General features: G+C 37.0%; 112 protein-coding genes and 1 pseudogene (2 of these 113 running past the window's edge). 67 read left to right on the top strand and 46 right to left on the bottom strand.

Going from position 1 to position 115,343, the window contains the following annotated elements; all coding sequences use genetic code 11:
• Positions 1–209, bottom strand: partial view of an archaetidylserine decarboxylase gene (asd, locus tag A6B43_RS03420; protein WP_124211590.1) — the 5' end (the start) only. It extends 682 nt beyond the left edge of the window; only the first 209 of its 891 coding nucleotides appear in the window; the start codon lies at positions 207–209; its stop codon lies beyond the left edge, outside the window.
• 121 nt (positions 210–330) lie between these two features.
• Positions 331–600 carry a ComEA family DNA-binding protein gene (locus A6B43_RS08900; protein ID WP_418902980.1) on the bottom strand — a complete coding sequence of 90 codons (270 nt, stop codon included), beginning with the start codon at positions 598–600 and terminating at the stop codon, positions 331–333.
• Positions 601–1,084: 484 nt separating this feature from the next.
• On the opposite strand from A6B43_RS08900, the gene A6B43_RS03410 reads away from it, so the two are divergent.
• From A6B43_RS03410 to rfaC, 4 genes are all read left to right on the top strand, one after another.
• Positions 1,085–2,437 (top strand): LysM-like peptidoglycan-binding domain-containing protein, encoded by a 1,353-nt coding sequence (locus tag A6B43_RS03410; RefSeq protein WP_124211589.1) that lies wholly within the window; start codon positions 1,085–1,087, stop codon positions 2,435–2,437.
• Positions 2,438–2,521: 84 nt separating this feature from the next.
• Positions 2,522–2,944, top strand: a complete 423-nt coding sequence (locus A6B43_RS03405; RefSeq protein WP_124211588.1) for an MliC family protein — start codon at positions 2,522–2,524, stop codon at positions 2,942–2,944.
• 9 nt (positions 2,945–2,953) lie between these two features.
• Positions 2,954–4,012: a lipopolysaccharide heptosyltransferase II gene (gene waaF, locus A6B43_RS03400; RefSeq protein ID WP_124211587.1), complete on the top strand. Its 1,059-nt coding sequence runs from the start codon at positions 2,954–2,956 to the stop codon at positions 4,010–4,012.
• Positions 4,012–4,962: a lipopolysaccharide heptosyltransferase RfaC gene (gene rfaC / locus A6B43_RS03395; RefSeq protein WP_124211586.1), complete on the top strand. Its 951-nt coding sequence runs from the start codon at positions 4,012–4,014 to the stop codon at positions 4,960–4,962. The genes waaF and rfaC overlap by 1 nt, the downstream gene beginning before the upstream one ends.
• A 16-nt stretch (positions 4,963–4,978) precedes the next feature.
• On the opposite strand, the gene crp is transcribed toward rfaC, so the two are convergent.
• The 5 genes from crp to coaBC all read right to left on the bottom strand — a co-directional run bounded on the left by crp (position 4,979) and on the right by coaBC (position 8,610).
• Positions 4,979–5,653, bottom strand: coding sequence for a cAMP-activated global transcriptional regulator CRP (crp, locus tag A6B43_RS03390; protein ID WP_124211622.1), 675 nt, complete (start codon positions 5,651–5,653; stop codon positions 4,979–4,981).
• Positions 5,654–5,714: 61 nt separating this feature from the next.
• Positions 5,715–5,936, bottom strand: a complete 222-nt coding sequence (locus tag A6B43_RS03385; protein ID WP_124211585.1) for a YheU family protein — start codon at positions 5,934–5,936, stop codon at positions 5,715–5,717.
• 14 nt (positions 5,937–5,950) lie between these two features.
• Positions 5,951–6,556 carry a nucleoid occlusion factor SlmA gene (gene slmA / locus A6B43_RS03380; RefSeq protein WP_124211584.1) on the bottom strand — a complete coding sequence of 202 codons (606 nt, stop codon included), beginning with the start codon at positions 6,554–6,556 and terminating at the stop codon, positions 5,951–5,953.
• 50 nt (positions 6,557–6,606) lie between these two features.
• On the bottom strand, positions 6,607–7,062 hold the full coding sequence (dut, locus tag A6B43_RS03375) for a dUTP diphosphatase (RefSeq protein ID WP_124211583.1): 456 nt from the start codon (positions 7,060–7,062) through the stop codon (positions 6,607–6,609).
• A gap of 345 nt (positions 7,063–7,407) precedes the next feature.
• Positions 7,408–8,610 carry a bifunctional phosphopantothenoylcysteine decarboxylase/phosphopantothenate--cysteine ligase CoaBC gene (coaBC, locus tag A6B43_RS03370; RefSeq protein ID WP_124211582.1) on the bottom strand — a complete coding sequence of 401 codons (1,203 nt, stop codon included), beginning with the start codon at positions 8,608–8,610 and terminating at the stop codon, positions 7,408–7,410.
• 181 nt (positions 8,611–8,791) lie between these two features.
• Between coaBC and radC the strand changes: the two genes are divergently transcribed.
• The 8 genes from radC (at position 8,792) to yidD (ending at position 14,474) form a co-directional block, all read left to right on the top strand.
• A complete protein-coding gene (radC, locus tag A6B43_RS03365; RefSeq protein WP_176672526.1) occupies positions 8,792–9,496 on the top strand; it encodes a RadC family protein in 705 nt (234 codons plus the stop codon).
• Between the two features lie 146 nt (positions 9,497–9,642).
• On the top strand, positions 9,643–9,879 hold the full coding sequence (rpmB, locus tag A6B43_RS03360) for a 50S ribosomal protein L28 (protein ID WP_124211581.1): 237 nt from the start codon (positions 9,643–9,645) through the stop codon (positions 9,877–9,879).
• An 11-nt stretch (positions 9,880–9,890) separates the two neighbouring features.
• Positions 9,891–10,061, top strand: a complete 171-nt coding sequence (rpmG, locus tag A6B43_RS03355; protein ID WP_124211580.1) for a 50S ribosomal protein L33 — start codon at positions 9,891–9,893, stop codon at positions 10,059–10,061.
• A 332-nt stretch (positions 10,062–10,393) separates the two neighbouring features.
• Positions 10,394–11,752, top strand: coding sequence for a diaminobutyrate--2-oxoglutarate transaminase (locus tag A6B43_RS03350; RefSeq protein WP_124211579.1), 1,359 nt, complete (start codon positions 10,394–10,396; stop codon positions 11,750–11,752).
• A gap of 153 nt (positions 11,753–11,905) precedes the next feature.
• Complete coding sequence (locus A6B43_RS03345) at positions 11,906–13,438, top strand: pyridoxal phosphate-dependent decarboxylase family protein (RefSeq protein WP_124211578.1); 1,533 nt, start codon at positions 11,906–11,908, stop codon at positions 13,436–13,438.
• A gap of 259 nt (positions 13,439–13,697) precedes the next feature.
• The gene (rpmH, locus tag A6B43_RS03340; protein WP_005599701.1) at positions 13,698–13,832 is read left to right on the top strand and encodes a 50S ribosomal protein L34; all 135 of its coding nucleotides are present in this window, start codon (positions 13,698–13,700) and stop codon (positions 13,830–13,832) included.
• A 28-nt stretch (positions 13,833–13,860) separates the two neighbouring features.
• Positions 13,861–14,244 carry a ribonuclease P protein component gene (gene rnpA / locus A6B43_RS03335; protein WP_124211577.1) on the top strand — a complete coding sequence of 128 codons (384 nt, stop codon included), beginning with the start codon at positions 13,861–13,863 and terminating at the stop codon, positions 14,242–14,244.
• Positions 14,184–14,474 carry a membrane protein insertion efficiency factor YidD gene (gene yidD, locus A6B43_RS03330; RefSeq protein ID WP_124211576.1) on the top strand — a complete coding sequence of 97 codons (291 nt, stop codon included), beginning with the start codon at positions 14,184–14,186 and terminating at the stop codon, positions 14,472–14,474. The genes rnpA and yidD overlap by 61 nt, the downstream gene beginning before the upstream one ends.
• Positions 14,475–14,477: 3 nt before the next feature.
• On the opposite strand, the gene A6B43_RS03325 is transcribed toward yidD, so the two are convergent.
• Positions 14,478–15,086: a YigZ family protein gene (locus A6B43_RS03325; RefSeq protein ID WP_124211575.1), complete on the bottom strand. Its 609-nt coding sequence runs from the start codon at positions 15,084–15,086 to the stop codon at positions 14,478–14,480.
• Positions 15,087–15,243: 157 nt separating this feature from the next.
• Here A6B43_RS03325 and A6B43_RS03320 point away from each other — a divergent pair, with 157 nt between their 5' ends.
• From A6B43_RS03320 to A6B43_RS03310, 3 genes are all read left to right on the top strand, one after another.
• Positions 15,244–16,206: a TAXI family TRAP transporter solute-binding subunit gene (locus tag A6B43_RS03320; protein WP_124211574.1), complete on the top strand. Its 963-nt coding sequence runs from the start codon at positions 15,244–15,246 to the stop codon at positions 16,204–16,206.
• Between the two features lie 125 nt (positions 16,207–16,331).
• Positions 16,332–18,962, top strand: a complete 2,631-nt coding sequence (locus tag A6B43_RS03315) for a TRAP transporter permease (RefSeq protein ID WP_176672525.1) — start codon at positions 16,332–16,334, stop codon at positions 18,960–18,962.
• Between the two features lie 100 nt (positions 18,963–19,062).
• Positions 19,063–19,488 carry a universal stress protein gene (locus tag A6B43_RS03310; RefSeq protein ID WP_124211572.1) on the top strand — a complete coding sequence of 142 codons (426 nt, stop codon included), beginning with the start codon at positions 19,063–19,065 and terminating at the stop codon, positions 19,486–19,488.
• A gap of 336 nt (positions 19,489–19,824) precedes the next feature.
• Here A6B43_RS03310 and ggt read toward each other — a convergent pair whose 3' ends face one another.
• Entirely contained in the window at positions 19,825–21,588 is a 1,764-nt protein-coding gene (gene ggt, locus A6B43_RS03305; protein WP_124211571.1) for a gamma-glutamyltransferase, read from the bottom strand.
• Between the two features lie 158 nt (positions 21,589–21,746).
• On the opposite strand from ggt, the gene fmt reads away from it, so the two are divergent.
• From fmt to trkA, 3 genes are all read left to right on the top strand, one after another.
• The gene (fmt, locus tag A6B43_RS03300; protein WP_124211570.1) at positions 21,747–22,700 is read left to right on the top strand and encodes a methionyl-tRNA formyltransferase; all 954 of its coding nucleotides are present in this window, start codon (positions 21,747–21,749) and stop codon (positions 22,698–22,700) included.
• Positions 22,701–22,775: 75 nt separating this feature from the next.
• The gene (gene rsmB, locus A6B43_RS03295) at positions 22,776–24,086 is read left to right on the top strand and encodes a 16S rRNA (cytosine(967)-C(5))-methyltransferase RsmB (RefSeq protein ID WP_124211569.1); all 1,311 of its coding nucleotides are present in this window, start codon (positions 22,776–22,778) and stop codon (positions 24,084–24,086) included.
• A 5-nt stretch (positions 24,087–24,091) separates the two neighbouring features.
• On the top strand, positions 24,092–25,468 hold the full coding sequence (gene trkA, locus A6B43_RS03290) for a Trk system potassium transporter TrkA (protein WP_124211568.1): 1,377 nt from the start codon (positions 24,092–24,094) through the stop codon (positions 25,466–25,468).
• 156 nt (positions 25,469–25,624) lie between these two features.
• Here trkA and rpsT read toward each other — a convergent pair whose 3' ends face one another.
• On the bottom strand, positions 25,625–25,888 hold the full coding sequence (gene rpsT / locus A6B43_RS03285) for a 30S ribosomal protein S20 (protein WP_124211567.1): 264 nt from the start codon (positions 25,886–25,888) through the stop codon (positions 25,625–25,627).
• 235 nt (positions 25,889–26,123) lie between these two features.
• Here rpsT and murJ point away from each other — a divergent pair, with 235 nt between their 5' ends.
• The 4 genes from murJ (at position 26,124) to A6B43_RS03265 (ending at position 30,615) form a co-directional block, all read left to right on the top strand.
• Complete coding sequence (gene murJ / locus A6B43_RS03280) at positions 26,124–27,692, top strand: murein biosynthesis integral membrane protein MurJ (protein WP_124211566.1); 1,569 nt, start codon at positions 26,124–26,126, stop codon at positions 27,690–27,692.
• Positions 27,693–27,899: 207 nt separating this feature from the next.
• Entirely contained in the window at positions 27,900–28,964 is a 1,065-nt protein-coding gene (locus tag A6B43_RS03275) for an MFS transporter (RefSeq protein ID WP_124211565.1), read from the top strand.
• A 13-nt stretch (positions 28,965–28,977) separates the two neighbouring features.
• Positions 28,978–29,349, top strand: coding sequence for a CrcB family protein (locus A6B43_RS03270; RefSeq protein WP_124211564.1), 372 nt, complete (start codon positions 28,978–28,980; stop codon positions 29,347–29,349).
• Positions 29,350–29,391: 42 nt separating this feature from the next.
• Positions 29,392–30,615 (top strand): GDYXXLXY domain-containing protein, encoded by a 1,224-nt coding sequence (locus tag A6B43_RS03265; protein WP_124211563.1) that lies wholly within the window; start codon positions 29,392–29,394, stop codon positions 30,613–30,615.
• Between the two features lie 50 nt (positions 30,616–30,665).
• Here A6B43_RS03265 and A6B43_RS03260 read toward each other — a convergent pair whose 3' ends face one another.
• From A6B43_RS03260 to rsmD, 11 genes are all read right to left on the bottom strand, one after another.
• Complete coding sequence (locus tag A6B43_RS03260; RefSeq protein ID WP_124211562.1) at positions 30,666–31,445, bottom strand: sulfite exporter TauE/SafE family protein; 780 nt, start codon at positions 31,443–31,445, stop codon at positions 30,666–30,668.
• 136 nt (positions 31,446–31,581) lie between these two features.
• The gene (gene cgtA / locus A6B43_RS03255; RefSeq protein ID WP_124211561.1) at positions 31,582–32,757 is read right to left on the bottom strand and encodes an Obg family GTPase CgtA; all 1,176 of its coding nucleotides are present in this window, start codon (positions 32,755–32,757) and stop codon (positions 31,582–31,584) included.
• 126 nt (positions 32,758–32,883) lie between these two features.
• Positions 32,884–33,828: a DMT family transporter gene (locus A6B43_RS03250; protein ID WP_257792858.1), complete on the bottom strand. Its 945-nt coding sequence runs from the start codon at positions 33,826–33,828 to the stop codon at positions 32,884–32,886.
• 79 nt (positions 33,829–33,907) lie between these two features.
• Positions 33,908–34,165, bottom strand: coding sequence for a 50S ribosomal protein L27 (rpmA, locus tag A6B43_RS03245; protein ID WP_124211560.1), 258 nt, complete (start codon positions 34,163–34,165; stop codon positions 33,908–33,910).
• A 20-nt stretch (positions 34,166–34,185) separates the two neighbouring features.
• The gene (gene rplU / locus A6B43_RS03240) at positions 34,186–34,497 is read right to left on the bottom strand and encodes a 50S ribosomal protein L21 (RefSeq protein ID WP_124211559.1); all 312 of its coding nucleotides are present in this window, start codon (positions 34,495–34,497) and stop codon (positions 34,186–34,188) included.
• A gap of 194 nt (positions 34,498–34,691) precedes the next feature.
• Positions 34,692–35,834 (bottom strand): N-acetylglucosamine-6-phosphate deacetylase, encoded by a 1,143-nt coding sequence (gene nagA / locus A6B43_RS03235; RefSeq protein ID WP_124211558.1) that lies wholly within the window; start codon positions 35,832–35,834, stop codon positions 34,692–34,694.
• Positions 35,835–35,855: 21 nt separating this feature from the next.
• Positions 35,856–36,650, bottom strand: a complete 795-nt coding sequence (gene nagB, locus A6B43_RS03230; protein WP_124211557.1) for a glucosamine-6-phosphate deaminase — start codon at positions 36,648–36,650, stop codon at positions 35,856–35,858.
• 115 nt (positions 36,651–36,765) lie between these two features.
• Positions 36,766–37,287 (bottom strand): MltR family transcriptional regulator, encoded by a 522-nt coding sequence (locus tag A6B43_RS03225; RefSeq protein ID WP_124211556.1) that lies wholly within the window; start codon positions 37,285–37,287, stop codon positions 36,766–36,768.
• Positions 37,287–38,426 (bottom strand): mannitol-1-phosphate 5-dehydrogenase, encoded by a 1,140-nt coding sequence (locus tag A6B43_RS03220; RefSeq protein ID WP_124211555.1) that lies wholly within the window; start codon positions 38,424–38,426, stop codon positions 37,287–37,289. Before A6B43_RS03220 ends, A6B43_RS03225 begins: the two co-directional genes overlap by 1 nt.
• A 63-nt stretch (positions 38,427–38,489) precedes the next feature.
• The gene (locus tag A6B43_RS03215) at positions 38,490–40,349 is read right to left on the bottom strand and encodes a PTS mannitol transporter subunit IICBA (RefSeq protein ID WP_124211554.1); all 1,860 of its coding nucleotides are present in this window, start codon (positions 40,347–40,349) and stop codon (positions 38,490–38,492) included.
• Between the two features lie 148 nt (positions 40,350–40,497).
• Positions 40,498–41,088, bottom strand: a complete 591-nt coding sequence (gene rsmD / locus A6B43_RS03210; RefSeq protein ID WP_124211553.1) for a 16S rRNA (guanine(966)-N(2))-methyltransferase RsmD — start codon at positions 41,086–41,088, stop codon at positions 40,498–40,500.
• Positions 41,089–41,185: 97 nt separating this feature from the next.
• Here rsmD and ftsY point away from each other — a divergent pair, with 97 nt between their 5' ends.
• The 5 genes from ftsY (at position 41,186) to A6B43_RS03185 (ending at position 47,891) form a co-directional block, all read left to right on the top strand.
• Positions 41,186–43,084 (top strand): signal recognition particle-docking protein FtsY, encoded by a 1,899-nt coding sequence (ftsY, locus tag A6B43_RS03205; RefSeq protein WP_124211552.1) that lies wholly within the window; start codon positions 41,186–41,188, stop codon positions 43,082–43,084.
• A complete protein-coding gene (gene ftsE, locus A6B43_RS03200) occupies positions 43,081–43,737 on the top strand; it encodes a cell division ATP-binding protein FtsE (protein WP_124211551.1) in 657 nt (218 codons plus the stop codon). Before ftsY ends, ftsE begins: the two co-directional genes overlap by 4 nt.
• 3 nt (positions 43,738–43,740) lie before the next feature.
• Positions 43,741–44,664 carry a permease-like cell division protein FtsX gene (gene ftsX, locus A6B43_RS03195; RefSeq protein WP_124211550.1) on the top strand — a complete coding sequence of 308 codons (924 nt, stop codon included), beginning with the start codon at positions 43,741–43,743 and terminating at the stop codon, positions 44,662–44,664.
• An 87-nt stretch (positions 44,665–44,751) separates the two neighbouring features.
• Positions 44,752–46,797: an N-6 DNA methylase gene (locus tag A6B43_RS03190; protein ID WP_124211549.1), complete on the top strand. Its 2,046-nt coding sequence runs from the start codon at positions 44,752–44,754 to the stop codon at positions 46,795–46,797.
• Positions 46,785–47,891: a restriction endonuclease subunit S gene (locus tag A6B43_RS03185; protein WP_124211548.1), complete on the top strand. Its 1,107-nt coding sequence runs from the start codon at positions 46,785–46,787 to the stop codon at positions 47,889–47,891. The genes A6B43_RS03190 and A6B43_RS03185 overlap by 13 nt, the downstream gene beginning before the upstream one ends.
• 48 nt (positions 47,892–47,939) lie before the next feature.
• On the opposite strand, the gene A6B43_RS03180 is transcribed toward A6B43_RS03185, so the two are convergent.
• From A6B43_RS03180 to rluC, 6 genes are read right to left on the bottom strand one after another with little or no spacing between them, the layout of a single operon-like run.
• On the bottom strand, positions 47,940–48,704 hold the full coding sequence (locus A6B43_RS03180) for a class I SAM-dependent methyltransferase (RefSeq protein ID WP_124211547.1): 765 nt from the start codon (positions 48,702–48,704) through the stop codon (positions 47,940–47,942).
• Complete coding sequence (locus A6B43_RS03175) at positions 48,701–49,384, bottom strand: M15 family metallopeptidase (protein WP_124211546.1); 684 nt, start codon at positions 49,382–49,384, stop codon at positions 48,701–48,703. Before A6B43_RS03175 ends, A6B43_RS03180 begins: the two co-directional genes overlap by 4 nt.
• Entirely contained in the window at positions 49,377–50,531 is a 1,155-nt protein-coding gene (dapE, locus tag A6B43_RS03170; protein WP_124211545.1) for a succinyl-diaminopimelate desuccinylase, read from the bottom strand. Before dapE ends, A6B43_RS03175 begins: the two co-directional genes overlap by 8 nt.
• A gap of 1 nt (position 50,532) precedes the next feature.
• Positions 50,533–50,880 carry an ArsC family reductase gene (locus A6B43_RS03165; RefSeq protein WP_124211544.1) on the bottom strand — a complete coding sequence of 116 codons (348 nt, stop codon included), beginning with the start codon at positions 50,878–50,880 and terminating at the stop codon, positions 50,533–50,535.
• A gap of 25 nt (positions 50,881–50,905) precedes the next feature.
• Positions 50,906–51,772 (bottom strand): dihydropteroate synthase, encoded by an 867-nt coding sequence (gene folP, locus A6B43_RS03160; protein ID WP_124211543.1) that lies wholly within the window; start codon positions 51,770–51,772, stop codon positions 50,906–50,908.
• An 18-nt stretch (positions 51,773–51,790) separates the two neighbouring features.
• Positions 51,791–52,759 carry a 23S rRNA pseudouridine(955/2504/2580) synthase RluC gene (gene rluC / locus A6B43_RS03155; protein ID WP_124211542.1) on the bottom strand — a complete coding sequence of 323 codons (969 nt, stop codon included), beginning with the start codon at positions 52,757–52,759 and terminating at the stop codon, positions 51,791–51,793.
• A gap of 137 nt (positions 52,760–52,896) precedes the next feature.
• Between rluC and A6B43_RS03150 the strand changes: the two genes are divergently transcribed.
• The 6 genes and pseudogenes from A6B43_RS03150 (at position 52,897) to A6B43_RS03130 (ending at position 59,287) form a co-directional block, all read left to right on the top strand.
• Positions 52,897–53,814 (top strand): mechanosensitive ion channel family protein, encoded by a 918-nt coding sequence (locus A6B43_RS03150; RefSeq protein ID WP_124211541.1) that lies wholly within the window; start codon positions 52,897–52,899, stop codon positions 53,812–53,814.
• 366 nt (positions 53,815–54,180) lie between these two features.
• A pseudogene (gene rne / locus A6B43_RS03145) lies at positions 54,181–56,889 on the top strand (ribonuclease E); the annotation flags it as partial.
• 39 nt (positions 56,890–56,928) lie between these two features.
• The gene (locus A6B43_RS08895; RefSeq protein ID WP_418902979.1) at positions 56,929–57,186 is read left to right on the top strand and encodes a hypothetical protein; all 258 of its coding nucleotides are present in this window, start codon (positions 56,929–56,931) and stop codon (positions 57,184–57,186) included.
• Positions 57,187–57,277: 91 nt separating this feature from the next.
• Positions 57,278–57,913, top strand: a complete 636-nt coding sequence (locus tag A6B43_RS03140) for a histone H1 family protein (protein ID WP_124211540.1) — start codon at positions 57,278–57,280, stop codon at positions 57,911–57,913.
• A 59-nt stretch (positions 57,914–57,972) separates the two neighbouring features.
• Positions 57,973–58,641 carry a hypothetical protein gene (locus A6B43_RS03135; protein WP_124211539.1) on the top strand — a complete coding sequence of 223 codons (669 nt, stop codon included), beginning with the start codon at positions 57,973–57,975 and terminating at the stop codon, positions 58,639–58,641.
• Positions 58,642–58,705: 64 nt separating this feature from the next.
• Positions 58,706–59,287 (top strand): hypothetical protein, encoded by a 582-nt coding sequence (locus A6B43_RS03130; protein ID WP_124211538.1) that lies wholly within the window; start codon positions 58,706–58,708, stop codon positions 59,285–59,287.
• 31 nt (positions 59,288–59,318) lie between these two features.
• On the opposite strand, the gene serA is transcribed toward A6B43_RS03130, so the two are convergent.
• The 8 genes from serA to tsaA all read right to left on the bottom strand — a co-directional run bounded on the left by serA (position 59,319) and on the right by tsaA (position 66,674).
• Positions 59,319–60,551 (bottom strand): phosphoglycerate dehydrogenase, encoded by a 1,233-nt coding sequence (gene serA, locus A6B43_RS03125; protein ID WP_124211537.1) that lies wholly within the window; start codon positions 60,549–60,551, stop codon positions 59,319–59,321.
• 44 nt (positions 60,552–60,595) lie between these two features.
• Positions 60,596–61,255, bottom strand: coding sequence for a ribose-5-phosphate isomerase RpiA (rpiA, locus tag A6B43_RS03120; protein ID WP_124211536.1), 660 nt, complete (start codon positions 61,253–61,255; stop codon positions 60,596–60,598).
• A gap of 91 nt (positions 61,256–61,346) precedes the next feature.
• Complete coding sequence (gene glmM, locus A6B43_RS03115; RefSeq protein WP_124211535.1) at positions 61,347–62,681, bottom strand: phosphoglucosamine mutase; 1,335 nt, start codon at positions 62,679–62,681, stop codon at positions 61,347–61,349.
• Between the two features lie 100 nt (positions 62,682–62,781).
• Positions 62,782–64,308, bottom strand: coding sequence for a threonine ammonia-lyase, biosynthetic (ilvA, locus tag A6B43_RS03110; RefSeq protein ID WP_124211534.1), 1,527 nt, complete (start codon positions 64,306–64,308; stop codon positions 62,782–62,784).
• Positions 64,309–64,325: 17 nt separating this feature from the next.
• Positions 64,326–64,862, bottom strand: coding sequence for a peptidylprolyl isomerase (gene slyD / locus A6B43_RS03105; protein WP_124211533.1), 537 nt, complete (start codon positions 64,860–64,862; stop codon positions 64,326–64,328).
• A 114-nt stretch (positions 64,863–64,976) separates the two neighbouring features.
• On the bottom strand, positions 64,977–65,138 hold the full coding sequence (locus tag A6B43_RS03100) for a hypothetical protein (RefSeq protein WP_170152441.1): 162 nt from the start codon (positions 65,136–65,138) through the stop codon (positions 64,977–64,979).
• 3 nt (positions 65,139–65,141) lie between these two features.
• Positions 65,142–65,864 (bottom strand): SIMPL domain-containing protein, encoded by a 723-nt coding sequence (locus tag A6B43_RS03095; RefSeq protein WP_124211532.1) that lies wholly within the window; start codon positions 65,862–65,864, stop codon positions 65,142–65,144.
• A gap of 66 nt (positions 65,865–65,930) precedes the next feature.
• Positions 65,931–66,674, bottom strand: a complete 744-nt coding sequence (gene tsaA, locus A6B43_RS03090) for a tRNA (N6-threonylcarbamoyladenosine(37)-N6)-methyltransferase TrmO (RefSeq protein WP_124211531.1) — start codon at positions 66,672–66,674, stop codon at positions 65,931–65,933.
• Positions 66,675–66,784: 110 nt separating this feature from the next.
• Between tsaA and A6B43_RS03085 the strand changes: the two genes are divergently transcribed.
• Entirely contained in the window at positions 66,785–67,690 is a 906-nt protein-coding gene (locus tag A6B43_RS03085) for a 1,4-dihydroxy-2-naphthoate polyprenyltransferase (RefSeq protein WP_124211618.1), read from the top strand.
• 95 nt (positions 67,691–67,785) lie between these two features.
• Here the strand turns inward: A6B43_RS03085 and erpA are convergent, their stop codons facing one another.
• Complete coding sequence (gene erpA / locus A6B43_RS03080; RefSeq protein ID WP_124211530.1) at positions 67,786–68,127, bottom strand: iron-sulfur cluster insertion protein ErpA; 342 nt, start codon at positions 68,125–68,127, stop codon at positions 67,786–67,788.
• Positions 68,128–68,295: 168 nt separating this feature from the next.
• Here erpA and A6B43_RS03075 point away from each other — a divergent pair, with 168 nt between their 5' ends.
• Genes A6B43_RS03075 through A6B43_RS03030 form a run of 10 tightly spaced genes read left to right on the top strand, consistent with a single transcriptional unit; the run spans position 68,296 to position 78,648 of the window.
• A complete protein-coding gene (locus A6B43_RS03075; RefSeq protein WP_124211529.1) occupies positions 68,296–69,414 on the top strand; it encodes an LPS O-antigen chain length determinant protein WzzB in 1,119 nt (372 codons plus the stop codon).
• Positions 69,415–70,662 carry an oligosaccharide flippase family protein gene (locus A6B43_RS03070; protein ID WP_124211528.1) on the top strand — a complete coding sequence of 416 codons (1,248 nt, stop codon included), beginning with the start codon at positions 69,415–69,417 and terminating at the stop codon, positions 70,660–70,662. It abuts the gene before it with no gap.
• Positions 70,659–71,129, top strand: coding sequence for a glycerol-3-phosphate cytidylyltransferase (tagD, locus tag A6B43_RS03065; protein WP_124211527.1), 471 nt, complete (start codon positions 70,659–70,661; stop codon positions 71,127–71,129). Before A6B43_RS03070 ends, tagD begins: the two co-directional genes overlap by 4 nt.
• 8 nt (positions 71,130–71,137) lie before the next feature.
• Entirely contained in the window at positions 71,138–71,854 is a 717-nt protein-coding gene (locus A6B43_RS03060) for a LicD family protein (RefSeq protein ID WP_124211526.1), read from the top strand.
• A gap of 19 nt (positions 71,855–71,873) precedes the next feature.
• Positions 71,874–73,118, top strand: coding sequence for an EpsG family protein (locus tag A6B43_RS03055; RefSeq protein ID WP_124211525.1), 1,245 nt, complete (start codon positions 71,874–71,876; stop codon positions 73,116–73,118).
• A gap of 1 nt (position 73,119) precedes the next feature.
• Positions 73,120–74,145, top strand: a complete 1,026-nt coding sequence (locus tag A6B43_RS03050) for a Stealth CR1 domain-containing protein (protein WP_124211524.1) — start codon at positions 73,120–73,122, stop codon at positions 74,143–74,145.
• A gap of 9 nt (positions 74,146–74,154) precedes the next feature.
• Complete coding sequence (locus A6B43_RS03045; RefSeq protein ID WP_124211523.1) at positions 74,155–74,970, top strand: glycosyltransferase; 816 nt, start codon at positions 74,155–74,157, stop codon at positions 74,968–74,970.
• 15 nt (positions 74,971–74,985) lie between these two features.
• Positions 74,986–76,143: a DegT/DnrJ/EryC1/StrS family aminotransferase gene (locus tag A6B43_RS03040; protein WP_124211522.1), complete on the top strand. Its 1,158-nt coding sequence runs from the start codon at positions 74,986–74,988 to the stop codon at positions 76,141–76,143.
• A 12-nt stretch (positions 76,144–76,155) separates the two neighbouring features.
• Positions 76,156–76,749, top strand: a complete 594-nt coding sequence (locus A6B43_RS03035; RefSeq protein ID WP_124211521.1) for a sugar transferase — start codon at positions 76,156–76,158, stop codon at positions 76,747–76,749.
• A 12-nt stretch (positions 76,750–76,761) separates the two neighbouring features.
• Positions 76,762–78,648: a nucleoside-diphosphate sugar epimerase/dehydratase gene (locus tag A6B43_RS03030; protein WP_124211520.1), complete on the top strand. Its 1,887-nt coding sequence runs from the start codon at positions 76,762–76,764 to the stop codon at positions 78,646–78,648.
• Positions 78,649–78,735: 87 nt separating this feature from the next.
• On the opposite strand, the gene A6B43_RS03025 is transcribed toward A6B43_RS03030, so the two are convergent.
• Positions 78,736–80,004 (bottom strand): O-antigen ligase family protein, encoded by a 1,269-nt coding sequence (locus tag A6B43_RS03025; RefSeq protein ID WP_124211519.1) that lies wholly within the window; start codon positions 80,002–80,004, stop codon positions 78,736–78,738.
• A gap of 94 nt (positions 80,005–80,098) precedes the next feature.
• Between A6B43_RS03025 and rfbB the strand changes: the two genes are divergently transcribed.
• The 7 genes from rfbB (at position 80,099) to A6B43_RS02990 (ending at position 88,335) form a co-directional block, all read left to right on the top strand.
• Entirely contained in the window at positions 80,099–81,190 is a 1,092-nt protein-coding gene (rfbB, locus tag A6B43_RS03020; protein WP_124211518.1) for a dTDP-glucose 4,6-dehydratase, read from the top strand.
• Positions 81,191–81,192: 2 nt separating this feature from the next.
• Complete coding sequence (gene rfbA / locus A6B43_RS03015; protein ID WP_124211517.1) at positions 81,193–82,065, top strand: glucose-1-phosphate thymidylyltransferase RfbA; 873 nt, start codon at positions 81,193–81,195, stop codon at positions 82,063–82,065.
• A gap of 119 nt (positions 82,066–82,184) precedes the next feature.
• Entirely contained in the window at positions 82,185–82,400 is a 216-nt protein-coding gene (gene rpsU, locus A6B43_RS03010) for a 30S ribosomal protein S21 (protein WP_124211516.1), read from the top strand.
• Positions 82,401–82,599: 199 nt separating this feature from the next.
• Positions 82,600–84,354, top strand: a complete 1,755-nt coding sequence (dnaG, locus tag A6B43_RS03005; protein ID WP_124211515.1) for a DNA primase — start codon at positions 82,600–82,602, stop codon at positions 84,352–84,354.
• Between the two features lie 81 nt (positions 84,355–84,435).
• The gene (gene rpoD / locus A6B43_RS03000) at positions 84,436–86,307 is read left to right on the top strand and encodes an RNA polymerase sigma factor RpoD (RefSeq protein WP_124211514.1); all 1,872 of its coding nucleotides are present in this window, start codon (positions 84,436–84,438) and stop codon (positions 86,305–86,307) included.
• 97 nt (positions 86,308–86,404) lie between these two features.
• A complete protein-coding gene (locus tag A6B43_RS02995) occupies positions 86,405–87,358 on the top strand; it encodes an RsiV family protein (RefSeq protein ID WP_124211513.1) in 954 nt (317 codons plus the stop codon).
• Positions 87,359–87,396: 38 nt separating this feature from the next.
• Complete coding sequence (locus tag A6B43_RS02990; RefSeq protein WP_124211512.1) at positions 87,397–88,335, top strand: DUF3298 domain-containing protein; 939 nt, start codon at positions 87,397–87,399, stop codon at positions 88,333–88,335.
• A gap of 84 nt (positions 88,336–88,419) precedes the next feature.
• Here A6B43_RS02990 and miaB read toward each other — a convergent pair whose 3' ends face one another.
• The 4 genes from miaB to A6B43_RS02970 all read right to left on the bottom strand — a co-directional run bounded on the left by miaB (position 88,420) and on the right by A6B43_RS02970 (position 92,710).
• Positions 88,420–89,850 (bottom strand): tRNA (N6-isopentenyl adenosine(37)-C2)-methylthiotransferase MiaB, encoded by a 1,431-nt coding sequence (gene miaB, locus A6B43_RS02985; protein ID WP_124211511.1) that lies wholly within the window; start codon positions 89,848–89,850, stop codon positions 88,420–88,422.
• 205 nt (positions 89,851–90,055) lie between these two features.
• Positions 90,056–90,571, bottom strand: coding sequence for a PTS glucose transporter subunit IIA (gene crr, locus A6B43_RS02980; protein ID WP_124211510.1), 516 nt, complete (start codon positions 90,569–90,571; stop codon positions 90,056–90,058).
• A gap of 73 nt (positions 90,572–90,644) precedes the next feature.
• The gene (gene ptsI / locus A6B43_RS02975; protein WP_124211509.1) at positions 90,645–92,366 is read right to left on the bottom strand and encodes a phosphoenolpyruvate-protein phosphotransferase PtsI; all 1,722 of its coding nucleotides are present in this window, start codon (positions 92,364–92,366) and stop codon (positions 90,645–90,647) included.
• 86 nt (positions 92,367–92,452) lie between these two features.
• The gene (locus A6B43_RS02970) at positions 92,453–92,710 is read right to left on the bottom strand and encodes an HPr family phosphocarrier protein (RefSeq protein WP_124211508.1); all 258 of its coding nucleotides are present in this window, start codon (positions 92,708–92,710) and stop codon (positions 92,453–92,455) included.
• A 309-nt stretch (positions 92,711–93,019) separates the two neighbouring features.
• Here A6B43_RS02970 and asd (A6B43_RS02965) point away from each other — a divergent pair, with 309 nt between their 5' ends.
• The gene (gene asd / locus A6B43_RS02965) at positions 93,020–94,138 is read left to right on the top strand and encodes an aspartate-semialdehyde dehydrogenase (RefSeq protein WP_124211507.1); all 1,119 of its coding nucleotides are present in this window, start codon (positions 93,020–93,022) and stop codon (positions 94,136–94,138) included.
• A gap of 79 nt (positions 94,139–94,217) precedes the next feature.
• Here the strand turns inward: asd (A6B43_RS02965) and A6B43_RS02960 are convergent, their stop codons facing one another.
• Positions 94,218–94,571 (bottom strand): winged helix-turn-helix transcriptional regulator, encoded by a 354-nt coding sequence (locus A6B43_RS02960; protein ID WP_124211506.1) that lies wholly within the window; start codon positions 94,569–94,571, stop codon positions 94,218–94,220.
• A gap of 143 nt (positions 94,572–94,714) precedes the next feature.
• Here A6B43_RS02960 and A6B43_RS02955 point away from each other — a divergent pair, with 143 nt between their 5' ends.
• On the top strand, positions 94,715–94,948 hold the full coding sequence (locus tag A6B43_RS02955) for a DUF896 domain-containing protein (protein ID WP_124211505.1): 234 nt from the start codon (positions 94,715–94,717) through the stop codon (positions 94,946–94,948).
• Between the two features lie 86 nt (positions 94,949–95,034).
• Positions 95,035–95,904: a pirin family protein gene (locus A6B43_RS02950; RefSeq protein WP_176672523.1), complete on the top strand. Its 870-nt coding sequence runs from the start codon at positions 95,035–95,037 to the stop codon at positions 95,902–95,904.
• A 142-nt stretch (positions 95,905–96,046) separates the two neighbouring features.
• Here A6B43_RS02950 and A6B43_RS02945 read toward each other — a convergent pair whose 3' ends face one another.
• Positions 96,047–97,177, bottom strand: a complete 1,131-nt coding sequence (locus A6B43_RS02945; RefSeq protein WP_124211504.1) for a porin — start codon at positions 97,175–97,177, stop codon at positions 96,047–96,049.
• A 157-nt stretch (positions 97,178–97,334) separates the two neighbouring features.
• Here A6B43_RS02945 and lpxB point away from each other — a divergent pair, with 157 nt between their 5' ends.
• Positions 97,335–98,516 (top strand): lipid-A-disaccharide synthase, encoded by a 1,182-nt coding sequence (gene lpxB / locus A6B43_RS02940; RefSeq protein WP_124211503.1) that lies wholly within the window; start codon positions 97,335–97,337, stop codon positions 98,514–98,516.
• Positions 98,517–98,596: 80 nt separating this feature from the next.
• Here lpxB and znuA read toward each other — a convergent pair whose 3' ends face one another.
• A complete protein-coding gene (gene znuA / locus A6B43_RS02935; protein ID WP_124211502.1) occupies positions 98,597–99,550 on the bottom strand; it encodes a zinc ABC transporter substrate-binding protein ZnuA in 954 nt (317 codons plus the stop codon).
• Between the two features lie 162 nt (positions 99,551–99,712).
• Here znuA and ubiD point away from each other — a divergent pair, with 162 nt between their 5' ends.
• From ubiD to A6B43_RS02920, 3 genes are all read left to right on the top strand, one after another.
• Positions 99,713–101,188 carry a 4-hydroxy-3-polyprenylbenzoate decarboxylase gene (ubiD, locus tag A6B43_RS02930; RefSeq protein ID WP_124211501.1) on the top strand — a complete coding sequence of 492 codons (1,476 nt, stop codon included), beginning with the start codon at positions 99,713–99,715 and terminating at the stop codon, positions 101,186–101,188.
• Positions 101,189–101,381: 193 nt separating this feature from the next.
• The gene (locus A6B43_RS02925) at positions 101,382–102,398 is read left to right on the top strand and encodes an extracellular solute-binding protein (protein WP_124211616.1); all 1,017 of its coding nucleotides are present in this window, start codon (positions 101,382–101,384) and stop codon (positions 102,396–102,398) included.
• A gap of 10 nt (positions 102,399–102,408) precedes the next feature.
• The gene (locus A6B43_RS02920; protein WP_124211500.1) at positions 102,409–102,978 is read left to right on the top strand and encodes an acetate uptake transporter; all 570 of its coding nucleotides are present in this window, start codon (positions 102,409–102,411) and stop codon (positions 102,976–102,978) included.
• A gap of 92 nt (positions 102,979–103,070) precedes the next feature.
• Here A6B43_RS02920 and mpl read toward each other — a convergent pair whose 3' ends face one another.
• Positions 103,071–104,432: a UDP-N-acetylmuramate:L-alanyl-gamma-D-glutamyl-meso-diaminopimelate ligase gene (gene mpl, locus A6B43_RS02915; RefSeq protein WP_124211499.1), complete on the bottom strand. Its 1,362-nt coding sequence runs from the start codon at positions 104,430–104,432 to the stop codon at positions 103,071–103,073.
• 115 nt (positions 104,433–104,547) lie between these two features.
• On the opposite strand from mpl, the gene fbp reads away from it, so the two are divergent.
• Both fbp and A6B43_RS02905 read left to right on the top strand, forming a co-directional pair.
• Positions 104,548–105,552, top strand: coding sequence for a class 1 fructose-bisphosphatase (gene fbp / locus A6B43_RS02910; protein ID WP_124211498.1), 1,005 nt, complete (start codon positions 104,548–104,550; stop codon positions 105,550–105,552).
• Positions 105,553–105,740: 188 nt separating this feature from the next.
• Positions 105,741–107,336, top strand: a complete 1,596-nt coding sequence (locus tag A6B43_RS02905; protein WP_124211497.1) for an ABC transporter substrate-binding protein — start codon at positions 105,741–105,743, stop codon at positions 107,334–107,336.
• Between the two features lie 109 nt (positions 107,337–107,445).
• Here the strand turns inward: A6B43_RS02905 and plsY are convergent, their stop codons facing one another.
• The gene (gene plsY / locus A6B43_RS02900) at positions 107,446–108,042 is read right to left on the bottom strand and encodes a glycerol-3-phosphate 1-O-acyltransferase PlsY (RefSeq protein WP_124211496.1); all 597 of its coding nucleotides are present in this window, start codon (positions 108,040–108,042) and stop codon (positions 107,446–107,448) included.
• A gap of 74 nt (positions 108,043–108,116) precedes the next feature.
• Between plsY and folB the strand changes: the two genes are divergently transcribed.
• The 7 genes from folB to pepT form a co-directional block, all read left to right on the top strand.
• Complete coding sequence (gene folB, locus A6B43_RS02895) at positions 108,117–108,476, top strand: dihydroneopterin aldolase (protein ID WP_124211495.1); 360 nt, start codon at positions 108,117–108,119, stop codon at positions 108,474–108,476.
• 52 nt (positions 108,477–108,528) lie between these two features.
• Complete coding sequence (gene cdd / locus A6B43_RS02890) at positions 108,529–109,440, top strand: cytidine deaminase (protein WP_124211494.1); 912 nt, start codon at positions 108,529–108,531, stop codon at positions 109,438–109,440.
• Between the two features lie 146 nt (positions 109,441–109,586).
• Positions 109,587–110,303 (top strand): two-component system response regulator ArcA, encoded by a 717-nt coding sequence (gene arcA / locus A6B43_RS02885; protein ID WP_124211493.1) that lies wholly within the window; start codon positions 109,587–109,589, stop codon positions 110,301–110,303.
• 151 nt (positions 110,304–110,454) lie between these two features.
• A complete protein-coding gene (dnaA, locus tag A6B43_RS02880) occupies positions 110,455–111,816 on the top strand; it encodes a chromosomal replication initiator protein DnaA (protein ID WP_176672522.1) in 1,362 nt (453 codons plus the stop codon).
• Between the two features lie 18 nt (positions 111,817–111,834).
• Positions 111,835–112,938, top strand: a complete 1,104-nt coding sequence (gene dnaN / locus A6B43_RS02875) for a DNA polymerase III subunit beta (RefSeq protein ID WP_124211491.1) — start codon at positions 111,835–111,837, stop codon at positions 112,936–112,938.
• Between the two features lie 20 nt (positions 112,939–112,958).
• Positions 112,959–114,047, top strand: coding sequence for a DNA replication/repair protein RecF (gene recF / locus A6B43_RS02870; protein WP_124211490.1), 1,089 nt, complete (start codon positions 112,959–112,961; stop codon positions 114,045–114,047).
• 111 nt (positions 114,048–114,158) lie between these two features.
• On the top strand, positions 114,159–115,343 hold the 5' portion of the coding sequence (gene pepT, locus A6B43_RS02865; protein ID WP_124211489.1) for a peptidase T. 75 nt of this gene lie beyond the right edge of the window; 1,185 of the gene's 1,260 nt are visible here — the first part of the coding sequence; its start codon is at positions 114,159–114,161; the stop codon falls past the right edge of the window.

Here is a 115,343-nt window from a genome sequence, read left to right as displayed (position 1 = left end):
TAATCGGACGCTTCTGTTTTTTCTGCTTCGGCTAAATTTACTTGGTATTTTTTAGCAAAGAGTTTGATGATCAAATGGGTAACTACACCCCATTGACGTTCAGCTAGCCAGCCTGCAAGATGAGTTAAACCAAATTGTGGCATTAAGTATTGAAAAGCAATTTTTACTCGCTCCCAATAACTTGGGCGAGGGTAAGATTGTAATGACATTGTTGTCCTTTTTACGATAATAGGTATTTAAAGATCGAAAGTATAGCAAAAGCTGTCAAGTTTACAATGTTGCTTACCCAAGCCTTGTATTGCACTAGTTATAGCGTTACAAGCGGTTAGATTATTCTAAAATAATGCGATCTCGATTTTTTTCTAAGGTTGCTTTGCCAATACCGGATACTTCTGTAAGTTGCTCAAGAGCGATAAATTTGCCGTTTTTCTCTCGATAATCCACAATGGCTTGTGCTTTTTTTGCTCCAATGCCAATGAGTTTATCTTGAATTTCCGCCGCACTAGCGTTGTTGATATTGAGTGAGTTAGGGTTAAGTGCAGTATTATTTTGGGGTAGTGCGGTTTTTTCCACATTATGTGCTTGATGTGGTTGTGCTATTTGGGGTTGCTCTACTATTTGTTTTGGTTGTTCTACCCCTTGTACTACGGTTTGTTGTTGTACAACTGGTTGTACCGCTTGTGCTGGTGAGGTTTGAAGGTTTTCATCTGCTAAGGTAAAAGTAGATATAAAACCCAATAGTAGTGAGAGACCTATTTTAGTTACATTTTGGCTGATGTTTTTTGAAAGATTTTTCATAGTAACTCCTTTTTGGAATAATAAAATAAGAATGTATAGCAATAGTTACGATAGAGATTAGCTCTTTGAGTTACAAGAATGGCTAATAATTTTTGCGATAGAGATCGAGAAAATCATAAAAACTAGTCAATGTCGGGAATGATTGAGCGTTGTTTTTGTCATAATACGAGCGATAATTAGCAGCTATAAAATTAACCATTATAATAAGAAAAATCGTGCTGAAATTTAATAAATCCATTAGAATAAACAATTAGATTTTTTGTAATTTCCCTTTTGGAATAGTGTAATGAACCCATATAACCAACGTAAAGAGCCAGTTTTTGGCCAGCCTAATGTTTCAACTACTGATGAGGTAAATGAAGCCGAAAAGAAAGCAAATCAAATTGCTGAAGAAGAAAATGTAAAGCCAGAAAAGCCAAAAGTTGCATTTTCATTGCATACTAAAAATGCACCAAATTACACCTTTACCCCTGTAATGAAGCGTCCAGCTGACAGTGCCCAAGTATTATCAACTTTAGAAGAAAAAGCAGAGCAAACAATGTCTAATGAAAAAATGCCAGTAAATGAATCAATTTCACCCGTTTCACCAGAGACAAAAGCTAAAACAAATGGTGGTTTTACCTTTGCCCCCGTAACAGAAGAGCATCAGGTTACTGAGCCATTAAAAACGGAAGAAAAAAAAGAAACGGTAGCTCCAAATGAGCCTGCCGTTGATAGTAATACAGTTGAGCGAGTTATTCCAGCAACAGCTGCAAAAGTGAGTAAAACCAATATTGATAAAGTGCCATCAAAATATCGTCGTTTAATTATTGTACTGCTCTTATTGTTGTTGGTTGGCATTGCGATTGTGTTATTAAAACCAAAAACACCAGAAAGCGTAGAAACATTGCAAGAGCAAGGATCTAGCTTACCGATTGAGTTCCGCCCTGTTGATGAAGAGGAAGCAAAACGAGCAGAAGCTCAAGCGAAAGCACTGCAAGAACAAGCTCAACAATCTACTGAAATTGCTGTACAGCCCAATGTTAATGAACAGTCTGTACAGTCGGTACAAAATAGTTCTGCGGTGGAAAATGTTGCAGATACTCAAACACAAGCAGTGCAAACATCTCAAACTGCAACAGTTGAACAACCGACAGCTAAACCTGTGGAACATAAGCCTGTGGTTACGGTAGTGCGTAAGCCAGAAACAGCAGGTAGTGTCATTTATCAGCCAGAAGTTGTGACTAAACCGACTAAAGTTGTTCAAGCTGTTCAGCCGAAAAATGTTCAACCGAAACCAACGGTACACGCAGTACAGCCTAAAGCTGTTGAAGTACGAAAACCAGTAGAGGTAGTAAAAGCGGTAGCTCCAACCCCTGCTGTAAAAGCTATACCTGCTCCAACTAAAGTTGCAGCAGTTGTTGCGAGTAAGACATTAACGGTGCCGAAAGGAGTTTCATTAATGCAAGTTTTCCGTGATAATAACTTGAATATCTCAGATGTAAATGCAATGAGCAAAGTAAATGGCATTGTGAGTAATTTAAAAGTCGGTGAACGAGTGACCGTACGTTTAGATAAAAATAACCGTGTTGTTGAAATGAGTATTGGCTCGGGTGGTAAGTTTATTCGCCAAGAGAGCGGTAGTTATATTTATAGATAAAATTAGTGATAAAGAGCAACGAAGAGTTGCTCTTTTTTTGTTAATAAAATTAGGTATTGCATTGAAGTATTGATAGGGACAGTGATGAAATTATTACCGAGAGTAGGAATGTGTATGTTAGTTCTATCGCTAACAGCTTGTACAATGACCACAATTTCTCCGATTGAGCAAGTCCAAAAAAGTATCGGGAAAGAGGGGGAACTAGAGCCTAAGCAAAGCGTGAAATCGGCCAGAGTAGAAAAGCAAGATCGAGTAAAGCTACCAGTGGTGCGAGAGTATGTTTGTCAGCAACAAAAAATAGTACGTGTTCAGCCCTTATCTAAGAAAAAAAATAGCCCGATTACAGTGAGCTTTGAACAAATGTCTTATCAATTGTCGCCAAAAGTATCAAGTAAAGGGAAAAAATATAGCAATATCCGTTGGATCTGGTTGGAACGTTTTAATGGCCAAGCAATTCTGAGCGATAGTAGCAATCAACCGCTAGCAGTTGGCTGTATAAGAAAATAGGAAAGTGAAATGAATATTTTAGTGATTGCTCCGTCTTGGGTGGGTGATATGATGATGTCGCAAGCCTTATATCAACAGCTTAAGGTGAACTATCCCGATTGCCAAATTGATGTAATGGCACCTGATTGGTGTCGTCCGTTGTTAGATAGAATGCCTGAAGTACGTAAAGCAATTTCAATGCCGATTGGACACGGTTCTTTTGCTCTATGCAAGCGGTATGATTTAGGTAAAAATTTGCGTAATCAATATGATCTGGCGATTATTCTCCCCAATTCGCTGAAATCTGCTTTTATTCCTTTATTTGCTAAAATTAAGCAACGCCGAGGTTGGAAAGGGGAAATGCGTTATGGTTTGCTTAATGATCTGCGTAGCAATAAACGGGATTACCCAATGATGGTACAGCGTTATATTGCATTAGCTTATGAGCAAGGGAAAGTGCCGATTGAGCCTCAATTACCAAAAATTTATCCCTATTTGCAAGTTAATGCGGAGCAGATCACCCAAACTAAAATACATTTTGTAAAGCAGTTTGATTATGCGGAAAATCGTCCAGCTATCGCTTTTTGCCCAGGAGCAGAATTTGGACCAGCCAAACGTTATCCTGATTATCATTATGCGAAATTAGCAGAAATGTTAATTGAACAGGGATATAGTATTCGGTTATTTGGTTCAAAAAAAGATGAGTTAGTGGCGGAAAAAATTTGCTTTGCTTTACCCAAAGATATTCAACGTTACTGTGTAAACCTAGCGGGGCAAACGGATCTCAATCAAGCGGTCGATTTATTGGCTGATTGTATTGCTGTAGTGAGCAATGATTCAGGGCTGATGCACATCGCAGCTGCGTTAAACCGACCGCTTGTTGCTCTTTATGGTCCAACAAGCCCACAATATACGCCACCGTTATCTGATAATGCGGTGATTATTCGTCTTATTGAGGGAGATCTCATTAAAATTCGCAAAGGAGAAGGGGGAGATGGTTATCATCAAAGTTTAATTGATATTCCACCTGCAATGGTATTTGAAAAGCTCCAAATGTTATTGAAAAATCAAGAAAATAGCCATTTATAATGAAAATTTGTGTTATTAAAACCTCTTCGATGGGTGATGTTATTCATACATTACCAGCTTTGACAGATGCTCAAAATGCAATCAGTAATTTGCAGGTCGATTGGGTAGTTGAGCCTGCTTTTGCAGAAATTCCCCGTTGGCATTCAGCAGTAAACCAAGTTATTCCCTTTGCTTGGCGGGAGTGGCGTAAGCGGCTATTTCATCGGGAAACTTGGCAAGCGTGGAAAGCCTACAAACAGCAACTGCAAGTAGAAAAATATGATGCGGTTATTGATGCTCAAGGCTTACTTAAAAGTGCAATGTTGGCAACTCATTTAGCCCAAGGGGTTAAATATGGTTATGATAAAAAGAGTGCACGAGAACGATTTAGCACTTATTTTTACGATAGAGCCTTTAATATTCCTTATCAACAGCACGCTGTTGAACGCATTCGTAAACTGTTTTCGATGACATTAGGCTATCCCCTCCCAACTACGATAGGCGACTACGGGCTTGCAAAAAATAGATTAGATCTAACCGCTTGTTCCCCTTATTTGATTGCTATTCACGCTACAACCCGAGCAGATAAACATTGGAAAGAGCATTATTGGCTGGAGTTGTTTCATCGACTTGCTTTGTTTAACATAGAAATTCGCTTGCCTTGGGGAAATTTAGAAGAGTTTAAGCGAGCAACACGGTTAGCACAACAGTGTGCAAATATTCGAGTGCTACCGAAACTTACATTAACAGAGCTGGCGAGTGAAATTGTAGGTGCAAAAGGAGTTATTTCGGTGGACACAGGATTAAGCCATTTAACCGCAGCATTAGATAAAGTTAATGTGGTTTTATATGGTGCAACTGATCCAAAATTGATCGGAGCTTATGGCAAACATCAGATCTATTTACAGGCAGATGGAATGGATAAAATTCTGCCAGATCAGGTTTTTCAGGCAATAAAAAAGGCGATTTAATCGCCTTTTGTTTTTATTATCGTGTACCGTAAACAACAATAGTTTTACCGTGAGCGGTAATTAACCCTTCGTCTTCCAGCATCTTTAAAATTCTGCCCACAGTTTCACGAGAACAGCCAACCATTTGCCCAATTTCTTGGCGGGTAATTTTGATTTGCATTCCTTCTGGATGTGTCATTGCATCGGGTAATTTCGCTAAATTCATCAGAGTTTGTGCAATTCGTCCTGTAACATCTAGAAAAGCAAGGTTACTTACTTGACGAGAGGTCATTCGTAAACGACGCGCCATTTGAGTGGAAAGATACATTAAAATATCTGGATTAAGGTGAACTAATTGTTTGAATTTTTTATAAGAAATTTCGGCAATTTCACAGTTGCCTTTAGTGCGGACCCACGCAGTTCGAGGTTGTATTTTATCTTCGAATAACCCAATTTCACCGACAAACTCACCTTGTCCAAGGTTAGTAAGTAGCATCTCTTTTCCTTCATCATCTTTGATAAAGACAGAAACTGAACCGCTAACAATATAAAATAATGAAAGGGATTCTTCCCCTGCATTAATGAGCGTATATTTTGCTGGGTAACGATGAATATGACAATGGCTTAGAAACCATTCAACAATGGGATCGTGAACCGAAGGAAGTGGACTGACATTTTCAAGTTGAGCAGTAGAAATTGAAACATCTTGCATAACAGTGTTGAAATCCATTAAAAGTATTCATTTTATTTACGGAATTTTAACATAGTTCCGTCTATTCCCCTAAAAAAGATTTTTTATCTTTAATATCAAGGCTTTGATGAAGTTCTGACCAAACAATAACGACTTTATCTGCCTGTAATTGTGCCAGTAATCTTGTGCGTTTTTCCTCAAGGGAAAGTTCTCGTTCGCCATAGTCTGTGCCTTCTCGTAAAATAAAGGAATCCAGTACATTGTAAAGAGTATCTTGCTCAAGGGCTTGCCAAGGGATAATCATATTTTTCTAATTTCCTAATAGAAAAGAGGCTTAATTAAAGCCCACTGTTTTTCAAAATGATGGTGTTGATTAAAACTAAAATTTGAACGGACTAAGCGTAAACACTGTCCTTCGCAGAAATTGACTAAATAGCCTGCTACTGCCCGTTCATCAGGGAATGTTTTACCTTCTCGTAATTTTCGCATTTGGAATAAATTGATAAATTGTAGTTCTAAGCGATCGAAAAATTTTGCAATACGGTGGGTGAGCAGGGTATCTTCAAACATTAAAGCGTGCCCTGTTAAAATGCGGGTGACGCCAGGGTTCTTTTGCGCAAATTCCAAGATAGCTTGCAGAATAGCTTTCACGGCATCTTCCGTATTTTCTTTACGTTTACTGGCATTGATATAGCTAGTAAGTGTTAGCTCTATTTGTTCAATTAAAGCTTCAAACATTTTAGTTTTACTTGGAAAATAGCGGTATAACGCTCCTTCTGAAACGCCTATGGCAGCCGCTAATCGTTCGGTGGTAATGCGTTGCATTCCATCTTCTGAGTTGAGCAACCCGATCAGGACTTCAAGGACTTGCTGACGGCGTTCTTTTACTGATTTTTTAGGCATTTTTATAGTCGGGGCTATCACATTTTCTCCTTGCAAAATATCACCAAAAATGATCGCTTGTATTCGTATAATTATTGTTTACCTGAATGACCGAAACCGCCTTCACCTCGTTCAGTGGTAGAAAATTCTTGAACAATATTAAAGTTGGCTTGCACCACAGGAACAAAGACTAACTGTGCAATTCTATCACCAATTTCAATGGTAAACGGTGTGTTGCTTCTATTCCATAGAGAAACCATTAACGGACCTTGATAATCAGAATCAATCAGTCCGACTAAATTACCAAGCACAATCCCATTTTTATGCCCTAATCCAGAACGAGGTAAAATAACAGCGGCTAAGTTTGGATCGGCAATATAAACTGAAATCCCTGTTGGAATTAACACAGTTTGTCCTGCCTCAACGGTGAGGGGGTGTTCGAGTAGCGCTCTTAAATCTAACCCAGCAGACCCTTCGGTCGCATAGGTCGGCAGGGGAAATTCTGAACCAATACGGCTATCTAAAATTTTTAAATCAATTTGTTTCATATTTATTTTCCTAATTTGATTAGAGAACGTTTTAAGTAGTTTTTAGAATTTCACAGGATAGCTAGCCAATTTTCTTGAGTTTTTACTAACTCCCATTTGTAGTAGAGCTCAAAGAGAGCTACGATTTCATTTTCGGTTACAACGAACTCCGTTGGATTATAACTAATGATGAGCTGATGATTCTCAACAAAATGAATAGGTGCATAAAATTAGTATCTTTCAGATTCGCATTTATACCAATTTGCGTAATGTTCATATTAGTCAGTAAGCGAATATGACAGCATTCTGTATATTGGGAAAAATGCCTTCTCTCTGATGCGTTTTAGTCGTAATCAGCTACATAAATTAATCTTGTTTATACTGTTTAATAATTTCTTCAACTAGGGTAGTGGCTAATTCTGATTTAGTTGCAAGCGGCAAGATTTTCTCACTGTGTTGCCAAAATAGATGCAAGCTGTTTTGCTCTGAACCAAACACTTTTCCGTTTGATACATCATTGGCACAAATAAGATCTAATTTCTTACGTTGAAGTTTTGCTTTGGCATATTCAGTAACGTTTTCTGTTTCTGCAGCAAAGCCAACAGTAAAAGGTCTATTTTGCGTAAGATTAGAGATATTAGCGATAATATCGGGATTTTTAACCAATTTTAGCGTTAATTCTTCCTGATTATCGGTTTTCTTTATTTTCTGATCGGCGATAATTTCTGCACGATAATCTGCAACGGCTGCACAGCCGATAAAAATGGCAGATTTTTGAGCAAAACTTACCGCTTGCTGTTCCATTTCTAACGCTGAAATAACATCAACACGAGTTACATTTTTAGGCGTTGCTAAATTTACTGGACCTGCAATAAGGGTAACCTTTGCCCCCCGTTTGGCAAAGGCCTCGGCAATCGCAAAGCCCATTTTTCCTGAACTATGGTTGCTGATATAGCGCACAGGGTCGAGGGCCTCTCTAGTTGGGCCTGCAGTAATTGTAACAGTTAAGTCATTGAGATCGGTCGTTTGGGTAAAATATTCTCGAATAGCGTGAAAAATTTCACTCGGTTCGGACATTCTGCCTGAACCAATATCGCCACAAGCTTGAAAGCCATCATTAGGACCAACAGTTAGTACTCCTTGTTTACGCAATTTTTTCAGATTTTTTTGTACTACAGGTTGTTTGTACATTTGTTGGTTCATTGCTGGTGCGAGTAAGATTGGTGCAGTTGTTGCTAAACAAAGGGTGGAGAGTAGATCATTTCCCATTCCTACTCGTAGTCGAGCAATAAAATCGGCACTGGCAGGGGCAATAACAATTAAATCAGCCCATTTAGCTAATTCAATGTGTCCCATTGCGAGTTCTGCTTGGGGATCGAGTAATGAAGTTGCAACGGCATTGCCTGAAATGGCTTGTAGAGTAAGAGGTGTAACAAAGGCTTCTGCTGCAGGGGTTAGCACAACACGAACCTCAGCTTCCGCAGTTTTAAGTTGACGGATTAGTTCGATGGTTTTATAAGCGGCAATTCCACCCGTAATGCCGATAACAATTTTTTTATGGCTTAACATTGCTTTCACTACCTATATGAATTTAGATTTGAAAAATGATGCCCTATTCTACGCAAATAGGTGCTCACTCTCAATCGGTTATTTTTGCGATTATTGTCGTAAAATAATGAAATGTCTTTTGTTTGTCAGTCGTATTTTTCCTATCCTTTCGACTTAAAATAATGAGTTAATTGGATAAATTATGTGTAAACAACAATCTACGAATGATTGTGAGCAAATGCCTCGTGAAAAATTATTGGCTCAGGGAGCTGAGTCGTTAAGCGATCAAGAGCTACTTGCAATTTTCTTACGAACAGGGATTAAAGGTACGCCTGTTTTGACTTTGGCTGAACAAGTGTTGGAACATTTTGGTTCATTGCGAGGGCTGTTAATGGCAAATATTGATGATTTTTGTCAAGTAAAAGGGCTTGGTAAAACACAATATATCCAGTTGCAAGCAACAAAAGAGATGACAAAGCGGCATTTAGCTCAGCAAATGCGAATGAATAGTACGATAAATGAACCTGATTTAGCAGTGATGTATTTCCAAACGATGCTGGAAGATGATGAACGTGAGGTGTTTATGGTGCTATTTTTAGATAATCAACATCGGCTACTTCGTCAGGAAAAGTTATTTTTTGGTACAGTTAATCAGACCTCTGTTCACCCTCGAGAAATTATTAAAGCGGCATTGAAATGTAATGCTGCTGCTATTTTAGTAGCGCATAATCATCCATCGGGAACTTGTAAGCCGAGTGAAGCTGATCGTTATATGACGAGGCGGATTGAAATGGCATGTGAATTAGTGGATATTCGGTTAGTTGATCATATTATTATAGGAAAAGGTGAGTATTTTTCATTCGAAGAAGATAAACTTCACCGTGAAATTGAACAAATTTCCCCTTGAATGCCCAGGGTAAATTCAGTATAATTCTCAATCTTTAAAATAGTCTGTGGGTCGGGTTGATATACCTGACGAGGTAGTCGGTAGAATTTAGTGCTGATAACCCGAACCATTTAGCTTAAGCTTAAGTAATCATTGGAGAATTTCAAATGTCTAGAGTCTGTCAAGTAACAGGCAAGCGTCCAACCGTTGGTAACAACCGTTCGCACGCGATGAATGCGACTAAACGTCGTTTTCTACCAAATCTTCATACTCACCGTTTTTGGGTTGAGAGTGAAAAACGTTTCGTAACTTTACGCTTAACAGCTAAAGGTATGCGTATCATTGATAAGAAAGGCATTGATGCAGTATTAGCTGACATTCGTGCTCGTGGCGAGAAAATCTAAGGAGCTAAACGATGGCAGCTAAAGGTACTCGTGAGAAAATTAAATTAGTTTCAACTGCTGAAACTGGTCATTTCTACACAACGACTAAAAATAAACGTAATATGCCAGAAAAAATGGAAATCAAAAAATTTGATCCCGTTGTGCGTAAACACGTTCTTTATAAAGAAGCAAAAATTAAATAATTTGTTTCGGAATAAATAAAACCCAGCTTTTGCTGGGTTTTTTGTTTGTAAATTATGGATAAAATCAGGTTATTTGTTCTAAAAATACTTTTATTTTTACTGAAAAAAAGTACCATTGCTCTCTCTTAAATATTGTTTGATATTTAAGATCTGTTTCCAACCTACCTCTTTTCAGGGGATTTAGGGCAAAAACAAAAAAGCTGAAACGCTTTTTTTAATAAGTAGCGAGTCAAATGCCCCAAGGCATCTATTCTTTAGAAATAGAAAGCTTAGGCTTTCCGTAAGGCACCCGACTTATTTTTTTAACCTCTTATAGAAGGTCTTTTCTTAAAATGACAAAAATCCCAGTAATGCCTGTCCAAACCAGCAATGATTATTATCTTACCCGCCAAACTGAAATGGAATCGAATGTGCGTAGTTATCCACGCAAATTACCGCTTGCGATTGCAAAAGCTCAAGGCTGTTGGGTTACTGATGTTGAAGGTAATGAGTATCTCGATTGTTTAGCGGGCGCAGGCACTTTAGCACTAGGACATAACCACCCTGCGGTTATTCAAGCAATTCAAGGTGTTTTAGCTAGTGGATTGCCATTACACACCCTTGATTTAACCACACCACTAAAAGATGCATTTAGTGAAGAGCTACTCTCATTTTTTCCTAAAAATGAATACTGTTTGCAATTTTGTGGCCCATCAGGTGCTGATGGAACAGAAGCTGCGATTAAATTAGCTAAAACTTATACAGGCAGAGGAAATGTAATCTCTTTTTCGGGAGGCTACCACGGTATGACTCACGGATCATTATCAATGACAGGAAACCTCAATGCGAAAAATGCTGTTCAGAATTTAATGGCAGGCGTACAGTTTATGCCATATCCACACGAATATCGTTGTCCGTTAGGCATTGGTGGCGAGGCGGGCGTGGACGCATTAACCTATTATTTTGAGAATTTCATTGAAGATGTTGAAAGTGGTGTTGTTAAACCAGCTGCAGTGATTCTTGAAGCTATTCAAGGTGAAGGTGGAGTGGTAATTGCACCTGCTAAATGGCTACAGAAAATTCGAGAAGTAACAAAAAAACACGGCATTGTGCTGATTTTAGATGAAGTACAAGCAGGTTTTTGTCGTTCAGGGAAAATGTTTGCTTACGAACACGCAGGTATTGATCCTGATATTGTGGTGATGTCAAAAGCCATTGGAGGCAGTTTACCTTTAGCGGTATTGGCGATTAAAAAAGAGATTGATGTATGGCAGCCAGCGGGGCATACGGGAACATTTCGTGGCAATCAAATGGCAATGGCGACAGGCTATGCTTCATTAAAAATTATGAAAGAGCAGAATTTAGCCCAAAATGCACAGGAACGAGGCGAGTTTTTAATCGCTGAATTGCAAAAGTTGGCACAAACCTACCGCTGTATTGGAAATGTGCGGGGAAGAGGTTTGATGATTGGTATTGAAATTGTTGATGAACGTCAGCCACAAGACCGTCTTGGTGCTTATCCTGCGGACGGAGCATTAGCTGCTGAAATTCAAAAAGCCTGTTTTCAGCATAAATTGCTTTTAGAACGAGGCGGACGGGGTGGTAATGTTGTGCGTATTTTATGTCCTTTAATTATTACCCAAGCAGAATGTGAAGAAATGATTAAGCGTTTTTCACAAGCGGTGTGTGATGCATTAAAAGCGGTTCGTTAATTTTAACTTTACTAGGCGAGATTTAGGCTCGCCTTCATTCAATTAATACAAAATCGACAAGGGCTGATTGTTTAACCCAATTAGGAATGCTTAAATCGGGTAATATAGCTATGCGGGTTAAGCAGTTTTCCTCTGAATAATTTAGGATACAGAATGACAACTTTTGCAAAACATAAACAAGCCTTGCTGTGTAATGATCAGCAAGCCATTCAAGATTATGAAATGGCAATGGAAACGGCGGTAAAAGCGGTAAGTAGCTGGTTGAAAAATAAAAAAATGTACACGGGTGGTTCGATTAAACAGTTACGTTCTGCGATTGAATTTATCCCTTCAAAAGAAGGTTTAGGAATAGAAAAATCATTAGAGCGGTTAGTTGAACTCTTTTTAAATAAAAGTTTGAAAGTTCACCACCCTCACTCGTTAGCACATTTGCATTGCCCGACAATGGTAACAAGCCAGATTGCGGAAGTTCTCATCAATGCGACTAATCAATCAATGGACTCGTGGGATCAAAGCCCTGCGGGTTCTTTGATGGAAGTTCAGCTAATTGAATGGTTACGAGAAAAAATAGGCTACGGAAAAGGGCAGGCGGGGGTTTTTACATCAGGTGGAACGCAATCTAATTTAATGGGGGTATTGCTTGCCCGTGATGCCTGCATTGCCAAGCATTGGCAGACGGCAGATGGGAAGCCGTGGTCTGTGCAGAAGGAAGGCATTCCCGCAGAAGCAATGCAAAAAGTGAAAGTAATCTGTTCGGAAAATGCTCATTTCTCTGTACAGAAAAATATGGCGATGATGGGAATGGGATTTCAGTCCGTTGTTACTGTGCCTTGTAATGAAAATGGGCAAATGGACGTAGCCGCATTAGAAAAAATACTTGGGGATCTTACCGCTGGTGGAAAAATTCCTGCGTGTATTGTGGCAACGGCAGGTACAACCGATGCGGGTGCAATCGATCCGATTAAGCAGATCTGCAAAATTGCTGAACAATATGATGCGTGGGTTCACGTTGATGCGGCATGGGGCGGTGCATTATTGCTGTCTAATGATTATCGGCATTGGCTTGATGGGATTGAATTGGCGGATTCAGTTACCTTAGATTTCCATAAGCATTTCTTTCAAAGTATATCTTGTGGTGCGTTTTTACTTAAAAATGAAACAGAGTATCGTTATATTGATTACAAAGCAGATTACCTTAATTCTGAATATGATGAAGAACACGGTGTGCCGAATTTAGTGTCGAAATCTTTACAGACTACACGCCGTTTTGATGCCCTTAAACTATGGTTTACTATTGAAGCGTTAGGTGAAAAGCTGTACGGCTCAATGATCGATCACGGTATCAAATTAACACAAGAAGTCTCTGATTATATTAAAGCGACAGAACATTTAGAAATGTTAGTTGAACCACAATTTGCTTCGGTCTTATTTCGTGTCGTGCCTAAAAATTTTCCTGAACATTTAATTGATAGCTTAAATCAAAATGTTGCCGATGAGCTTTTTGCAAGAGGGGAAGCGAATATAGGCGTAACAAAAGTGGGTGATCATCAGGCGCTGAAGATGACTTTACTCAATCCTGTGGCAACATTTGATGATGTGAAGGCATTACTCACACAAGTGTTGCAACAAGCAAAACGAGTTCAAGGGGCGATAGTGCAAGGGGAATATACGCCAGTTATTGATTAAAATGGTTAGAAATAAGGCGTTGATATGATATTTTTGAAGGGTATTTTACCTGCTAATATGCTGTTTATTGTTTAAACTTACCGCTTGTTATTTAGGGATTATAATGAATAAAGCAGAGAGAGCATTGGTAAGATATCTGAAACAAATTTCAGCATTTACCTTGATCTTTAATGGCTTTATCGGTAAAATCAACGCCCTATTTTTATGATCCCTTATTTGGCTATTGCCAATAAATTTAAATTACTTAGGTAGATAACAAATGAAACGTACATTTCAACCATCTGTATTAAAACGTGCTCGTACTCACGGTTTCCGTGCTCGTATGGCAACTAAAAACGGTCGTCAAGTATTAGCACGTCGTCGTGCTAAAGGTCGTAAGTCTTTATCTGCATAATTGTAGATAAACAGCCAAAACACATTGTGTGAATAAGCTAACTTTTTCTCGGGAGCTACGTTTGTTAGCTCCCGTTCAGTTTCAAGCGGTTTTTGAAAAACCCCTTCGAGCAACTACACCTCAACTTACTTTACTCTCTCGTCAAAATACGGTTGAAACTGCCCGTTTGGGGCTTACTGTCGCTAAAAAGCATTTAAAAAGAGCACATGATCGAAATCGTATCAAACGAATTGTGCGAGAAAGTTTCCGTTTAAAACAATATGAATTACCAAATTATGATTTTGTTTTTGTTGCAAAAGCAGGTATTGGTAAATTATCCAATCAGGATTTATTTGAGGTTTTAGAAAAATTATGGAAACGCCACATTCGTCTCGCCCAACAAGTACAAATCGAGCTATTAAACCAAGCCTAGTTGCTTATTTTCTTATGGGGGCTGTGCATTTTTACCGTTATGCGATTAGCCCGATGCTCGCTCCTCGTTGTCGTTTTTACCCAACCTGTTCTCAATATGCTTTAGAGGCAATTCAACTGCATGGAGCGTTTAAGGGCGGTTGGTTATCTATAAAGCGGATTATGCGATGTAATCCGCTTAGTGAAGGGGGAGAAGATCCTGTTCCACCTAAATGTCATTGTAAAAAATAGCGTTTATTCGACCGCTTGTAAGATTAATTTCCCATTAAATCGTTCGGTAATTTCCTGTTCAATTTTTGATAATTCTGTTGGGTTTATCCCAATTACTAAGTGAACACCTTCTCCAAATTGTTGTTCCAGAATTTCAATATCCCAGTGAGCAATTAAATGCTGTAAGCTATGGAATTGATGATAATCACATTGCAAGCGGTAGCTTTTGCGTAAGATTTTGCAGGTCTTTTCAATAAGGGCTAATGCCTGATGTACCCCATTACCATAAGCTCGGACTAACCCGCCAGTACCAAGCAGAATGCCCCCCGAATATCGGACAACAACCGCACTTACTTCGCCTAATTGACTGCCTAATAAATAATTTAACATCGGCTTTCCCGCTGTGCCTGAAGGTTCACCATCATCGGAAAAGCCGTATTGTTGCGAATCATTAGGCGCTCCCGCAATAGAAGCCCAGCAGTGATGACGAGCATTTGGGTGCAATGTCCTAATTTCTGCCCAAAATGCTTTCGCTTGTTTCATACCTTCTGTATGACGAATATAAGTAATGAACTGACTTTTTTTGATCTCTTCTTTGAAAATAGCTTCGGTTTTAGGGATAAAGAATTGCATAATTTAGTAATGATTTTGTAAAATTTTTGTGATCTTTGTCATATTATGAAAAGAAATCGATTGCCTATTAAATTAAACTCAAGTATATCTACATTGTTTTGTAATGTGGTGATATTTATTCCGCATTCTATTCTTTCCTGATAAGAGGATCTATTAGATGAAAAAATTATTCAAATATTCTTTATTTGCAACCTTAGCAGTTTCTGCTATTTCTGCTCAAGCAGAAGATAGATTTATTACTATCGGCACAGGTGGTCAAACAGGTGTTTATTATGTTGTTGGGCAATCTATTTGCCAATTAGTAAATCGTAGTACCGCACAGACACATGTTAAATGTAATGCGCCATCAACAGGTGGTTCAGTTGCTAATTTAAATTCAATTGCGGATAAACAGATGGATATGGGAATTGCACAATCTGACTGGCAATTCCACGCCTACAATGGTTCAAGTTCTTTTGAAGGCAAGAAAAATGATAAACTTCGTGCTATTTTTTCTATTCACCCAGAACCGTTTACTGTAATGGCTCGTGATGATGCATCTATCAATAGTTTTGATGACTTAAAAGGTAAACGTGTGAATGTGGGTGATCCAGGTTCAGGTACACGGGCGACGATGAACGTTATTTTAAAGGCGAAGGGCTGGACAGATAAAGAATTTAAAGTGGCATCAGAGTTAAAGCCATCAGAAATGGCATCTGTGATGTGTGATAATAATTTAGATGCAATTACTTATAACGTAGGTCATCCAAACGGTGCTTTAAAAGAGGCTGCAGCATCTTGTAATACTCATTTAGTTCCTGTAACGGGTGAAGCGATTGATAAATTGGTTAATGATCACCCTTACTATGCTAAAGCGACTATTCCAGGTGGTTTATATAAAGGAACAGATAAGCCTGTTGAGAGCTTTGGGGTTTATGCAACTTTAGTTACTTCAGCAGATGTAGATAACGATAAAGTGTATGCGGTCGTAAAAGCCGTGTTTGAGAACTTTGATCGCTTCAAACGTCTTCACCCTGCATTTGAAAATCTTAAACAAGAAGATATGATCAAAAATGCATTATCTGCTCCTTTACACGAAGGTGCTGCACGCTATTATCGAGAGAAAGGTTGGCTTAAGTAATCTATTATTGGGTTATTAGAGAAAACTCTTTGGTTATAGCCTTTTCAGTTTATTAACAAGCGGTTATTTATCTGCAAAATTTTGCAAAAATCCGACCGCTTGTTTTCGTATTTTTAGGAATTCCTATGTCTTTAGAAAAAACAGCAACATACGATGATTTGCAAGATATGGTTGCCTCTAACGATTCAGGTGGACGCAATCCAATTGGTTTAACGAAAAAAATTGTGATCGCTGTAGCGATCTTGTGGTCTTTATTTCAACTTTATTACACGTCACCATTTCCGTTTTGGTTACAAGAAGTTATCCGTAATTTAGGTTGGGATCTGAATGTGGTTGTTGATGACACCAAAGCACGTTCTATTCATTTAGCTTTTGCTATATTTTTAGCTTACTTATTATTTCCTGCTTTTGCGGTTTCGCCAAAACATCGAGTCCCTTATCAAGACTGGCTATTTGCAACGCTTGGAGCATTTGTCGGAGCATACTATATTTTCTTCTATGAAGGGTTAGTAACTCGTTTTGGTGCACCTAATAGCCAAGATATTATTGTTGGGTGTTTAGGGGTGATTTTATTACTTGAGGCGTGCCGTAGAACATTAGGATTACCATTAGTAGTGATTGCAGGTGTTTTTCTGACTTATAACTATTTCGGACAATTTTTACCTACAGATTGGATTATTAGCCACCGTTCAGGTTCTATGTCGCAAATAATTAATCAGCAATGGATTACGACTGAAGGTGTATTTGGTGTTGCGTTGGGTGTATCCACTAAATATGTCTTCTTATTTGTGTTATTTGGTGCATTACTAGATAAAGCCGGGGCAGGTAATTATTTTATTAAAACTGCGTTCGCCTATTTAGGGCACTTCAGTGGCGGACCTGGTAAGGCTGCGGTAGTTTCTTCTGCATTAACTGGACTGGTGTCAGGTTCTTCGATTGCGAATGTAGTAACAACGGGAACGTTTACTATTCCAATGATGAAAAGAGTTGGACTAAGTTCTGAAAAGGCTGGGGCGATTGAAGTTGCTTCATCAGTTAATGGGCAAATTATGCCACCAGTAATGGGTGCGGCAGCATTTTTGATGATTGAATATGTCAATATGCCATACAGTGAGCTTATTACACACGCTTTTCTCCCTGCTTTTATTTCTTACATTGCATTAGTTTATATAGTACATCTTGAAGCACAAAAATTAGGGCTTAAGGGGTTGCCGAGAACTGATCCGCCTAATCCTATTTATGTTACCTTAATTCGTGCATTAGCAAGTTTCTTGGTGATTTGTATAGCTTATTTCATTCTTGATTTCAGTTTAGGCTGGATAAAACTTGTTGCACCGAATTATGCTTTTGCTATTGTTTGTGGAATTCTCACAGTAGCTTATTTAGCACTTATTCGCAGAGTTGCAAAATTCCCAGATTTAGAGCCTGATGACCCGAATGCGAAAATTGTCAAATTACCATCAGCAAAACCGACCGTAAATGCAGGATTACACTACCTTTTACCTGTGGTTGTTCTGATGTGGTGTTTAATGATTGAGAGAATGTCTCCAGGGCTTTCAGCCTTTTGGGGTACAATGGCATTAGCCGTTATTTTAATTACGCAACGTCCGCTTTTATCATTTTTCCGTGGTGAAGCAGGAAATAAATTAGCATTGGCTAAACAAGGCCTCCAAGAACTCATTGACGGTTTAGAATCTGGTGCACGCAATATGATCGGTATTGGTATTGCAACTGCAACAGCGGGTATTATCGTTGGTGTTGTTTCGCTTACAGGCTTTGGCGTACAACTTTCGGGTATTATCGAAATGCTTTCAATGGGCAATATTTTATTGATGCTCATTTTAGTAGCCATTTTCAGTTTAATTTTAGGAATGGGCTTACCAACCACTGCAAATTATATTGTGGTGTCTTCGCTTATGGCGTTAGTTATTGTTGAAGTAGGTAAGCAAAATGGCTTAATTGTGCCATTGATTGCTGTTCATTTATTTGTGTTCTATTTTGGGATTATGGCCGATGTTACGCCACCTGTTGGACTTGCTTCTTTTGCAGCAGCAGCTATTTCTGGAGGCAGCCCTATTCAAACTGGGGTACAGGCATTCTTGTACAGTTTAAGAACCGCTATTCTGCCTTTCCTCTTTATCTTTAATACGGATTTGTTGTTGATTGATGTTGGCTGGGCTAAAGGTATTTTAGTCTTCATTACCGCAACCTGTGGTATTTTAGTCTTTACTGCTGCCACAATGGGCTATTTTGTGGTGCGTAATAAATGGTGGGAAAGCGCAGTATTGTTACTGGCTGCCTTTATGCTATTCCGACCAGGGTTCTTTATGGAGCCGATTTCACCAACATTACGTCATATTGAACCCGCTCAGCTCGTACAAGAGCTAGAACATACTGAAGTGGGCGAAAATTTGATGTTAAAAATATCTGGTATAAACCCTTATGGTAAGCAGGTTGAATTTTATTCACAACTGCCTATTCCAGAAGGAAACACAGGTGAAGATCGGTTAAAAGCATTAGGTTTAACTTTACTTAATACAAATGAAACCATTGAATTTAATGGCCAACCTTCGCCGAAAATTTTAATTGATAATGTTGAAATTGATTCACCAGCAGCAAAAGCAGGGCTTTCGTGGGATCAAGTTTTACTTGAAGTTGATTTGCCGAGAGAGTCGATACCAAAAGAGTTGATGTTTTTCCCTGCATTGTTATTAGTGTTTGGTGTTGTTTGGAACCAACGCCGTAGAAAGGCATAACAAAATAAGCGGTTAGTTTTGCAATAAATTTGTCAGAATTAACCGCTTGTCGTTCTCTTTTAACCCCTAATCTATTTTAGAATAAAAGGAAGTGAGTTAAATGTATAACAAACTACTTATTGCGATTGATCTTAATGATCTAAACAGTGCAAAATTTGTGGTAGATACTGCATTGAGCTTAACCGCTCATAATCCCGATGCAATTTACAGAGTTGTAACGGTGATTGAACCTATTGATGATAGTTTCATTTCTGCATTCTTGCCTAAAAATTTTAATAAATCGCTGGTTGATGAAGCGAATAAGGCCCTACATACTTTTACGCAAACCTATTTCCCAGAAGGCTCAAAAGTGCAACATATTGTGGCTTATGGAACGATTTATGAAGAAATTAACCGTCTTGCAGAAGAAAAATCGGTTGATCTTATTGTGATGTTAGCCAGTAGTAAACCTAAGGCAAAAGGGTTAAGTTCAAATACAGTTAAAGTGGCTAGAAATAGTGAAAAACCAATGTTACTTTTACGTTAAATAAATGGCTACAATTCTTTGCAACCGTTTTGTTAATATTTAATATAGGATAAAATTTGAGTGCTTACTTAATGGCTTGTTACTAGGTAATGAGATATGAGTAACCCTTAGGCTCAAATTTGAATGCCTTTTATTATTTTCACAATTTTATTTATAAGTATTAAAAAACTTTAAGTTTGTTTAGATAAAACGATGTTGTTATGTGATTAGTTGATAATCAAACAGGTTTAATATCGTTTGTATGCAATATTGATCCAGTTAAAATTTTAGTGAAAAGAGTTATTAAAAAAGCAACGTTTAACCGTTGCTTTTTTTCTTGTATCTTAGCAAACGGCTTTAAAATCCTAATGTTTTACCGTCTGGATTACGAGGATCAGAATATCCATAAAAGCCATCATCTCTTGCTTGGATAATCTGAACTTTCCCCATAGGGGCTTTGATTTTAATATGATGCCCTTTTTCTTTTAGTAACGCTAATGTATCTGGGCTAATCCCTTCTTCAATACGTAGTTCATCGGGTAGCCATTGATGATGAACCCTTGGCGTAACAATAGATTCAGCTGGGTTCATATCGTGATCGATAATGTTCGAAATACTTTGTAAGACGGTAGTAATAATTCTTGCTCCGCCTGGGCTACCTGTTACTAGCCAAGGTTTGCCATCTTTCAGTACGATAGTTGGTGTCATTGAGGATAATGGGCGTTTTTTCCCTTCAATCGCATTAGCGTCACCACCAATTAAACCAAAAGCATTAGCCACGCCAGGTTTGGCAGAGAAGTCGTCCATTTCATTGTTTAATAAAATTCCTGTACCTTCTGCCACAATACCACTCCCAAAATTAAGGTTGAGCGTATAGGTAACACCAACAGCATTGCCGGCTTTATCCATTACTGAATAGTGGGTAGTTTGATCACTCTCATAGGGTTGTGGTTTGCCTGGTTTAATTTCGCTAGCAGGTCTTGCTTTATTTTCATCAATGTTTGCAATCAATGATTTTGCATAGGCTTTAGAAGTTAGCCCTTTCACTGGGATTTTAACAAAATCAGGATCGCCTAAATATTCAGAGCGGTCAGCATAGGCTAATTTCATTGTTTCAGCTAAGTGATGAATAGTGTTAGCACTATTTGAACCATATTCTTTAAGCGGATAGTTTTCTAGCATATTAAAAATTTGAACTAAATGAATTCCACCTGAGCTTGGCGGTGGCATTGTTACTATTTTATAGCCTCGGTAATCGCCAGTGATCGGTAAGCGTTCAATAGCTTGATAATTTTTCATATCATCAAGGCTAATTAAGCCATTATGTTTTTCCATTTCTTGCACAATCTTCTGGGCAATTTCACCTTGATAAAATGCCTTTGAGCCATTTTCAGCAATTAAACGTAGGGAGTGGGCGAGATCTTTTTGTACTAAGCGATCGCCAACCACTAATGGTTTATCATTTTTAAAGAAGATCTTTTTGGAGCTTTCCCACTTACCAAGCGTGTCTGCTTCAATTTGTAGTTTTTTCGCAAGCGTATCACTTACAATGAATCCCTCTTCAGCAAGTTTAATTGACGGAGCAAGTACTTGTGCAAGAGAAAGCGTTCCAAATTTTTTCAGAGCAAGCTCCATACCTGCCACTGTGCCAGGCACGCCAACGGCAAAGTGAGTATGAAGCGATTTTCCATCTATTACATTGCCTTTTTCATCAAGATACATATCTCGAGAGGCTTTAATTGGTGCCATTTCACGAAAATCAATGGTGATATCTTCGCCTGATTTGGCATCGTGTAACACCATAAAACCACCTCCGCCAATATTTCCTGCATTTGGTAATACCACAGCGAGGGCAAAACCTGTGGCAACAGCAGCATCAATGGCATTTCCGCCTTGTTTGAGGATATCAATACCAATTTGTGTGGCTAGCTCTTGTTCACTTGCGACCATTCCATTTTTGGCATACACCGGGTGAAAAATATCTTTACTATTATCGTAACGAGCTGCTGCGGCTTGTGTTGCAGCGGTTTGTATTGGTGAGGTATTGGCGACAGAATAGTTAGTGGCGATTAAGAGAGCAGAAAGAGTGAGAAGAAATGTTTTTTTAGAACGATGAAACATAGCTTTTCCTAATAAATAGTAGATAAGTAGAAGCTATAAATTATGCCTTTTGCAATAAAAAATCAACAAAAATAAAACATTTATTTAACATTTATTTGCCAACTTGACATTAGATTATGCGTTACAATAGCTCTTTTAAATTAAAGACAATGTAATGTATGGAAAAATTAAAGATTATTTTTGCGGGAACGCCTGATTTTGCTGCAACGCATTTGCAAGCACTGTTAGCTTCAGAACATAATGTTATTGCAGTTTATACCCAGCCAGATAAGCCTGCAGGGCGAGGGAAAAAATTACAGGCAAGCCCTGTAAAGCAACTAGCAGAAGCAAGCCACATTCCCGTTTATCAACCTAAATCCTTACGAAATCCTGAAGCACAAGCAGAGCTAAAAGCACTAAATGCTGATGTAATGGTTGTCGTGGCGTATGGGTTAATTTTGCCTGAAGCCGTATTGAATGCACCGAGATTAGGTTGTTTAAATGTGCACGGCTCATTATTACCTCGTTGGCGTGGTGCAGCACCTATTCAGCGTGCAATTTGGGCAGGGGACGATGAAACGGGTATTACGATTATGCAAATGGATATTGGGTTAGATACGGGCGATATGCTTTACAAAGTGGCTTGTCCAATTTCAGCGAGGGAAACGTCAGCAAGTTTGTATCAGAAGTTAGCAGAAATAGCCCCACCTGCATTATTGACGGTATTGAATGGTTTAACAAGCGGTCAGTTTATACCAGAAAAACAGAACAATGATTTGGCAAATTATGCAGATAAACTCAGTAAAGAAGAAGCAAAATTAGATTGGAATCTCAGCGCTTGTCAGCTAGAACGTAATATTCGAGCGTTTAATCCGGCACCAATAGCCTATTTAACGGTAAATGTCGAAGGGGTTGAAGAACGTGTAAAAATTTATCAGGCAGATGTGCTTCCTCATCAAGAAAAGCCTGCTGGCACAATTCTCTCTGTTGATAAAACAGGTATTCAAATTGCAACTCAACAAGGCGTATTGAATATCACGCAGTTACAACCTTCAGGTAAAAAACCGATGTCTATTCAAGATTTCTTAAATGGACGAAGTGAGTGGTTTAAGGTTGGGAATTGTTTGGACTAGGTAGGCAATTCCGCACAATGATTGCCTGAGAAATATGGTAAACTGAATAAAATTTATTATGCTTAATTTGATTAAATGAAAAAACAATCCCCTCGTGCAGTATCGGCACAAATCCTTTTGCAAGTGTTAGATAAGGGTAAATCTCTCTCTAGTTTATTGCCTGAAGCCCAAGCAAAATTAGAAAGTAAAGACCTTCCTTTAGTACAAGAAATAACTTTTGGCGTATGCCGAGTATTACCACGTTTAGAAATGATAATTCAACAGATGGTTGAAAAGCCGTTAAAGGGAAAAACTCGGTTAGTGCATTGCTTATTATTAGTGGGGTTATATCAGCTACTTTATATGCGAGTGCCTGAATTTGCGGCAGTAGATGAAGTTGTCAATGCAACTAAAACGTTGAAATTGAATAATTTTAGAGCGTTGGTAAATGGTGTACTTCGCCGTTTTATACGGGAGAAAGAGACGGTTTTAGCTAAGGTTGATCAGCATTGGCAAACGTTACATTCAGAGTGGCTTGTTAATCGCTTGAAAAAAGCCTATCCAATGACAGGTTCACCAAATTGGCGAGATATTGTTGAGGCGAATAATCAGCGTCCACCAATGTGGATTCGAATTAATCAGCAATATTCCCAACGGGATAATTACGCTCAGTTACTAGCGAGTAATGTAGAAGTTGAAAATCAAACCTCTGTTCCACCTTGTGCATTGCAATTAACTGCACCACAAGCGGTGAGTTCTCTTCCAAATTTTGCGGACGGTTGGGCAACTGTGCAAGATGTACACGCTCAATGGGCTGCCTTGTTACTTGAGCCTAAAGATGATGAGTTGATTTTAGATGCCTGTGCTGCTCCTGGGGGAAAAACGACTCATATTTTAGAGTTAGCCCCTAATGCCAAAGTCATTGCATTAGATATTGAACAAAATCGGTTAAGTCGAGTAAAAGAGAATTTACAGCGTTTAGGGCAAACTGCAGAGGTAATATGTGGTGATGCAAGTCAGCCTGATGGATGGATTGATGAAAATCAGTTCTTTGATCGTATTTTACTTGATGCTCCTTGTTCTGCGACAGGGGTTATCCGCCGACACCCAGATATTAAATGGCTACGCAAGGAAAGCGATATTGCGGAATTAGTTGCCTTACAAGCAAAAATTTTGACAGCGCTATGGAAAAAGTTAAAACCGAATGGGGTGCTTCTTTATGCAACCTGTTCAATTTTACCTGAAGAAAACAGCGAGCAAATTAAACGGTTTGTAAACAATACTCCTGATGCCGAACTGGTTGAAATGGATTTTAATGGCGAAAAAGTAATAGAAAAACAGTTTGTACCAGCGGAAAAAGGTGGCGATGGTTTCTTCTATGCGAAATTGGTTAAACGAGTGAGCTAAATTCAATGAAAATAATCATTTTAGGGGCGGGGCAAGTTGGTGCAACGTTAGCAGAAAATTTAGCAAATGATGATAATGATATTACGATCATTGATGATGATCAGGATCGTTTAACAAAATTGCAAGACAAGCACGATCTACGGGTATTAAAAGGGAATGCCGCTTCACCAAGAACATTGCGTGAAGCAGGGGCAAGTGATGCCGATTTGCTCGTCGCTGTTACCAATAGTGATGAGAGCAATATGATTGCTTGTCAGATTGCTTATACCCTTTTCAATGTGCCAACAAAAATTGCACGAATTCGTAACCCTGATTATGTGCGAGAGCGTGATGCGTTGTTTAACAATAAAGTATTGCCGATTGATCATATTATTGCACCAGAGTTGCTGGTTACTCGGGAAATTTTACGCCTGATTGATTACCCTGGGGCATTACAAATTGCCCATTTTGCCGATGATTTAGTGAGCCTAGTAAGCGTTAAAGCCTATTATGGTGGACCATTAGTTGGTTACCCAATCTCTGCTTTGAGCGATCATTTACCCTATATTGAAACCCGAATTGTCTCGATTTTCCGTCAAGATAAACCTTTTGTTCCACAGGGTTCGACCATTATTGAAGCAGGCGATGAAGTTTTTTTCATTTGTGCAACCCAGCATATTAAAGCTGTAATGGCAGAGCTACAACGACTTGAACGTTCTCATAAACGAGTAATGATTGTTGGTGGAGGGAGTATTAGCACTGCTCTTGCAAAATCGTTGGAAGAAAAATGTTATGTCAAGCTGATTGAGCGAGATCCTGAGAAAGCGGTTAAATTAGCTGAAAAATTGTCAAAAACCTTAGTGCTATGTGGCGATCCTTCCGATCAAGAACTCTTTTTTGAAGAGCATATCGAAAATGTGGATCTGTTTTTAGCCCTCACAGGTGATGATGAAGCAAATATAATGTCATCTTTGCTAGCGAAAAGGCTTGGAGCAAAAAAAGCGATTGTATTGGTGCAAAAAATGGCGTATTTGCATTTAATTCAAGGGGGAACGATTGATATTGTCCTTTCTCCGCAACAAGCAACGATTTCAGCGTTATCAAGCTATGTACGTAAAAGTGATATTGTCAAAGTAGCCTCATTTAAGCAAGGGCTTGTTGAGGGCATTGAAGTGATTGCTCACGGCGATAATCAGTCTTCTAAAGTAGTAGGACGTAAAATTAAAGAATTAAAATTACCGCAAGGCGCAATTATCGGGGCGATTGTGCGTAATGGGGAAGTATTTATCGCCCATAAATCCACAGAAATTATGGAAAATGATCGAGTGATTTTACTTGTGAATGATAAGAAGCAGATTACTGAAATTGAAAAATTATTCCAAATTTCAACCTTCTTTATTTAGGGATCGAATTACTTTAATTATTAAAAAGAGAGGGTATAAGCGGTAAGATTTAGACTATTTTTTGCAATGGCTATTTTAATTAGTGCATATAAAAAGAACTGACCACATAGCGGTCAGTTCCTTCTTAAAATTTGCAAATTTTTAAAAAATTATCAATTAAGCTAATTTTTTGATTCGAGCTGCTAATTTAGATTTGTGGTTAGCGGCTTTGTTCGCATGAATTAAGCCTTTAGACGCCATACGGTCTACCACTTTTTGCATTTCAACGAAAGCAACTTCAGAAGCTGCTTTATCACCAGTTGCTACAGCTGCATAAGCTTTTTTGATAAAAGTACGCATCATTGAGCGTTGGCTTGCGTTGTGTTGGCGACGTTTTTCAGATTGAATCGCGCGTTTTTTTGCTGACTTGATATTAGCCAAGGTCAAACTCCTAAAAATATCTGTGTAAAAATAAAAAACATAAAAGGATATCTTTTATGTCCTATCGATAGTTTAAATATTCATTTTCAACGAGACACGGGCTTGAAAATAACATCATTTCACGCAAGAACGGTTCTTGTGGAAAAGATAGGGGCGAATTTTATCAGTTTTTTTCTAATTTTCCTATAAAAACTGTTAAAATTCCGAGTAATTTTTATCGATAAGAGAGATTTCTGTGAGTAAAAAATTATTAAAATCAGGAATGATTGTAAGCGGAATGACGCTTATCTCACGAGTGCTAGGGTTAGTGCGTGATATTGTAGTGGCAAATTTATTAGGGTCTGGTTTGGCGGCAGATGTTTTTTTATTTGCTAATAGAATTCCTAATTTTCTTCGCCGTTTGTTTGCTGAAGGGGCATTTTCGAAGGCTTTTGTGCCTGTATTAGCAGAATATAATGCCGATAATGATCTGAGTAAAACTCGTGAATTTGTCGCAAAAGTATCGGGAACCTTAGGTGGATTGGTATCGATTGTTACCCTTGTCGCAATGATTGCCTCCCCAGTCATTGCGGCATTATTTGGTACAGGCTGGTTTATTGATTGGCTACAAGATGGCCCGAATGCAGATAAATTTACTCAAGCCTCTTTCTTACTCAAAATTACGTTCCCTTATCTTTGGTTTATTACCTTTGTAGCATTGTCTGGTGCAGTACTAAATACCTTAGGCAAATTTGGCGTAATGGCATTTTCTCCTGTGCTACTTAACGTTGCTATTATTAGTGTAGCTATTTTAGGAGCACCTTATTTTGAGTCGCCAAATACAGCGTTAGCTTGGGGGGTATTTCTAGGGGGATTGCTACAATTTCTGTTCCAACTTCCGTTTATGAAAAGGGAAGGACTGTTGGTTAAACCAAAATGGGCTTGGAATGATGAAGGGGTAAAAAAAGTTCGCAATTTGATGATCCCCGCTTTATTTGGTGTATCCGTTACTCAGCTCAATTTATTATTTAACCAGGTAATTGCGAGTTTTTTGGTAACGGGTTCGATCAGTTGGCTCTATTATGCAGATCGTTTGATTGAGTTCCCCCTTGGGTTGTTTGGTATCGCCATTTCAACAGTGGTGTTGCCGAGCTTATCTCGTATTGCTAAACAAAAAGAGATCACTGAAGAAAAACGTCATTTAGATTTCCGTCAAACAATGGATTGGGGCGTAAGAATGGTGCTGTTGCTTGGTGTTCCTGCGATGATTGGTATTGCAATTTTAGCTGAGCCGTTAATTATGACGATGTTTATGCACGGTAAATTCCAATTATCTGATGTGGTTGCTTCAGGCAATGCGTTGTTTGTAATGTGTTTTGGATTGATTAGTTATATGCTGATCAATGTTTTGGCCAATGGTTTCTATGCTCATCAAAATACCAAAACGCCAGTAAAAATTGGCATTATTGCAACGGTGAGTAATCTATGTTTCGGCGTTTTAACTATCCCATTTGGTTATTTGGGATTAGCGATGGCATCGGCCTTATCTGCGTTGGTAAATGCTAGTTTGCTTTATCGAGGGTTAGCTCGTAATCAAGTATATAGCTTTAGCTTAAAAACAGGCTTATTTGCGTTAAAATTATTGGTAGCAGGCTGTGTAATGGGAGCATTGGTGTCCTATTTTTCTCCAACTCTGATAGGGTGGGCAGGGCTATCGTTGTGGGCGAAAATCCATTGGCTAATTTGGCTAATTGCCATTGCGGCAATCAGCTATTTTGGGGTTTTAGCCTTACTTGGTGTGCGTAAACGGGATTTTAGAGCCTAGTTTCATTTTATAATTATTGTAGCATATCGCTTAAAGCGGTTTGATTTTCCAATTTTTTGCTTAATTGATTTTCTGATTATTCTTAGAGAAAGAGCTTGAGCATAAATTTGTTTATACAAGTAAATACTGAGTATTAGCTTTTCTATTTCGCGGTGAGCCAAAAATTAGCAAATTTTAGCCGGAACTTACCGCTTTCTTGAGAGAATTATGTCATTACAAACTCTTCTATTATGGCGTCGATTTATTTCGACCTTGGCGTTTTTTGCAATGCAGAGCGTCTTTTTTATCTTTTTACAGCAAAAAGGGCTGTCTAATGAACAGATTGCGTTTTCGCTGTCGTTGCTATTTTTTTGTAGCCAAGCCTTAGCGATTTTTGCAGGTGTATTGGGCGACCGTTTTGGGCTAGCTAAAATAATGTTGCTTGGCTGTTTGTTTGATGTGATTGCCTATATCTTTTTTCTATCGGCAGAACATTATGCTGTTTTATTACTGGCAACAATGTGTTTTGGTTTAGGGAGCTGTCTATTTTCGACCAATGCAAGGGCATGTTTGCTTGCGTTAGCCGATGAGAGCTATGAATCGAAAACCCGCTTACAAGGAAAATTTCTTAAAGTAACCAGTTTATCGTCAATGGCTGCCCCATTACTAGCGATCCCTTTTATTAAATTTGAGGAAATTAAGTGGCTGATTTGGCTCTGCTTTGGGCTAGAAAGCATACTATTTTTAGCGATGGCGAAACCATTTTTCCAAATGGAAAATGTAAATAATTTAGTCAAATTTCGCTGGTCGCAGATCCGAGAAATTATCACGAAAGAGTTCATTTTTGTACATTTAATGCTGTTTATCCCATTGAGTGTTGCCTTATCATTTTTTGTGATTTTTCCTTATTTGTTTGACAATAAATTAAATGCCCCAGAACAAGTACCTGTGGCGTTATTTATCAATGGGTTAATGACCGTATTGTTACAATCACCATTTTCGAAAAAAATAAATTTAACTCGAACTCAGCTTATTTGGGTTAGCCCATTGTTGGCGGTAGGCATTATTGTGCCGTGGTTCATTACCTTAGCTTATGCTTCGCTATGGTCTGCTTACCTTTATTTGGTAATTTTCACTTTGGTTGAAGTTTATGCGATAACTGCAATGGCCAATTTGCTGGTGAAATTTGATAATGGCAAAAATCGGGGCTTTATTTTTGGTTCATCACGACTTCTACAAGCAATTTTAACGATGATTGTGATGAATTTAATTCCGCATTTATTTTTGATTTAATTTGGGGCTTAAAATGAATATTTTGTTAGTGTCTATTGGGGCTATATTCGGAGCAGTTTTCCGTTGGCAGCTAGGGGTATGGTTGAATAGTACTTTTCAAGCGGTGGCATTAGGCACATTATTTGCTAATGTTGCAGGCTGTTTTTTGATTGGTATAGCATTGGGGCTAAGTTTGCAAGATAGCCAAAAACTACTGTTTGTAACGGGATTTTTAGGTAGCTTTACCACATTTTCTTCATTATGGGCAGAAATTGCAGAAAAATTATTACAGGAAAAGTGGTGGAGTGTTCTCACTATTTTTAGTTTACATACCTTAGGTGGACTATGTGCTACATTATTAGGTATTTTCCTTGTTCGAGCGATGGCAAGCGGTCGTTTTTACTAAAATTTTGTAATTCAGGGGCGATTTATCTGTAAAGGGGAAGCAATGAAAAATTTAGCAGATATCACTTGGAATCAGTTCTTAATTCGATTATTCACATTATTGGGGGGTGGATTACTTTCAAGTGGAATAATAATAGGAATTGCATCAAATTGGCTATATCTCACTAAATTTGAAAAATTGTATGCAATGCAAATTCTTCTAGTTGCTGTTATTGGGCTAACGATATGGCTTTATCGGCGTGAGATTACCGAGCGATTATCACTAAAAACAGTAATTGCTGAGTTTTTAGTGGCAGTGATTATTGGTGGTTTGTTTATTTTACTTGAGCAAGTTTATCAAACAGGGGCTGATATTTGGCAGCTCTTTGCACTTTGGGCAATATTACAACTTCCGTTGCTAATTGTATTGCCAAATGTAGTAAATATATTGTTATGGCTTGTTACGTTTAATTTAGCACTGATTTATAGCTTGCCAGATACAAAGTTGGTTAATTACTTATTTCAGCTATTTGCAGCAAATTTTATCTTATTGCTGATGGTGGAATTCCTTTTATTACGGAGAATAGATCCTTACCGAGTAATTCCTCGTTTGCTTTTATTATGGCTTGCTGTCCTTGCTGTATTTGCACTTTTTCTTGGCGATTTGAATAGCAGAATAATAACGCTGTTATTGATAGGGATGGTATTACTTGTCTTAGCATTTTGGCTTTATAAACGGGAAAAGCAGATAGAACAAGCGGTAAGATTAGCTCCTAAACTTGCAAAAAAACGTGTGCCGATCACGCTAGTTACAATGTTATTTTGCACTTTAGGTATTGCTAATTTTATGATTATTCAAAATGAAGATATTCTTGAGAATGGCACATCAATTATCTTAAAACTTGAGTCAAAAGATCCTAACTCAGGTGCAATGCAAAGGAATTATTTGGATTTAAACTATGTGTTGTTAGATCAGGTAAATGAGCAGTTACCAAATTCTGGTCTAGCTAAAAGCCGAGTTTATATTTTATTAAAAGAAGACAATGGCATAATGAATTTATGCCGTATTGAAAAACAACCACCCACAGATTTTTCTGGCTGTGCAGAGAATATTTATTTGCCCATTTATATTGATGAGTATTGGAAACTCTCACTTCCAAGCCAGCAATATTTCTTTCCAGAAGAAAAAGCGCAATATTATCGACAAGCAAAATATGCTGAGTATCGGTTTAAAAAGGGTAAAGTTTTATTAGCACGCTTATTAGATGAACATTTAATGCCATTATAAAGCGTAAAAATAGGGCGTAATTCTGAATGATTACTCCCTATTTTTTTAGGTTATTTTATAGCTTGGAATAATAGGGTGATCATCATCAACATCACCGTAATGATAAGTACTTTGCGGACAATTTCACCATTGGTTTTAATGGCGTGAAGACTGCCGATATGGTTTCCCAATAAACTAGCAATAATCATTGGAATGCCAATCAAAAATGCCATTTGCCCTGCGATCAGGAAAGCAACAAATGCACCAATATTCGATGAGAAATTAAAAATTTTTGAAGTGGCAGAAGCCTGTAATATGCTCAAGCCATTAAAGAGTGAGAGTGCAATGATGAATAGACTGCCAGTTCCTGGTCCAAAGAAGCCATCATAAAATCCAACAATAAAACAAGTGAGAAAGGTCGTAATGATAGATGATTTGATCTCATTATTTTGTTTGTCTATCTTCCCTTTGAAAAAAGCAGCAAGTAGTCCTACGGGAAGTAAGAAAACAATAATGTAGGCGATAGTTTCTGTCGGTAAGATCAGAATCGTTTTTGCCCCAATATAAGCACCAATTAGCCCTGAGATAATACCTGACGGCACAATTTTCCAGATAATAGATTTATTGTTAAGAAAATTTTTGATAGCGGCAATAGTGCCAATGGTACTGACTAATTTTTCTTGACCTAAGGCTAATTGTGGGGGAAGCCCCGTTAGAATAAAAGCGGGAATTAAAATTAGCCCAGCACCGCCAGAAATAGAGTCAATATAGCCAGCAATAAAAGAGGCTAGAACAAGAACAGTGATACCTATAACGAGGTAATTTTGAATTAAACTATTTTCAATAAACATTTTTCACTCCTATTTGTTATTATTCTGTTAAGAGTTTAACAGGTTTATTGATAATGTCGTAGATATTTGAAAGGAATAATATAAGCGGTTCGGTTTGCAAAAATTTTGTAGTAATGAACCGCTTGTTAAAGAGAAATTAAGGTTTGTAGATAACTTCTACACCTTCATCATCTTCTTCTGTCCAGCCATCGTCATCTAGATCGTCCCAATCATCTTCGGTAATTGGGTTTTGCATTGCTTGTTGATGGTAGTCGTCCCACTTGAAAGCTATTTCTTCTACGGCTTTTTCTTCTTCCTCAACGATAGGGTTTTCTTCAATAAAGGTCATAATATCGTGAGTGAGGGCAGAAACGCCTTCGCCTGTGGCAGCAGAAATAAGGTAGTAGTCGCCTTCCCAGTTAATCTCTGCACAAATTTCATCAGCACGTTTACGGGCTTCTTCTTCACCCATCGTATCAATTTTATTAAATACTAACCATTGTGGTTTTTCTGCAAGTTTTTCGTTATATTGATATAATTCTGATTCAATAATAGCAATATTTTGTGCAGGGTTGCTGCCATCAATAGGCATAATATCTACAAGGTGAATGAGTACTCGGCAACGTTCTAAATGTTTTAAGAAACGAATACCTAGTCCTGCTCCTTCGGCAGCACCTTCAATTAGCCCGGGAATATCTGCAACCACAAAACTTTGGTGAGAGCCTACTCGCACAACGCCTAAACTAGGTACGAGAGTTGTAAATGGATAATCCGCAACTTTTGGTTTAGCGGCAGACACTGCACGAATGAAGGTAGATTTACCAGCGTTAGGTAAGCCTAACATTCCGACATCAGCTAATAGCATTAACTCTAATAACAGATCTCGCTTCTCTCCAGGCGTACCATTCGTTTTTTGACGAGGAGCTCGATTTACCGAAGATTTAAAACGAGTATTACCCAAACCGTGATAGCCCCCTTTTGCGACGAGCATTTTCATACCGTGTTTGGTTAAATCACCGATCACTTCTTGGGTGTCGTTATCAATGGCACGAGTTCCAACTGGGACTCGCAAAATAATATCTTTACCACGATGCCCTGTACAACCTGCACTGTGTCCATTTTCCCCACGTCCTGCAGCGAAACGTTTTTCAAAACGGTAATCAACTAAAGTGTTTAAATTTTCGTCAGCAATAAGATAAACATCACCGCCATCACCGCCATCACCGCCGTCTGGTCCACCTTTGGGGATAAATTTTTCACGGCGGAAGCTAACACAGCCATTTCCACCATCGCCTGCTTCAACACGAATAAGTGCTTCATCTATAAATTTCATTTTTTCTCCTAGCCTTCAAGGGGCAATATTTCATTAAATCTGACCGCTTGTAGGCTTTAAATTCAATTATTACGGGGTAATCCCAATGTCTGTGGATAGATACTTAAGAGTATCTGCCCAATTGTTCTATTTCTTTTTGTTATCATTACGGCTTTTTGCATAATGATATAAAATTTTGTGTCCTGCTGCTGCGGATAATGCACCAAGTACCACAGCGATTGCCCCAATATAACTTATGAAATTAGGATTTGATGCAGGAAAATGTTTAGGATCGAGCCAATGTGCAACCTGGCTAAAGAATAACGTTAAAATGGTAATCTGTGGCATTATCATACTTACTTTCGCTATTTCCCAGCGATTAAGTGCTTCTGCATAACAGCCGTAAGCAATAATGGTGTTTACACAGCAGAAAATCAAGCAAGCAAGGGTAAAATTTGAAAGATTATTTATTTGTGAGATATCAGCCATAGGCGTGAATACTAAAGCACTACCAAAATAGATAACCAATAGAATTTGCTGAGAGCTTAAGTGTTTAAGCAAAATTTTCTGTGCGATGCCATAACAAACCCAAATAAAACTAGCATTAACGCTGAGTAAAATACCAATAGAGTAGCTGTTCATTTGAGTAAAATCAGCAAAACGATCATTAAAAAATAGCGGTAAGCCAATAAGGAGCAGAGCTAACCCAATTTTCTGGTGTAGCCCAAAACGTTCTTTAAAAAGAAGAATACCACTAAATAACATTGCAAATGAAGTGAGAGGGCTTAATACTTGGGCTGCCGTGGGAGTAATATAGTTTAATGATAGGTTAAAAAGATAAAAATTTGCGCCCAGCCCAAGGATACCTAGTAACATAAATTTGTACTGTTGAACTGTGAGTGATTTAAATTTCGGTAATTTCCCTTGAAGTAATAGTAAGAAAAAAATACCTATTGTTGCGACTACAAAACGTAGCCAAACAATAGTCTGAGTATTCATTACTGTTAAAATGGGCTGAAGTGCAATAGGCAATAAGCTCCACATAATTGCTGCGGTGGAGGCGAGTAAAAAACCAATGAGGGGCTGTTGCACTTTATAACCTATATTTTATCTATGATTTCGGTATAAAAAACCCCGCTATAAGCGGGGCATTTAATTCTGAATTTGAAGATTATTCAGCAATAATGCTTACATATTTACGACTTTTATCGCCTTTAACTTCAAATTTTACTTTACCGTCAGCTGTTGCGAATAAAGTATGATCTTTACCCATACCAACATTGCTACCAGCGTGGAATTTAGTACCACGTTGACGAACGATAATGCTACCTGCTAAAACAGATTCGCCACCAAAACGTTTAACACCAAGGCGTTTAGCTTCAGAATCACGACCGTTACGAGTTGAACCACCAGCTTTTTTAGTTGCCATCTACTTGATCTCCTCTGAAATTATGCTTGAATCCCAGTGATTTTCACTTCTGTGAACCACTGACGATGACCTTGTTGTTTACGGCTGTGTTTACGACGACGGAATTTAACGATTCTAATTTTATCGCCACGACCGTGTGAAACTACTTCCGCTAATACTTTACCGCCAGCAACAACTGGGGCACCAATTTTTACATCTTCACCGTTAACGACCATTAACACTGAGTCAAACTCAACTTTTTCACCTGTCGCTACTTCAAGTTTTTCTAAACGAATTACTTGGCCTTCGCTTACTCGGTGTTGTTTGCCGCCACTTTGGAAAACTGCGTACATATTTACTCCGCTAAATCGTGCCTTTCGCTCTGCGTTGGCACTCTCAAATTCATATAAAATAGGTGAGTAATTTTACGGAAAAACTACTTTAAGAGCAAGCGAGATTTGCATAAATTTTATATTTTGCAAAAAATAGCGGAGAAATAGCCGCTTGTTATGTCTAATAAATCAGTTTTATTGGCTTATATGATAAGTTAATTTAATTGCCAGATACCGTTAACAGCAGTACCAATAACATTAAATTGCTGATCAAATACTGCAAGATTCGCAATTTTCCCAATTTCAATCGATCCGAGTTTATCATCAACAGAAATGGCTCGAGCAGGATAAAGTGTACACATTCTAATTGCTTCTTCGAGTGAAATTTGTGCAAATTGTACTACATTACGAATAGATTCAATCATTGTGATTGCGGCTCCGCCGAGATGTCCAAATTCATCAAGGCATTTTCCATCTTTGACATAGATTTTTTTACCGACAAACATAAAGTGATCAATATCTGCCCCTGCGGCAGCAACGGCATCGGTAACAATGATCAATTTATCGCCTTTGATTTTTTTAGCAAGGCGGACATTGCTCCAATCAACGTGTAATCCATCAACAATAATGCCCGTATAAATATTACTATCAAGCACAGCACCAACAACGCCACCTTCACGACCAGAGCTAATTGGCGACATTGCATTGTGTAGATGTGTGGCAAATTGAATACCTTGTTCAATCCGTTCTTTTGCTTGAGCGTAAGTCGCATTGGAATGGCCGATAGACACAAGAATACCAGCCTCTATAAACTTAGTGAGATAATCAGCCGTTGGATTTTCTGCAGCTAGCGTGAGCTTTGTGATTACCTCCCCGTTTTGGCAAAGAAAATCGATCATCTCACCGCTTGCAGAGCGAATGTATTCAGCTCTATGCACGCCTTTTTTCTCAACGCTGAGATAAGGCCCTTCAAGGTGCAAGCCAAGCGCTTGATTTTTATAGGTTTTAAGATAATCTCGCATTACTTGAACAGCTTTTTTCATTCCTTCATCTGAATCGGTGATAAAGGTTGGCAAGTAGCTAGTTGTGCCTGATTTCAAGTTAGTTGCTTGCATAATTTCTAAGGTTTTAACGCTGGTTTCCTCGTTAAACATTACACCGCCACAGCCATTTAGCTGTAAATCAATAAAACCTGCAGAAAGATTTGCTCCTTTTAAATCAATGTATTGCAAATTCATTGGCAGTTGTTCTTGTGGAATAATCGCATCAATTTTATCATTTTTAATGATGACAGCGTGTTGATATAGCACGGTCTTACCAGTGTAAACCACACCATTTGTCAAGGCATAATGGTTCATTTTTGTTCCTTTCATAAAAGATTAGGCAATAATATTTCGTTCTAATTGTTTGAAATATTTGACGGTTTTTACTTTTAATTCTTGAGTTGCTGGTTCATCACAAACGATAATCGCCCGTTGATGTAGTTGCATCGCACTGATTGTCCATAGATGATTGATTGGGTCTTCAACACAGGCTTGCAGAGCCAAGGCTTTATTATGCCCTGTAACTAAAATAAGCACTTCTTCCGCATCAAGTATTGTACCAACGCCGACAGTCAGTGCAGATTGAGGTACTTGATTGAGATCATTATTGAAAAAGCGTGAATTGGCAATGCGAGTATCTTCCGTTAATGTTTTTAGGCGAGTTCTTGAACTGAGCGATGAAGCGGGTTCATTGAAAGCAATATGCCCATCAACGCCAACGCCCCCCATAAATAGATGAATTTTGCCGTAAGATTTGATTTTAGCCTCATAACGTTCACATTCCATCGCAAGATCGTTTGCCATTCCGTTGAGTAAATGGATATTTTGCGGTTGGATATCAATATGGTTAAAAAAGTTTTCATACATAAAATGATGATAACTTTCAGGGTGGTGCGGTGGTAGCCCGACATATTCGTCCATATTAAATGTAACAACGTGTTTAAAGCTAATTTCCCCTGCTTGATAGTATTTAATTAAGGTTTTATAGGTTGATAAAGGTGTTCCACCTGTGGGTAATCCAAGCACAAATGGTTTTTCAGCGGTAGGTTTAAATTGATTGATTTTATTAACAATATAACGAGCTGACCATTGGCTGACTTGATCGGCATTGTCTAAAGGAACTAAACGCATTGGGAATCTCCTGAGGTCTATTTTGAAATAATACTTCGTTTTAGTGATTATATAAGGAAACTTACTTCAATTATTGAAAAATTTATGAGTAGGTTTAATCTGATGATGTTATTTCTTATAACGGGCTTTCAACGTCTAGCTGTTCTAGAATATTGGTTAACGCTAAAATGAAACTTGAACGAACCGCTTTTTCAAGACGATGTTGTTGGATTTGAAATAGCATTGAATCAGACGAAAGTGTAGGCAATTGCTTAAATAAAGTGTTAAGTGTTGAGTAATCAACGTAATGAAGTTGTTTACTGAGCTCAAGGGCTACCGTATTACTGAAAGCCAATTCATCAGAACAATGTGTTAGCGTAAGTTGTGTTTCATAGAGTCTATTTATATCTTCATAAATTTGATCTGAAATAACGCCTAGCCCAAGTAGTAATTTTAATTGAACGGTAAAGTCAGAGAGCGGACCTTGATGTTCAAATAATGAATTAACGACAGAAGCAAGGGCAAAATCCGTTTTACGAAAAACACGTTGAATAAGTTGCTCTACTTGCTGATTTAATTTTTCAAGAGAAAGAGCGAGAAAGCTATTTAGGCTAGTTTTCTCGCTTAATTTCTCAATAAAATCATCGTATGGGTGCATTATTGATAATGATTAACAATTTGCTCAATGATTTTTTTATCACTCAATTTAGTATAGTGAGTGATTGCTTTTTCAACCCCATAATCCGCAATAAATTGCGCTAATTCAACCGCTTGTGGATCATCTTCATTGCGATATTGCAAAGCCATTACTACACCGTCAATTAAATGTTGATGAGGTAAATGGTACTCTAGTGTTCCTAAAAGCGGTTTAATTAAACGGTCGTTTGGGTTGAGTTTACGAATGGGTTCACGACCAACTCGATTTACATCATCATTTAAATAAGGATTAGCAAATCGTTTGAGAATTTTCTCAATATAAGCGGAATGTGCTTTAGGATCAAAGCCATAGCGTTGAATGAGTACTGCACCGCTTTCTTCCATTGTTGCTTTGACCGCTTGTTTTATTTTATCTATTGCAATGGCGTCTTTGATCCATTTTACCCCAGCTTGTTTACCTAGGTAGGCAGAAATTAAATGCCCTGTATTGAGTGTAAAGAGCTTGCGTTCGACAAACGCCATTAAATTATCGGTCAGTTCCATTCCTTGAATGGAAGGAATATCGCCTTTAAATTGTGTTTTATCCACAATCCACTCACTGAATTCTTCTACGGTAACTTCCAGCGGGTCATTTGGGTTTGGCTGTACAGGCGGCACGATACGATCAACCGCAGAATCAACAAAGCCAACAAATTGCTCAATTTTTTGTTGCTCACAAGCGGTTAGATGTTCGGCAATTTTTGCTTTTAGAAAGGACGTGCCTTGTACCATATTTTCACAGGCAATAATGTTCAGTGGCTTCTCATTACTTGAATTTACTCGGGCCACTAATCCTTTGGCAATCAATGGAGCGAGAATAGTCAAAACATTTGGGCCCACCGCAGTGGTGATGAGATCAACATTTTTAATTTTATCGATCACGGCTGTTTCGTCTTGTGAATGAATAGCATCAATATTTTTCACTATCTCTAGCTGAGTTTCATCGCCAACGATTTTGACTCCATACTGCTTATTTTGATTGATTTGATCAATTTGTATTTGGTTAATATCAGCAAAGGTAACATGGGCGTTTGAATCAGATAATAATTTCCCAATAAAGCCCCGTCCAATATTGCCTGCGCCAAAATGTAATACGTTCATTTGTTGTTCCTACAAAAACTGAATGTGATAAATCGGCACAAATGAGTTGTGCCGAATCTAGTTTTATTTAGTTAATAAAGCTAGCACTTGTTGTGGATCGCTTGTTGTCATTAAGATTTCCATTGTTTGTTCATCATCAAGTGCATTGGTAATGGCATTTAAAATTTGTAGATGCTCATTGTTACGAGCAGCAATACCGATGACTAATTTAGCGATACCGTCTTCTTCATCTGTAAAGCGAACGCCATCTTGATATTGGCAGAAAACAATACCTGTTTTAATAACTTGATCTTTCGCCTCAGATGTACCGTGTGGTACGGCAATGCCTTCGCCTAAATAGGTAGAAACCTGCTTCTCACGTTCAAACATTGCAGGAATGTAGTTTTCAGAGGCAAAGCCTAATTTTACTAATTGTTCACCTGCAAATTGAATAGCTTGTTCTTTGGAATTTGCCGTAAGATTGAGAAATACTTGTTCCTTATTCAAAGATAGGGAATTTTGTTCGGCAGAGATTGCTAATTTGGGTTCAGAACTGACCGCTTGTTTTCCTTGCTGTTGAGCTAGGTCTGCGACTAAATTATCGTAAAATGCTCCGTCTAAAAAGTTATTCAGAGAAAGATGTTGTGCAGCTGGAACTTGTTTATTTGCTCGAGCCGTTAAATCTTGATGGGTGATGACTAATTGAGCATCTTGAGGTAAATCATTGATTGCGATGTTTTGGACTGCAATATTTAATCCCGCATTTTCGACTTTTTTACGCAGTAAACTTGCTCCCATTGCACTTGATCCCATACCTGCATCGCAGGCAACATAGATTTTACTAATGGTGTTATTCGTTGAAATGCTTGCTTTACTTGCTGATTTCATTGAATGAATTTGTGATTGAGCTTTTTCTAATGACACGTTATTTTTTTGTGCTTTTAATAGCACGCTTGCCACTAAAAATGTAACAGCGCAAGAAAAAATAACCGATAAAATCACCGCTAAATGTGCACCACTTGGTGTTACAGCAAGAACGGCAATAATTGATCCTGGTGAAGCAGGGGAAATTAACCCACCGCCGAGTAATGTATTAGTGAAGACCCCCGTCATTCCTCCTGCAATTACTGCAATAATTAAACGTGGGTTCATTAATACATAAGGGAAATAAATTTCGTGAATTCCCCCGAAGAAGTGAATAATAGAAGCACTGCCTGCGCTTTGTTTTGCACTGCCTTTACCAAAAAACATATAGGCTAATAAAATACCTAATCCAGGGCCTGGATTTGCCTCAATTAAGAAAAAGACAGATTTACCGATTTCGGTCGATTGTTGAATACCTAATGGCGAGAAAATACCGTGATTAATCGCATTGTTTAAAAATAGAATTTTTGCAGGTTCTACGATAATTGACGTCAGTGGTAATAAATTCGTTTCAACCAGCGTATTTACGAGGCTTGCTAGTAGTGCAGAAATTTGGCTAACGACATTACCGATAACACTAAAAGAAAGAAGAGCAAGTAGCATACCAATGATACCTGCAGAGAAGTTATTGACTAACATCTCGAACCCGCTTTTTACCTTGCCTTCAACCCAATTATCGAAGGTTTTAATTGCCCAGCCACCTAATGGACCGACGATCATCGCACCGAGAAACATTGGAATTTCTGAGCCGACAATAATTCCCATTGTTGTTATTGCACCGACAACAGCACCTCGATCACCTCCTACTAAACGTCCACCGCTGTAGCCAATTAAGAGAGGAAGTAAATAAGTGATCATCGGTCCAACGAGTTTGGCTAAGGTTTCGTTTGGCAACCAGCCTGTTGGAATAAAAAGTGCGGTAATAAAGCCCCAAGCAATAAATGCACCAATGTTGGGCATTACCATATTTGATAAGAAGCGTCCAAAACTTTGAACTCTAATTTTTAAATTTGAAGACATACACACCTCAGAAGGAATAATTTCGCTCTGCAAAATAGCATTCCTTCCGTAAGTTACAAAAATGTTTAGCTAAAAATTGTGAACAAGATCACATTTAATTTTATATTAAATCATTTTTAAATGTGATCTTGTTCACAAAATTAAACGATTAGTCACAACGAATTAACCGACTTACGACCTGCCCCGCATTTTTTTCTTTGACAATCTGCCAGTTTATAGGGAGTTCAAGGGGAGGGTGATTTTTTTCGGTCTCAACATAAATTAACGCTTTTTCTGCGAGCCAATTATTTTTAGTGAGTGAATGTAAAACGGGCTGGACTAGTCTCTGATGAAAAGGGGGATCAATAAACACAATATCAAAAGGGGTATTAACATTTTTTTGCTCTAAGAATGACAGGCTATCGGTATGAATAACGCTTCCCTTCGTGGTTTTTAATGCCGTTAAATTCTTTTTCAGTTGGTGAGCAGCATTCGCAAATTTTTCAAGGAAAACAACCGCTTGTGCTTGGCGAGAGAGTGCTTCAATACCGAGTGAGCCACTGCCTGCAAAGCAATCTAAACAGCGAGCATTGGCGATATCCATCATTAACCAATTAAACAGAGTTTCTTTCACTCTATCAGTCGTTGGACGTAGCCCTTCAGCGTTCAGAACAGGTAATTTTCGCCCACGCCATAATCCTGCGATGATCCGCACTTCTCCCGTCGATTGTGGAGAGTAAGAATTTCGATTTTTTTTCATACGTTTTTGCCAAAATAAGGTGTAAAAAATGCTAAACTAATGCCAGTTTAGTTCATTTTAATCCAAAATGGATTTTTTATTTATAGAGAGAATAAAAATGGCACAAGAAAAGAAAAAAGGCTTTTGGTCGTGGTTAGGTTTCGGGAAAAAATCAGAACAATCAACACAAACTCAAACTAACGAAACTCATCACGATATAGAGACTAGCATTTCTGATATTGAACAGAAAGCTGATGCGGTGAGTGAAAGCATTACAGATAAAGCCGAAACGGTTTTGGAGAAGGTTGAAACAGCAAAAAATGACGTTGAACAGATTGTTCAACCAATTATTGAGCAAACGGTAGAAAAAGCTCAGCAAGCTGAAGAAATCATTGAACATCTTACGGAAAATACTGAACAGAAAGTTGATGCATTGAATGAGCAAGTTAGAGATAAAACCGAAATAGTTCTAGATAAGTTAGAAACAGTAAAAAGTGAGGGTGAACATATCGTTCAACCAATTATTGAGCAAGCAGTAGAAAAAGCTCAGCAAATTGAAGAAACTATTGAACATCTTCCTGAAAATGTTGAACAGAAAGCTGATGTGGTGAGTGAAAGCATTACAGATAAAGCTGAAACGGTTTTGGAGAAGGTAGAAACAGCAGAAAATGACGTTGAACAGATTGTTCAACCAATTATTGAGCAAGCAGTAGAAAAAGCTCAGCAAATTGAAGAAACTATTGAACATCTTCCTGAAAATGTTGAACAGAAAGCTGATGCGGTGATTGAAAGTATTAGAGATAAAGCCGAAACGGTTTTGGAGAAGGTAGAAATAGCAGAAAATGACGTTGAACAGATTGTTCAACCAATTATTGAGGAAACAGTAGGAAAAGTTCAGCAAGCCGAAGAAACCGTTGAGCAATTTACTGAACAGAAAGTCGATGAGTTGGACGAAAATATTACAGACAAAAGTGAAACTGTTTTAGAAAATGTAGAAGAAACAGTAGAAAATGCTGAAAAAGAAAGCAGTGCCGATGTTGTTCAGTCAAAAGCTGAATATATGGACGATTATCAAGAAAAGCCTGAGCGTAAAGGGGGATTTTTTAATCGGTTAATCAAAGGCTTAATTAAGACTAAACAGCAGATTGGCTCAGGATTTCTTAATTTCTTCAAAGGTAAAAAAATTGATGATGAGCTCTTTGAAGAATTGGAAGAACAGCTTTTGGTAGCTGATTTGGGTATGCCAACTACGACTAAAATTATCAATAATTTAACTCAACACGCCACTAAACAACAGCTACGAGATGCGGAATTATTGTATCAGCAATTAAAATTGGAGCTTGCCGATGTGTTAAAACCTGTAGCACAACCACTAGTGTTAGAGGATAAAAAGCCCTATGTGATTTTAATGGTCGGTGTAAATGGCGTGGGTAAAACGACAACTATTGGTAAGTTGGCTCGTAAATTCCAAGCAGAAGGAAAGTCGGTGATGTTGGCAGCGGGGGATACATTCCGTGCAGCTGCCGTTGAGCAACTACAAGTTTGGGGAGAGCGAAATCAGATCCCAGTTGTTGCCCAAACAACAGGGTCTGATGCAGCGTCTGTTATTTTTGATGCAATGCAATCGGCTGCTGCGAAAGGAATTGATGTGCTTATTGCAGATACTGCTGGGCGTTTGCAGAATAAAAATAATTTAATGGACGAGCTGAAAAAAATTGTCCGAGTAATGAAAAAATACGATGAAACAGCCCCACACGAAATTATGTTGACGTTGGACGCAGGGACTGGGCAAAATGCGATCAGCCAAGCAAAATTATTTAATGAAGCGGTTGGATTAACAGGAATTACGCTAACTAAACTAGATGGAACAGCAAAAGGCGGTGTGATTTTTGCAATCGCAGATCAATTTAATATTCCTATTCGTTTTATTGGGGTCGGTGAAAAAATCGAAGATTTACGTTCATTTAATGCAGATGAATTTATTGAGGCATTATTTACTCATGAGGACGAAAAATGATTAAGTTTACTAATGTAAGTAAAGTCTATAAAGGCGGTGGAAGACCTGCTTTGCAAGGCATTAGTTTTGAATTGCCCAAAGGACAAATGGCGTATATTACAGGGCATTCAGGTGCGGGTAAAACGACATTGCTGAAATTGATTATGGGAATTGAGCGTGCAAATGGCGGGCAGGTAATGTTTAATGGCTACGACATAACACGGCTTGCAGAACACGAATTGCCATTTTTACGCCGTCAAATTGGTATGGTTCATCAAAATTATAGCTTACTTACAGATCGCTCAATTTTAGATAATGTCGCGTTGCCGTTAATTATTATGGGGCAGCCAAAAGAAATTGTAGAACGAGAGGCTCGTTTGGCGTTAGAGAGAGTAGGGTTGCAAAATAAATTGAATTTCTTACCGCTTCACCTTTCTGGGGGAGAGCAACAACGAGTTGATATTGCTCGAGCTATTGTGCATCGTCCTCAATTACTACTTGCAGATGAACCAACAGGAAATTTAGATGATAAACTTTCGTTTGAAATTTTCCGTCTGTTTGAGGAATTTAATGAAACGGGAACAACTGTGTTAGTTGCTACACACGATACAAATATTATTGTACAACGTCCAAAACCTTGCTTAGTCTTGGAAGAAGGTCATCTGAAGGAGTAAGTAATGCGAAATTTGACAATACAAACCCGCTATATTTTACGTTCTGTTTGGCAAGATCTATCTCAACGTAAATTTGGAACATTTCTAACTATTTTGGTGATTGCAACTTCATTGACAATCCCTACGGTAAGTTATTTATTGTGGAAAAATACGAGTCAAGCGGTAACAACTTTTTACCCTGAACCAGAACTCACAGTATATTTACATAAAAATTTATCAGAAAGAGATGTTAATCCACTGGTTGAAACAATCCGCCATTTTGAAGCAGATAAAATAGAAAGTTTAAACTATATTTCTCGTCAGCAGAGCTTGGAAGAGTTTCGTTCTTGGTCAAGATTTGGTGATGCGTTAGATATTTTAGATGATAATCCTCTACCAGCAGTGGTGGTATTGAAGCCTAAAAAAATGTTCACGTCACCTGAAAATATGATGGCATTGCGTGATGGTTTACAGCGTATTAAAGGTGTACAAGAAGTGCGTTTAGATAATGGTTGGATTGAAAAACTTACTGCGTTAAGCCAGCTTATTGCTCGTATTGCGGTAACTTGTACCATACTGATGTTCATTGCTGTTTTTTTAGTGATTGGTAACAGCGTCCGATCTGATGTATCCAATAGCAGAATATCGATTGATGTAATGCAACTGCTTGGGGCAACGAATTATTTTATTTCTCGTCCATTTATTTATAAAGGAATGATTTACGGCTTTTTAGGTAGTGTACTTGCTATTTTATTTAGCCTAATGACAATCAGCTATTTTACGGGGGTTGTCCGATATGTTGCCGATATGTTTACGGTACAATTTGAATTGCACGGCTTTAATTTCAGTGAAATATTATTGATCGTTGTGTTAAGCATTTTTCTCAGTTGGCTTGCCGCAACAATAGCAACAAACCAACATATCCAGCGAATTGGGGCGAGATATTAATATAATATTGAAATGAATTAAGGTGGTGAGTGTTTAAAACATTTACATATTTTAACAAAATATAATTAAATTACTTGGATAGATAATATGGCTAAAAATAAACAAAGTATTGAACCGAATATCGCAGATCTTGCCAATGGTTGGTTAAAATCTTATGGATTAGATTATAAATTAGAACAAGAATCACTTAATACAGAAATTGATAAGGCATTAGAAAATTATGCATCGAAGAATGGAGGAATTGGTGGTAATCGACCTGATGTCAAATTGCTCTTACAAACATCAAATTTGGATTATTACCCTATTTTAATTGAATACAAAGGCTATGCTGATAAATTAGTGAAATTAGATACTGAAGGGAATGTTGATAATCGTACAGCAAAGAATGCTCTAAATTTTAAGAATATTAGAGATTATGCAGTAAATGGTGCCGTACATTATGCTAATGCTTTACTACATCATACCAGTTATACCGATATTATTGCTATAGGTATGACGGGTAGCAAAAATGAGCAAGGTGAAATATGTTATCAAATCGGTACTTATTATGTGTCTAAATCTAATTTAGGTGTTGGACAAAAAATTGATGAATATACTGATTTCTCTTTTTTAGCGAAAGAAAATTTTGATAAATTTATCAATAAAGTAAAACAGCTTTCTCTTTCTACTGAAGAGTTGGAGAAAATTAAAGAAAAGCGTGAAAAAGAAATTGATGCAAGCCTAACAAAGCTGAATAATGATATTTATCAAAATGAAAAAGGATTAGGAGAGAATGATCGAGTTTATTTGGTCGCCTCAGCGATTATTGCAACACTTGGTGTAGCAGGTAAAGTTAATCCATTAGAAAAAGAGGAGTTAAAATCAAGTACAGAACGTAATAATAGAGACGGCGATATTATTATTAGGAAAATTGAGGCTTTTTTTGAGGAAAAGAAATTACCACAAGATAAAACAGATTTAATTATCCGTACTTTATCTAATACACTTTTGATGGAGAATATCAATAAGCCTAAGAATGGAGAAAGTCAGCTCAAACGTATTTTTACTAAGATTGTTGATGATTTAGGGATTTATTACAAAATTGGATTAACTACCGATTTTACGGGTAAATTATTCAATGAAATGTATTCTTGGTTAGGTTTTAGTCAAGATAAGCTTAATGATGTTGTATTAACGCCTTCTTATGTTGCCACCTTACTAGTTAAATTAGCGAGAGTAAATAAAGATAGCTATGTTTGGGATTTTGCCACAGGATCAGCTGGGCTATTAGTGGCAGCAATGAATGAAATGCTTAAAGATGCAAAAGAGAGTATTCATTCTCCTGAACAGCTTAGTCTAAAAGAAGCAAGTATTAAAGCAAATCAATTGTTAGGTATAGAATCGTTAGCTAGTGTGTATATGTTAGCTATTTTGAATATGATAATGATGGGGGACGGTAGCTCAAATATCATTAATAAAAATTCATTAACCGAGTTTGATGGCAAATATGGCTTTGGAAATACCAATGAGAATTTCCCTGCAGATGCTTTTATTCTTAATCCGCCTTATTCCGCAGAAGGTAATGGAATGAATTTCGTAGAAGTCGCACTTAATATGATGAATAAAGGTTATGCGGCTATTATTATTCAAAATTCAGCAGGAAGTGGAAAAGCTAAAGAAATTAATCGGAATATTTTGAAAAAACATACGCTTTTAGCAAGTATCAAAATGCCAATTGATTTATTTATTGGGAAATCTAGTGTACAGACGAATATTTATGTTTTTAAAGTGGGTGAAAAACACCATAAAGATGAAATGGTAAAATTTATTGATTTTACTAATGATGGTTATACTCGTACTAATCGTAAAAAGGCAAGTAATAATTTGAAAGATACTGACAGAGCTAGGGAACGTTATCAAGAAATAGTAGATTTGGTGCGTTTTGGTAGAAGCCAGCTCAATATTTTTACTGAAAAAGAATATTATGAAAATACGATTGACCCAGACAATGGGGCAGATTGGAATCAAACTGCTCCAGTTGATACTAAACCAACTCTTGATGATTTTAAAAAAACAGTTAGTGATTACTTAGCTTGGGAAGTATCTAATCTTTTGAAAAAACGAAATGATAAAGATGAGTCATTGGGAAAGTAGAAGCCCACTTAGCACAAAAATTACAACAAGTTGAGTGGGCAAAGTTTAGTTATAATGATTTATTCCAGTTAATTAGTGGACATAAGATAAAAAATAAGTCTGAATTACCTTTAGAAGGTAAATTTCCAGTATATTCATCGGATTCTAATAATAATGGAGTAGTGGGATATATAGATACTCCTACTTATATTTGCAATGAAGAGAGTAAGATTTATGTAATTTTCGGAGAGCATACAAGAAGCTTTAATATTGCTGATACAAGTTTTTCAATTTTAGATAATGTAAAAGTTTTAAAACCTTTAAAAGAAATAAGTTTAAATCAATTATTCTTTATTATATCTTCTTGGAAAAAAGAAATTCCTAATCTAGGATATGCCAGACATTGGAAAGTTGCAAAAAATATACAATTCTTTCTTCCTGTGAAGAATAATGAAATTGATTTTGACTTTATAGAAGAATTTATTTCTGAACTGCAAGCGGAACGATTGCAGGAACTGCAAGGTTATTTACGTGTTACAGGACTATCAAACTATACATTAAATGAAAAAGAAAAGAATGCGATAGCGAGATTGAATGAGATTGAATGGGGTAAATTTAATTTAGAAAAGTTATTTGGTAAGGCAACTCGTGGTAAGCGTTTAAAAAGTGCCGATAGAATATCGGGTTTATTACCTTTTGTTACTGCTGGAGAAACGGATACGGGAATATCTGCATTTATTGGTAATAAGGTAGATGTATTTAATGCGAACACGATTACTATTGATATGTTTGGATCTGCAAAATATCGTAATTATTCTTATGGTGCAGATGATCATATTGCTGTTGTCCATTGTGATCATTTAATGAAAGAAGCAGTTTTATTTTTAACTTCAGCAATCCATAAAGTATCAAATTCAGGGCAATTTAGTTATGCCCGTAATTTTTATGCTAAAGATGCTGATCAATTAAATATTAGTTTACCAATCAAAAATGGTATTCCTGACTATGAATTAATGAGCATTTTAGGTAGTGCTATTCAGAAACTAGTCATTGAAGACGTTGTTAAGTACACAGATAGAGAAATAATGGGATATCAACAAGTAATAAGTAGTTGAATGATTTAACCTGATTGCTCAACTACTATTTATTCTGTTTTTTAATATTTAGATTGTATTATTTATCTTATGTGAGAGATACACATCAAACCGATGGTTTTTGGTTTCTTGGCTAAAATCAGGTTTTTGTTCTGCCAGAAATGGGGCGTAATCGGGGCGTTTTACTACTACACGTTTGTGGGCGAGCTGTTTGGCTTGAGTGAAGAAATTATCGGCATCGAGATCTGAGCCGACTAGGTGCTGAAACACTCGCATTTCTTTTTTTACTAATGCACTTTTTTGTTTGTGGGGATACATTGGGTCGAGATAAACGACGTCAGCGAAATCAGTGCTAGGGTTGAGTTCATTTATGGATCGTGCGGGCAATAGTTGCATTCTTTCTTGCATAAATTGCCCAATTTCCGCATTTTGATAGGCTCGTTGTAAACCATCTTCTAATAATGCCCCCACAACAGGGTTGCGTTCCACTAGTTTCACTTTACAGCCGATACTGGCTAATACAAAAGCATCTCGTCCAAGCCCTGCGGTTGCGTCTATAACGGTTGGTAGCGTATTGCCTTTAATGCCAACGGCTTTTGCCACTGCTTCGCCTCGCCCACCGCCGAATTTACGCCGATGAGCCATTGTGCCGTCCACAAAATTTACAAAAATTGCCCCTAGTTTTGGCTCATCTAATTTGCGTAATTCTAAGCGTTCGTCCGTTAGCACAAGGGCTAAAATTGCTGAATTTGTGTGAATGAGTTTCCATTTTTCGCAAATTAGGCGGAATTTTTCGAGATCTTGGCTTTCGTTAATCAGTTGGATTGCGGTCATAAAATATAGTGCTGAAAAATAGTGTCTAAATGAGCAAGTAATGTGGTTTTCCCTGCAATATCTTCATTTTCCCACGTTTGTTGCAAAATGTTTGGAGAAAATGACCGCTCGTAGAGATCGGCAATAGGAAAATAGCTTAAATGCCACGGTTCAAGTCCGATATCTTTATCTTCCCGTTCTAAAAAAGGAAAATAGAATCCAAATTGTTCGGCATTGATTAGTAACCAATTAGTGAGTTGTTGGAAATAACCGCCTGTTTGATATTCCCAAGGCTCTAGTTGCAAAGATTGATTTTTAGGCAATAAATCGGGGTCAAAAATATCAATTTCTGTTCCCCAGTGATGACGACTTGCACCAGGCATTGCAGACCAACGTAAAATTGCTTGGCACTTTTGCCAGTTATCAAGAAGGCTTAAATCAATAGGATTGCCGTGATCGTCGTGGACTTTACGTTGCCCGTTAAATTTTGCATTCCAGATCTGTTTTTGACGGTCGAAATCCCGAAAAGTACTGGCAGGTTGTAAATTAAACCCTGCTTTTTTTGCCTGTTTTTGTAAGGCTAGAAAATTTTCTACCGTTTCTGCTTGTAGCGTGTGATGAGTAGAAAGATCATTCGGCAAGGGAACAAGATGTTCTCGAGATTTGCCCGTGAGGATTTGTGGTATTGCAAAATTATTCATTAAACTGACCGCTTGTTTGGTTGAAAAGTTGTTCAAGAACATCGTAATATACTTCGCCACATTGGGTGAGATCGTCAATATCGACACACTCATTTATCTTGTGAATAGTTTGATTTAGCGGGCCAAATTCTACAACTTCTGTTCCCATTTGAGCAATGAAGCGAGCATCAGATGTACCACCGCCCGTATCTAAATGAGGTGTAATCCCTGTGATTTTCTGTACAGATTGCACGACAGTTTCAACTAATCGCCCATTTTCTGTTAAAAAAGGTTTTCCCGATAAATTCCATTCAATACGGTGAGTAAGCTGATGTTTTCTTAGTAATTCAGTTACTTTTTCTTTGATAATTTCAGCTGTAATTTCCGTACAATAACGTAAATTAAACTGCACATAGAGTTCACCAGGTATGACATTATTACTTCCTGTACCTGCTTGGATATTGGCAATTTGTAGGCTAGTGGGGGGAAAAAATGCGTTGCCATTATCCCATTGATATTGGGTTAATTCTGCTAAAAAAGCTAAGGATTTATGCACAGGATTCTCCGCTAAGTGAGGATAAGCAACGTGGCCTTGAATACCTTCAATGTAGAGATTTGCAGTGATTGAGCCTCGGCGACCATTTTTAACAATATCACCAAGCTGTTGAGAGCTAGAGGGTTCGCCAACAATGCAATAATCGACTTTTTCATTACGGGTGAGTAGGGTTTCAACAACTTTGACTGTGCCGTCTTTAGCACTTGCTTCTTCATCTGACGTAATCAGTAACGCAATTTTGCCTTGGTGATTAGGATTATTTTTGATGAATGTAGTGGTAGCAATAACCATTGCTGAAAGCGAGCCTTTCATATCAGCCGCCCCTCGCCCATATAGTAAATTATCAACAATGTTTGCCTCAAAAGGTGGATATTTCCATTGGTTTTCATCACCAGCAGGGACGACATCGGTGTGTCCTGCGAATGCAATACAAGGCTCACCTTGCCCGTGAGTTGCCCATAAGTTCAGCGTGTCGCCAAAGGGTAACCATTCGAGGGTAAAACCGACTGCTTGTAATTGCTCGGCAATCAGTTGTTGGCAACCTTGATCATCAGGGCTAATTGATTTCCGTTGAATTAAGGCTTGAGCAAGGGCAATAATATCATTTTTCATATTATTTCAATTTTGCTTGATATTCAGAGGCATCAAAACCGAGTAAAGCCACTTCATTGTGAATAACGATCGGGCGTTTAATGAGCGTTGGGTGTTCATTTAGCACTTTAAGGGCAGTTTCTTTATTCAGATTTTGTTTGATGCTTTCATCTAAACCACGCCACGTTGTGCTACGTTTATTGACTAAATTTTCCCAACCGAATTTGTCTGCCATTTGGTTGAGCCAGTCTGGATCTAACCCATCAACACGGTAATCGTGTAGTATTGGGGTAAATCCATTATCGTTAAGCCATTTGATGGATTTTTTAACGGTATCGCAGTTTTTGATACCATATACGATCGTTGCCATTCTTCATTCCTTAATATAATTTTTTCTAAAAGAAAGTTGAGTTGGGAGAGTCTGCATTAACAGTCGCTTGCCAAATTTTCAGGGCATCTGCGGTTTCGGCTACATCGTGAACTCGCACGATTTTTGCCCCATTTTGTAATGCAATCAATGCACCTGTAACGCTACCAATAAGACGTTGTTCTACGGGTTTATCTAAAATTGCACCGATCATTGATTTACGGGAAAGTCCAGCTAAAACAGGATAGCCAGATTCAGCAAATACATTGAGATGTTTGAGAAGCTGATAATTATGTTGCACGGTTTTACCAAAACCAAAGCCAATATCCAAAATAATATGGGATTGCGGAATACCCGCCGTTAAGCAAGCAAAAATACGTTGGTTAAGGAAATTGCTGACTTCTTCCACAATATCTTCATATTCAGGATTTTGTTGCATTGTTTGAGGAGTGCCTTGCATATGCATTAGGCAGACAGGTAAATTGAGTAAAGCTACAGTATCAAGGGCTTTTGGTTCTTGTAACGCTCGAATATCGTTAATCATATCTGCCCCTACGTTAGCAGATGCTTTCATCACTTCTGCTTTAGAGGTATCGACAGAAATTAAACAATCGAATCGTTTATGAACGGCTTCAACTAATGGCACAACACGATCTAATTCTTCTTGGAGTGAGACAATCGGTGCGTTAGGTCGGGTGGATTCCCCACCAATATCAATAATATCTGCGCCTTCATTGAGCATTTTTTCAACTTGGTAAAGTGCTTTATCTAATGAGAAAAACTTGCCGGAATCGGAAAAGGAATCAGGCGTAAAATTTAAAATTCCCATAATTTTCGGGGTAGAGAGATCTAACAAGCGGTCAGATCCGAGCTGATTTTTGTAATAAATTTTCATTTGTGATTAGTTACTTTTTTATGCGTTATCTGTTCGTAGTGTTGCTAATATATTTTTTAAAGCGCTGTCGAGTGGAGCGGTAATAACCATCTGTTCTTCGGTTTTCGGGTGGACAAAACGAATAGCGTAAGCGTGTAAAAATAGGCGGTGTAAGCCGATATTTTGCATTTTTTGGTCAAATTCACGGTCACCATATTTATCATCTAAGGCAATAGGGTGTCCTGCAAATTGAGTATGTACCCGAATTTGGTGTGTTCTGCCGGTAACGGGTGAGGCTTTTACTAGTGTTGCCGTAGGATAGCGTTCTTCAATAGTAAAACGGGTTTCTGAAGGTTTGCCTTCTTCGCTGACTCGCACAATTCGTTCGCCACTCGCTAATTCATTTTTTAGCAATGGAGCTTTAATGACTTTTGTATGAGATTGCCATTGCCCACGTACTAATGCAAGGTAGTCTTTTTGTACGACTTTTTCTCGCAGTTGTTCATGTAAATTGCGTAGGGCAGAACGTTTTTTTGCTACTAATAAAATCCCTGATGTATCACGGTCAATGCGGTGAACTAATTCTAAAAAACGGGCTTGTGGACGTAATGCCCGTAAGGCTTCAATGACCCCAAAAGTTAGCCCACTTCCGCCGTGAACAGCAATGCCAGACGGTTTATTAAGCACCAATAAAATATCGTCTTCATATAAAATATGTTGCTCAAGTTCAGCAACTTTGTTCAGTTTAGTCGAAATTGGGGAGTCATTTTTTTCTGCCACTCTGACAGGCGGAATGCGTACTATATCATCCGCTTGTAATTTATAATCGGGTTTTACTCGCCCTTTGTTTACCCGTACTTCACCTTTGCGAACGATACGGTAAATTAGGCTTTTAGGTACGCCTTTTAGTTTGGCTAAGAGAAAGTTATCTAAGCGTTGCCCTGCTTCATCATCGCTAATTGTGAAAAATTGTACGCGGGCAGAAATAATTTTTTCGGGTGTCGTCATTGGTCTTTTTTCATCAATAAAATTATGTAAATGCTACCATATTTTACTTAAATACAATGTACAGATTTGCAAAAAATCTGTGAGAACAGATCGCTTATGTTAAAATTTATTTTATTTCATAATGTGTGGGAGAAGTAATGAGTAAAGAAGCACAGACCGTAGAAGCGGTAAAACAGATTGATGTACAAGAAGTTGCAACAAAAGTGATTGATGGGGCGAAAACATTAGATATTCAAAAATTAGGGGATATTTTGATGGATTGGGTTATTCCCTATACCACCAAAATTGTGTTAGCGATTGTTATTTTTATCATTGGAAAATATTTAGCTCGAATTGTTAGCCGATTGATTGGTAAGGCGATTTTAGCCTCAAGTGATGATGAAATGTTACAAAGTTTTGTCACTTCAATTGCTTATTTTTTATTATTATTGGTTTCAGTGATTGTTTCACTTTCTCAATTAGGTATTAACACTAATTCTTTAGTTGCGTTAATTGGTGCGGCAGGGTTAGCGGTAGGTTTAGCGTTACAAAATTCATTACAAAATTTTGCAGCAGGAGTGATGATCTTAATTTTTAAACCATTTAAGCGAGGAGATTATATTGAAGCGGGAGGCGCTGCTGGCAAAGTAGAAAAAATGGGATTGATGATGTTAGAACTTCGCACAGGAGACAATAAAACCGTACTCGTCCCAAATGGAAAAACTTTTTCCGATAAAATTACAAATTATTCAAGTAATAGTACTAGACGTGTAGATTTTATTTTTGATATCGGTTATGAAGATGATATTGCAAATGCTAAGGCGATTATTACCCAAATTTTAGAAGATGATCCTCGAGTATTGAAAGAGCCTGCACCTGTTATAGCAGTGAGTGCCTTAGCGGCAAGTAGCGTGCAGATTATTGCACGCCCTTGGGTTAATAGTGGCGATTACTGGAATGTTTATTATGCGGTAACTGAACAGGTTAAAATAGAGTTTGATAAAGCAGGTATTTCAATTCCATTTAATCAGCTTGATATTCATTTACCTGACAATATTGATATTGTACATAAATAATTAGCCTAAAACAGCGGTAAGAAAAGCGAGATATTTAATAATCTTGCTTTTCTTTTTGTATAAATTTATTGTCTTTCGCCTTTCTATTTCAAGCGTAAAATGCCATAATGACACGCATTTTTTGTCTGTAATTACGGGATAACCGTTTTGCAAAAATAGGCAGAAAAGTACCGCTTGCATTCACCTAAAAGCAAGCCTAACTGATTGATTCTGCAACCAATTTTGAGTGTAAGACATTGAATCAATCATAAGCACGACGTTCCTTATTTGGCGATTCTTTTATTTCAGACAATCGGGAGATTGGCTTGCATTTTTAGCAAACAGGGAAGGTTGTGAACATAATCAACAACAATAATGAGAAACACAATGAAAAGAATGTTAATCAATGCAACTCAAAAAGAAGAGTTGCGTGTTGCTTTAGTCGATGGGCAACGTCTGTTCGATTTGGATATTGAAAGTCCAGGACACGAACAAAAGAAAGCGAATATTTACAAAGGAAAAATTACCCGTGTAGAGCCAAGTTTAGAAGCGGCATTTGTCGATTATGGTGCAGAACGCCACGGATTTTTACCATTAAAAGAAATTTCTCGTGAATATTTTCCTGATGGATATGTATTTCAAGGTCGCCCGAATATCAAAGATATCATCAAAGAAGGGCAGGAAGTTATTGTCCAAGTGGGTAAAGAAGAACGAGGCAATAAAGGTGCGGCTTTAACTACATTTATTTCTCTTGCAGGTAGTTATTTAGTGTTAATGCCGAATAACCCTCGGGCAGGAGGCATTTCTCGCCGTATTGAAGGTGAAGAGCGTTTAGAATTAAAAGAAGCACTGGATAGCTTAGATGTGCCAGATGATGTGGGGTTAATTGTTCGTACTGCTGGTGTTGGGAAATCTCAAGAAGAATTGCAGTGGGACTTAAAAGTACTATTACATCATTGGGACGCCATTAAAAAAGCGGCAGAATCTCGCCCTGCACCATTTCTTATCCATCAAGAAAGCGATGTGATAGTCCGTGCTATTCGTGATTATTTACGCCGTGATATTGGCGAAATTTTGATTGATAATAAGAAAATCTTTGAAAAAGCTAAAAATCATATTCGCCTTGTTCGTCCTGATTTCATCAGTCGTGTACGTTTATATGAGGGCGAAGTTCCTCTTTTTAGCCACTATCAAATTGAATCGCAAATTGAATCAGCATTTCAACGTGAAGTACGTTTACCTTCTGGCGGATCGATTGTCATTGATGTAACAGAAGCATTGACTGCAATTGATATTAACTCCGCTCGTGCAACTCGTGGTGGTGATATTGAAGAAACCGCATTAAATACCAATTTAGAGGCGGCAGATGAAATTGCTCGCCAATTACGTTTACGGGATTTAGGTGGGTTAATTGTTATCGATTTTATTGATATGACCCCTGTACGTCATCAACGTGAAGTAGAAACTCGTATTCGTGAAGCAACACGTCAAGATCGTGCACGTATTCAATTTGGACGTATTTCACGTTTTGGTTTACTTGAAATGTCAAGACAACGTTTAAGTCCATCATTAAGCGAAGCGTCAAGCCACGTTTGTCCACGTTGTCAAGGTACAGGCAAAATCCGAGATAATGAATCAATTGCACTTTCTATTTTACGTCTGGTTGAGGAAGAAGCCATTAAAGAAAATAGCGCACAAGTTCATACGATTGTGCCAGTAGAAATTGCCTCTTATTTACTTAATGAAAAACGTCGAGCGATTAGTGATATTGAAAAACGCCATAATGTGCAGGTTGTTGTTGTACCGACAGAATCTATGCAAACCCCGCATTTTAGTGTTTATCGCCTGCGTGAAACTGAAATCGTGCCAACATTAAGCTATGATTTAGCAAAACGTTATCAAGAGCGTGAAGAAAATTCAGCAACATATCATCAACCTTCAGAAGAAGTGTTAGTTACCCGAAATGAACCTGTTATTACCGTAGAGTCCGTATTGCAAAGTTCAGCGTTGAATTTACAATCTGCTCCAGTTCCGACAGAGCCTGAAACTCCTTCACTATTTAGCCGTATATTGGCGAAAATTAAAGGATTTTTTGCTCCAGAAGAGAAAGCACCAGAGAAAAAAACACGCAACAATAAGCGTCATTCTCGTGATCGTCGCCATCAACGTCGTGAGCGTCCTAATCGTGCTGAACAACCACGTCAAGAGCGTAATAATAGAGTTGTTCAAGAGATTAAAGAAACGAAATCTGAACCTAAAAAACGTACGGAAGTTATCGAAGAAATTGCAGGTGCGACAGAACGTACTCAACGTGATGTAGCGAAAGTGGCGGAACGTCGCCAGCGCCGTGACTTACGTAAAAAAGTACGTGTTGAACAGCAAATTGAAGAAATTTCAGCAAAATCTGTGGTAAATGAAACAGTACAAGTTACAGCAGATGATATTGTGGTTCATAATACTCAAGAGAAAGTAAAATCATCTTATATGACCGCACCTATCGAAGCGGTGGTAGAAGTGGAAGAAAATGCAGCAACACAATCTTCTGTTATTGAAAGTAAAGAACCTACGGTAGAGAGCCGTGAAAATGGTCGTCAACGTCGTTTACCACGCCATTTGCGTGTAGGTAATCAACGCCGTCGTGATCGAAAAGAAGGCATCAAAGTAGCTCCAATGCCTTTAACTGCTGCAGTTGCTTCACCAGAACTTGCAAGCGGTAAGATCTGGGTAAAAGTTTGCGAAATGCCGAAAACAGAAGAAAAAGTAAATTTCCTCTCTGTTGATGAAATGCTACAACAACAGGCAGAAATGAAACCACAGCAGCCTGTAAAAAATATTGAGAGTGTCGATACGGTAAAAGCTAAACCAAATCCAGAAGCGAAATTTGCAGTTCCATTTGGGAGTGTTGTTGCACAGCAGACAGAGCGTGATTTAGTTAAAGAAAATCATCAACGTAAAACGGAAGTTGTAACTGAGCAAGCGGTTGATTTAGATCAGACTGAGAAAAAATTAGAAGTGAATGCTGTATTGCCTTTTGGTGCAGTAGTAAGCCAAGCAACGGATCGTGATTTAGTGAAAGAAAATCATGAACGCCGCCAGCGTGTGAAATCAGTTGCAAGTATTGCTCCTCAAATTGTAATGGATGAAATGGATAATACACCAGTAAATGTGTACCAAAGCAGTTATACTTTTGATGGAAAACTAGGGACATTTTCTCGTGTAGCTCACACGACTTCAGAAATGACAGTGGCTAAAACTGTTGATGAGCCAACAGTTGCTGTACCTAAAGTAGAATGGCAACATTCTAAATATTATTTTTATGGTAAAGGCTTCGCAGGGCATAGTAGTGCGGTAAGTCATGTTTATTCTGCAGCCCGTGTTGCAAGTAGTAGCTAAACATAAAAAGACGAGGGTTTAGTGAACTTTTTACTGAATTCTCGTTCTAACTATGCGTTTTTTAATCTCTTAATTCTTAAAAGGAAAGTTTATGAAAAAATTATTATCAGCATTATTTGTTTTCGGTTCAGCATTATCATTAGCTGCTTGTGATCAAGCAAAAGAGAAAGTTGCGGAAGTAAAACAAACAGCAACTGAAGCAACTAATGCGGTAGCAGATAAAGCAACCGAAATGAAAGATGCGGCGGCTACAAAAGTAGAAGAAGCAAAATCAGCAGCAGTTGAGGCAACTAATGCGGTAGCAGATAAAGCAACTGAAATGAAAGATGCGGCGGCTACAAAAGTAGAAGAAGCAAAATCAGCAGCAGTTGAAGCGAAAAATGCGGTAGCAGATAAAGCAACCGAAATGAAAGATGCGGCGGCTACAAAAGTAGAAGAAGCAAAATCAGCAGCAGTTGAAGCGAAAAATGCGGTAGCAGATAAAGCAACTGAAATGAAAGATGCAGCGGCTACAAAAGTAGAAGAAGCAAAATCAGCAGTAGTTGAAACGAAAAATGCAGCGGTAACGAAAGTAGAAGAAGCAAAATCAGCAGCAGTTGAAGCGAAAAATGCGGTAGCAGATAAAGCAGCTGAAATGAAAGATGCGGCGGCAACTAAAATTGAAGATGCTAAAAAAGCTGTTGAAGGCAAAGTAAACGAAATGAAGTCTTCTGTTGAAGGTAAATAATTTTTAATAGAAAGGCACAGTTTATGTGCCTTTTTTACCTCTTATCTAAGGAGTAAACCGTGAAAAAATCATTGTTCGCCTTATTAGTATTAGGCTCGGCAGTTTGTTTAACAGCTTGCGATAATGGCAAAGCTCAAGTTGAGGCAGAGTTAAAAGAAACACAGAGTCAATTATTAGAATTGCAGAAATCATCAGAGATTAAATTGCAAGAAGTAACTAAAAATGCGAATCAAAAAATTGCTGAAATGCAAAAGCTAGCAGACGAAAAAGTCGCTCAGGCGGAAAGATCATTTGCGGATAAGGTAGCAGAGATTCAAAAATCATCAGAGATGAAAATTGCTGAAGTTCAGAAGTTAGCTGATGAGAAAGTATCGGTAATACAAGGTGAGTTAGATACTAAAGTAATAGAAGCACGAAAGATTTCTGAAGAAAAATGGCAAGAAATGCGTAAAGCGTTAGAGGATAAATTAAATCAGCAAGCGGTTATTTCAGGCGTAAATTCTGTTGTAAATGAGAAACAAAGTAAATTATCAGAAGCATTAGGAAATGTAAAAACTTCGTTAAGTAGCTCTTTAAAAGATGCAAAAGAAATTATTGCAGATACAATGCAAGATGCCGGCAAGGCTATCCAGGTCATTGCATCGGATTTAAAATCAGATTCAAAACAAGCTATTCAAGCTGTTGAAAATAAGGTTGATGAAGTTAAATCTGCAGTTGAATCCAAGTAAATTAGGTTTTATGATATTATTCATAATAGAGTAGCTTAATAGCCATTATTAAATAGAGGAAAAGATGAAATTATTTAAATCACTTTTAATGTTATCATTATCTGCGGTAATTGCAATGTCTGCCTCTGCAGAAACAAATACCCATAATAAGCAACAGAAACAGTCTACACATAAAGCACAGAAACAATCTACACAGAAACCAGTAAAAGCGGTTAATTCATCAGCAAAAGCAAATACTAATAAAAAAGCAGTACCAGTAGCGGATACTGGCGAGCGGGAATTAAAGCGTTTTACAGACAGTTTAGAGCTAAAATTTGTTGGCGTAGAGACAAAAGAAGTGAATAATGAAAAAGTAGTGAGTTTTAATTATTCATTGAAAAATAAATCTAAAAATACGATGAAAAAGGTGCATTGGGCAACTATTTTAATATTTAACCAACAACCTATTTTAATTTTAGATGAGCCAATTGCCTTTGGTGGTGGTTTTAAAGCAGGATCTGCTTTACCGATAAGCTATACAATACCGTTTAGCCAGCTACCTCAAGTTGCACAACAAGTATTGTCAGATCCAAAAAATAAATTTACTATCCAGTTCCAAGCCAAAGAAATTGATTTTACGAATGGTAAAAAAATTATAGTGAAATAAAAAAATGGTCGCAATTAGCGACCATTTTTCTTTAATATAAAATACGGCTTCTAATTGTGCCGTCTATCTCTTTTAAGCGTTTTAAAGCTTCATCAGTTTTTTCTGTTTCAACATCAATCACAACATAACCAATAGTAGGGTCTGTTTGTAGAAATTGAGCTGCAATATTGACATTCAAATCTACGAAGACTTGGTTAATCTTATTTAGCATACCCGGTTTGTTGATATGAATATGTAATAACCGCTTAGTGCCACTATGTTCTGGTAATGAAACTTCAGGGAAATTTACCGCAGAAAGTGTGGAGCCATTATCTGAATATTTGATAAGTTTGTGAGCAACTTCTGTACCAATATTGGCTTGGGCCTCTGTTGTTGAACCTCCAATGTGAGGAGTTAGAATAACATTATCAAACTCTCTTAATGGTGATTCAAAAGGGTCATTAATTGATGAAGGTTCTTTTGGGAAAACATCAATAGCCGCTCCACGCAGTTGTCCTGATTTTAATACTTCAACTAACGCATCAATTTCGATAACAGTTCCTCTCGCTGCATTGATAACAATCGCATCTTGTTTGATTTTTGGCAGGTTGTTGGCATTAAGCAGATTTTTGGTAGAAGGATTATCGGGAACGTGCAGTGAAATGGCATCACTCATTGCTAATAGATCATCAAGGTTCGCTACTTGTTGTGCATTACCAAGTGGGAGTTTATTTTCCACATCATAAAAATAGACGTGCATTCCAACAGCCTCTGCTAAAATACTAAGCTGTGAGCCGATATGGCCGTAGCCGATAATGCCTAAGTTTTTGCCTCGAACCTCATTAGAGCCAGTAGCAGATTTATTCCATAAACCACGGTGTACTTCTGCATTCGCTTTCGGAATATTACGCATTAGTAATAAAATCTCACCTAATACTAATTCTGCTACAGAGCGGGTATTTGAGAATGGAGCATTAAATACAGGAATACCTCGCTGTTTAGTTGCCGTTAAATTGACTTGATTTGTCCCAATACAGAAACAGCCGATGGCAATCAATTTAGGGGCGTAGTTGAGGACTTCTTCGGTAATAACGGTACGAGAGCGAATACCGATAAAGTGGGCATCTTTGAGTGCTTCTTTTAATTCTTCACCTTCTAAGGCTTTTTTATGGTATTCAATATTGGTATATCCCGCAGCTTTTAGAGCGTTTAGGGCATTTTGGTGAACTCCCTCAAGCAAAACAAATTTAATTTTGCTCTTATCAAGGGATACTTTATTTAACATAGTTCAGTCTCCAAATTGTGTTTGCGAATGTTTATATTTTTATATTATTCAATAATTTTTACGCCGTCAGGTGTGCCGATAATGGTTATATTAGCGTAACGTTGGGCGAAAATACCATTGGTTACGACCCCAGCAATATTGTTAATAGTGTGTTCCATTTTAAGTGGTTCCATAATTTTGAAGTTATATACATCTAAAATTACATTACCATTATCGGTAATAACATTTTCACGGTATTCAGGTGATCCGCCGAGAGCGACAAGTTGGCGAGCAACATAAGAACGAGCCATTGGAATAACTTCTACGGGTAAAGCGAAAGTTGAACCTAATATATTAACTTGTTTGCTAGAATCTACAATACAGATAAATTTTTTCGCTAATGAGCTAACAATTTTCTCACGGGTTAAAGCAGCGCCTCCCCCTTTTATCATATAGCCTTGGGGGGTGATTTCGTCTGCACCATCAATATAAATATCTAAACTTGACACGTCATTTGCATTGAAAACTTCAATACCTTGTTTACGTAATAACTCTTCAGAATGTTTAGATGCAGCCACAGCCCCTTTAATTTTATGGCGGATTTCGCCTAATGCTTCAATAAAACAGTTTACAGTTGAGCCACTGCCTATGCCGACAATCGTGTCAGGTTTAATGTATTGTAAAGCAGATTGGGCTGCAAGTTTTTTCATTTCAAGTTGATTCATAAGTTATTCCTATCAGTTAAACAATGTAGGTAATGTATAAACAGTAAGCGGTCAGTTTTTGCAATATTTTGCTTTTAACTGACCGCTTGTCTTAATTTCGTTTTACAGCATTGACAATTTCTTCTGCATAACGTTGGGCAAGTTCACCATCTTCACACTCTACCATCACTCGGATCAGTGGCTCTGTGCCAGATTTACGCAATAAAATTCGTCCTTTACCCGCTAATTGTTTTTCAACTTGGGTAGCAACGTGTTTTACTTCATCACTTTCCAGTGGGTTTGCTCCGCCATTAAAGCGGACGTTGAGTAATACTTGTGGGAAAAGCGGAACGGCTTTGACTAACTCATTTAAACTGAGCTTATGATTTACCATTGCACTAAGCACTTCAAGGGAGGCAATAATGCCATCGCCTGTCGTATTTTTATCTAATACGATAATATGCCCTGAGTTTTCGCCACCTAATTTCCAGCCTTTTTCTTTTAATTGCTCAAGGACATAACGATCGCCCACATTAGCTCGTACAAAAGGAATTGCCAGTTCTTTTAGTGCAATTTCAAGGCTCATATTACTCATCAGTGTGCCAACAACACCACCTTGTAATTTCCCTGCACGCAAGGCTTCACGAGCAATAATAAACAGAATTTGATCGCCATCGACTTTATTACCTAAATGATCCACCATAATTAAGCGATCACCATCGCCATCATAGGCTAATCCCACATCAGCTTCAGATTCAATAACAACTTGTTGTAATGCTTTGATATCGGTTGCACCGCATTTTTCATTGATATTTAAACCATCAGGGTGTGTTCCGATTTCAATTACTTCTGCGCCGAGTTCTCGCATTACATTGGGGGCAATATGGTAGGTTGCACCGTTGGCACAATCAACTACAATACGAAGCCCAGTAAGACTTGAATTGGCTGGGAAGGTGCTTTTACAAAATTCGATATAACGTCCTGCAGCATCGGTGATACGGCTTGCTCGCCCTAATTCCGATGAGCTAACACAGTCCATCGGCTGATCGAGTAAGGTCTCGATAGCTTGTTCCACCTCATCGGGCAGTTTTTCACCGCTTGATGAAAAAAACTTGATTCCGTTATCATAGTAGGGATTATGTGAAGCAGAAATTACAATGCCCGCTTCAGCTCGGAATGTGCGAGTTAAATAAGCAATGGCAGGTGTTGGCATTGGTCCAGTAAATGCAGCGGACAGTCCAGCAGCAGCTAAACCTGCTTCTAAAGCAGATTCAAGCATATAACCAGAGATTCGGGTATCTTTCCCAATTAGCACTTTTTTAGTCCCTTGATTTGCAAGAATTTTTCCTGCTGCCCAACCTAGCTTTAAGGCAAATTCAGGGGTAATAGGGAATTTTCCAACTTCACCTCGTACGCCGTCTGTGCCAAAGTATTTACGTTCTGCCATTTTTTAGCCTCTTAAATAAATGTTATTTGTGTGAAAAGTCTTACCATAGCTTATGATAAGCGGTGAGTTTAACATTATTTTTTGTAACGAAAACTCGGACTTATTTTAAAAAATATTGATATGCAGGGCTGTCGCTGACGTTCTGGTAACGATAGCCAAGATGGCTAAGATCCTGTTTAAATGCTTCTTGTTGTTCATCATTTACCACAAAAGCAGCTAAAATATCACCGTAATCTGCTCCATGAGCTCGATAATGGAAGAGCGAAATATCCCAGTTGCTCAATATTTGTAAAAATTTAAGCAATGCCCCTTTTTGTTCGGGAAATTCAAAACTGTATAAGGTTTCTTGCGAGAGTGAATGAGGTCTGCCCCCAACCATATAACGAATATGGGTTTTGGCAATGTCATCATCAGATAAATCGGTAACATTATAACCCGTATGTTGTAATTCTTTGATAATTTGCTGTTTTTCATCGGCACCGCTAACTCGTACCCCAACAAATATACGAGCTTGCTGATCGTCTGCATGGCGGTAGTTAAATTCAGTTACCGCACGATTGCCTAAAATTTCACAAAATTTTAGAAAGCTGCCTTTTTGCTCTGGAATAGTTACTGACAGTAATGCTTCCTGTTTTTCGCCAATTTCACAACGTTCAGAAACATAACGTAATGTGTGGAAATTCATATTTGCCCCAGACAAAATACAGGCAAGTTTTTGCGCTTGTAAATTGTGCTGTGTAACGTATTTTTTTAAGCCAGCAAGCGAAATTGCACCAGAAGGTTCTGCTATCGCTCGGACATTCTCAAAGATATCTTTTAGGGCAGCACACACTTCGTCATTATCAACGAGTACTACATCATCAATATATTGTTGACATAGGCGGAATGTTTCATCACCAATACGTTTAACGGCAACCCCATCGGCAAATAGCCCAACTCTATCTAATTCAATCGGTTCGCCTGCTTTTAGGGCGTGATAAAGACAAGCAGAATCTTTTGATTCAACGGCAATGATTTTGATTTCAGGCATTAATTGTTTAATCAGTACCGCAATTCCCGCTGCTAATCCCCCCCCACCAACAGGGACAAACACATAGTTGAGTTCGTTGGCTTGTTGTAGTAATTCCATGCCGATTGACCCTTGCCCTGCAATGACAAGAGGGTGATCGAAAGGGTGAACAAAGGTCATTTTTAGCTCGTCAGCAAGTTCAATGGCTTTTGCTTTTGCTTCATCAAAATTTGCCCCATAAAGTAATACTTCACCACCAAAGTTACGCACGGCATCAACTTTAATTGAGGGCGTATTTTGTGGCATTACAATGAGCGAACGTAAGCCTAGGTGCTTGGCGGAAAGCGCTACGCCTTGAGCGTGATTTCCCGCAGAAGCGGCAATAACTCCAGAATGTTGTTGTGCAGAAGAAAGGCTGGAAATCATTGCATAAGCCCCTCGTAATTTGAAACTATGCACAGGTTGCCGATCTTCACGTTTGATTAGAATAGTATTGCCCAAGCGGTCAGATAATTTTTCCATTGGTTGTAATGGCGTAATTTGGGCAAGATCGTAGATTTTAGAGCTGACAATGGCACGGAGATAATCCGTGCCAGTTTTAAGAGCGAATTCACTCATTATGTTTTACCGTGTGATTAGTGGTTATGTCCGCAACCACAGCCACCTTCACCACCTTCGTGATCGTGACCACCACAGCAGCCACCAGACGCTTGGTGAACGTGTCCGTGCTCAATTTCTTCAGGTGTTGCATCACGGGTTGCAACAATTTCTACGCTGAAAAGAAGCTCTTGACCTGCTAACATATGATTACCATCAACGACAACCTCATCGCCATCTACTTCAGTAATTACTACAGGTAGAGGGCCAACATCAGTATCTGCAATGAAACGCATACCGACTTCTAAGTCATCAACGCCCATAAAAACGTCTTTCGGAACACGTTGTACCATATTTTCGTTATACTCACCGTAGCCTTCTTCTGGTTGTACACGCACTTCAAACGTATCGCCAACAACTTTTCCTTCAAGAGCATTTTCTAAGCCGATAACTAAATTATTGTGTCCGTGTAGATACTCAAGGGGTTGCTCAACGGGAGCTTCGTCAACTAATACGCCATCTTGAGTACGAACTTGATAAGCAATACTAGGCACTACGTTTTTTGCAATTTTCATAAAAATTCCTTAAATGTATAAATGAAAAATTAACTGACATTGTAGCTTGTTGTAGCGGATTTGCAAATGTAGCGAGGAAACTTACCGCTTGTTGCCAAAGAATTTTGTTCAAGCCTAATCAATAATATCAGGCGTAACGGTATCGACAACATCAACGGCAGTACTAACGGTAGTTTTTACCGCAGAAACCGCTCCACCAACCACAGAGGTAACTAAACAACCTGTTAATAGGCTAGGAAGCATTAAAATAAGTATAATTTTATTAAACAATTTCATTAGCTACTCTTTTGAAAAGGTTACTTTGCCCGATGCTGTTGCGGAAATAGTTGCTTTACCAGCTTCCATCGGAAGGCTTTCTGGTTGGCTATCAGCAGAGGCCATTTTTGCAGATAACGCATACATTCTTGGCATTGGTGCATTTTGATTTATATCGCCATTGGGCGTGTTTAAACGTATATCACTAAGGATATATTTTTTGGCATTTAACCCTGTTTGGATAACTTCAGCCTTGTGCTGGAATTGTTTGATAATTTCGAGTGTCATTTCATCTTCAAGGGAAACCATTTTCTCTGGCGAAACACTAAAATCAACGTGGCTGATAGCGATTTGGTCATCTAGATTTTCCAAAATTTTTGCAACAGCATCAAAGTCTTTACTTTTTAGCGAAATTCTTCCTTCTGCCACCCAACCGTTTACTTTTCCTTTGTTGTCATAATCGGCATAGTTGCTAATACCTTCAGCAGAAATATCAACCTTGGGATATTGTTTTGCTTGGGCTAATACTTTGTTTAGATTGGTTGATACGGCTTTTTTAAGATCAGAAAGATTTTTACCTGATTTTCGGCTATATATTTCGGCTTGAATTAAATCTTTTTCAACTGTACGACTAACTTGTGTAGAAAAATGGAAAACTGATTCATTATTGCTTTGAGCTTCTTCGGCTAAAGTATGAGTAGCGGCGAAAGCAAGCGGTAAGATTGCTAGATAATTTTGTAATTTCATTTTGTATCCTTAAATGTATAGGGTTAGAGGGAAATTGAGTTGCCGATTAGAGCAGATTTTTTACTATTAGTTCAGCGGTGTAAGGTCAAGCACCCAGACTTTGTTCGGGTCTTGCTTGTCAATTTGCCATAAAATATTGTGATTTGCTAAGTGCATTCCATAAATACGATCACTCAGTTTACCTTGCTGATAAGCAGGGCGGGGATCTTGAGCGAGAACTTCACGAATAAATTGGATAGGATCGTCAATTCCATATTTTACAAAATTTTTACTGGAATTGACCGCTTGTAATGCTGTTTGAGAAAAAGCAACTGCTAATTTTTGAGCAGGTTTTTGTTGTGCAAAGCCTGATTGTGCTTGAGGTTCGTTGTCTGCATAGGCAAGGTATGGTTTAATATCAAAAATTGGCGTGCCATCAACTAAATCAACACTGCCTAGATGGAGATATACGTTACCACTCTCAATTTCAATACGCTGTAAGGTAACTTTCGATAAACCTAATGGATTAGGTCGGTGTGTTGCTCGGCTTGCAAATACGCCAATTCGTTCATTTCCCCCTAAACGTGGCGGGCGAACTGTTGCGTGCCAAGTACGTTCTGGAATATGATGAAAATGAAAAATCAGCCATAGATGACTAAATTGTTCCAATCCTCGCACTGCATCAGGTGAATTAAAGGGGGGGAGTAGGCGAAGAATCGCTTTACCTTGGGTAACTAAATCAGGTTGACGGGGGACAGCAAATTTTTCGCCGTAAGGACTTTGGATAATTCCAATTGGCGTTAAATGGACAGGAAATAAAGAATTTTGCATAAAAATGTTCGTTTTCTGTTAAAAATCAAAAAAATTTCAATCAATTTATAATAATATGCTAAACACAATACAGAAATATTCTTTAATTTGGTTAAATTTTCTCATTTATGGTGAATAAACATTCTACTTTTTCAGCTTGGTTTAGTACTGCGCGCCCAAAAACGTTACCTTTAGCATTAGCCTCAATCGTGGTGGGATCAGCGTTGGCCTTTAGTGTCGGTCAGTTTGACTGTATTACGACATTTTTAGCACTGCTTACGACAGTGTTGTTACAGATTTTATCAAATTTTGCCAATGATTATGGAGATTATTTGAAAGGATCAGATACTTCGGAAAGAATTGGGCCTTTACGGGGAATTCAACAAGGGGCAATTACTAGTCGCCAATTGAAAAAAGGATTGGCTGTTGTTGCGTTGCTGTCTTTGATTTCTGGAGGCTTACTGATTGTATATACTTGTCAAACGTGGCAGGATTTATTGGTATTTTGTGGGCTAGGAATTATTGCAATTATTGCAGCGATTACCTATACCGTTGGCAAGAAACCCTATGGTTATTTAGGATTAGGCGATATTTCTGTACTTATCTTTTTCGGGTTATTGGCAGTATTAGGGACTTTTTATCTACAAGCCCATTATTTATTGCTACCAGTATTTTTTCCTGCTTTGGGTTGTGGATTACTGGCAGTTGCTGTTTTGAATATCAATAATTTACGAGATATCAATCAAGATCGTATTGCGGGGAAAAATACACTTGTGGTACGTATTGGAAATAAAAATGGACGAATATATCATCTAGTTTTACTCACATTAGCAGTAATTTGCTATTTAATTTTTGCTATAAAAGAGTTCCAGCATTGGTATAACTACTTATTTATATTGGCAACTCCATTACTTATTAAGCACGGCGTGTTCGTTTATCGCCATCGTGATCCTGCTGAACTTCGCCCTTTATTAGCTCAAATGGCAGGTTTAGCGTTAGTAACGAATGGGTTATTTGCTTTAGGCGTAGTGCTTTAGAGGAAAAAATCAAAGAAAAGACCGCTTGTTATAAAATCACTAAATGCGGATCAATAACCAAGCGGTCAGAAAAATTGAAAAAGTTTCAAACCATATTAAACACTAAAAGATGAGCCACAACCACAAGTAGAGCTTGCATTCGGATTATTCACGATAAAACGTGATCCTTCCAAACCTTCTATATAATCTACTGTCCCGCCAATTAAATATTGTAAACTCATAGGGTCAACGACTAAGCCCACATTTTGATTTTCAATGGTTAAATCGCCCTCGTTTACCTGATCATCGAAGGTAAAGCCATATTGGAACCCGCTACAGCCACCACCTGTAATATAAACACGTAAACGCAAATTGGGGTTATCTTCCCCTTCAATTAAATTTTTTACCTTATTTGCCGCAGCATCGGTAAAGATCAAAGGTATAGCTATATCACTCATTTTTGTCCTAAGTCAAAATTCTGGAACCCTTCCATTATCTAATAAGCTTTGATCGTAATCAAGAAATAATCATATAGAGTTAAATTGAAAGAAGATGCAAAGCGTAAGTGTAAATGCTAAAATACATAGCTAATGTCTAAATAACTAATATTGAGAGTTATTATTAAAATGAATACGTCAGAGATGAAACAAAATTCAAGTGCTTCAGATGAAATAGATCTCATTGAATTATTTAAAGTTTTATGGAATAAGAAACGATGGATAGCACTATCTACAGTAGTTTGCACTGCAATTTCAGGAGTTTATGCGTTTACTGCGAAAGAACAATGGAGTTCAAGTGCTGAAGTTGTTGCACCTCGTTCCGTAGATTTAGGCAATTATCTTACCTTAAGAGAAGGATATGCTCGAATTTTTGGTGAACAGTTTGATGTGAAGGCGTTTACAGATAGTTTATATGGAAAATTTAAGCAGCTTTCCTATTCTTTAGATGCTCGAGAAGAATTCTTTGAGGAATCAGAGTTATTTAAACGTCTTTCAGTTGATAAGAATGATTCAGAAAAACGTAAAATAATCAATGAACTTGTGCGTGAAAAAGTAAGTATTGTAAAACCAGACCCTAAAAAAGATCCAAATGCATTGGGTAACAAATATACATTTAGTGCTGAAACAGCGGAGTTAGCACAATCTACATTGAAAGAGTTTATTGGGTATATTAATAAAAAAGCATTTCAATTGGATCTAAAAGAATTTGGCATTGTTTCAACGAAAAAAATAGCTGATTTAAAATTTGAACGTGAAAAACTTCAAAAAGATCTTGATATTGAACAGCGTGTAAAATTAGAAAACTTATCTAAAGCATTAGATGCGGCAGAAAAAGCAGGTATTAAAGAATATTCAAAAGCTTTGGGAGATAACTCAAATATTGTTGTTTCAAGTTTAGCAATGTCTGATACAAAAATAGCATTATCAGATTCAAAATTAAGTGATAGTAATTATCTATTTATGTTAGGTGAAAAATATTTAAAAGCACAAATAGAATCAATAAAAGATAAAGATATTATCTATCCTCCTAGACTTTATCAAATTGAAGAACAGTTAAGAAAATTACAGGAGTTATTTTCAACAGCTAAAGATATTGATTCAGCAACTTATCGTTATTTAAGCTCACCAGATTATCCAGTTGCAAAAGATAAGCCTAAAAAATTAATTATTTTATTGATTGGTATGTTTTTAGGATTATTGTTAAGTTCTTGTATTATTTTAATTTTACGAATTTTTAAAAACTAAATGAAATCCTTATTATCTAATACTTTATCACAGAATTTTATATCGTTGTTTCTCTTGCAAGTGGCAAATTATATTTTCCCTCTATTAATTTGGCCTATTTTAAGTAATTATTTAGGAATTGAGCAATTTGGTTTGTTACTGTTAGCATTATCAATGCTAATGATTAGCAATATGATAACAGATTTTGGGTTTAATTTATCGGCAACTCACAATATTTCAAAAAATAGGGAAAATAAGATATTCATTTGTAGTTTATTAACTAACATATATGTGTTAAAAACAGTGCTTTCTATTTTAGTAAGTGTTGTATTTTTTATATATTATCAATTTTCAGAAAATGATAACTTACATAAGCTAGACTATATTTCTATTATTTTGTTGATACTCATTGTATTTTTTCAATCTTGGCAATGTCCTTGGTTTTTTCAAGGTATTGAAAGAATGAAATATGTTACTAAGATAATAGTGCTATCTAAAATAATATATTTATTAAGTTTAGTTTTGATATTACCATATTATAGTACTATAAATTCAGTGTTATTGTGTTATTTATTAAACCAAATTTTTATTAGTTATTTTTATATGTATAGTGTGTATAAAGAAAAATTTTCTTTTGGTCGATTTAATTTATATGGGATATTAAAAGAGTTAAAATATAGTAGCAATTTTTTTATTTCAAGGGTTGCAGTTTCTATTTATACAACGGGAAATGTTCTATTATTAGGGTATTTTCATAGTCCTCATATCGTAGGGTTATATGGTTCAGCTGAAAAATTATATGGTGCAGGAAGTGGTGTCGCAAGCATTGTTTCTCAAGCGATGTACCCATATACCACAAGAACCGGGAATCTAAGTTTATTATTAAAATTAGTATTACTTATATTCTTTCCATTCTGTATAGGTTGCTATGTGGTATCATTTTTTAGCGCTGAAATAATGGCATTGATTTTTGGAGAACCATTTATTGATGGTGGAATTATATTAGATTATTTCTTATTTCTAATGTGTATTACATTTCTGTCAGTTTCTATTGGATATCCAGGATTTGCTGCTATTAAAAGAGTTTATTTAGCAAATTATACGGTAATTATTGGTGCAGTGTGTCATTTCATTGGTATATTGTATTTATATTTAGTGGATAATATATACCCACTAACTGTAATTTTTCTTGTAATTATAACAGAATCAATAATTTTATTATTACGTATTGGATTGCTTTTTTATTATAGAAATAAGAGGAGCTTATGAAAACAGTTATTACTTATGGGACATTTGATTTATTTCATGTTGGTCATATTAGATTATTGAAAAGACTGAGAGCTTTAGGAGATAGATTAATTGTTGGAATTTCAACAGATCAATTTAATATGATTAAAGGGAAAAAATCATTTTTCTCTTATGATGAAAGAAAAGAGATTTTACTTTCTTGTAAATATGTTGATGATGTTTTTCCTGAAAATGACTGGGAGCAGAAGAGAGATGATGTGATAAAATATAAAGCAGATATTTTCGGTATTGGTGATGACTGGAAGGGTAAATTTGATGAACTTTCCGATGTTTGTCAGGTTGTTTACTTAGAAAGAACAGAAGATATTTCTACAACAGATATAAAGAGAGCGTTATCAAAAATATCAACAATAGAGTGTGAAGCATTAGAAAACTCATTACATTCTGCTTTGAATATTATTAAAGCAGTTAAATCTAGTATGAAATAAGAGGCAGTATGCTTACAAGGTTAAAGTTTTTCTTAGATAAAAATCAAAGATTGAAAAAATTTGTACTATTTTTTTATGAAAATACAATTGGTAAGTATAATTTTTATAAAGAAAATAAGAATTTCAAAAAATATAATGAACAGACTTTACAATCTCTTGATAAAGTATTTAAAGAATTGAAATGTGATTATTGGTTAGATTTTGGTACATTGCTTGGTGCAGTTAGAGAAAATAATTTTATTGAGCATGACTGTGATATAGATGTTGGGATGTGGCTGACAGATTATTCTACTCAGCTCCATTCTATATTTGAGAAATATGGTTTTAAAAAAATTAGAGATATTAAAATTGATAATGGGCAATATGGTTTAGAATTAACTTATCAAATTAATAATATTAATGTTGATATCTTTTTCTATACAAAAATAGATGATAATTATGCTTATTATCATGATTTTATCCCAGAAAATGGAATGAGCCGTATTGGTACTATTCAGAAATTGGGTGGTTTAGTAGTAAGAGAAATATCATTACCTATTTCTAGTATAGGAAGTATTAGCTTTAAAAATGAAAATTATCCTATTCCTGAGCCTGTTGTAGATCATTTAATTGGGCGATATGGTGAAGGCTATAAGGTAAAAGATAGTAATTGGAGTATTACAAAGGGGAATCAAGATAGTGTTAAAATTCTGTCTGATAAAGTTGGTGTTATCTCTTATTATTAGTTAGAGTCTTTTTCATAATATGAAAAAAAATAATATAATTATATTGCTTGGTAGCATTGTTTATCCTATATATATGTTACCATTTACACTATCAGCAATTATAAATAATAACAAATTTGGATATTTTTCTTTATCTTTTTTTATTGCGTGTTTAGGATATATGATGATCCCTTATGATACAATGGATATTGTAAGGCATTATGATATGTTTTTGACCTTTAAGGATATTCCTGTTTCTGACGTGTATGAATATGGTAGAAATGTCGATTATATATTTTCATTATATAGTTGGCTTATCATAAATATAGGGTTGCCAAAAGAATTTATCCCATTTTCTACAACATTTTTTTCTTATATATTATATTTCTTATCTTTTTATAAAATTATTAATACTTTTTTCAATAAAGATATTTCTAGTATTAGTTTTAAGTTATTAACGGTAATAGGATTTTTTCTTTTAATTAATGAAATAAAATTTATGGATACTGCTAATGGTTTAAGAAATGCTTGTGCATTTTCTCTATTTACTTATGCAATGTCCAATTATGTAATAAGAGGAGGAAAGATCTATTTTCTGTGTTTATCTGCTTTTTCTATCTGTATCCACGCATCTGCGGCATTATTATTATTACCTTTTTTGGTTTCTCTAATATTAAAAGGAAGAGTACCTAAAGGAATTATTCTCATCTCATATCTTATATTAATTATTGGTGCTTCAGGTTTATTTTATAGTATAATTGAGCTTTTAGAGCCTATATTACGTAGTAATAATTTATATTATCCTTCATATTTTGATCCTGATGGCGTTTGGGGCGCAGGGTATTATGAGAATGCAAATTTAAATACAATTGTATTTGAAAAATATATAAAACCATTACCCTATTATGTAGCGGGTATATATTTTATATTTGTTAATAAATATGCAAGTAAGAAAATGGCTAGTTTTTTGATTGTATTGTTTTTTTGTATAGCTTGTTTATCTGTATCTAGAACTATTTTTGATAGGTTAAATAATATATTTGTTATTTTGTTTATTCTATTTTTGGTGATGGAATTATGCCAGAAAAAATTCACAATTCTGAAGAAAATATTTATATTTATTTTTATTAGTTCTAGTATTTTTATGTCTTTAGGTAGCTTATATAAATATAGAGATATTTATTGGCCTTCTTGGAATAAGATTTTATATACACCATTACCTGTTTTATTCTTGACTAATGAGATATTGCCAGATAATTACATTATACGTAATTCAGGAGAATAAATTGAAAATTGACTTTGTATTACCTTGGGTAAATAACCAAGATATTGATTGGCAGAATTCTAAAAAAGAATATGATTTAAATCAGTCTAGTAGTGATTCTAATGCAGTTGCACGATACCGTGATATGGGGACTTTAAAATATGTTTTACGATCAATAGAGAAGAACTGCCCTTGGTATAATAAGATCTATTTAATTACTTGTGGGCATTATCCAGAATGGCTGAATTTAGATTCTGGTAAAGTTGTGTTAGTGAAACATACGGATATCTATGATAATGTATCGCATTTACCTACGTTTAATTCGAGCTCTATTGAGATGGCATTGCCAAATATTTCTGAATTATCGGATTATTTTATTTATTTAAATGATGATACTCTCTTTTTCTCACCTTTAGAGAAAGAACGTTTTTTTATGGATAATTTACCGGTTGATTTTTTAAATCACGGTTGGATTCCAAGAGGAAAATTGTTTGAAAAATTAGTTGGTAAAGATACTTGGGTAAACTCATTAAATAATAATTTAACATTGATTAATAAACATTTCTCACTTTCAAATTTAGATAGTTCAAAGCTTTATGCTAAAACATATCTATTTAAGAATAAGTTAAGTAATTTTTTGTTGAAAAATGTTTATAAAAAATATTTTTGGTTTGAGCATTGGCATCATCCTATTCCATATTTGAAAAAAACATTATTAGAAGTGAAAGAGAAATGTTTCGATGAAATGCAAATTTGCTCAGCAAATCGTTTTAGGCATAATACTGATCTTACACAATATTTATATCGGTATTGGCGATTAGCTAAGGGTGAATTTTTTCCTTGTAAATATGATGATGGTTTTGAAACAAATATTGATTCTATTGAAAAATTAGATAAGGCAATTGCGATTTGTGATAGTACAAAACCGAAATTTGTTTGTTTAAATGATTCACCGTCCTTATCAAATGAGGATTTTGAAATTATTAAAGAAAAATTATTAAATTATTTGTCAGAATATTTCCCAGGGAAAGCATCTTTTGAATTATAGAAGGTTTATATGTTATCTGTATTAATGTCAGTATACTGTAGAGAGAATCCACATTATTTTAATCAGGCGATGAAAAGTATTTGGGACTCTCAAACAGTAAAGCCAGATGAAATTATTTTAGTTGAAGATGGTAAATTAACTGAAGAACTTTATAAAGTTATTAAGATTTGGAAAGAAAAACTAGCCCATACATTGAAAGTTATTTCCTTAGAAAAAAATATTGGTACAGGCGGAGCAAAGCGTGAAGGTTTAAAGCATTGTTGTGGTGATTTTATTGCGATTATGGATACAGATGATATTTCTGAACCTGAACGTTTTGAAAAGCAGTTAGATTTTTTTAAGCATAATAGTGATGTTGATGCAATTGGAACTTGGATAAGTGAAATAGATGAGAATAATAATGTTACTCGATCCGTAGTTAAATATCCTACAAATAATGAAGAACTATATAAATTCTTTTCTATTCGAGATCCTATTCCTCATATGACTTCAATGTTTCGTCGTAGATTTTTCGTTGAGAAAAAGGTGGAATATCTGTCAGAGGTAAAAATGGCAGAAGATACATTATTATGGTATCAAGCATATAAATCTGATTGTATATTAGCTAATATCCCTTATGTAGGAGTAAGGGTAAGAATGATTAGTAATCTCTTCTATCGAAGGGGAGATCCAGTAAAATCGATTCAATTATTAAAGTTTAGATTATTTAGGATAAATCGAGAGTTAAAGTATGGTTTTAGAGCCGATTTATATGCAATTGTATATTTTATGATGTCTCTCTCCCCTGCATTTGTGAAAAAATGGCTATATAAGAATTTTAGATAGAATTTAGGAGTTATTATGAGTAAGTTTTTACCATTTGCTTTACCTGAAATTGGTGAAGAAGAAATTAATGAAGTTATTGATACTTTACGTTCAGGTTGGGTAACAACAGGGCCTAAAACAAAGCAATTTGAACAGGATTTTAAAGATTATTTAGGTGATGATCTTGAGGCATTAGCAGTGAATTCAGCAACGTCAGGATTGCATTTAGCACTTGAAGCTGTAGGCGTTAAAGCAGGTGATGAAGTAATAGTACCAACTTTAACTTTTACGGCAACAGCAGAAGTTGTGCGTTATTTAGGAGCAAACCCTGTTTTTATTGATTGTGATCCTAATACATTGAATATTGATATTAATAAAATAGAAGAAAAAATAACAAATAAAACAAAAGCAATTGTACCAGTACATTTTGCTGGTTTAGCTTGTGATATGGATAAGATTATTGCATTGGCTAAAAAATATAATCTTAAAGTTATTGAAGATGCTGCTCACGCATTTCCAACTCGTTATAAAGGGAAATTAGTTGGTACTTTAGATAGCGATGTTACGGTATTCAGTTTTTATGCTAATAAAACAATGACAACGGGCGAAGGTGGAATGGTTGTTTCTAAAAACAAATCATTGATTGAGCGAATGAAAGTTATGCGTTTACATGGTATAAGTAAAGATGCATTTGATCGTTATCAATCCAAAACACCTGCTTGGTATTATGAGGTTATTGAACCTGGTTTTAAATATAATTTACCGGATATTTGTGCCGCATTAGGTTTGCAACAATTAAAGAAAATTGATCGTTTTTACTTACAACGTTTAGAAATGGCAAATAAATATGAAAAAGAGTTGGCTGATTTACCAATTATATTGCCTCCTAATGCTGAAGAAAACTGTACTCACGCTTGGCATATTTATCCTATTCGTTTAAAGGAAGATTGCGGTATTAGCCGAGATGATTTTATTGTAAGAATGTCAGAAAAAGGTATTGGCTGTTCAGTGCATTTTATTCCTTTGCATAAGCAGCCTATTTGGCGTGATAGCTATAATTTAAAACCTGAAAACTTTCCTATTGCTGAAAACGTTTATCAACATATTTTATCAATTCCATTATTTACCAAAATGACTAATGATGATCAAGATAGAGTGGTTAGTGCAATTAAAGAAATTTTTAACACGCTTTAAGGAAATTTTAATATGTTAAAGCGTATTTTTGATATTGTTTTATCTGCGTTAGGGCTTATTATTTTATTTCCTTTTTTTGTGATTTTTGCTATCTGGATAAAACTTGATTCTAAAGGGAATGTGTTTTTCAGGCAAACTCGAGTTGGGTTACATGGCGAGTTATTTAGAATCCATAAATTTAGGACGATGGTAGTTAATTCAGAAGTAAAAGGTGGACTAACAATTGGTAATGATGCACGTGTAACTAATGCGGGTAAGTTTCTGCGTAAATTTAAAATAGATGAGCTTCCACAATTGATAGATGTTTTTCTAGGGCAGATGAGTTTAGTTGGTCCTAGACCAGAAATTGAAGAATTTATGAGTCTATATGAAGTTGAGATAAGGCAGAGGATATTATCTGTCAGACCAGGTATTACAGATAAAGCATCTATTGAAATGGTTGATGAAAATGAAATACTAGGGAAATATGATAATCCACGTCAAGCATATATTGATATTATTATGCCAATTAAAGCGAAGTATTATATAGATTATGCAAATAATCATTCTATTTTGGGCGATATTAAAATAATTTTAATGACGATAAAGAAGATTGTTATCAGATAGAGTGTAAATATTATGTTTAGTTTTATCTTAAATTTAAGAAGGTCAACTAAAAGAATTGTTAGTTTATTTGTTGATGTGATTCTTATTATAGTGGCTTATTTTGGTTCTTTGGGTATAAGATATGATAGTAGTATTAGCGTCTATTCTTTTGAACATTGGGTAAATGTATCTGCTGTTATTGTATTAACATTATCTATTTTTATTAAGCTCGGTTTATATCGAGCTGTATTACGTTTTATTACGATAAAAATTGTTAATACTGTTTTAGTTGGTACATTATGTTCAACGGTTGCAATGTTATTAGTGGCTTATATATTACAGCTTAATATTCCTCGTACAGTACCATTTTTATATTTTATCTTATTATCTATTCTAATAGTTGGAATACGTTTATTATTTAGGACAATTCTTAATATAGGAAATAATAAAAAGAAATCAGTAGTTATTTATGGTGCGGGTGATTCTGGTCGACAGCTACTTACAGCATTAAACCAAATTCCAGGCTATTATGTTTCTGCGTTTGTAGATGATAATAGAAAAATACATAAATTAAGTTTACACGGTATAAAAGTGTATTCGCCAAATGAATTGCCTGATTTAGTTGAACGTTATCAAGTTCAACAAATTTTATTGGCTATTCCGAGTGCACCTTTTGCCCGTAGAAAAGAAATTATTAGTGATTTAACACAATTATCTTGTGAGGTACTAACTGTTCCAGGTATTGAAGATATTATTACGGGTAAAGCTAAGTTAACAACATTGAATAAGGTATCAATTGACGAGCTATTAGGAAGAGAGCCAGTTCAACCTATTCAGGAATTATTATCGGCGAATATTGATAATAAAGTAGTTATGGTAACGGGAGCTGGTGGTTCGATAGGTTCGGAGCTTTGTCGCCAAATTCTTCGTCAGAATCCTAAAAAATTGATTTTATTTGAATTAAATGAATTTAATTTATATGCAATTGAGGGTGAATTAAGAAATCTTCTTAAGAAAGAGAATTTGAGTGTAGGGCTTGTTCCAATAATGGGAACAATACAAAATAAAGAGTATATTGCGAATATTATTCAGACTTTTTCTGTACAAACTGTATATCACGCAGCCGCGTATAAGCATGTTCCGTTAGTGGAATACAATGTTGTAGAAGGTATACGAAATAATGTGTTAGGAACATTAAACTGTGCGTTATCAGCAATTGAGTGTAATGTGGAAACTTTTATTTTAATTTCTACGGATAAAGCAGTTCGCCCAACAAATACAATGGGAACAACGAAACGTATTGCAGAATTAATTTTACAGGCATTAGCTAAAAAGCAGTCTAACACTCGTTTTTGTATGGTAAGATTTGGTAATGTTCTAGGTTCATCTGGTTCTGTGGTTCCTCTATTTCGTAAGCAAATTGAGCAAGGTGGTCCTATTACTTTAACTCATCCAGAAATTACCCGCTATTTTATGACGATTCCAGAAGCTTCTCAATTGGTTATCCAAGCTGGTGCAATGGGGAAAGGTGGAGATGTTTTCGTTTTGGATATGGGTGAATCTGTTAAGATAATTGATCTTGCAAGAAGAATGATAAAGTTGACGGGATTAAAAGAAAAGAGCCAGGAAAATCCAAATGGTGATATTGAGATCCGAACTACAGGTTTGAGGCCTGGTGAGAAATTATATGAAGAGTTACTGATTGGGGATAATGTTTTCCCTACTATCCACCCAAGAATTATGACAGCAACGGAGATTATGCTAGATTGGGATCAATTAGTTCCTTTATTAACTGAATTGGAAGAGTATTGTAATAGTTATTCTGTAGATAAAGTAAGGGAAATTTTATTAAAACTTCCTACCGCATTTAATCCAGTAGATAATATTTGTGATTTACTTTGGATAGAATCTAAAAAATAATCTTTAAAATAGATAAAAGCTGTTGATTGTAATCCTTCTAGGTTAGTTTCAACAGTTTTTTATCATTTAATAATTAAGTTTATAGCGTTAGGTTAATTTTTGATGGTCTGAGCTAGATTTTGATAATGCTTCATAAAGGATTATAATAATAAAGAAATAGAATATTGACCCCGAATTATGTGCAAAAAAGGTTTGAGATAGACAATAGAGTAAAATTGCAATTATATGTATAATACCTAGCAGACTAATTGTTCTAATAAGTATATCAGGCTCTTTTATTCTATTAAGGAATACTTTCAATGGAATAAATATAATAGCAATTAGAGCTAGAAGTCCAAGCATTCCTCTTTTGATTAATGAATCTAAATATTGATTATGTGCATCATTATACAATACTGTTTTTTTATTCATGGTTTTCTGTTTAACTTGTTGTTTTTTAAGATCTAAATATCCTTGGCTTCCCCAACCCAATATTGGTTTTTCTTTGATTCCTAATAAGGCATTTTGCCACATATCTAAACGTGCTCCGATGGATGTGGTTTTTGTATCTCTTTTTATGTATTGAATTATATTATCTTCAGCGGCTTTATATCTTTTTATGATGTCTAGTTGAGGAATATTAATAATAGTAATTATAATTGCTGTAAATAAAATGGTACAAGAATAAATTACTCTTTTACTTAATTCATTACGATAAAAGTATAAGGTAATAATAAATAGAAAAGGAATGCTTATCCAGCCACCTCGAGTACCAGATAATGTGCTAGCTATAATACCGAGTAACCCTCCGATTATACAGAGAATAGTTAATTTATATGCGTTTTGTTTTGTCCAATAAATAGCAATAATAAGGCTAAAGGCGGATAAGCTTACTGCTATATCCCCTGCTTGAATACTAATAATATCTGAAAATGCTCTTTCTGCTCCTAAATAAAATTTCTGATAAATAGCAATTATCCCAGCTACGCTAGCACCAATAGGAATACCGTGTAAAATAACTTTTAGGTTGATAGTAAATTGTTTGAATAATAATAGTAATGGTAAAAAAAAGAGGATTTTACTCGGGTTATCTATTTCTCGTAATTTATCGTGGTGGATTAATGTTAAGAATAAGAAGGTGGCAAAATAGAACACAAACGCAAATATAAGCCATTTATCTTCTTTGGTAGGTGTTAGCTTCTTTTTGTATTTGACTAAATAGATAAAAAGATAAATTATTCCAATCCCCGCTAATACCATTGGGGCAAAGCTATATCCTTTGGGGAAAGCGAGTACGGTGGTGAAGAATAGAAAAACTAGCGCATTAACGAGCCAAACAATCTGTTTTTTTTCTATTCGATGAATAAGTTGTAACATATTTTGTACCTTGTTAAAAATGACGTGGTAGCTATTTTAAACTATTTCTTTATAGAATTTTGTTACAATGAGCAAAATTTTAATTGAGAAAAAAATGAAAACGATTTTTGTGACAGGTGGTGCAGGTTTTATTGGATCTGCGTTAATTCGCTATTTGATTGAGCATTCTTCTGTAGAGCAAGTGGTTAATATTGATAAGCTAACCTATGCCAGTAATTTAGCTTCATTAGCAAGTATTAGTCAAAATTCACGTTATATCTTTGAGCAAGTCGATATTTGTACAAGCGGTCAGATTCAAGCACTTTTTTGCAAGTATCAGCCTGATGCAGTGATAAATTTAGCGGCAGAAAGCCATGTAGATCGTTCAATTGATAGCCCGTTGACTTTTATGCAGACAAATATTCTGGGTACTTATACTTTGTTAGAAGGAAGTAGGATTTATTACAACCAACTTTCGGGTACAAAAAAAGCACAGTTTCGGTTTTTACAAGTATCAACAGATGAAGTATTTGGTGATTTGGATCAAGAAAGTTCTAGATTTACTGAGTTTACCCGTTATTCCCCCAATAGCCCCTATTCTGCATCAAAAGCGAGTGCGGATCATTTAGTACGAGCTTGGTCGCAAACTTATGGGTTACCTGTATTGTTGACGAACTGCTCAAATAATTATGGTTATTTTCAATTTCCAGAGAAATTAATTCCATTAACAATTTTAAATGCATTACACGGGCAATATTTACCGATTTATGGTCGAGGCGAACAAATTCGAGATTGGCTATTTGTCGATGATCATGTTCGTGCGCTCTATCTTGTTTTAACGCAAGGTCGGGTGGGCGAAAGCTACTTGATTGGGGGGAATAACGAGCAGACTAATTTATCCGTAGTAGAATATATTTGTCGTCTATTAAATGAAGCAAAAAAAAGTGGGGCACTTACCGATTATCAAGCTAATATTAAGGCGATTGATGATTTTAAATCTCTCATTCGATTTGTAGAAGATCGCCCTGGGCATGATAAACGTTATGCGATAGATAGCCAAAAAATTCAGAAAGAACTTGGCTGGAAACCTTGTGAAAGTTTTGCTTCAGGATTAGAAAAAACGGTAGATTGGTATGTGCAAAATAGAGCATGGTGGAAATTATTGCGGGAGCGTTATATGGGCAATCGTTTAGGGAAAGGCAAATAAAAATGAAAGGCATTATACTAGCAGGGGGAACTGGTTCACGGCTATATCCGATTACTCGTGGTATTTCAAAGCAGCTTTTGCCTGTTTACGATAAGCCGATGATTTATTATCCACTTTCAGTGTTGATGTTAGCAGGAATCCGTGACATTTTAGTGATTACTAGCTCTGAAGATATTGAAAATTTCCAACGGTTATTGGGTGATGGTGCGGATTTTGGTATACAAATTAGCTATGCGATACAGCCAAAACCGCAGGGTATTGCGCAAGCATTTCTGATTGGGGAAAAATTTATTGGTAGGGATAATGTTTGCTTAGTATTAGGTGATAATATTTTTTATGGGCAATCTTTTACCACGATGTTACATAATGCTGTTGCTCAGCAACAAGGCGCGAGAATTTTTTGCTATCAAGTAAAAGACCCTGAACGTTTCGGAGTTGTGGAATTTGACCAGAAATTTAATGCCTTGTCTATTGAAGAAAAACCACTACTGCCGAAATCAAATTGGGCAGTAACTGGACTATATTTTTACGATTATCAAGCGGTGGAATTTGCTAAACGATTACAGCCTTCGGCTCGAGGCGAATTAGAAATTAGTGATATTAATCGTCATTATTTGGAAAGCGGGACACTTAAGGTACAATTATTAGGTAGAGGTTTTGCGTGGCTAGATACGGGGACACACGACAGTTTGCACGAAGCAGCCTCGTTTGTTAAAACGATTGAGCATGTTCAAAATTTACAAATTGCTTGTTTAGAAGAAATCGCGTGGCGTAATGGCTGGCTGGCAACTTCGCAAATAGAAATTATTGGGCAATCAATGGTAAATACAGACTATGGGCAATATCTCTTACGCTTAGTGAAAGAGAGTAAATAACCTGCAATATTGCTTTACTTCATTTTTGCTCTACGGTAGAATATTGTATCTTTATTAGTTCTATGCTGTCGTTGCTTGTACAGCGTAATTTAATCATATATTTTCTGAGGTGATGGCATATGCCAGTAATTAAAGTTCGTGAAAATGAATCATTTGACGTTGCATTACGTCGTTTTAAACGCTCTTGCGAAAAAGCAGGTATTCTAGCAGAAGTTCGTGCAAAAGAATTCTATGAAAAACCAGCATCAGTTCGTAAACGTGAAAATGCTGCGTTAGCAAAACGTCATGCTAAACGTGTTGCTCGTGAGAACGCTCGTAATACTCGTTTATACTAATTCGATATTAAAACGTTTAATTGAAACCGTGAAACCTTTTGGAATCACGGTTTTAGCGTTTATAAAACAAGCGGTTAGATATCAAATATTTTTGCAATTAAGTAAATAAAATAGCGTTATTTTAGTTGTAGATTTTCTTCATTTGTCATTGATCTAAGATTTATTTACCAATAATTTTACAACAAGGAAAGGAGGCTCAATGAAAGGCACTATTCCACGTTCATTTATTGATGATCTTGTTGCAAGAACGGACATTGTTGAGCTGATTAACTCTCGGGTAAAATTAAAAAAAGCAGGGCGAGATTATCAAGCCTGTTGCCCTTTTCATCACGAAAAATCCCCTTCTTTTACGGTTAGCCAAACCAAGCAATTTTATCACTGTTTTGGTTGTGGTGTACACGGCAATGCGATTGGTTTTTTAATGGAATATGACAAACTTGAGTTTGTCGAAGCAATTGAAGAGCTGGCGAGTTTACACGGTTTGGAAGTTCCTCGTGAAAATATTATTCAACGAGATGGCAAACCACCTGTAAATTTTAAAACTCGCCGTAATTTGTATGAATTATTAGGTAATATCACTCAATTTTATCAACAACAGCTAAGCCAAGATGAGGCGAGTAAACAGTATTTAAACCAACGTGGCTTGTCTGCAGATGTTATTCGGCGATTTGAAATTGGGTTTGCACCGAATTCAATGAATAGTGTGTTACGTCAATTTGGTATAAATAAAGATGAAACACAAAAATTGCTTGATACAGGAATGTTGTCGCAAAATGATACGGGCAAGATCTATGATCGCTTTCGTAATCGTATAATGTTCCCAATCCGAGATAAACGAGGACGAGTAATTGCTTTTGGTGGACGAGTGATGGGAGATGAGAAGCCTAAATACCTTAATTCCCCCGAATCAGCGACTTATCATAAAGGTAATGAACTTTACGGTTTATTCCAAGCATTGCAACATAATGAAAACCCAGAGTTTTTATTTGTAGTAGAAGGCTATATGGACGTTGTCGCTTTAGCACAATATGGCATTAACAATGCGGTTGCTTCTTTAGGTACAGCAACGACAGGTGAACAAATCCAGCAAATGTTTCGTTGTACCGAGCAAGTGATCTGTTGCTATGATGGTGATAGAGCAGGAAAGGATGCAGCCTGGCGAGCTTTTGAGAATGCGTTGCCACATTTATATGATGGACGTCAGCTCAAATTTATTTTCTTGCCTGATGGTGAAGATCCTGATTCTCTTGTTAGACAGCAAGGTAAAGAGGGATTTGAACAATATTTACAGAATGCTCAACCATTGAGTGAATTTATGTTTAACTCATTATTACAAGAGGTTGATCTCTCAACAAAAGAAGGTCAATCAAAACTAGCAACCCTTGCAGTTCCTTTGATTAAACGTATTCCTGGGCAGATGTTACGAGTCTATTTACGTAATATTTTAGGGCAAAAATTAGGCATCTTCGATCCTGCTCAAGTGGAGGCTTTGGTTCCGCAAAAAAGTAATATAAACGCACCGCTTGCGTCAAGAAGACCGAAAATTGAACGTACTCCAATGCGTGTGTTAATTGCCTTATTACTGCAAAACCCGAATCTAGTACGATTAGTCAGTGATGAAATACAATTATTGAAACAACTAGAGGAAAAAGGTGTTGAGTTATTTTTAACGCTAGTTAGTATTTGTCAGCAACATATGGGAATTACAATGGGGGGGCTATTAGAGCATCTTCGTGATAGTGAAAATTATCGACACCTTGAAATATTGGCTGATTGGGATCATCTAGTAGCACCAGAACATGTTGAAGAAACTTTCAAAGAGACTTTGAAATTTTTTTACAAAAAGTTTGTGGAACGTGAAATTGAGCGATTACAGGCTAAAGATCGTCAAACTGAAGGTTTAAATTCAGAAGACAAACAAGCACTTATTACACTACTTTCGGTGAAGCTGTAACTTGTGGTCAGTTTCAAGTAATTTTTAACAAATAGTGGTATAATCCACCATTATTTTGTTCTCACTGATATGGATAAAATTATGGAACAACATTCTCAATTAGAAGAGCAACAATCTCAGCTTGAGTTGCTGATTGCACAAGGGCGTGAACAGGGTTATTTAACACTGTCAGAAGTGCACGATCATCTTCCAGAAGAGCTGGTTGATGCAGATCAAATAGACGATATTATCCAGATGATCAATGATATGGGGATCAAAGTGCTTGAAAGTGCCCCAGATGCAGATGATCTAATGCTCTCAACTGGTATTGCTGATGAAGATGTGGTTGAAGAAGCGACCAAAGTGCTTTCTACCGTAGAATCTGAATTAGGGCGAACAACAGACCCTGTTCGTATGTATATGCGAGAAATGGGGACAGTAGAACTTCTTACCCGTGAAGGTGAAATTGATATTGCAAAACGGATTGAAGACGGTATTAATGCCGTTCAGTGTGCAGTTGCGGAATACCCAGAGGCCTTGAGCGATTTTATTGAACGTTATAAAGAAGTTGAAGAAGGTACGTTACGTCTATCTGATTTAGTTACAGCTTTTGTTGATCCAAATGCAGAAGAAGCGGAAGCTGTTGAAGAGCTAGAGGTTGACTTAGACGAAGAAGACGTTGAAGTTAAAGTAGTTGCTCCGGAAACGGATGATGACAGTGAAGAAGATGAAGAGAGCACTTCAGATACGACTGATGATAATAGTATTGATCCAGAGTTAGCTCGTGAAAAATTCTATGCGTTGCGTGATCAACACACAAAAGCAATTTTAATTATTCAAAAACATGGACGAGCTCACGCTAAAGCGAAACAGCAAATTCAAGCATTATCGGATATTTTCCGTGAATTCCGCCTTGTGCCGAAACAGTTTGATCTTTTGGTTGAATCTATTCAAAAAATGATGAAACAGGTACGGACAGAAGAGCGTCAAATTCAACGCTATGCAGTTGAATATGCACAAATGAAAAAAGCAGATTTTGTGAAAGCTTTCCAAGGACATGAAACTTCTGATGCGTGGATTGATAAAGCTATCAATGCTAAACGTGGCGGCGTACCTAAATTAGCTGATTATGCGGAACAAATCCGTGTAAGAATTGTGAATTTAAAACGCTTAGAAGAAGAAACTGGGCTAACAATTTCCCAAATTCGTGAAATTGGCGGACGGATCTCAGAGGGTGAATTAAAAGCCCGTAAAGCTAAAAAAGAGATGGTTGAAGCAAATTTACGTTTAGTGATTTCTATTGCCAAAAAATATACTAATCGAGGTTTGCAATTCTTGGATTTAATTCAAGAAGGGAATATTGGTTTAATGAAAGCGGTAGATAAATTTGAATATCGCCGGGGCTACAAATTCTCAACCTATGCAACTTGGTGGATTCGTCAAGCGATTACTCGTTCTATTGCTGACCAAGCCCGGACCATTCGTATTCCTGTTCATATGATTGAAACGATCAATAAATTGAATCGAATTTCACGTCAATGTTTACAAGAAATGGGACGTGAAGCGACACCAGAAGAACTGGCGGAAAAAATGGGTATGCCAGAAGATAAGATTCGTAAGGTGTTGAAAATTGCGAAAGAACCAATTTCAATGGAAACGCCAGTCGGTGATGATGATGATTCACATTTAGGTGATTTTATTGAAGATGGTACACTTGAATTACCATTGGATTCTGCAACGGCAGAGAGCTTACGTTTAGCAACTAATGATGTGCTAGAAGGCTTAACACCAAGAGAAGCGAAGGTATTAAGAATGCGTTTTGGTATTGATATGAATACCGATCACACCCTTGAAGAAGTTGGTAAGCAATTTGATGTAACTCGTGAGCGTATTCGTCAAATTGAAGCGAAAGCGTTACGAAAGCTTCGCCACCCAAGTCGATCAGAAACGCTCCGTAGTTTTTTAGATGATTAACAAAGTCCCCTTACTACTAGTAGGGGGATTTTTATATGTATTGCAAAAAATTAGGTAAGCTTACCGCTTGTATATTATTTATATAGGAACGAAAAATATGAAGAAATCATTGATCGGGCTAGTGATTACGTCCGTATTTTTATTTAGTGCTTGTGATGATAAAACATCAGCATTGATTGAAACTAATAAAAAATTGGGGCAATTAGAAGCTGATTCTAAACATTTAGAAAATATGCTAATGCAAAAAGAGCAAGAGCTAGATCAACTTAAATCGGGAAGACAAGCAGAAAATTGCTTCCAGCCTGCTATTCCTTTATTACAAGTTAAAACGGCCAAATTATTAGATAAAACGGAAATAATTAAGTTTGAAAAAGATCTAAATAACAGCGATGGAGTAGAGCAAAGTAATATTTCGATGTCTATTTCAACAGCTAAAACAGGTGTGAGTTGGCTTGATTCTTTATTATTAAAAAATATACTACTAAATTATACGAATCAAGATAAAAAAATCGAGATACAGAATAAAGCTATTACACCCGATGAAGTGAAAGCTTTTTTTGAAACGTTATATCAAGAAAATATAAAAAATGCCAAAGTAGATAAATCGATAGGCTTTGAAGATCTAATCTCAACTTATTATAGTGGCCAGCGTAATAATTTAGCGATGTTTAGCCAATCATTTTATAATTATTCAGGAGGCGCTCACGGTATATCTCATACGGATTACTTAAATATTGATCTGAATAAAAAAGCAATTATTCAACTTGATGATGTTGTTCCCCCTAAAAATCAGGCTAAATTAAAAGAGCAACTATGGGATCTTTATATGACGACTCATCTTGATGATAATGGTAAGTTTGATGACTCCTTTATGAAAAAAGAGGATTTTTATATCTCAAATAATTTTTATTTTACACCTGAAGGGATTGTTTTCGTTTATCCTGTTTATGCTTTAGGATCTTATTCTGAGGGTGAAGTGGAACTTTCAATCCAAGCTTATATGAATATTGATTCATTGCTTAACCCGGAGTATGTAATAAAAGAAGAGTAGATCACTAACTTATATCAATTATATGGGAATAAAACGACATGAATAAAGTATTATTAGGGCCTGCTACTATTTTAATATGTTTATTGGTTGCTTGTGATCGCACTTCATTAGTTGAAGCTAGTAAAAGGTTGGATAAGCTAGAGGCTAATTATAATAACTTAGAGCAAAATTTAAGACAGAAAGAGCAAGAACTTCTTGGTTTTCAGGAAAACTCCATTAAAAAAGTAGAAAATTGTTCACAGCAGGTAAGTCCATTAGTAAAAGTAGAAACAGTTAAATTGTTTGAGAAGATAGGTTCTATTAAGTTAGATGACTTAGAGTTAGAAAATAGAAGAACAATATTTATTTCGGCAGTAAAAACAAATATTGAATGGATAGATGAGCTTCTAAGAAAAAATATATGGCTATATTATAGTGAAAATAAATCGAAGGCATTTGTTTCTCAAGATGATATAAGAGATTTTTTTGATAAATATTTCGAAGGTGATGGATTTAAAGATAATCAGGGTAATTATTTTGAAAATCACATAGAAGTAGATACTCAGTATATTGGGCAACGTAATAATATTGTTACATTCTCACAGAGGTTTTCTTATGATGCTGGGGGCTCTGCAACGTATGTTTATGATACTGATTATTTAAATATAGATTTAAATAAGAAAGCGATTATTCGGCTTGATGATCTAGTTAGCCCTCATAATCAAACTAAATTACGGGATATATTATGGGAGCACCATAGCGTAATAAATCTAAATGGTAAATATGTTAGTGATACGGGTATGGATAAGAAAGAGAACTTTTATATTTCTAAAAATTTCTATTTTACATCTAGAGGTATTCATTTCGTTTATCCTGTTCACGAAGTAGGTGTGTATTGGAATCCTTTTTTACCTGAATATATGAATAGACGATCTGAGAGAGAGCTTATTATTCCATTTTATGAAATTGAAGAATTAATTAATCAAGATTATAGATGATGTGATTTATAATGTTTAGTAAAAAGACCGCTTGTTAAGTAGGATAAGCGGTCTTTTACTTTTTATTTTTGCAAATCAAGATGATTATAAATTAACAACGTATTTACCCACGCCGAGTTCATCTTCTTTACGAGTTCGATTAATTACATTTTGTGGGGATTCAATCACACGCAAGCCCATTTCATCTTCGGTACGAATAACTTCACCACGCAGAGAATTAGTATAAACATCAGTAATTTTCACATCGACAAATTTACCAATCATATCAGGAGAACCTTGGAAATTCACAATGCGGTTATTTTCAGTTCGCCCTGTTAATTCCATTAGATCTTTTTTCGATGGACCTTCGACTAAAATACGTTGTTCAGTGCCTAACATTAAACGACTAAATTGCATTGCTTGGTGATTGATTTGCTGTTGTAGGCGGTAAAGACGTTCTTTTTTCTCTTCTTCACTAACATCATCAGGTAAATCAGCTGCAGGTGTACCAGGTCGAGCTGAATAGATAAAGCTGAAACTCATATCAAAGTTTACTTGTTCAATCAATTTCATTGTATCTTCAAAATCTTTTGCTGTTTCGCCCGGGAAGCCGATAATAAAATCAGAACTGATTTGAATATCTGGTCGGACTTGGCGTAATTTTCGGATAATGGATTTATATTCCAATGCCGTATGATTACGTTTCATCATTGTTAGAACTCGATCTGAGCCACTTTGAACAGGTAAGTGAAGGAAGCTCACTAATTCAGGAGTATCACGGTAAACTTCAATAATATCATCGGTAAATTCAATCGGGTGGCTAGTAGTAAAACGCAAGCGATCGATTCCATCAATAGAAGCGACAAGACGGAGCAATTCAGCAAAAGTACATATACCACCGTCAAACGTTTCGCCACGGTAGGCGTTTACGTTTTGTCCTAGTAGGTTTACTTCACGCACGCCTTGAGCAGCGAGCTGGGCAATTTCAAATAAAACATCATCAATTGGACGGCTTACTTCTTCGCCACGAGTATAAGGCACAACGCAGAATGAGCAGTATTTGTTACAACCTTCCATAATAGAGACAAAGGCGGTTGGACCTTCGGCTCTTGGTTCAGGCAAGCGGTCAAATTTTTCAATTTCGGGGAAGCTAATATCTACAATTGAACTTTTACCACCACGGATTTGGTTAATCATCTCAGGTAAGCGGTGCAGTGTTTGTGGGCCGAAAACAATATCCACAAATGGTGCTCGCTGGCGGATATGCTCACCTTCTTGTGAAGCAACACAACCACCGACACCAATTACAAGGTGAGGTTTATTTTTTTTGAAATTTTTCCAACGACCAAGTTGGTGGAATACTTTTTCTTGCGCTTTTTCACGGATCGAGCAAGTGTTAAGTAATAAAACATCGGCTTCTTCTGCATTCTCTGTCAGCTCGAAACCGTGCGTGCTATTGAGGAGGTCTGCCATTTTAGATGAGTCGTACTCATTCATTTGGCAACCCCAAGTTTTTATATGGAGTTTCTGTGTCATCTTAAATAGTAGGTAAATTAAAGGGTTAAACTGAAAACGTAAAAATAAGGTTCACGTTTAAAAATGTTCGCTATTCTACCTGTTTGGCGAGATTTTAGCTATAAATTCGTGGGAAAGATTACAAGCGGTGAGTTTGTAATAGATTTTTGTAAAATAAAAACCACGTTTAACGTGGCTTTTAATTATATGTATATGGATTAATTTTTTATTTGGTAAGTGTTAAAACAATGCTCTCACCAGCAATTACTTCACCTGAATGTTTTTCTAATTTAGCAATTTCGTCCATATTTGAAATTACAACAGGAGTTAAAACGGATTTAGCTTTTGATTCAAGTTGAGCTAATTCAAATTTGAGAATGGGTTCACCCATTTTTACTTTCTGGCCTTCGTTTGCTAAACGGGTAAAGCCCTCGCCTTTTAGTTCAACGGTATCAATGCCGAAGTGTACGAAAAGCTCAACGCCCTCATCTGATTCGATTGAAAAAGCGTGGTTTGTTTCAAAAATTTTGCCGATAGTGCCATTTACTGGGGAAACGATAGTATCGCCATTTGGGCGGATTGCGATGCCATCGCCTACAATTTTCTCAGAAAATACAACATCTGGAACATCTTCAATATTTACTATTTCACCTGATAATGGGGCATAAATGTTCACGGTTTTAGGTGTTGAATCTTTCTTGCCTCCAAATAATTGAGCCAATATTCGATCTATGAAACCCATAATTAAATCTCCATTATTTAATTTTAATAAAATTCCCAACTATTCTAGCTGAGAATTTTATATTTGTATCTAGTTAGTTCAGTTTTTGATAAAAAGCATTTACTAGGTTTTCAATATCTGCTGCTGTAGGCTGCTGTAAGGCCTTATCAGCTAAAGCTTTGGCATCAGCAAAGTTGATATTCCGCACTAATTTTTTAACGTGTGGGATAGAAATACCGCTCATACTAAATTCATCTAATCCCATACCGAGTAAGAGAGCAGTTGCTCGTATATCGCCTGCTAGTTCACCACACATTCCTGTCCATTTGCCTTCTGCGTGAGAGGCATCAATCACTTGCTTGATAAGATTTAAAACAGAAGGTGCCATCGGGTTATATAAGTGAGCAATAATTTCGTTACCACGATCGACTGCAAGAGTATATTGCGTTAAATCATTTGTGCCGATACTAAAGAAATCAACTTCTTTGGCTAAGTGGCGGGCATTTACCGCAGCAGACGGTGTTTCTACCATTACGCCAATTTGAATATTTTCATCAAAGGCTTTACCTTCGGCACGAAGCTGATCTTTTAAGGTGGTAATGATGGCTTTTAGTTCTCGGATTTCTTCAACTGAAATAATCATTGGGAACATAATAGCCAGTTTACCAAAAGCAGATGCTCTGAGTACTGCACGTAGTTGGCAATCCAAAATTTCACGGCGAACTAAGCCGATACGCACTGCACGCCAGCCTAAGAACGGGTTCATTTCTTTAGGGAGATCGAGATAAGGCAACTCTTTATCACCGCCAATATCCATAGTACGAAGTACGATTAGTTTGCCAGGCATTGCTTCAACAACTTCTTTATAGGCGTGGAATTGCTCTTCTTCTGTTGGAAGTTGCTCACGATCCATAAATAAAAATTCAGTACGGTATAATCCAACACCTTCGCCACCATTACGGACGATACCTTCAACATCACGACTATTACCAATGTTGCCGACTAGCTCAATACGATGTCCATCTAAAGTTTGAGCGGGCAGATCTTTTAATTTTGCTAATTCGGCTTTTTCTGCTTGCTCTTGATTTTGTTGAGCTTTGAATTGTTCGATCTGTTCATCAGAAGGGTTGATATAGATTTGGTTATTTGTTGCATCTAAAATAATAAGATCACCAGTATTTACTAACGAGGTAATATTATTTGTACCCACAATAGCAGGTAGTTCTAGTGAACGAGCCATAATTGAGGTATGGGAAGTACGGCCACCTATATCAGTAATGAAACCAAGTACTTTATCTAAATTAAGTTGTGCAGTCTCTGATGGTGTTAAATCATAGGCAACAAGGATTGCTTCATCTTGAATATCGCCTAAATCTACAATGTGCATATTTAAAATATTACGCAATAAGCGATTACCAATATCACGAATATCACCCGCACGCTCTTTTAAGTATTCGTCATCAATATCTGCAAGCATTGCGACTTGCATATCAATGATTTTGCTTGTAGCGAGATCCGCAGTAACTAAATTTTCTTCCAAATAAGCAAGGATCTCTTCTTCAAGTTCTTCATCTTCTAAGATCATTAAATGGCCTTCAAAAATAGCTTCTTTTTCTGCACCTAATGTAATCCGAGCTTTCTCTTTAATTGCAGTTAATTGTGCGGCTGCTTTTTCTCGTCCTGCGAAAAATTTCGCTTTTTCTGCATCAATTTGATCTGCAGAAATTTTTTGGGTATTTAAGACAATAGGCTCTTCTTTTAATACAAGAGCTTTACCAAATACGATGCCGGGTGAGGCTGCGATACCAGTAATCATAATTAAATCCTTGATTATAAATATTGTGCAATAGCATAAAAAATTACCGTAGTAATTAACTACGGTAATTTAAAGAAATCAGAAAATTATTCTAGAGTAGGAACTAGATCTACTAAGAAATCAACTGCTTGTTGTTCGTCTTCACCTTCGGCTGAAATTGTCAGAACAGTACCTTGTGATAAGCCTAAGGTTTGTAATTTAAATAAACTCTTTGCACTTGCACTTTTATCACCAGAAGTAACAGTAATGGTAGAAACAAAACCTTTCGCTGCTTTTACAAATTCTGCCGCAGGACGAGTATGTAAACCATTTGCACCAATAATTGTAACGTCTTTTGCGTACATTTTTAGTTCCTCTTGAATAAATTTAAAGATTAAAAGCCTTGTTATAATAGGGGTATTTCCTTACTAAATTACGCTTACTTTACTACAAAATTAGCTGAAATACACGTTAAAAAATAGAGATAAGATGAGGGAAATATTTTGTGTTAGGCATAAAATAAATTTGTGATGTTTTACTCTTTTAATCAGTTGTAAAATCTATTTTGTATGAGTCCTTTTGTTTTCTATTGATTTTCATAAAAAATTTAGGTATTTATCATCTTTCAGGATTTTTATTTTTAAACACAGCATCAAATTAAATGGAGGAAGGAAATGCAAAATGTAGGTTTTATTGGTTGGCGAGGAATGGTCGGATCAGTGTTAATGGATAGAATGGAGCAAGAAAACGATTTTGCACATATCAATCCTATTTTTTTTACGACATCGCAAGCGGGTCAAAAAGCACCAATTTTTGCAGGTAAGGAATCGGGTGAGTTAAAAGACGCATTCAACCTTAATGAGTTGCAAAAACTAGATATTATCGTTACTTGTCAAGGTGGCGATTACACCAACGATATTTATCCAAAATTAAAAGCAACGGGTTGGAATGGTTATTGGATTGATGCGGCATCTGCATTGCGTATGAAAGATGATGCAATTATTGTGCTTGACCCTGTAAACCAAAATGTGATCGATGAAGGACTAAAAAATGGCATAAAAACTTTTGTGGGAGGGAACTGCACGGTAAGTTTAATGTTAATGGCGATTGGCGGATTATTTGAACGTGATTTAATTGAATGGGTTTCAGTAGCAACATATCAAGCTGCATCGGGAGCAGGGGCAAAAAATATGCGTGAATTACTTATGCAAATGGGTGAGCTTGAAAATTCAGTTAAAGCCAAACTCGCTGATCCCGCCTCATCAATTTTAGATATTGAGCGAAAAGTTACTGCAACAATGCGAGATGAAACCTTCCCAACAGCCAATTTTGGTGCACCGCTTGCGGGTAGCATAATCCCGTGGATTGACAAACTGTTGCCAGAAACAGGACAGACCAAAGAAGAGTGGAAAGGCTATGCAGAAACGAATAAAATTTTGGGATTGAGTGATAATCCAATCGCTGTGGACGGCTTATGCGTACGTATCGGCGCATTGCGTTGCCACAGCCAAGCCTTCACTATTAAATTGAAAAAAGATTTACCGTTAGATGAAATTGAACAAATTATCGCAAGCCATAATCAATGGGTGAAAGTGATTCCGAATGATAAAGAAGCAACACTGAGTGAACTTACCCCTGCAAAAGTAACTGGCACATTAAGTATTCCTGTCGGGCGTTTACGCAAATTAGCAATGGGAGGGGAATATCTTTCTGCTTTTACGGTGGGCGATCAATTATTGTGGGGAGCGGCAGAGCCTGTTCGCAGAATTTTAGTTCAACTCACTAAACAGTAATTTCACTTTACAAGCGGTTAGATTAAGTAAAAAAATGCCCTGAGATTATATCGGGGCATTTTTTTACCTAAATAAAATCTTATTTCTTATGTTTTACACATTCCGCTGCGTAGGTTTGCCCCCACTGGTACATCGCTTCTATGACTGGAATAAGGGTTGAGCCAAATTCTGTGAGAGAATATTCTACTTTTGGGGGGACTTGTGGATAGACTTCTCGATGAACAATGCCGTCATTTTCTAATTCCCGTAGCTGTAAGGTCAGCATTCTTTGGGTAACGTTACCAAGAAGCCGTTGTAATTCATTAAAACGGCGTGTTTCTTTGGCGATGTGATGAATAATCAATACTTTCCATTTCCCACCAATAATATCTAACGTTGTGCTAACAGGGCAACAAGGTGATTGTAAGTCAAGATTTTTGTTGTTTTCTCTCATTTAAATTCCTTTGTGTGAAAATTACTTTATGGTATCAAAATTGTGCGTACTTGTTTTTATGTTTGTACATCATATAATACACATAACAAAACGAAATGCTACTAAAAAAGCAGTTATTTTTAATTTAAGCTAAGGAGCAAATAATGCGTATCGTAGAGTTAGACAGAATTAATGAATTAGCCCGTAAAGCAAAAAATGTAGGTTTGAGTGGCGATGAAATTGCAGAACGTGCGGTATTGCGTCAAGCCTATCTTAGCCAAATCCGTGGACAGGTTACCAATATTCTTTCAACCGTAACCGTTGTTGATACGGAAGGTAATGATGTTACTCCGGCTAAATTGCGTGAAATGCAAGCAGCAGGAATGGTAATTCATTAAATTATAGCGTTATATAAATGTAAGAAAGCAGAAGGGACATTGTGATAAATGCAATGCCTTATTAAATAAAAATGAAGGATTTTAAAATGCGTAATGTAAAACAAGTTTATAAAGCAAATAGTCAGCACTGGGTTGGTGATGGTTTTTTAGTTCAGCCACTTTTTTCTCATATGGCGGAAGATAGAGGTACAAGCCCTTTTTTAATGTTGGATTATGCAGCTCCTTATTATTTTGAGCCGAACCGTAGCCACGATGCTCACGGTGTTGGAGAGCATCCTCACAAAGGTTTTGAAACAGTAACCATTGCGTATCAAGGTGAGGTTGCTCACCGTGATTCAACAGGTGGTGGTGGCGTTATTAAGGCAGGTGATGTGCAGTGGATGACGGCTGGTGCAGGAGTAATGCACGAAGAGTTTCATTCAGAGGAATTCAGCAAAACAGGCGGAATGTTTGAAATGGTACAACTTTGGGTTAATTTACCAGCGAAAGATAAGAATGTTCCTGCTCGTTATCAACATTTAGCGAAAGAGAATATTCCTATTATTCAATTACCTAATGAGGCAGGAAGTGTCCGTTTGATTGCGGGTGAAATAGATAATATTCACGGTGCAGCAGATACTTTTACAGAGCTAAATGTATGGGACGTAGCGATCAATGCGGGCAAAGAAGCGGTGTTTACTATTCCTGATAGTCATAATCTATCAATGGTTGTATTGCGTGGTGAAGCAACGTTTAACGGAAAAGATCGTGCAGGTGCAGGACAACTTGTTAATTTTGAACGTGAAAGTGGTGAAGTGCGAGTAACGGCAGGTGATGCAGAAGTGAAAATTTTGTTACTTTCTGGCGTGCCTATTGATGAACCCGTAGTTGGATATGGGCCATTTGTTATGAATTCGATGGCAGAAATCCGACAAGCGGTTAGTGATTTTAATAGTGGACGCTTTGGGCGAATTTAATTAACACAAATAGTACAAAATAACTAAAAACGGTAGCTTGACTACCGTTTTTTATGGGCAAAACAAGCGGTGAGATTAGTACGAAATTTTGCATTGCAAATTATTTTTTAATCTTACCGCTTGTAGCGTGCAATTTTATCTATTACCAGAAAATACGCAGACCAACTGCTACTGCATTGTCACGAATTTTTGCAACTTTTTCTCTATTTGAATAATGTTTTGCACGGCTTGTTGCAACTTCAGCAAAAGTTTTTACTTGCTTAAAGTAAGCAGGAATCAACGCATTAGGTGCAAGAGAATATTCTGTTCCCACCATAAATTGATGCTTTTTCACATTATTATCGGCATCGCTAACAGCGATCAATTTATCTGTTTTATAGGCATACATGGTATAAGCCGCCCAGTTATCAGTTAGTTTATGTTTAAGAACACTACGCACTTCTGATTGAGTACGTTTGTTACCTATTTGACCTTGATCGTGGGTTATAGCACGTTCTAAATCAATACCAAGCGTAGTGCGATCAATTGTATAGGCCGTCCCCAATGAATAAGCAGTGCGATCAAACTTATTATTTGTACCTGAATTGAATGCACGCTCACGGGTTACCCCTGTGCCAATTTTGATAGATTGCGGGTTTTCGCCCGAAGAAATAGTACCGTTATAGATGGCCGCCAAGCCCCAGACATCTTTACGTTGATTATGTAAGTTTAGCCCTGCCATATTACGTTTACTTTTACCGCCAAAGAAACCACCGAGTTTTAATCCCTCAATTCCTTTGTAAGTATATTGTGCAACTTTACGAGCAGAGCCTACCAGTAATCCATCACTTAAACTTAGGGTATTACCTAAATCAGTCTGTTTTACTTCATCGGTAATGGTTGTCATATTACCGTAGGTAAGTTCACCATATTGTGCATGCCCAATTCCAGCAAACAGTTGGCAGGTGTAAATATCATCAAAATCGTGTTGTGATGATGATGTGCCACGAAAACGCCATTCCACATTGCCTAAAGCGTAAGCACCTAAACCCAGATCTTGTTTAATTTTAAAGCCAAAACGTGAGCCATTATTTGCCACAGCGTGGTTAATATGTTCTTTTTTGCTTTCTCCATTGATGGCTTGGTTTTTATGAGATGTACTTTTCCAAACAATACGAGCAGACCCTGTAAAATCAACTGTAGTACCCGTTTGTTCGCTTTTTAGTAGTGGGTAAGCCTGTGCTGATGCGGTTGCAAGTGCAATAGCAGATAGGATAAAAATCTGTTTTTTCATTTTATTTACTCCGAATAATAATATAAAACAAGAAGAGAGGGGAAACCTGAAGGGATTATACTCCATTTATTACGCCAAATGGTGTAGATCTTGTGGTTGGACGAATGACTTCTGCCCTTTATAATGAGGCAATTTTAACTAAAAAGATTGAAAGAAAATGACAAATTCATCTCCCTTAATTGCGATTGTTGCAGGTGAAGTATCTGGTGATATTTTGGGGGCAGGGCTGATCAATGCGCTGAAAGTACGTTATCCAAATGCTCGTTTTATCGGTGTTGCAGGCGAGAAAATGCTCCAAGCTGGCTGTGAAACGCTATTTGATATGGAAGAGCTATCGGTAATGGGACTGGCAGAAGTCGTGAAGCATCTCCCCCGATTATTGAAACGCCGTCAGCAAGTAATTAACACGATGTTAATGCGTAAACCTGATATTTTTATTGGGATCGATGCACCTGATTTTAATCTTTATGTAGAAGAAAAATTAAAATCTAAAGGAATAAAAACAATTCATTATGTTAGCCCGTCAGTGTGGGCATGGCGGCAAAGTAGAGTACATAAAATTGCCCGAGCAGTGGATATGGTATTGGCGTTTTTGCCTTTTGAAAAAGCTTTCTACGATAAATTTAATGTGCCTTGCCGTTTTATTGGGCATACAATGGCAGATACCATTGCGTTAAAACCAAGCCGTCAAGAGGCTTGTCAGTTACTGGGGCTTGATGAAGCACAACGTTATGTTGCCATTTTAGTTGGTAGTCGGGGGAGTGAAGTAAGTTTTTTGAGCGAACCCTTTTTAAAAACAGCTCAACAGCTAAAAGCCCAATTTCCCGATATTCAATTTCTGTTTCCGCTAGTAAATGAAAAACGGATTGCTCAATTTGAAGCGATTAAAGCTCAAGTTGCCCCAGAGCTTGACGTGCATATTTTAAAGGGTAATGCTCGTTCTGCGATGATTGTTGCAGATGCAACTTTACTTGCTTCTGGCACAGCCGCATTGGAAGCAATGTTATGTAAATCCCCGATGGTGGTTGGATATAAAATGAAGCCGACAACGTATTGGCTGGCGAAAAAATTAGTAAAAACTGATTATATTTCATTACCAAATTTACTGGCGAACGCACCGCTTGTACCTGAGTTAATTCAAGATGAGTGTAATCCTGAGAATTTAGCTAATCATTTGGCGAGATATTTATCTACTGCTCCTGATGACTTAAAACAAAAAAATGTCTTAAAACAACGTTTTATTGAACTTCATCAGCAAATTCAAAGTAATGCAGATTATCAGGCAGCTCAAGCCGTTGCTGATGTATTATCAGAAAATGGTAGTGAAGGAGTAGAATAGCTTGGAAATAAAAAACGTAGCCAATTTGTTGTTTATTTAAAATTGGCTACGTTTTATTTTACGTTCAATTATGTATTCTATTATTTAATTAAACATTCACTAAATTGGTCTGCAATGGATTGTAAAAATTGTGGATAGGCATCTTTACCCATTGCTACTTTTTCACCGAGCGGATCAAGTCTGCCGACTTTAACTGCTGTGCCTTTGCTTAGGCTTTCAATAACTTTTGGAGTAAATTGTGGTTCAGCAAATAAGCATTGAGCTTGGTGTTCTTTGATACTATGCTTGATTTTGTTTAGGGTTTTTGCCCCTGGTGCAATGGTTGGGTTAATAGTAAATGAACCAAGTGAATTTAATCCATAGGCACGTTCAAAGTGTCCGTAAGCATCGTGGAATGTGTAGTAACCTTTGCCTTTCGCTTTCGACAGTTGAGCGGTGATTTCGCTATTTTTTTTGTTAAGAGTAGTTTTGAAATTAGCAAGATTTGCTTCAATTTTTGCTTTTTGTTCTGGCATTTGTTGGCTTAAACGTTGCGCAATTTGTTCAGCAATATGTTCACTGGCAACGGGTGAAAGCCAAACGTGCCAGTCTTTATCATGGCTATGTCCGTGATGATCGTGCCCGTGTTCGTGATGATGATCGTGAGCATCGTCATCGTGGTCATCATCGTGATCGTGGTGTTCGTGTTTCCCTTCTTTTTTAGTCGCATCAACGATAGCTTTAATGGCTGCGACATCTTCTAATTCCAGCACTTTTTCCTCTGGGAATTTTTCAACCGCTTTTTCTAGGAAGGTTTCCATTTCATCGCCAACCCAAACAATTAGTTGAGCAGATTTTAATTTTTCAATATCAGACGGTTTTAAATTATAGTCGTGGGGCGAAGCACTCATTGGTAGTAATACTTGAGTATTCGTTACGCCATCAGTAATTGCATTAGCAATAAAGCCTAATGGTTTTACTGTTGTGATTACATCGGCATTAGCAACTGCAGTTGCTCCTAGTAAAGCAAGGCTTAGAGCCGTTTTTTTAAACATTATGGGTTCTCCTATTCAATGAATATGAATAAATAGTAGCAGAATTTAGTAATATTTCTATAATTTTTTTATGGTTATTTCTGTGCGGTAAAATTTTATACGGATCTCACCGCTTGTTGGTATGAGATTTGTTATACTGATGATAAATTTAGGGTGGATAGAATGAAATATAAAAATTTACGAGATTTTCTTGAATTATTAGAACAAAAAGGCGAATTAAAACGGATTTATCAGGAAATTGATCCTTATTTGGAAATGACGGAAATTGCAGATCGTACCTTACGAATGGGAGGTCCTGCATTGCTGTTTGAAAACCCAAAAGGATATTCAATGCCTGTGTTATGCAATTTATTTGGTACACCTGAACGAGTCGCAATGGGAATGGGGCAACCTGATGTGTCGGCGTTGCGGGAATTAGGTAAATTATTAGCATTTTTAAAAGAACCAGAGCCTCCAAAGGGATTTAAAGAATTGTTTGGACAGCTTCCGCAGTGGAAGCAAATTCTGAATATGCCGAGTAAAGTTGTGAGCAAAGCGGAATGCCAGCAAGTTGTTTTAACGGGCGATGAAGTTGATTTGTACCAATTACCGATTATGCACTGTTGGCCAGATGATGTTGCCCCATTGATAACGTGGGGGCTTACAATCACACAAGGCCCTTATAAAAAGCGACAAAATTTAGGCATTTATCGCCAACAGCTTATCGGAAAAAATAAATTGATTATGCGTTGGCTTTCCCACCGTGGCGGTGCGTTAGATTTTCACGAATGGAAAGAAGCTCACCCAAATGAGCCGTTTCCTGTTTCGGTAGCATTAGGGGCTGATCCTGCCACAATTTTGGCAGCGGTTACCCCCATTCCTGATAGCTTATCGGAATATGCCTTTGCAGGCTTACTGCGTGGTAATAAAACGGAAGTAACTAAATCGCTTACGAATAATTTAGATGTTCCAGCCAGTGCGGAAATAGTATTAGAGGGGTATATTGATCCAAATGAAACGGCATTGGAAGGCCCTTATGGCGATCATACTGGTTATTACAATGAGCAGGAATATTTTCCTGTTTTCACTGTAACGCATATCACGATGCGAAAAGATGCGATTTACCATTCTACTTATACGGGGCGACCGCCTGATGAACCAGCTGTTTTAGGCGAGGCGTTGAATGAAGTATTTATTCCTATTTTACAAAAGCAATTTCCAGAAATTGTTGATTTTTATTTACCTCCAGAAGGCTGTTCTTATCGGTTGGCGGTAGTTACCATTAAAAAGCAGTACGCAGGGCACGCAAAACGAGTGATGATGGGAGTTTGGTCGTTTTTACGTCAATTTATGTACACAAAATTTGTGATCGTATGTGATGATGATGTGAATGCAAGAGATTGGAAAGATGTAATTTGGGCGATCACGACTCGTTGTGATCCTGCACGGGATACCACGTTGATTGAGCATACACCGATTGATTACCTAGATTTTGCTTCCCCAGTGGCAGGACTTGGTTCAAAAATGGGAATTGATGCGACTAATAAATGGGCGGGAGAAACTCAGCGTGAATGGGGAACGCCGATTGTTAAAAATGCTGAAGTTGTTAAGCGTATTGATGATATTTGGGAGCAACTTGGTATTGAAAAAAGCCTGTAAAACGTAAAATTTTGAGCATATCTTACCGCTTGCATTTTCAATTAAATGAAATATCGTTATACTTTTACTTGATTTTATAGTCAAAAAGGGTGTAAAAGCAGTAATATTTCTGTTTTTTACAAATTCTTAACATTTCCTAATCGTGAGGAAGAATAAATTGATCAAATTAGGTCGAACATTTTTTGCCAAATTGATGGTCGCTACAGTCGCTTTTTATGCGTTTACTGCACAAGCTGCCGAAAAATTATATGTATATAACTGGACGGAATATGTCCCATCATCGTTATTGGAACAATTTACCAAAGAAACAGGGATTGAAGTCATCTATTCTACCTTTGAAAGTAATGAAGAGATGTACTCTAAGCTCAAATTGGGTAATGGTGGTGGCTATGATATCGTTTTTCCATCAAGTTACTATGTCGGTAAAATGGCGAAAGAAGGAATGCTCGCAGAAATTGATAAAAGTAAGCTGAGTAATATTGGGAATGTAAGCCCTTCTTTAATGGGGAAACCATTTGACCCAGAAAATAAATATTCATTGCCCTATGTCTATGGTTTAACGGGCATTGGGGTAAATAGTTCTAGTATTGATCCAGCAAGTTTAACGAGCTGGGGCGATTTCTGGAAACCTGAATTCAAAGGCAAATTATTGCTGATGAATGATGCTCGGGAAGTTTTCCATATTGCATTATTGTTAGACGGTAAATCGCCGAATACCACTAATCCTGAGGAAATTAAAGCAGCCTACGAGCGTTTAGAGAAGTTGGTGCCGAATGTTTTGGTGTTTAATTCTGATTCTCCTGAAATGCCTTATTTACAGGGTGAAGTTGATGTAGGAATGATATGGACAGGTTCTGCCCATCGAGCAAAAAGTGAAAATCCAGACATTAAATTTATCTTTCCGAAAGAAGGTGCTGTTGTATGGATGGATAATTACGCTATTCCGAAACAAGCCAAAAATAAGGAAGCAGCACATAAATTTATTGATTTCTTGTTGCGTCCTGAAAGCGCTAAAGCGGTGATTGAATTGATGGGCTTCTCAATGCCGAACGAAAAAGTTAAACCTTTATTAGATCCGAGTCTTGTGAATGACCCATTGATTTTCCCTCCGCTTGAGGAAATTGAAAAAAGCGTTTTACAAAGTGATGTTGGCGATGCCGTCGAGATCTATGAAAAATATTGGAATTTACTTAGAACAAGCAGCAAATAAGGGGGCTTAAATGTCTATTAATCAAAATCAAACGGCGAATCCAGCACCATTAGGTCTGTGTGGATTTGCATTAACAACGTGGCTACTTAGTTTAATCAATAATGGTAGTTTTTCAGGCGATAATGTAGGTTTAGTGTTGGCAATAGGGCTTGCTTTTGGCGGAACAGCTCAGATGATTGCAGGTATGTTTGAGTTTTCAAAAGGAAATACCTTTGGATTTACTGCATTTATTAGCTATGGTGCATTTTGGTGGTCTTTTGCGTTATTTAAGATTTTCTTTGCCAGTGGCGTTGCGTCAGAATTTGTTGGCTGGTATCTGACCGCTTGGGGAACATTTACGCTAATGATGTTTATCGGTTCTTTAACTAAGCCTCGTGCATTACAAGCCGTTTTCTTATTTTTAATCATTACGTTCTATTTACTTGCCGCAGGTGATTTTATGGGTAATGTATCAATTACGCATATTGGCGGGAATTTTGGATTATTAACAGCGTTATGTGCATTCTATTTAGCTGCTGCGGAAGTTATTAATGAAAGTTTTGGACGCACAGTTTTACCTATCGGTGCACCGAAAGCGTAGTAGATTAAACTGAAATTAAAATCTATATAATAGCCCCACCGTTTAACGATGGGGCTATTTATTTTTTATATATATTGATATGAAAAACGGTATTATTCAGCCAGTTTACTGATTAATTTCTGATGAATGCCACCAAAAGCTCCGTTACTCATTACTAAAATATGATCGTTAGGCTGTGCTGTTTGGGCTATCAATTCCACTAATTCATCGATATTTGCCGACCATTGTGCGGGCTGAGTAAGGCTGTCGGTAATAGCGCTGACTTGCCACGGAATAATGTCTGGTTGGAAGATAAAAACTTGATCGGCATTTGCTAGTGCTGGGGCAATTTCATCTTTATGTACGCCCATTTTCATCGTATTTGAGCGAGGTTCAAGCACAGCTAAAATGCGTTGGTTATCGCCAATTTTCCCCCGTAATGCAGCAATTGTGGCACGAATAGCGGTTGGGTGGTGGGCAAAATCATCGTAAACAGTAATTCCTTGAACTGTCCCTTTTATTTCTAAGCGGCGGTTGGCATTGATAAAACTGCCTAAGGCTTTACACGCAATTTCTATGGAAACACCTGCGTGGTGAGCAGCGGAAATTGCCATTAATCCATTATGCATATTATGTTCACCTAAAATTTGCCAATGAACTTCACCTACTTTTTTGCCAAAGTGATAGACTTCAAATTGAGTGCAATCATTGGTTATTGCTTGGGCAAACCATTCTTGATTGCTACCAATAAATTGTAGTTCGCTAAAACTGCCCATTTTGAGTGTATCTTGAACGTTTTCATCCTCTTTTGCCGATAAAATTCGTCCTGTTTGTGGCATTGTGCGGATTAAATGGTGAAATTGGCGTTGTATAGCGGTGAGATCATCAAAAATATCTGCATGATCAAAATCAATATTATTGAGAATTAAGGTTTTTGGATTATAGTGAACAAATTTTGAACGCTTATCAAAGAATGCGGAATCATATTCATCGGCTTCAATCACAAAAAATGGTGCTGAGCCTGCTCGAGCAGAAATACCAAAATTGCCTGCAATTCCACCAATTAAGAATCCTGGGTTTAGCCCTGCTTGGTCTAAAATCCACGCTAACATTCCAGTGGTTGTAGTTTTACCGTGCGTACCTGAAACGGCTAATACCCAACGGTTTTTTAGTAAATGGTCGTGTAACCACTGTGGCCCTGAAGTGAAATTGAGTTGATTATCTAAAATATATTCTACACAAGGATTTCCACGGCTAATGGCATTTCCAATAATCACAACATCAGGCGTGGGTTGAAGCTGGTCAATGTCATAGTTGGGGATAATTTCAATTCCACTATTTTCTAAAAACGTACTCATCGGTGGGTAAATATTAGTATCTGAGCCCGTTACTTTATAGCCAAGCTCACGGGCAATAATGGCGACACCGCCCATAAAAGTGCCACAAATGCCGAGAATATGAATATGTTTTTGCATAAAATTCCTTGAGTGTAAATAAGTGTGAACTAAATCACAAAATAAAAATTTGCTTTCCTGTTCAATCAGTGTTGGACTGTATAATAAAGCAAATATAGCAGATAAGGTAAAGAAAATGAAAACACTTGGTGAATTTATCATCGAAAAACAGGCAGAATACCCAGGAGCAAAAGGCGAATTAAGCGGAATTTTATCGTCTATTCAGCTATCAGCAAAAATTATTCACCGAGATATAAACCGAGCAGGACTGACACAAGATATTCTAGGGGCATCGGGTGATGAGAATATTCAAGGTGAAGTGCAGATGAAATTAGATTTATTTGCTAATGAAACGATGAAAAAGGCCTTAATTGCTCGTGGAGATGTTGCAGGCTTTGCTTCAGAGGAAGATGATACTTTCATTGCATTTGATACCGAGCGGGGGCGAAATGCAAAGTATATTTTAATGACAGATCCTCTTGATGGTTCATCAAATATTGATGTAAATGTATCGGTGGGGACAATTTTTTCAATTTATAAACGGATTTCGCCGATTGGTACGCCCGTTACTCTTGAAGATTTTTTACAACCAGGGCGTGAACAAGTAGCGGCGGGCTATGTAACTTATGGCTCTTCAACGATGTTAGTTTATACCACAGGAAATGGGGTAAATGGTTTTACTTACGATCCTTCTTTGGGGGTATTTGCACTTTCTCACCCTAATATGCGAATGCCGTTTGAAGGTCAGTATTACTCAATTAATGAAGGACATTATGTAACTTTTCCTGAAGGGGTTAAACGTTTTATTAAGTATTGCCAAGTGGAAGATAAAGCAACCAAACGCCCTTACTCTTCACGCTATATTGGCTCTTTAGTTTCTGATTTTCATCGTAATTTGCTTAAAGGTGGAATTTATCTATACCCAACAACTACAGCTTACCCACAAGGTAAGTTACGTTTGTTGTATGAAGGTAATCCAATGGCATTTATTGCGGAACAAGCCGGGGGAATGGCAACTAACGGTAAAATGCCGATTTTAGATATTCAGCCTACCGAGCTTCATCAACGTACTCCATTTTTTGTTGGTTCAACCCAAATGGTACAAAAAGTGGAAGATCTATTAAGAGAGTTTGATAGATAACTAAATATACTGTACAAGCGGTCAGTTTTCCTTATTTTTTGCAAAGCGAACGACAATAGCATAAAATCTGAAAAAGTAACCGCTTGTATTGATTTATAATAGCGGATTGTTTCCGATTCTTTTCTTTATCTTTTGCGAACATATCGTTATCTTGCAAAGAATTTTTTCATTTCCCCTGAGGAGGCACTATGAAATTACGTACGAAAATGTCTTTAATGGCAACCACATTATTGGTTACAGGGCTTGCACAAGCCGCCGATAAAACATTTGTGAATTGTGTGAGCCGTTCACCAACGGGGTTTAGCCCAGCACTAGTTATGGACGGTATTTCGTATAATGCAAGCTCACAACAGGTTTATAATCGTTTGGTTGAATTTAAACGAGGATCGACTGAAATTGAGCCTGCTTTGGCAGAGAGCTGGACAGTTAGTGATGATGGGTTAACTTATACGTTTAAGCTACGTCAAGGGGTGAAATTCCATTCGAATAAAGCATTTGAGCCAAGCCGTGATTTTAATGCTGATGATGTACTGTTTTCGTTCCAACGTCAGTTAGATTCAAATCATCCATATCACAATGTTTCTAAGGCAACTTATCCCTATTTTAATGCGATGAAGTTTCCTAAATTATTGAAATCTGTGGAAAAAGTTGATGATTATACGGTAAAAATCACGCTAAATAACCCTGATGCGACTTTCCTTTCAAGCTTGGGTATGGATTTTATTTCAATTTATTCAGCAGAATATGCTGATAAAATGTTAGCTGCTGGCAAACCTGAGATGGTTGATACTACGCCAATTGGCACAGGGCCTTTCGTATTTGCAGGCTACCAGCTAGATCAAAAAATTCGTTTCCTAGCGAATAAATCCTATTGGAATGGAAAAGCTGATATTGATCGTCTAATTTTTGATATTGTACCTGATGCCACAACACGTTATGCGAAGCTACAAGCAGGTACTTGCGATATGATCGATTTCCCAAATGCAGCAGATTTGGAAAAAATGAAAACCGATCCGAAAGTGAATTTGCTTTCACAGCCAGGGTTGAATATTGCTTATATCGCATTTAATACCGAAAAAGCACCTTTTGATAACGTAAAAGTTCGTCAGGCATTAAATTATGCGGTGGATAAAAAAGCAATTTTAGATGCAGTCTATCGTGGTGCAGGTGTTATTGCTAAAAACCCATTACCGCCAACAATTTGGGGCTATAACGATCAAATTACAGATTATGAATATAATCCAGAAAAAGCCAAAGCCTTGTTAAAAGAAGCGGGCTTTGAAAATGGATTTGAAACTCAAATTTGGGTACAGCCTGTCGTTCGTTCATCAAATCCAAGCCCACGCCGTATGGCAGAACTTATTCAAGCAGATTGGGAAAAAGTTGGAGTAAAATCAAAATTAGTCAGCTATGAGTGGGGTGATTATATTAAACGTACCAAAGCGGGTGAACTTACTGCGGGAACTTATGGTTGGTCGGGCGATAATGGTGATCCTGATAATTTCTTATCACCGCTGTTAGGTAGTGATAATATTGGTAATAGCAACTATGCTCGCTTTAAGAATGCAGAGTTTGATGATTTGTTAAATAAAGCGATTAAATTATCTGATAAAACAGAACGTGCGAAACTTTATGAGCAAGCACAGGTTTTATTAAAAGATCAAGCTCCTTGGATCAATGTGGCACATTCGATTAATTTTGCACCAACGAGCAAGCGAGTGCAGGGTTATAAACAAAGCCCATTTGGTTATTCATATTTTTACGGTACAAAAATTGTTGAATAACAAGCGGTAAGATTAGACAATTTTTTTGCAAATAATGGCTATTTGTTGCATATAAGTACAGCAGATAGCCATTTTTATTGTATAAATTTTGTTAGCTGAATAGTTACGTTTACTTATCTAATTTACTCCAGATCTTATTTTCTTTGCCACGCCATAATCGTTGAATATTATCGTGGTGGCGATAAACAAGTAAACAACAAACGAGAGCAACAGGAAAAGTCAGTTCAGGTTTAAATAGCCAGACATATAATGGCATACAGAGTGCTGTGATGACGGCACTGAGTGATGAATACCGAGAGATTAAAAAGACCAGCAACCACGTTCCAAATGCTAACCCTGAAATAAGGTAACCCATAGGTAAAATTGCCCCAAAAGCGGTTGCAACCCCTTTTCCACCACGGAATTTAAAGAAAATAGGAAAGACGTGTCCAAGACAAGCCGTCAACGCAATTAAACCGATTTGAGTAGGTGTAAAATTGAGATAAAAGCCCAGAGAAACGGGCAACAATCCTTTTAAAATATCGCATAGTAGTACACCGAGTGCGGATAGTTTCCCTCCAATTCTTAATACATTGGTTGCCCCTGGATTGTGTGAGCCATTTTCTCTTGGGTCAGGCAGACCAGCTAAACGGCAGAAAATAACTGCACTGGAAATAGAACCTAATAAATATGCACCTAAAATGATTAAATAAGCAATGGTATTCATTGTTCCTCTTCTTGAGCCGATCAGTTTTGTGTTATTCTACCCGAACTTTTCAAAAAAGTAGAAGAAGGAAAAAAATGAGTGATAAAGTTTTTATTCATGAACTTACCGCTTTTGCTTCAATTGGTGCTTATGATTGGGAGCATACGATTAAACAGCGGTTAGTTTTTAATATCGAAATGCTTTGGGATTTTACTAGAGCAGTGTCTGAGGATAATGTTGAATTTTGTTTGAATTATGCTGAAGTTTCGCAAAAAATTTTAGATTTTGTCGAGAAAACACCATTTCGTTTGGTTGAAACAGTCGCTTATCAAGTCGCTGATCTTCTGCAAAATAGTTACGGTATCGAGGCATTAAAGATCGAGCTTCATAAACCTAAAGCAGTAGCCCAAGCCAGCAGTGTCGGAGTTATTGTTACCCGAGGAAATATTGTATAAGTCTTTTTAAGAGTATAATAAATCTAACGTGATAAGAGAAAGGAGAATTTCGATGGAAAATCAATCAACAATTCAGCAACGGCTAATGGCTTTGGATATTTCCTCTAACCCTGCTGTATTATCTGCATTACGATCAGCTTTAGAAAAACAAAAATTTCACGCTCAGTTTTCAGCAGAACAGGTTCAGCAGTGGTGTGAAGAATTTCAGCTTTCTACGGTGGCATTAGCGTTACTTTGTTTACCCTTAGCGGCTTGTTATGCACTTGCTCCAGTGTCAAATTTTTATGTCGGAGCTATTGCGATTGGGAAATCAGGTAAATTCTATTTTGGTGCAAATCAAGAGTTTGCTAATGATGCGATCCAGCAATCAGTACACGCCGAGCAGAGTGCGATTTCCCATGCTTTAGTTTCAGGTGAGATAGGCATTACGGATATGATCGTCAATTATACCCCTTGCGGGCATTGTCGGCAATTTATGAATGAATTAAATACAGCTGAAACTCTCAATATTCATTTGCCCCATAGTCAAAATAATTTGTTACATAGTTATCTGCCCGATGCGTTTGGGCCAAAAGATTTGAATGTTAATGCAGTTCTGTTTGATAATCAAATTACAACTGATTTGCAAAACTCAGAAGTAAACGACCCGCTTGTGCAACAAGCAATCAATTCAGCATATCGTTCTTACGCTCCTTATAGCCAAGCAAAAAGTGGTGTAGCATTGCAGGTAGGTGATCAAATTATTACAGGGCAATACGCAGAAAATGCGGCATTTAACCCAAGTTTTTTAGCGTTACAAAGTGCATTAAATCATCAAAGATTACGAGGGCTTGATCATATTCCCGTTAGGCGAGTAGTGTTGGCGGAGCAAAAATCGGTACTAAGTCATCGAAATATCACCGAATCACTTGCTCGTCACTATTTAGGGCTAGCCGTAGAGTATATTTCATTAGCAACTATGTAAATTTCCATTCAAAATTTGATTAGAATAAATTAAATGTAAAATAATTTTTTCTATAAGTTGTAAATGATACGTAAAATATCTCCCTGAACTTGAAACAAGTGAGATAATTGCAGAATTAAGTTTTTATTATTGTTAAGGGAAGAAAAATGCAAAACCCACAAATTTTAATTGTAGAAGATGAAACGGTAACACGCAGTACGCTCAAAAGTATTTTCGAAGCAGAAGGCTACGATGTGTTTGAAGCAAGCGATGGCGTAGAAATGAATACTGTGCTTGAAAAGCATAAAATCCATTTAGTGATTATGGATATAAATTTACCGGGTAAAAATGGTTTAATGTTAGCTCGTGAATTGCGTGAAAATACAAATATTGCACTAATGTTTTTAACAGGCCGAGATAACGAAGTTGATAAAATTCTTGGGTTAGAAATTGGGGCAGATGATTACATTACGAAGCCATTTAATCCAAGTGAGCTAACCATTCGGGCGAGAAATTTGTTACAACGAACAATGGGCGAGAACGATAAAAGCTCGAAAGAAACGATAACGGCTGAGAGTTATCATTTTAATGGGTGGGTGCTTGACGTAAACAGTCGCAGTTTAATTAACCCTGAAGGCGAAGTGATTAAGTTACCTCGTAGTGAATTTAGAGCATTGCTCCATTTTTGTGAAAATCCGGGTAAAATTCAAACCCGTGAAGAGCTATTAAAAAGAATGACAGGCAGAGAGCTAAAACCGCACGATCGTACCGTTGATGTTACGATCCGCCGTATCCGTAAACATTTTGAAGATCACGCAAATGGGCAAGAAATTATTGTTACCGTTCACGGAGAAGGCTATCGCTTTTGTGGTGAATTAGTGTAATTTTAATTTTTTAATCAATAAGCGGTTAGATTGTGTAAAAAATTGCAAAATCTAACCGCTTTCTGTTTGAAAGATCCCACTTTTCATCATAAAAAATTTGCAAGATCTCTTTGCGATTTTCAGGTATTATAACCAATCTTTTTTACCTGTTTTGGAGTATATAGTGTCTTCCCTTTGGTCTGATTGCTTAAACCATTTACATACAAAAGTTTCGCCTACGGATTACAGCACTTGGCTGCGTCCGTTGCAGGCAAGTTTTGCTAATGGGAAATTAGTGCTGTATGCTCAAAATAAATTTGTAGCCGATTGGGTACAAGATAAATTTATTGGTGAAATTACTGAGCTAGCCCGTTTTTTAGCAAAAGATGATAATTTGGCTGTTGTGATCCAAGTTGGTACTCGCCCTGCTGAAGAGGTTGCTCCTCGTCCACAAAAAGTGCAGGAACAAGCGGTTCAATCTGAAACAAATAATGTTAAATCGGGGCTAATTAGTAGCTTAACTTTTGATAATTTTGTGCAGGGAAACTCTAACCAGCTCGCAAAAGCAGTGGCAATGCAAGTGGCGGCAAACCCAGGCGAGAGTCATTGTAACCCGTTTTCACTTTATGGTGGAACAGGCTTGGGTAAAACGCACTTGTTACATGCCATTGGTAATGAAATTCTAAAAAAGAATCCTAATGCAAAGGTTGTTTATATTCATTCAGAACGCTTTGTGCAAGATATGGTTAAGGCGATCCAAAACAGTACGCCACAAAATAGTGTGATTGAAAAATTCAAGAAATTTTACCGCTCTCTTGATGTGTTAATGATTGATGATATTCAATTCTTTGCCAAGAAAGAGGTAACACAAGAGGAGTTTTTCCACACATTTAATTCCTTATTTGAACGCAGTAAACAGATTATTGTTACTTCTGATGTGTTTCCGAAGAATATTGAAAAATTTGAAGATCGTATTCGTTCACGCTTAAGTTGGGGGGTCAATGCAAAAATTGAACCGCCTGAATTGGAGACACGTGTTGCTATTTTAATGAAAAAAGCAGAAGAACGAGGTGTAAAGCTAAGTGAAGAAGTCGCTTTTTTCTTAGCACAAAAATTAAGAACCAATGTGCGTGAATTGGAAGGAGCGTTAAATCGTGCGGTGGCGTGGAGTAATTTCACCCATCGCCCAATTACCGTAGATGCGGTACGAGAAGCGTTGAAAGATCTGATAGCATCTTATGATCATTTAATTACGATCGAAAATATCCAAAAAACAGTTGCAGAATATTACAATATTAAAATTGCAGATCTTAAGTCGAAAAGCCGTACTCGTTCTGTTGCACGTCCTCGCCAAATAGCGATGACCTTATCAAAACAGCTAACCAATCATAGCTTGCCAGAAATTGGGCGTGAATTTGGCGGAAAAGATCACACAACGGTAATGCACGCTTGCAAAACCATTATTAAGCTATGCGAAACAGATAGCAATATTCAAGAAGATTATACTAATTTAACTCATAAACTCTCGTCCTAAGGATTATAAGGAGTAGTTATGCAATTTACTATTACCCGCGAGCAATTACTCAAACCACTGCAACAAGTTTGTGGTGTATTAGGTAGCAGACCATCAATTCCTGTTATCAACAATATTTTATTAGAAATTAAAGAAAACCGCCTTTTTATGACAGGGACAGATCTAGAAGTAGAACTGACTACTCAAGCAGAGCTGTTAGAAGCGGTCGTTTCCACAGGAAAAGTAACCATTCCGGCTAAAAAATTCCTCGATATTTGTCGTACATTACCCGATGATAGTGTAATTTCAGTGCAGTTTGATAATGATCGAGCTTTAATTCGTGCTGATCGGAGCAAATTTAATTTAGCGACATTACCTGCTTCAGATTACCCTAATTTAATGGATTGGAAAGCCGAAGTTGATTTTACAATCGATCAAGCAACGCTTGCAAAGCTGATTGAATCGACCCAATTCTCAATGGCAAACCAAGATGCTCGTTATTTTTTAAATGGAATGAAATTTGAAACGGAAGGTAATTTATTACGTACTATTGCAACTGATGGACACCGTCTAGCCGTATGTACAATGGCATTAGATCAAGAATTACTTGCTCATTCTGTGATTGTGCCACGTAAAGCGGTATTAGAATTAGTGCGTTTAATTGGGCATAACAGCGAGCCTGTTCGTTTAGAATTAAGTACCAATAATTTGCGGATATCAATGAATGGGATTGTGTTTACCTCTAAATTGATTGATGGGCGTTTCCCTGATTACCGCCGAGTGTTCCCACGTAATCCAGATCGTATTCTAGAAGCCGATGCAGAAGTATTAAAACGGGCATTGGTTCGTGCTTCTATTTTATCGAATGAGCGTTTCCGTGGTGTTCGTCTCGCCTTAAGCCATAATTTATTGAAATTGACTGCTAATAACCCAGAACAGGAAGAAGCAGAAGAGATCATTGATGTCTCTTATGAAAATACCGATATGGAAATTGGTTTTAATATTAGCTATTTATTAGATGTGATTAACACATTGAAATGTCAACGTGTGCGTTTAAATTTAGTTGATGCAAGTTCAAGCTGTTTAATTGAAGATGTAGATAACAGCACCGCTGAATACGTTATTATGCCAATGCGTTTATAATCAAAAAACTCACCGCTTGTATGTCGCTTTCTCGTGTTGTCATTAACCATTTTCGTAATTTAGCTGCCGTGGATCTTAATTTGAGCCACGGCTTTAACTTTTTAGTGGGCGAAAATGGTAGTGGCAAAACCAGTTTATTGGAAGCAATTTTTTATCTTGGACACGGCAGATCATTCAAAAGCCATATCAGTAACCGCATTATCCATTATGATCAAGATCATTTCACATTATTTGGAAAAGTAGAAGAAGCCAAACACGAATGGTCGGTTGGTTTGCAAAAAAGCCGTCAAGGGGAAACGACCTTAAAAATTAACGGGGAAGATGGCAAAAAAATTTCTGATCTTGCCCATCTTTTGCCGATGCAAGTAATTACGCCAGAAGGCTTAACACTATTAAATGGTGGTCCGAGCTACCGCAGAGCGTTTTTAGACTGGGGATTATTTCACCAACATAGTGAGTTTTACAGCCATTGGGCGAATCTCAAGCGGTTACTTAAACAGCGAAATTCTGCATTATTGCAGGTGAGATCTTATGCAGAATTGCGTGCGTGGGATATTGAGTTAGTTCGTTTAGCAGAAATTGTCAGCCAAATGCGAGCAAACTATGCAGAAGCTCTGCGTACTGAAATTGAACAAACGTGCCAATTTTTCCTACCTGAACTTGAGATCAATGTTAGCTTTCATCAAGGGTGGGACAAAGAGAGCGATTACGCTGATATTTTAGCTAATGGTTTTGAGCGAGATAAAAATATTGGTTACACAATGATTGGACCACAAAAAGCTGATTTTCGTTTTCGAGCCAATGGGCTACCTGTTGAAGATGTGCTTTCTCGTGGGCAATTAAAGTTGTTGATGTGTGCGTTACGCCTTGCGCAGGGTGAGCATTTAACTGCTCAAAAACAACGCCAATGCCTATTTTTAATTGATGATTTTGCTTCAGAGCTTGATCCAACTAAACGTGAATTACTTGCACATCGCTTACGTCAAAGTGGATCGCAAGTATTTGTTACAGCGATTACTCAAGATCAGCTACAACAAATGCAGTGGCAAGAACAGAGTAATGATCTGCGTTTTTCTGTTAAGCAAGGTCAGATTATATCTTTTGAGTAAAATATAGAAAATTGCAAAAAATAGGTTAAAAATGACCGCTTGATCGTACACAATACAGATTTTTATTTGATGTTATGCTACCTTTTAGGAAACTTGATAAAGGAGACCATAATGAAAGTAGCATCAAGCCAACCATTACTTGAGCGTTTATTACGCTATACGAAAATTCATACAACCTCAGATCCAAAAAGCCAGAGTGTGCCGAGCTCACCACAGCAGTGGGATTTACTTCATTTATTGCGTGATGAAATGCAAGCAATGGGGCTAACAGAAATTAGCTTGGATCAAAATGGTTATCTATTTGCTACTTTACCTGCAACTACAACAAAGAAAATTCCTGTTCTTGGGTTACTTGCCCACGTTGATACTTCCCCTGATTTCAACGGTTGTAATGTAAACCCGCAAATTATAGAACAATATGATGGAAGTGATATTCTCCTGCAAGGTAGTGGTGATTGGCTATCCGCAACGCAGTTTCCAGCGCTTCTCGGGCTGAAAAATCATACTTTAATTACTACCGATGGTACGTCGCTTTTAGGTGCAGATGATAAATCTGGAATAGCCATTATTTTATCTGCCGTAGAGTATTTACTTGCTCACCCTGAAATTCCACACGGTAAAATTCGCATTGGTTTTACAGTAGATGAAGAAATTGGGCGTGGAGCAGATCACTTTGATGTAACTGCTTTTGGTGCAGACGTGGCTTACACTTTAGACGGTGGTCCACTCGGTGAATTGCAGTATGAAAATTTTAATGCTGATTATGCAACGGTTACCTTTTATGGACGGAGTGTTCACCCTGGTACAGCAAAAGGAAAAATGATCAATGCGTTAGAACGAGCCTGTGAGTTTCAACAGCGTCTGCCAGCCCATCTTACACCTGCAATGAGTGAAAAACGTGAAGGTTTTATTATGTTGCACGCCATTGAAGGTAGCGTGGATCAGGCTGAATTACACTATATTTTACGCAGTTTTGATCGTCAGGAATTGGTTTCTTTTGGAGATTATCTAACTAATACAATGCAAGCAATGCAGCAACAATATGGTGAAGCGTGTGGAAAAGTCGATATTGTTGAACAGTATCGCAATATGTATGAAGTATTGCAATCTCATCGTTATTTAGTAGATATAGCTGAAAAAGTAATGAAAAATCAAGGTATTCAGCCGATTCTTGAGCCAATTCGTGGTGGAACAGATGGATCACGTCTTTCATTTATGGGATTACCTTGTCCGAATTTATTTACGGGCGGAGAAAATTTCCATGGGCGTTTTGAATTTATTTCCCTTGATGTGATG

It is taken from the genome of Vespertiliibacter pulmonis (assembly GCF_013377275.1).
Taxonomy (GTDB): Bacteria; Pseudomonadota; Gammaproteobacteria; order Enterobacterales; family Pasteurellaceae; genus Vespertiliibacter; species Vespertiliibacter pulmonis.
The sequence above is the reverse complement of the archived record's forward strand: the minus strand, read 5'-3'. Positions and strand labels throughout refer to the sequence as shown.

What these genes read in the sequence shown, in the direction of transcription:
- A6B43_RS03410 (WP_124211589.1), top strand. Translation starts at nt 1,085, where the DNA reads ATGAACCCATATAACCAACGTAAAGAGCCAGTTTTTGGCCAGCCTAAT.
- A6B43_RS03405 (WP_124211588.1), top strand. Translation starts at nt 2,522, where the DNA reads ATGAAATTATTACCGAGAGTAGGAATGTGTATGTTAGTTCTATCGCTA.
- waaF (WP_124211587.1), top strand. Translation starts at nt 2,954, where the DNA reads ATGAATATTTTAGTGATTGCTCCGTCTTGGGTGGGTGATATGATGATG.
- rfaC (WP_124211586.1), top strand. Translation starts at nt 4,012, where the DNA reads ATGAAAATTTGTGTTATTAAAACCTCTTCGATGGGTGATGTTATTCAT.
- crp (WP_124211622.1), bottom strand. Translation starts at nt 5,653, where the DNA reads ATGCAAGATGTTTCAATTTCTACTGCTCAACTTGAAAATGTCAGTCCA.
- A6B43_RS03385 (WP_124211585.1), bottom strand. Translation starts at nt 5,936, where the DNA reads ATGATTATCCCTTGGCAAGCCCTTGAGCAAGATACTCTTTACAATGTA.
- dut (WP_124211583.1), bottom strand. Translation starts at nt 7,062, where the DNA reads ATGAAACAAATTGATTTAAAAATTTTAGATAGCCGTATTGGTTCAGAA.
- coaBC (WP_124211582.1), bottom strand. Translation starts at nt 8,610, where the DNA reads ATGTTAAGCCATAAAAAAATTGTTATCGGCATTACGGGTGGAATTGCC.
- radC (WP_176672526.1), top strand. Translation starts at nt 8,792, where the DNA reads ATGTGTAAACAACAATCTACGAATGATTGTGAGCAAATGCCTCGTGAA.
- rpmB (WP_124211581.1), top strand. Translation starts at nt 9,643, where the DNA reads ATGTCTAGAGTCTGTCAAGTAACAGGCAAGCGTCCAACCGTTGGTAAC.
- rpmG (WP_124211580.1), top strand. Translation starts at nt 9,891, where the DNA reads ATGGCAGCTAAAGGTACTCGTGAGAAAATTAAATTAGTTTCAACTGCT.
- A6B43_RS03350 (WP_124211579.1), top strand. Translation starts at nt 10,394, where the DNA reads ATGACAAAAATCCCAGTAATGCCTGTCCAAACCAGCAATGATTATTAT.
- A6B43_RS03345 (WP_124211578.1), top strand. Translation starts at nt 11,906, where the DNA reads ATGACAACTTTTGCAAAACATAAACAAGCCTTGCTGTGTAATGATCAG.
- rpmH (WP_005599701.1), top strand. Translation starts at nt 13,698, where the DNA reads ATGAAACGTACATTTCAACCATCTGTATTAAAACGTGCTCGTACTCAC.
- yidD (WP_124211576.1), top strand. Translation starts at nt 14,184, where the DNA reads ATGGAAACGCCACATTCGTCTCGCCCAACAAGTACAAATCGAGCTATT.
- A6B43_RS03325 (WP_124211575.1), bottom strand. Translation starts at nt 15,086, where the DNA reads ATGCAATTCTTTATCCCTAAAACCGAAGCTATTTTCAAAGAAGAGATC.
- A6B43_RS03320 (WP_124211574.1), top strand. Translation starts at nt 15,244, where the DNA reads ATGAAAAAATTATTCAAATATTCTTTATTTGCAACCTTAGCAGTTTCT.
- A6B43_RS03315 (WP_176672525.1), top strand. Translation starts at nt 16,332, where the DNA reads ATGTCTTTAGAAAAAACAGCAACATACGATGATTTGCAAGATATGGTT.
- A6B43_RS03310 (WP_124211572.1), top strand. Translation starts at nt 19,063, where the DNA reads ATGTATAACAAACTACTTATTGCGATTGATCTTAATGATCTAAACAGT.
- ggt (WP_124211571.1), bottom strand. Translation starts at nt 21,588, where the DNA reads ATGTTTCATCGTTCTAAAAAAACATTTCTTCTCACTCTTTCTGCTCTC.
- fmt (WP_124211570.1), top strand. Translation starts at nt 21,747, where the DNA reads ATGGAAAAATTAAAGATTATTTTTGCGGGAACGCCTGATTTTGCTGCA.
- rsmB (WP_124211569.1), top strand. Translation starts at nt 22,776, where the DNA reads ATGAAAAAACAATCCCCTCGTGCAGTATCGGCACAAATCCTTTTGCAA.
- trkA (WP_124211568.1), top strand. Translation starts at nt 24,092, where the DNA reads ATGAAAATAATCATTTTAGGGGCGGGGCAAGTTGGTGCAACGTTAGCA.
- A6B43_RS03275 (WP_124211565.1), top strand. Translation starts at nt 27,900, where the DNA reads ATGTCATTACAAACTCTTCTATTATGGCGTCGATTTATTTCGACCTTG.
- A6B43_RS03270 (WP_124211564.1), top strand. Translation starts at nt 28,978, where the DNA reads ATGAATATTTTGTTAGTGTCTATTGGGGCTATATTCGGAGCAGTTTTC.
- A6B43_RS03265 (WP_124211563.1), top strand. Translation starts at nt 29,392, where the DNA reads ATGAAAAATTTAGCAGATATCACTTGGAATCAGTTCTTAATTCGATTA.
- A6B43_RS03260 (WP_124211562.1), bottom strand. Translation starts at nt 31,445, where the DNA reads ATGTTTATTGAAAATAGTTTAATTCAAAATTACCTCGTTATAGGTATC.
- cgtA (WP_124211561.1), bottom strand. Translation starts at nt 32,757, where the DNA reads ATGAAATTTATAGATGAAGCACTTATTCGTGTTGAAGCAGGCGATGGT.
- rpmA (WP_124211560.1), bottom strand. Translation starts at nt 34,165, where the DNA reads ATGGCAACTAAAAAAGCTGGTGGTTCAACTCGTAACGGTCGTGATTCT.
- rplU (WP_124211559.1), bottom strand. Translation starts at nt 34,497, where the DNA reads ATGTACGCAGTTTTCCAAAGTGGCGGCAAACAACACCGAGTAAGCGAA.
- nagA (WP_124211558.1), bottom strand. Translation starts at nt 35,834, where the DNA reads ATGAACCATTATGCCTTGACAAATGGTGTGGTTTACACTGGTAAGACC.
- nagB (WP_124211557.1), bottom strand. Translation starts at nt 36,650, where the DNA reads ATGCGTTTAGTTCCTTTAGACAATGCCGATCAAGTCAGCCAATGGTCA.
- A6B43_RS03225 (WP_124211556.1), bottom strand. Translation starts at nt 37,287, where the DNA reads ATGCACCCATACGATGATTTTATTGAGAAATTAAGCGAGAAAACTAGC.
- A6B43_RS03220 (WP_124211555.1), bottom strand. Translation starts at nt 38,426, where the DNA reads ATGAACGTATTACATTTTGGCGCAGGCAATATTGGACGGGGCTTTATT.
- A6B43_RS03215 (WP_124211554.1), bottom strand. Translation starts at nt 40,349, where the DNA reads ATGTCTTCAAATTTAAAAATTAGAGTTCAAAGTTTTGGACGCTTCTTA.
- rsmD (WP_124211553.1), bottom strand. Translation starts at nt 41,088, where the DNA reads ATGAAAAAAAATCGAAATTCTTACTCTCCACAATCGACGGGAGAAGTG.
- ftsY (WP_124211552.1), top strand. Translation starts at nt 41,186, where the DNA reads ATGGCACAAGAAAAGAAAAAAGGCTTTTGGTCGTGGTTAGGTTTCGGG.
- ftsE (WP_124211551.1), top strand. Translation starts at nt 43,081, where the DNA reads ATGATTAAGTTTACTAATGTAAGTAAAGTCTATAAAGGCGGTGGAAGA.
- ftsX (WP_124211550.1), top strand. Translation starts at nt 43,741, where the DNA reads ATGCGAAATTTGACAATACAAACCCGCTATATTTTACGTTCTGTTTGG.
- A6B43_RS03190 (WP_124211549.1), top strand. Translation starts at nt 44,752, where the DNA reads ATGGCTAAAAATAAACAAAGTATTGAACCGAATATCGCAGATCTTGCC.
- A6B43_RS03180 (WP_124211547.1), bottom strand. Translation starts at nt 48,704, where the DNA reads ATGACCGCAATCCAACTGATTAACGAAAGCCAAGATCTCGAAAAATTC.
- A6B43_RS03175 (WP_124211546.1), bottom strand. Translation starts at nt 49,384, where the DNA reads ATGAATAATTTTGCAATACCACAAATCCTCACGGGCAAATCTCGAGAA.
- dapE (WP_124211545.1), bottom strand. Translation starts at nt 50,531, where the DNA reads ATGAAAAATGATATTATTGCCCTTGCTCAAGCCTTAATTCAACGGAAA.
- A6B43_RS03165 (WP_124211544.1), bottom strand. Translation starts at nt 50,880, where the DNA reads ATGGCAACGATCGTATATGGTATCAAAAACTGCGATACCGTTAAAAAA.
- folP (WP_124211543.1), bottom strand. Translation starts at nt 51,772, where the DNA reads ATGAAAATTTATTACAAAAATCAGCTCGGATCTGACCGCTTGTTAGAT.
- rluC (WP_124211542.1), bottom strand. Translation starts at nt 52,759, where the DNA reads ATGACGACACCCGAAAAAATTATTTCTGCCCGCGTACAATTTTTCACA.
- A6B43_RS03150 (WP_124211541.1), top strand. Translation starts at nt 52,897, where the DNA reads ATGAGTAAAGAAGCACAGACCGTAGAAGCGGTAAAACAGATTGATGTA.
- A6B43_RS08895 (WP_418902979.1), top strand. Translation starts at nt 56,929, where the DNA reads ATGGATGAAATGGATAATACACCAGTAAATGTGTACCAAAGCAGTTAT.
- A6B43_RS03140 (WP_124211540.1), top strand. Translation starts at nt 57,278, where the DNA reads ATGAAAAAATTATTATCAGCATTATTTGTTTTCGGTTCAGCATTATCA.
- A6B43_RS03130 (WP_124211538.1), top strand. Translation starts at nt 58,706, where the DNA reads ATGAAATTATTTAAATCACTTTTAATGTTATCATTATCTGCGGTAATT.
- serA (WP_124211537.1), bottom strand. Translation starts at nt 60,551, where the DNA reads ATGTTAAATAAAGTATCCCTTGATAAGAGCAAAATTAAATTTGTTTTG.
- rpiA (WP_124211536.1), bottom strand. Translation starts at nt 61,255, where the DNA reads ATGAATCAACTTGAAATGAAAAAACTTGCAGCCCAATCTGCTTTACAA.
- glmM (WP_124211535.1), bottom strand. Translation starts at nt 62,681, where the DNA reads ATGGCAGAACGTAAATACTTTGGCACAGACGGCGTACGAGGTGAAGTT.
- ilvA (WP_124211534.1), bottom strand. Translation starts at nt 64,308, where the DNA reads ATGAGTGAATTCGCTCTTAAAACTGGCACGGATTATCTCCGTGCCATT.
- slyD (WP_124211533.1), bottom strand. Translation starts at nt 64,862, where the DNA reads ATGAAAATTGCAAAAAACGTAGTGCCTAGTATTGCTTATCAAGTTCGT.
- A6B43_RS03100 (WP_170152441.1), bottom strand. Translation starts at nt 65,138, where the DNA reads ATGAAATTGTTTAATAAAATTATACTTATTTTAATGCTTCCTAGCCTA.
- A6B43_RS03095 (WP_124211532.1), bottom strand. Translation starts at nt 65,864, where the DNA reads ATGAAATTACAAAATTATCTAGCAATCTTACCGCTTGCTTTCGCCGCT.
- tsaA (WP_124211531.1), bottom strand. Translation starts at nt 66,674, where the DNA reads ATGCAAAATTCTTTATTTCCTGTCCATTTAACGCCAATTGGAATTATC.
- erpA (WP_124211530.1), bottom strand. Translation starts at nt 68,127, where the DNA reads ATGAGTGATATAGCTATACCTTTGATCTTTACCGATGCTGCGGCAAAT.
- A6B43_RS03075 (WP_124211529.1), top strand. Translation starts at nt 68,296, where the DNA reads ATGAATACGTCAGAGATGAAACAAAATTCAAGTGCTTCAGATGAAATA.
- A6B43_RS03070 (WP_124211528.1), top strand. Translation starts at nt 69,415, where the DNA reads ATGAAATCCTTATTATCTAATACTTTATCACAGAATTTTATATCGTTG.
- tagD (WP_124211527.1), top strand. Translation starts at nt 70,659, where the DNA reads ATGAAAACAGTTATTACTTATGGGACATTTGATTTATTTCATGTTGGT.
- A6B43_RS03060 (WP_124211526.1), top strand. Translation starts at nt 71,138, where the DNA reads ATGCTTACAAGGTTAAAGTTTTTCTTAGATAAAAATCAAAGATTGAAA.
- A6B43_RS03055 (WP_124211525.1), top strand. Translation starts at nt 71,874, where the DNA reads ATGAAAAAAAATAATATAATTATATTGCTTGGTAGCATTGTTTATCCT.
- A6B43_RS03045 (WP_124211523.1), top strand. Translation starts at nt 74,155, where the DNA reads ATGTTATCTGTATTAATGTCAGTATACTGTAGAGAGAATCCACATTAT.
- A6B43_RS03040 (WP_124211522.1), top strand. Translation starts at nt 74,986, where the DNA reads ATGAGTAAGTTTTTACCATTTGCTTTACCTGAAATTGGTGAAGAAGAA.
- A6B43_RS03035 (WP_124211521.1), top strand. Translation starts at nt 76,156, where the DNA reads ATGTTAAAGCGTATTTTTGATATTGTTTTATCTGCGTTAGGGCTTATT.
- A6B43_RS03030 (WP_124211520.1), top strand. Translation starts at nt 76,762, where the DNA reads ATGTTTAGTTTTATCTTAAATTTAAGAAGGTCAACTAAAAGAATTGTT.
- A6B43_RS03025 (WP_124211519.1), bottom strand. Translation starts at nt 80,004, where the DNA reads ATGTTACAACTTATTCATCGAATAGAAAAAAAACAGATTGTTTGGCTC.
- rfbB (WP_124211518.1), top strand. Translation starts at nt 80,099, where the DNA reads ATGAAAACGATTTTTGTGACAGGTGGTGCAGGTTTTATTGGATCTGCG.
- rfbA (WP_124211517.1), top strand. Translation starts at nt 81,193, where the DNA reads ATGAAAGGCATTATACTAGCAGGGGGAACTGGTTCACGGCTATATCCG.
- rpsU (WP_124211516.1), top strand. Translation starts at nt 82,185, where the DNA reads ATGCCAGTAATTAAAGTTCGTGAAAATGAATCATTTGACGTTGCATTA.
- dnaG (WP_124211515.1), top strand. Translation starts at nt 82,600, where the DNA reads ATGAAAGGCACTATTCCACGTTCATTTATTGATGATCTTGTTGCAAGA.
- rpoD (WP_124211514.1), top strand. Translation starts at nt 84,436, where the DNA reads ATGGAACAACATTCTCAATTAGAAGAGCAACAATCTCAGCTTGAGTTG.
- A6B43_RS02995 (WP_124211513.1), top strand. Translation starts at nt 86,405, where the DNA reads ATGAAGAAATCATTGATCGGGCTAGTGATTACGTCCGTATTTTTATTT.
- A6B43_RS02990 (WP_124211512.1), top strand. Translation starts at nt 87,397, where the DNA reads ATGAATAAAGTATTATTAGGGCCTGCTACTATTTTAATATGTTTATTG.
- miaB (WP_124211511.1), bottom strand. Translation starts at nt 89,850, where the DNA reads ATGACACAGAAACTCCATATAAAAACTTGGGGTTGCCAAATGAATGAG.
- crr (WP_124211510.1), bottom strand. Translation starts at nt 90,571, where the DNA reads ATGGGTTTCATAGATCGAATATTGGCTCAATTATTTGGAGGCAAGAAA.
- ptsI (WP_124211509.1), bottom strand. Translation starts at nt 92,366, where the DNA reads ATGATTACTGGTATCGCAGCCTCACCCGGCATCGTATTTGGTAAAGCT.
- A6B43_RS02970 (WP_124211508.1), bottom strand. Translation starts at nt 92,710, where the DNA reads ATGTACGCAAAAGACGTTACAATTATTGGTGCAAATGGTTTACATACT.
- asd (WP_124211507.1), top strand. Translation starts at nt 93,020, where the DNA reads ATGCAAAATGTAGGTTTTATTGGTTGGCGAGGAATGGTCGGATCAGTG.
- A6B43_RS02960 (WP_124211506.1), bottom strand. Translation starts at nt 94,571, where the DNA reads ATGAGAGAAAACAACAAAAATCTTGACTTACAATCACCTTGTTGCCCT.
- A6B43_RS02955 (WP_124211505.1), top strand. Translation starts at nt 94,715, where the DNA reads ATGCGTATCGTAGAGTTAGACAGAATTAATGAATTAGCCCGTAAAGCA.
- A6B43_RS02950 (WP_176672523.1), top strand. Translation starts at nt 95,035, where the DNA reads ATGCGTAATGTAAAACAAGTTTATAAAGCAAATAGTCAGCACTGGGTT.
- A6B43_RS02945 (WP_124211504.1), bottom strand. Translation starts at nt 97,177, where the DNA reads ATGAAAAAACAGATTTTTATCCTATCTGCTATTGCACTTGCAACCGCA.
- lpxB (WP_124211503.1), top strand. Translation starts at nt 97,335, where the DNA reads ATGACAAATTCATCTCCCTTAATTGCGATTGTTGCAGGTGAAGTATCT.
- znuA (WP_124211502.1), bottom strand. Translation starts at nt 99,550, where the DNA reads ATGTTTAAAAAAACGGCTCTAAGCCTTGCTTTACTAGGAGCAACTGCA.
- ubiD (WP_124211501.1), top strand. Translation starts at nt 99,713, where the DNA reads ATGAAATATAAAAATTTACGAGATTTTCTTGAATTATTAGAACAAAAA.
- A6B43_RS02925 (WP_124211616.1), top strand. Translation starts at nt 101,382, where the DNA reads ATGGTCGCTACAGTCGCTTTTTATGCGTTTACTGCACAAGCTGCCGAA.
- A6B43_RS02920 (WP_124211500.1), top strand. Translation starts at nt 102,409, where the DNA reads ATGTCTATTAATCAAAATCAAACGGCGAATCCAGCACCATTAGGTCTG.
- mpl (WP_124211499.1), bottom strand. Translation starts at nt 104,432, where the DNA reads ATGCAAAAACATATTCATATTCTCGGCATTTGTGGCACTTTTATGGGC.
- fbp (WP_124211498.1), top strand. Translation starts at nt 104,548, where the DNA reads ATGAAAACACTTGGTGAATTTATCATCGAAAAACAGGCAGAATACCCA.
- A6B43_RS02905 (WP_124211497.1), top strand. Translation starts at nt 105,741, where the DNA reads ATGAAATTACGTACGAAAATGTCTTTAATGGCAACCACATTATTGGTT.
- plsY (WP_124211496.1), bottom strand. Translation starts at nt 108,042, where the DNA reads ATGAATACCATTGCTTATTTAATCATTTTAGGTGCATATTTATTAGGT.
- folB (WP_124211495.1), top strand. Translation starts at nt 108,117, where the DNA reads ATGAGTGATAAAGTTTTTATTCATGAACTTACCGCTTTTGCTTCAATT.
- cdd (WP_124211494.1), top strand. Translation starts at nt 108,529, where the DNA reads ATGGAAAATCAATCAACAATTCAGCAACGGCTAATGGCTTTGGATATT.
- arcA (WP_124211493.1), top strand. Translation starts at nt 109,587, where the DNA reads ATGCAAAACCCACAAATTTTAATTGTAGAAGATGAAACGGTAACACGC.
- dnaN (WP_124211491.1), top strand. Translation starts at nt 111,835, where the DNA reads ATGCAATTTACTATTACCCGCGAGCAATTACTCAAACCACTGCAACAA.
- recF (WP_124211490.1), top strand. Translation starts at nt 112,959, where the DNA reads ATGTCGCTTTCTCGTGTTGTCATTAACCATTTTCGTAATTTAGCTGCC.